105 protein-coding genes and 6 tRNA genes are annotated in these 114885 nt (G+C 62.0%); 36 read left to right on the forward strand and 75 right to left on the reverse strand.

The window, feature by feature from the left end; genetic code table 11:
* The first annotated feature begins 191 nt into the window (after positions 1-191).
* The 7 genes from P9250_RS27775 to iolB all read left to right on the forward strand — a co-directional run bounded on the left by P9250_RS27775 (position 192) and on the right by iolB (position 8926).
* On the forward strand, positions 192-1244 hold the full coding sequence (locus P9250_RS27775; protein ID WP_244825678.1) for a sugar ABC transporter substrate-binding protein: 1053 nt from the start codon (positions 192-194) through the stop codon (positions 1242-1244).
* Positions 1245-1371: 127 nt separating this feature from the next.
* Positions 1372-2538, forward strand: coding sequence for an ABC transporter permease (locus P9250_RS27780; RefSeq protein ID WP_244825679.1), 1167 nt, complete (start codon positions 1372-1374; stop codon positions 2536-2538).
* A gap of 10 nt (positions 2539-2548) precedes the next feature.
* Positions 2549-3337 (forward strand): ATP-binding cassette domain-containing protein, encoded by a 789-nt coding sequence (locus P9250_RS27785; RefSeq protein ID WP_244825680.1) that lies wholly within the window; start codon positions 2549-2551, stop codon positions 3335-3337.
* Between the two features lie 19 nt (positions 3338-3356).
* Positions 3357-5345, forward strand: a complete 1989-nt coding sequence (gene iolC, locus P9250_RS27790) for a bifunctional 5-dehydro-2-deoxygluconokinase/5-dehydro-2-deoxyphosphogluconate aldolase (RefSeq protein ID WP_310396274.1) — start codon at positions 3357-3359, stop codon at positions 5343-5345.
* A complete protein-coding gene (iolD, locus tag P9250_RS27795; protein WP_310396276.1) occupies positions 5342-7210 on the forward strand; it encodes a 3D-(3,5/4)-trihydroxycyclohexane-1,2-dione acylhydrolase (decyclizing) in 1869 nt (622 codons plus the stop codon). Before iolC ends, iolD begins: the two co-directional genes overlap by 4 nt.
* A gap of 10 nt (positions 7211-7220) precedes the next feature.
* Entirely contained in the window at positions 7221-8123 is a 903-nt protein-coding gene (iolE, locus tag P9250_RS27800; protein WP_244825683.1) for a myo-inosose-2 dehydratase, read from the forward strand.
* Entirely contained in the window at positions 8120-8926 is an 807-nt protein-coding gene (gene iolB / locus P9250_RS27805) for a 5-deoxy-glucuronate isomerase (RefSeq protein ID WP_250465222.1), read from the forward strand. Before iolE ends, iolB begins: the two co-directional genes overlap by 4 nt.
* Before the next feature lies 1 nt (position 8927).
* On the opposite strand, the gene P9250_RS27810 is transcribed toward iolB, so the two are convergent.
* From P9250_RS27810 to alaS, 8 genes are all read right to left on the reverse strand, one after another.
* Positions 8928-9626, reverse strand: coding sequence for an ABC transporter ATP-binding protein (locus P9250_RS27810; protein WP_310396279.1), 699 nt, complete (start codon positions 9624-9626; stop codon positions 8928-8930).
* Positions 9623-10360, reverse strand: coding sequence for an ABC transporter ATP-binding protein (locus P9250_RS27815; RefSeq protein ID WP_250465224.1), 738 nt, complete (start codon positions 10358-10360; stop codon positions 9623-9625). Before P9250_RS27815 ends, P9250_RS27810 begins: the two co-directional genes overlap by 4 nt.
* A gap of 76 nt (positions 10361-10436) precedes the next feature.
* Positions 10437-11564: a branched-chain amino acid ABC transporter permease gene (locus P9250_RS27820; protein ID WP_310396282.1), complete on the reverse strand. Its 1128-nt coding sequence runs from the start codon at positions 11562-11564 to the stop codon at positions 10437-10439.
* Positions 11557-12438, reverse strand: coding sequence for a branched-chain amino acid ABC transporter permease (locus P9250_RS27825; protein ID WP_310396910.1), 882 nt, complete (start codon positions 12436-12438; stop codon positions 11557-11559). The genes P9250_RS27820 and P9250_RS27825 overlap by 8 nt, the downstream gene beginning before the upstream one ends.
* 70 nt (positions 12439-12508) lie before the next feature.
* On the reverse strand, positions 12509-12946 hold the full coding sequence (locus P9250_RS27830) for a thioesterase family protein (RefSeq protein WP_244825692.1): 438 nt from the start codon (positions 12944-12946) through the stop codon (positions 12509-12511).
* 17 nt (positions 12947-12963) lie between these two features.
* Complete coding sequence (locus P9250_RS27835; protein ID WP_244828077.1) at positions 12964-14001, reverse strand: low specificity L-threonine aldolase; 1038 nt, start codon at positions 13999-14001, stop codon at positions 12964-12966.
* A 401-nt stretch (positions 14002-14402) separates the two neighbouring features.
* Entirely contained in the window at positions 14403-14639 is a 237-nt protein-coding gene (locus tag P9250_RS27840) for a hypothetical protein (RefSeq protein WP_244825693.1), read from the reverse strand.
* Between the two features lie 124 nt (positions 14640-14763).
* Entirely contained in the window at positions 14764-17388 is a 2625-nt protein-coding gene (gene alaS / locus P9250_RS27845) for an alanine--tRNA ligase (RefSeq protein WP_310396285.1), read from the reverse strand.
* A 251-nt stretch (positions 17389-17639) separates the two neighbouring features.
* Between alaS and P9250_RS27850 the strand changes: the two genes are divergently transcribed.
* A complete protein-coding gene (locus tag P9250_RS27850; RefSeq protein ID WP_310396287.1) occupies positions 17640-18860 on the forward strand; it encodes a CaiB/BaiF CoA-transferase family protein in 1221 nt (406 codons plus the stop codon).
* A 16-nt stretch (positions 18861-18876) separates the two neighbouring features.
* On the opposite strand, the gene P9250_RS27855 is transcribed toward P9250_RS27850, so the two are convergent.
* A complete protein-coding gene (locus tag P9250_RS27855) occupies positions 18877-19077 on the reverse strand; it encodes an ornithine carbamoyltransferase (protein ID WP_244825697.1) in 201 nt (66 codons plus the stop codon).
* Between the two features lie 373 nt (positions 19078-19450).
* Between P9250_RS27855 and P9250_RS27860 the strand changes: the two genes are divergently transcribed.
* Together P9250_RS27860 and P9250_RS27865 are read left to right on the forward strand one after the other, a co-directional pair.
* Positions 19451-21160 (forward strand): glutamine--tRNA ligase/YqeY domain fusion protein, encoded by a 1710-nt coding sequence (locus tag P9250_RS27860; RefSeq protein WP_310396289.1) that lies wholly within the window; start codon positions 19451-19453, stop codon positions 21158-21160.
* 123 nt (positions 21161-21283) lie between these two features.
* On the forward strand, positions 21284-22267 hold the full coding sequence (locus P9250_RS27865) for a transporter substrate-binding domain-containing protein (protein ID WP_310396291.1): 984 nt from the start codon (positions 21284-21286) through the stop codon (positions 22265-22267).
* A gap of 2 nt (positions 22268-22269) precedes the next feature.
* Here the strand turns inward: P9250_RS27865 and P9250_RS27870 are convergent, their stop codons facing one another.
* The 3 genes from P9250_RS27870 to P9250_RS27880 form a co-directional block, all read right to left on the reverse strand.
* Complete coding sequence (locus P9250_RS27870) at positions 22270-22719, reverse strand: NUDIX hydrolase (protein WP_250526034.1); 450 nt, start codon at positions 22717-22719, stop codon at positions 22270-22272.
* A 36-nt stretch (positions 22720-22755) separates the two neighbouring features.
* Positions 22756-23154, reverse strand: coding sequence for an RT0821/Lpp0805 family surface protein (locus P9250_RS27875; RefSeq protein WP_244825701.1), 399 nt, complete (start codon positions 23152-23154; stop codon positions 22756-22758).
* Positions 23155-23307: 153 nt separating this feature from the next.
* Positions 23308-24651 (reverse strand): cytochrome c peroxidase, encoded by a 1344-nt coding sequence (locus P9250_RS27880; protein ID WP_310396293.1) that lies wholly within the window; start codon positions 24649-24651, stop codon positions 23308-23310.
* A gap of 243 nt (positions 24652-24894) precedes the next feature.
* Between P9250_RS27880 and P9250_RS27885 the strand changes: the two genes are divergently transcribed.
* Complete coding sequence (locus P9250_RS27885) at positions 24895-26457, forward strand: acid phosphatase (protein WP_310396295.1); 1563 nt, start codon at positions 24895-24897, stop codon at positions 26455-26457.
* A 47-nt stretch (positions 26458-26504) separates the two neighbouring features.
* Here P9250_RS27885 and P9250_RS27890 read toward each other — a convergent pair whose 3' ends face one another.
* A complete protein-coding gene (locus tag P9250_RS27890) occupies positions 26505-27191 on the reverse strand; it encodes a GntR family transcriptional regulator (RefSeq protein WP_250492607.1) in 687 nt (228 codons plus the stop codon).
* A 130-nt stretch (positions 27192-27321) separates the two neighbouring features.
* Here P9250_RS27890 and P9250_RS27895 point away from each other — a divergent pair, with 130 nt between their 5' ends.
* Together P9250_RS27895 and P9250_RS27900 are read left to right on the forward strand one after the other, a co-directional pair.
* Complete coding sequence (locus tag P9250_RS27895; RefSeq protein ID WP_310396297.1) at positions 27322-28512, forward strand: amidohydrolase family protein; 1191 nt, start codon at positions 27322-27324, stop codon at positions 28510-28512.
* Entirely contained in the window at positions 28509-29813 is a 1305-nt protein-coding gene (locus P9250_RS27900; RefSeq protein ID WP_310396299.1) for a cyanate transporter, read from the forward strand. The genes P9250_RS27895 and P9250_RS27900 overlap by 4 nt, the downstream gene beginning before the upstream one ends.
* On the opposite strand, the gene P9250_RS27905 is transcribed toward P9250_RS27900, so the two are convergent.
* Positions 29713-30168, reverse strand: coding sequence for a hypothetical protein (locus P9250_RS27905; protein ID WP_244825711.1), 456 nt, complete (start codon positions 30166-30168; stop codon positions 29713-29715). The genes P9250_RS27900 and P9250_RS27905 overlap by 101 nt on opposite strands.
* Before the next feature lie 368 nt (positions 30169-30536).
* Between P9250_RS27905 and P9250_RS27910 the strand changes: the two genes are divergently transcribed.
* Positions 30537-30959, forward strand: coding sequence for a CopG family transcriptional regulator (locus tag P9250_RS27910; protein WP_310396301.1), 423 nt, complete (start codon positions 30537-30539; stop codon positions 30957-30959).
* A 38-nt stretch (positions 30960-30997) separates the two neighbouring features.
* Positions 30998-32041, forward strand: a complete 1044-nt coding sequence (locus tag P9250_RS27915) for a PHB depolymerase family esterase (protein WP_250526102.1) — start codon at positions 30998-31000, stop codon at positions 32039-32041.
* A 128-nt stretch (positions 32042-32169) separates the two neighbouring features.
* On the opposite strand, the gene rpoD is transcribed toward P9250_RS27915, so the two are convergent.
* The 3 genes from rpoD to P9250_RS27930 form a co-directional block, all read right to left on the reverse strand.
* Positions 32170-34167 carry an RNA polymerase sigma factor RpoD gene (gene rpoD, locus P9250_RS27920; RefSeq protein ID WP_310396303.1) on the reverse strand — a complete coding sequence of 666 codons (1998 nt, stop codon included), beginning with the start codon at positions 34165-34167 and terminating at the stop codon, positions 32170-32172.
* Between the two features lie 103 nt (positions 34168-34270).
* Entirely contained in the window at positions 34271-34486 is a 216-nt protein-coding gene (locus P9250_RS27925) for a hypothetical protein (protein WP_244825715.1), read from the reverse strand.
* Positions 34487-34605: 119 nt separating this feature from the next.
* Positions 34606-34887 carry a hypothetical protein gene (locus P9250_RS27930; RefSeq protein WP_244825717.1) on the reverse strand — a complete coding sequence of 94 codons (282 nt, stop codon included), beginning with the start codon at positions 34885-34887 and terminating at the stop codon, positions 34606-34608.
* 347 nt (positions 34888-35234) lie between these two features.
* Here P9250_RS27930 and P9250_RS27935 point away from each other — a divergent pair, with 347 nt between their 5' ends.
* A complete protein-coding gene (locus P9250_RS27935) occupies positions 35235-35486 on the forward strand; it encodes a hypothetical protein (protein ID WP_310396305.1) in 252 nt (83 codons plus the stop codon).
* 270 nt (positions 35487-35756) lie between these two features.
* Entirely contained in the window at positions 35757-36779 is a 1023-nt protein-coding gene (locus tag P9250_RS27940; protein WP_310396307.1) for a serine protease, read from the forward strand.
* Between the two features lie 155 nt (positions 36780-36934).
* Here P9250_RS27940 and P9250_RS27945 read toward each other — a convergent pair.
* Both P9250_RS27945 and P9250_RS27950 read right to left on the reverse strand, forming a co-directional pair.
* Positions 36935-37011 (reverse strand) — tRNA-Arg (locus tag P9250_RS27945).
* A gap of 109 nt (positions 37012-37120) precedes the next feature.
* A complete protein-coding gene (locus tag P9250_RS27950) occupies positions 37121-37951 on the reverse strand; it encodes an undecaprenyl-diphosphate phosphatase (RefSeq protein WP_244825722.1) in 831 nt (276 codons plus the stop codon).
* A gap of 565 nt (positions 37952-38516) precedes the next feature.
* On the opposite strand from P9250_RS27950, the gene P9250_RS27955 reads away from it, so the two are divergent.
* From P9250_RS27955 to P9250_RS27965, 3 genes are all read left to right on the forward strand, one after another.
* Positions 38517-39419: an aldose epimerase gene (locus tag P9250_RS27955; protein ID WP_250526041.1), complete on the forward strand. Its 903-nt coding sequence runs from the start codon at positions 38517-38519 to the stop codon at positions 39417-39419.
* A 113-nt stretch (positions 39420-39532) separates the two neighbouring features.
* A complete protein-coding gene (locus tag P9250_RS27960) occupies positions 39533-40219 on the forward strand; it encodes a peptidoglycan DD-metalloendopeptidase family protein (protein ID WP_250526042.1) in 687 nt (228 codons plus the stop codon).
* 28 nt (positions 40220-40247) lie between these two features.
* The gene (locus tag P9250_RS27965; protein WP_370652024.1) at positions 40248-40568 is read left to right on the forward strand and encodes a hypothetical protein; all 321 of its coding nucleotides are present in this window, start codon (positions 40248-40250) and stop codon (positions 40566-40568) included.
* Positions 40569-41039: 471 nt separating this feature from the next.
* On the opposite strand, the gene P9250_RS27970 is transcribed toward P9250_RS27965, so the two are convergent.
* Complete coding sequence (locus tag P9250_RS27970; RefSeq protein WP_250492611.1) at positions 41040-41219, reverse strand: hypothetical protein; 180 nt, start codon at positions 41217-41219, stop codon at positions 41040-41042.
* A gap of 82 nt (positions 41220-41301) precedes the next feature.
* Positions 41302-41378, reverse strand: a tRNA-Pro gene (locus P9250_RS27975).
* Between the two features lie 138 nt (positions 41379-41516).
* Here P9250_RS27975 and P9250_RS27980 point away from each other — a divergent pair.
* Positions 41517-41975 carry a histidine phosphatase family protein gene (locus P9250_RS27980; RefSeq protein ID WP_309843842.1) on the forward strand — a complete coding sequence of 153 codons (459 nt, stop codon included), beginning with the start codon at positions 41517-41519 and terminating at the stop codon, positions 41973-41975.
* Between the two features lie 139 nt (positions 41976-42114).
* Positions 42115-42927, forward strand: coding sequence for a GNAT family N-acetyltransferase (locus tag P9250_RS27985; RefSeq protein WP_244825731.1), 813 nt, complete (start codon positions 42115-42117; stop codon positions 42925-42927).
* Positions 42928-42945: 18 nt separating this feature from the next.
* Here P9250_RS27985 and ppx read toward each other — a convergent pair whose 3' ends face one another.
* Positions 42946-44457, reverse strand: coding sequence for an exopolyphosphatase (gene ppx, locus P9250_RS27990; protein WP_310396312.1), 1512 nt, complete (start codon positions 44455-44457; stop codon positions 42946-42948).
* A 252-nt stretch (positions 44458-44709) separates the two neighbouring features.
* Here ppx and ppk1 point away from each other — a divergent pair, with 252 nt between their 5' ends.
* Positions 44710-46773, forward strand: a complete 2064-nt coding sequence (gene ppk1 / locus P9250_RS27995) for a polyphosphate kinase 1 (RefSeq protein ID WP_244825734.1) — start codon at positions 44710-44712, stop codon at positions 46771-46773.
* A 940-nt stretch (positions 46774-47713) separates the two neighbouring features.
* On the opposite strand, the gene P9250_RS28000 is transcribed toward ppk1, so the two are convergent.
* From P9250_RS28000 to P9250_RS28055, 12 genes are all read right to left on the reverse strand, one after another.
* Positions 47714-48985 carry an IS256 family transposase gene (locus P9250_RS28000; protein ID WP_370652123.1) on the reverse strand — a complete coding sequence of 424 codons (1272 nt, stop codon included), beginning with the start codon at positions 48983-48985 and terminating at the stop codon, positions 47714-47716.
* A 521-nt stretch (positions 48986-49506) separates the two neighbouring features.
* Entirely contained in the window at positions 49507-50820 is a 1314-nt protein-coding gene (gene phoR / locus P9250_RS28005; protein WP_244825736.1) for a phosphate regulon sensor histidine kinase PhoR, read from the reverse strand.
* A 70-nt stretch (positions 50821-50890) separates the two neighbouring features.
* Positions 50891-51592 carry a phosphate regulon transcriptional regulator PhoB gene (phoB, locus tag P9250_RS28010; RefSeq protein ID WP_244825738.1) on the reverse strand — a complete coding sequence of 234 codons (702 nt, stop codon included), beginning with the start codon at positions 51590-51592 and terminating at the stop codon, positions 50891-50893.
* Between the two features lie 33 nt (positions 51593-51625).
* On the reverse strand, positions 51626-52330 hold the full coding sequence (gene phoU / locus P9250_RS28015) for a phosphate signaling complex protein PhoU (RefSeq protein ID WP_244825740.1): 705 nt from the start codon (positions 52328-52330) through the stop codon (positions 51626-51628).
* A 49-nt stretch (positions 52331-52379) separates the two neighbouring features.
* Positions 52380-53255: a phosphate ABC transporter ATP-binding protein PstB gene (gene pstB / locus P9250_RS28020; protein ID WP_370652025.1), complete on the reverse strand. Its 876-nt coding sequence runs from the start codon at positions 53253-53255 to the stop codon at positions 52380-52382.
* A 15-nt stretch (positions 53256-53270) separates the two neighbouring features.
* Positions 53271-54158 (reverse strand): phosphate ABC transporter permease PstA, encoded by an 888-nt coding sequence (pstA, locus tag P9250_RS28025; RefSeq protein ID WP_244825742.1) that lies wholly within the window; start codon positions 54156-54158, stop codon positions 53271-53273.
* Positions 54155-55138 (reverse strand): phosphate ABC transporter permease PstC, encoded by a 984-nt coding sequence (gene pstC, locus P9250_RS28030; RefSeq protein ID WP_310396316.1) that lies wholly within the window; start codon positions 55136-55138, stop codon positions 54155-54157. Before pstC ends, pstA begins: the two co-directional genes overlap by 4 nt.
* Before the next feature lie 126 nt (positions 55139-55264).
* Entirely contained in the window at positions 55265-56296 is a 1032-nt protein-coding gene (pstS, locus tag P9250_RS28035) for a phosphate ABC transporter substrate-binding protein PstS (RefSeq protein ID WP_244825745.1), read from the reverse strand.
* Between the two features lie 204 nt (positions 56297-56500).
* Positions 56501-57859, reverse strand: coding sequence for a phosphoglucosamine mutase (gene glmM / locus P9250_RS28040; RefSeq protein WP_244825746.1), 1359 nt, complete (start codon positions 57857-57859; stop codon positions 56501-56503).
* A 93-nt stretch (positions 57860-57952) separates the two neighbouring features.
* Positions 57953-58753, reverse strand: a complete 801-nt coding sequence (gene folP, locus P9250_RS28045) for a dihydropteroate synthase (RefSeq protein WP_250509344.1) — start codon at positions 58751-58753, stop codon at positions 57953-57955.
* A gap of 225 nt (positions 58754-58978) precedes the next feature.
* Complete coding sequence (gene ftsH / locus P9250_RS28050) at positions 58979-60865, reverse strand: ATP-dependent zinc metalloprotease FtsH (protein ID WP_244825747.1); 1887 nt, start codon at positions 60863-60865, stop codon at positions 58979-58981.
* A gap of 173 nt (positions 60866-61038) precedes the next feature.
* Entirely contained in the window at positions 61039-61713 is a 675-nt protein-coding gene (locus P9250_RS28055) for an RlmE family RNA methyltransferase (RefSeq protein WP_310396318.1), read from the reverse strand.
* A 323-nt stretch (positions 61714-62036) separates the two neighbouring features.
* Here P9250_RS28055 and P9250_RS28060 point away from each other — a divergent pair, with 323 nt between their 5' ends.
* Positions 62037-62579 (forward strand): YhbY family RNA-binding protein, encoded by a 543-nt coding sequence (locus P9250_RS28060; protein ID WP_244825750.1) that lies wholly within the window; start codon positions 62037-62039, stop codon positions 62577-62579.
* Positions 62580-62635: 56 nt separating this feature from the next.
* Here the strand turns inward: P9250_RS28060 and P9250_RS28065 are convergent, their stop codons facing one another.
* The 7 genes from P9250_RS28065 to gloB form a co-directional block, all read right to left on the reverse strand.
* Positions 62636-63151: a DUF4149 domain-containing protein gene (locus tag P9250_RS28065; RefSeq protein WP_244825752.1), complete on the reverse strand. Its 516-nt coding sequence runs from the start codon at positions 63149-63151 to the stop codon at positions 62636-62638.
* Complete coding sequence (greA, locus tag P9250_RS28070) at positions 63151-63627, reverse strand: transcription elongation factor GreA (RefSeq protein ID WP_244825754.1); 477 nt, start codon at positions 63625-63627, stop codon at positions 63151-63153. Before greA ends, P9250_RS28065 begins: the two co-directional genes overlap by 1 nt.
* Positions 63628-63744: 117 nt before the next feature.
* Entirely contained in the window at positions 63745-66999 is a 3255-nt protein-coding gene (gene carB / locus P9250_RS28075; protein ID WP_250526048.1) for a carbamoyl-phosphate synthase large subunit, read from the reverse strand.
* Positions 67000-67050: 51 nt separating this feature from the next.
* Positions 67051-68193: a glutamine-hydrolyzing carbamoyl-phosphate synthase small subunit gene (gene carA / locus P9250_RS28080; protein WP_310396321.1), complete on the reverse strand. Its 1143-nt coding sequence runs from the start codon at positions 68191-68193 to the stop codon at positions 67051-67053.
* A gap of 363 nt (positions 68194-68556) precedes the next feature.
* Positions 68557-69789 carry an MFS transporter gene (locus P9250_RS28085; RefSeq protein ID WP_310396323.1) on the reverse strand — a complete coding sequence of 411 codons (1233 nt, stop codon included), beginning with the start codon at positions 69787-69789 and terminating at the stop codon, positions 68557-68559.
* Positions 69790-69897: 108 nt separating this feature from the next.
* Positions 69898-71544: a transglycosylase SLT domain-containing protein gene (locus tag P9250_RS28090; protein WP_310396325.1), complete on the reverse strand. Its 1647-nt coding sequence runs from the start codon at positions 71542-71544 to the stop codon at positions 69898-69900.
* 159 nt (positions 71545-71703) lie between these two features.
* Entirely contained in the window at positions 71704-72531 is an 828-nt protein-coding gene (gloB, locus tag P9250_RS28095; protein WP_309962790.1) for a hydroxyacylglutathione hydrolase, read from the reverse strand.
* Between the two features lie 17 nt (positions 72532-72548).
* On the opposite strand from gloB, the gene P9250_RS28100 reads away from it, so the two are divergent.
* The 4 genes from P9250_RS28100 (at position 72549) to P9250_RS28115 (ending at position 74753) form a co-directional block, all read left to right on the forward strand.
* Positions 72549-73370, forward strand: a complete 822-nt coding sequence (locus P9250_RS28100; RefSeq protein ID WP_244825765.1) for a class I SAM-dependent methyltransferase — start codon at positions 72549-72551, stop codon at positions 73368-73370.
* Positions 73370-73843 (forward strand): ribonuclease HI, encoded by a 474-nt coding sequence (rnhA, locus tag P9250_RS28105; protein ID WP_310396328.1) that lies wholly within the window; start codon positions 73370-73372, stop codon positions 73841-73843. Before P9250_RS28100 ends, rnhA begins: the two co-directional genes overlap by 1 nt.
* 29 nt (positions 73844-73872) lie before the next feature.
* On the forward strand, positions 73873-74610 hold the full coding sequence (dnaQ, locus tag P9250_RS28110; RefSeq protein WP_310396332.1) for a DNA polymerase III subunit epsilon: 738 nt from the start codon (positions 73873-73875) through the stop codon (positions 74608-74610).
* A 68-nt stretch (positions 74611-74678) separates the two neighbouring features.
* Positions 74679-74753: transfer RNA gene (locus tag P9250_RS28115), tRNA-Val, on the forward strand.
* A 96-nt stretch (positions 74754-74849) separates the two neighbouring features.
* Here the strand turns inward: P9250_RS28115 and P9250_RS28120 are convergent.
* The 3 genes from P9250_RS28120 to P9250_RS28130 form a co-directional block, all read right to left on the reverse strand.
* Positions 74850-75323, reverse strand: coding sequence for a DUF2214 family protein (locus P9250_RS28120; protein WP_310396333.1), 474 nt, complete (start codon positions 75321-75323; stop codon positions 74850-74852).
* A gap of 51 nt (positions 75324-75374) precedes the next feature.
* Positions 75375-76211, reverse strand: coding sequence for a hypothetical protein (locus P9250_RS28125; protein WP_244825772.1), 837 nt, complete (start codon positions 76209-76211; stop codon positions 75375-75377).
* 241 nt (positions 76212-76452) lie between these two features.
* Complete coding sequence (locus P9250_RS28130; RefSeq protein WP_244825773.1) at positions 76453-77517, reverse strand: glycosyltransferase family 4 protein; 1065 nt, start codon at positions 77515-77517, stop codon at positions 76453-76455.
* 866 nt (positions 77518-78383) lie between these two features.
* On the opposite strand from P9250_RS28130, the gene P9250_RS28135 reads away from it, so the two are divergent.
* The gene (locus P9250_RS28135; protein WP_244825774.1) at positions 78384-80207 is read left to right on the forward strand and encodes an ABC transporter ATP-binding protein; all 1824 of its coding nucleotides are present in this window, start codon (positions 78384-78386) and stop codon (positions 80205-80207) included.
* Between the two features lie 89 nt (positions 80208-80296).
* Here P9250_RS28135 and otsA read toward each other — a convergent pair whose 3' ends face one another.
* Positions 80297-81679: an alpha,alpha-trehalose-phosphate synthase (UDP-forming) gene (gene otsA, locus P9250_RS28140; protein WP_310396336.1), complete on the reverse strand. Its 1383-nt coding sequence runs from the start codon at positions 81677-81679 to the stop codon at positions 80297-80299.
* Positions 81676-82428: a trehalose-phosphatase gene (otsB, locus tag P9250_RS28145; RefSeq protein WP_310396339.1), complete on the reverse strand. Its 753-nt coding sequence runs from the start codon at positions 82426-82428 to the stop codon at positions 81676-81678. The genes otsA and otsB overlap by 4 nt, the downstream gene beginning before the upstream one ends.
* 241 nt (positions 82429-82669) lie before the next feature.
* Between otsB and P9250_RS28150 the strand changes: the two genes are divergently transcribed.
* Positions 82670-83269 (forward strand): SCO family protein, encoded by a 600-nt coding sequence (locus tag P9250_RS28150; protein WP_310396341.1) that lies wholly within the window; start codon positions 82670-82672, stop codon positions 83267-83269.
* Positions 83270-83286: 17 nt separating this feature from the next.
* On the opposite strand, the gene P9250_RS28155 is transcribed toward P9250_RS28150, so the two are convergent.
* From P9250_RS28155 to uvrC, 6 genes are all read right to left on the reverse strand, one after another.
* Positions 83287-83772: a GNAT family N-acetyltransferase gene (locus tag P9250_RS28155; RefSeq protein ID WP_244825782.1), complete on the reverse strand. Its 486-nt coding sequence runs from the start codon at positions 83770-83772 to the stop codon at positions 83287-83289.
* A gap of 172 nt (positions 83773-83944) precedes the next feature.
* Positions 83945-84018: transfer RNA gene (locus P9250_RS28160), tRNA-Cys, on the reverse strand.
* A gap of 77 nt (positions 84019-84095) precedes the next feature.
* Positions 84096-84171 (reverse strand) — tRNA-Gly (locus P9250_RS28165).
* 102 nt (positions 84172-84273) lie between these two features.
* Positions 84274-84349, reverse strand: a tRNA-Gly gene (locus tag P9250_RS28170).
* A gap of 188 nt (positions 84350-84537) precedes the next feature.
* Positions 84538-85134 (reverse strand): CDP-diacylglycerol--glycerol-3-phosphate 3-phosphatidyltransferase, encoded by a 597-nt coding sequence (pgsA, locus tag P9250_RS28175; protein WP_244828086.1) that lies wholly within the window; start codon positions 85132-85134, stop codon positions 84538-84540.
* 119 nt (positions 85135-85253) lie between these two features.
* Positions 85254-87509 (reverse strand): excinuclease ABC subunit UvrC, encoded by a 2256-nt coding sequence (gene uvrC / locus P9250_RS28180; protein ID WP_310396343.1) that lies wholly within the window; start codon positions 87507-87509, stop codon positions 85254-85256.
* Between the two features lie 134 nt (positions 87510-87643).
* Here uvrC and earP point away from each other — a divergent pair, with 134 nt between their 5' ends.
* From earP to P9250_RS28200, 4 genes are all read left to right on the forward strand, one after another.
* Positions 87644-88825: an elongation factor P maturation arginine rhamnosyltransferase EarP gene (earP, locus tag P9250_RS28185; RefSeq protein WP_310396346.1), complete on the forward strand. Its 1182-nt coding sequence runs from the start codon at positions 87644-87646 to the stop codon at positions 88823-88825.
* Between the two features lie 314 nt (positions 88826-89139).
* Entirely contained in the window at positions 89140-89697 is a 558-nt protein-coding gene (gene efp, locus P9250_RS28190) for an elongation factor P (protein ID WP_086966248.1), read from the forward strand.
* A 262-nt stretch (positions 89698-89959) separates the two neighbouring features.
* On the forward strand, positions 89960-90304 hold the full coding sequence (locus P9250_RS28195; protein WP_250465256.1) for a BON domain-containing protein: 345 nt from the start codon (positions 89960-89962) through the stop codon (positions 90302-90304).
* 189 nt (positions 90305-90493) lie between these two features.
* On the forward strand, positions 90494-91879 hold the full coding sequence (locus P9250_RS28200) for a sigma-54 dependent transcriptional regulator (RefSeq protein ID WP_244825790.1): 1386 nt from the start codon (positions 90494-90496) through the stop codon (positions 91877-91879).
* Positions 91880-92007: 128 nt separating this feature from the next.
* Here P9250_RS28200 and nagZ read toward each other — a convergent pair whose 3' ends face one another.
* The 22 genes from nagZ to P9250_RS28310 all read right to left on the reverse strand — a co-directional run bounded on the left by nagZ (position 92008) and on the right by P9250_RS28310 (position 112121).
* Complete coding sequence (gene nagZ / locus P9250_RS28205; RefSeq protein WP_310396348.1) at positions 92008-93036, reverse strand: beta-N-acetylhexosaminidase; 1029 nt, start codon at positions 93034-93036, stop codon at positions 92008-92010.
* A 72-nt stretch (positions 93037-93108) separates the two neighbouring features.
* Positions 93109-93510, reverse strand: a complete 402-nt coding sequence (acpS, locus tag P9250_RS28210) for a holo-ACP synthase (protein ID WP_250465258.1) — start codon at positions 93508-93510, stop codon at positions 93109-93111.
* Positions 93511-93517: 7 nt separating this feature from the next.
* Complete coding sequence (pdxJ, locus tag P9250_RS28215) at positions 93518-94291, reverse strand: pyridoxine 5'-phosphate synthase (protein WP_244825796.1); 774 nt, start codon at positions 94289-94291, stop codon at positions 93518-93520.
* The gene (recO, locus tag P9250_RS28220) at positions 94288-95244 is read right to left on the reverse strand and encodes a DNA repair protein RecO (RefSeq protein WP_310396351.1); all 957 of its coding nucleotides are present in this window, start codon (positions 95242-95244) and stop codon (positions 94288-94290) included. Before recO ends, pdxJ begins: the two co-directional genes overlap by 4 nt.
* A 17-nt stretch (positions 95245-95261) precedes the next feature.
* Positions 95262-96161 (reverse strand): GTPase Era, encoded by a 900-nt coding sequence (gene era, locus P9250_RS28225; protein ID WP_310396353.1) that lies wholly within the window; start codon positions 96159-96161, stop codon positions 95262-95264.
* 48 nt (positions 96162-96209) lie between these two features.
* A complete protein-coding gene (rnc, locus tag P9250_RS28230) occupies positions 96210-97328 on the reverse strand; it encodes a ribonuclease III (protein ID WP_310396356.1) in 1119 nt (372 codons plus the stop codon).
* Between the two features lie 141 nt (positions 97329-97469).
* Complete coding sequence (gene lepB, locus P9250_RS28235) at positions 97470-98363, reverse strand: signal peptidase I (protein ID WP_310396358.1); 894 nt, start codon at positions 98361-98363, stop codon at positions 97470-97472.
* A 63-nt stretch (positions 98364-98426) separates the two neighbouring features.
* Positions 98427-100217, reverse strand: coding sequence for a translation elongation factor 4 (lepA, locus tag P9250_RS28240; RefSeq protein WP_244825804.1), 1791 nt, complete (start codon positions 100215-100217; stop codon positions 98427-98429).
* Positions 100218-100333: 116 nt separating this feature from the next.
* A complete protein-coding gene (locus tag P9250_RS28245; RefSeq protein WP_310396361.1) occupies positions 100334-100588 on the reverse strand; it encodes a glutaredoxin family protein in 255 nt (84 codons plus the stop codon).
* Positions 100589-100593: 5 nt separating this feature from the next.
* Entirely contained in the window at positions 100594-102159 is a 1566-nt protein-coding gene (locus P9250_RS28250; RefSeq protein ID WP_310396363.1) for a DegQ family serine endoprotease, read from the reverse strand.
* Between the two features lie 18 nt (positions 102160-102177).
* A complete protein-coding gene (locus P9250_RS28255; RefSeq protein WP_310396365.1) occupies positions 102178-103221 on the reverse strand; it encodes a MucB/RseB C-terminal domain-containing protein in 1044 nt (347 codons plus the stop codon).
* A gap of 4 nt (positions 103222-103225) precedes the next feature.
* The gene (locus P9250_RS28260; RefSeq protein ID WP_309843926.1) at positions 103226-103849 is read right to left on the reverse strand and encodes a sigma-E factor negative regulatory protein; all 624 of its coding nucleotides are present in this window, start codon (positions 103847-103849) and stop codon (positions 103226-103228) included.
* 82 nt (positions 103850-103931) lie between these two features.
* Positions 103932-104531: an RNA polymerase sigma factor RpoE gene (rpoE, locus tag P9250_RS28265; protein ID WP_244825810.1), complete on the reverse strand. Its 600-nt coding sequence runs from the start codon at positions 104529-104531 to the stop codon at positions 103932-103934.
* Between the two features lie 96 nt (positions 104532-104627).
* Positions 104628-105092, reverse strand: a complete 465-nt coding sequence (locus P9250_RS28270) for a protein YgfX (protein ID WP_310396367.1) — start codon at positions 105090-105092, stop codon at positions 104628-104630.
* Positions 105093-105121: 29 nt separating this feature from the next.
* A complete protein-coding gene (gene fabF, locus P9250_RS28275; protein WP_244825812.1) occupies positions 105122-106360 on the reverse strand; it encodes a beta-ketoacyl-ACP synthase II in 1239 nt (412 codons plus the stop codon).
* A 146-nt stretch (positions 106361-106506) separates the two neighbouring features.
* Positions 106507-106746 carry an acyl carrier protein gene (acpP, locus tag P9250_RS28280; protein ID WP_004197638.1) on the reverse strand — a complete coding sequence of 80 codons (240 nt, stop codon included), beginning with the start codon at positions 106744-106746 and terminating at the stop codon, positions 106507-106509.
* 266 nt (positions 106747-107012) lie between these two features.
* Complete coding sequence (gene fabG / locus P9250_RS28285) at positions 107013-107753, reverse strand: 3-oxoacyl-ACP reductase FabG (RefSeq protein ID WP_244825814.1); 741 nt, start codon at positions 107751-107753, stop codon at positions 107013-107015.
* Between the two features lie 13 nt (positions 107754-107766).
* The gene (gene fabD / locus P9250_RS28290; RefSeq protein WP_310396373.1) at positions 107767-108699 is read right to left on the reverse strand and encodes an ACP S-malonyltransferase; all 933 of its coding nucleotides are present in this window, start codon (positions 108697-108699) and stop codon (positions 107767-107769) included.
* Positions 108700-108873: 174 nt separating this feature from the next.
* Entirely contained in the window at positions 108874-109863 is a 990-nt protein-coding gene (locus P9250_RS28295) for a beta-ketoacyl-ACP synthase III (protein ID WP_310396377.1), read from the reverse strand.
* Complete coding sequence (plsX, locus tag P9250_RS28300) at positions 109863-111002, reverse strand: phosphate acyltransferase PlsX (protein WP_244825820.1); 1140 nt, start codon at positions 111000-111002, stop codon at positions 109863-109865. Before plsX ends, P9250_RS28295 begins: the two co-directional genes overlap by 1 nt.
* 133 nt (positions 111003-111135) lie before the next feature.
* On the reverse strand, positions 111136-111315 hold the full coding sequence (rpmF, locus tag P9250_RS28305) for a 50S ribosomal protein L32 (RefSeq protein WP_007741736.1): 180 nt from the start codon (positions 111313-111315) through the stop codon (positions 111136-111138).
* A gap of 182 nt (positions 111316-111497) precedes the next feature.
* Positions 111498-112121 (reverse strand): DUF177 domain-containing protein, encoded by a 624-nt coding sequence (locus tag P9250_RS28310; protein WP_250526068.1) that lies wholly within the window; start codon positions 112119-112121, stop codon positions 111498-111500.
* 396 nt (positions 112122-112517) lie between these two features.
* On the opposite strand from P9250_RS28310, the gene P9250_RS28315 reads away from it, so the two are divergent.
* On the forward strand, positions 112518-113138 hold the full coding sequence (locus P9250_RS28315) for a Maf-like protein (protein WP_310396382.1): 621 nt from the start codon (positions 112518-112520) through the stop codon (positions 113136-113138).
* On the forward strand, positions 113135-113854 hold the full coding sequence (locus P9250_RS28320) for an SAM-dependent methyltransferase (protein ID WP_250509308.1): 720 nt from the start codon (positions 113135-113137) through the stop codon (positions 113852-113854). The genes P9250_RS28315 and P9250_RS28320 overlap by 4 nt, the downstream gene beginning before the upstream one ends.
* Before the next feature lie 48 nt (positions 113855-113902).
* Here P9250_RS28320 and P9250_RS28325 read toward each other — a convergent pair whose 3' ends face one another.
* Entirely contained in the window at positions 113903-114883 is a 981-nt protein-coding gene (locus P9250_RS28325; protein WP_310396385.1) for a S49 family peptidase, read from the reverse strand.
* Positions 114884-114885 lie beyond the last annotated feature (2 nt).

Below are 114885 nucleotides of genomic sequence, written 5' to 3' on the forward strand. Positions count from 1 at the left end.
GTGGCAGCGATTATAGGAAGGCCGCAAGGAAAATGGAACGTATTTTCCATTTATGGCATCGGTGCAATTCCTATTGCAGACCGGGAAAACTTGGCCTACTCTTGGTGCTGAGTTCGAAGCGGCCCCAAGCAACGGCCGCATCGGCTCGCGGAAAAGTCAGATCAAACAACAAACCGAGATAGGTGGAGACAATGACCATTCGCAATGGCCGAGCCGCGTTGCGCGCGCTCGCGGCAGCCGCAATCCTGAGCAGCACAGCCTTGTTGACGGCGTCCCCCGCTCACGCGGCGCCCGACGCCAAGTTCGTCCTCATCAGCCACGCGCCCGACTCGGACTCGTGGTGGAACGTCATCAAGAATTCGATCAAGCAGGCCGACGAGGACTTCAACGTCCAGACCGACTATCGCAATCCGCCAAACGGCGACATTGCCGATATGTCGCGTCTCATCGAACAGGCCGCCGCGCGTAATTACGACGGCGTGATCACCACCATCGCGGACTTCGATGTATTGAAGAGCGCGCTCAACAAGGTGACGGCGAAGAAGATTCCGCTCGTCACGATCAACTCGGGCACCGAAGAGCAAAGCGAGCAACTCAAGGCGATCATGCATATCGGCCAGCCGGAATACGTCGCGGGCAAGGCCGCAGGCGAAAAGGCGAAGGCCGCGGGCGTCAAGTCGTTCCTGTGCGTGAACCATATCGCGACCAACACGGTGTCATTCGACCGCTGCCGTGGCTTCGCGGAAGCCATCGGCGTCGACTACAAGGCGTCCACCATCGACTCCGGTCAGGACCCGACGGAGATTCAGTCGAAGGTGTCGGCTTACCTGCGCAATCATCCCGATACGCAGGCTGTACTCACGCTCGGACCCACGCCCGCCTCGGCGACGCTCAAGGCCGTCACGCAAATGGGCCTGCAAAACAAGCTCTATTTCGTGACCTTCGACTTTTCCGATGACATCGCGAAGGGCATCAAGGACGGCACGATCAAGTTCGCAATCGATCAGCAACCGTACTTGCAGGGCTATATCCCTGTGGCCGTGCTCGCTATCGTCAAGAAGGATCACACCACGGACCCGGTGAAGATTCGCCAGATTCTCGAAGCGAATCCGAAGTTCAAGGCGCGTCTCGAAACGTATGGCCTCGCGCCGTCGTATGGACCGAAGAACATTCGTTCGGGTCCGGGTTTCATCACCAAAGAGAATCTCGACAAGGTCGTGAAATACGCCGGTCAATATCGTTGATCGTTCAGGGCGGCCGTCTTTTCAGCGCCGCCCGCTATCACTGCATTTGCGCGGAACGTCGTGCGTCTGCTGCGTCTATTCCCGACGCGGCAGGAGCGCGCGCATCGGTATCAGTCAAGGAGCCATCATGGGCGTAGCCGGCAAGCATTACCCTCCACATGCGAATCCACAGCCAGAGTCGGCCGAGACGCAGGAGGCAGCAAAGCCCTCGGACGAACGCGTGCGCCGGCAATCGTGGTTCGGCCATCTGCTGAACCGGCCGGAGTTCGCCGCGATCTCGGGCACCGTGCTCGTGTTCATCGTGTTCGGCTTCGCGGCGGGTTCGTCGGGCATGTTCAACCTCGACGGCGTGATGAACTGGTCGCAGGTCGCGGCCTACCTCGGCTTGCTCGCGGTCGGCGCGTGTCTTCTCATGATCGCGGGCGAGTTCGATCTGTCCATCGGCTCGATGATCGGCTTCGCGGGCATGATGGTCGCGCTGCCCTCGGTTTATCTGCACTGGCCGTTCTCGCTGTCGATTCTCTTCGCGTTCGTCGCTTCCATGCTGCTCGGCGCGTTGAACGGCTACCTCGTGATGAAGACGCGGCTGCCTTCGTTCATCGTCACGCTCGCATTTCTGTTCATCCTGCGCGGCCTCACGCTCGCGCTCTCGATCATGTTCGCGGATCGCACCATCATTTCCGGCGTCGGCGATCTCGCTCAACAAGACTGGCTCGCCGACACGCTCTTTCGCGGCGTCGCGCTGCACGGCCTCTTCGCGTGGCTCGCGCACATGGGGATCGGTCAGTTGCTCGATAACGGCCAGCCGCTCGTGCCGGGCATTCCGAAGGTCATCATCTGGTGGCTCGCGCTCGCCGCCGTCTGCGCCTTCGTGCTCGCCAAGACGCGCTACGGCAACTGGATTCTCGCGGTCGGCGGCGACGCCAACGCGGCCAAGAACGTCGGCGTGCCGGTACGGCGCGTGAAGATTTCGCTGTTCGTGCTCACCGCCTTCTGCTCGTGTCTCTTCGCCGTGCTGCAGGTGTGCGATATCGGCTCGGCAGCGGCCGATCGCGGCTTGCAGAAGGAATTCGAGGCGATCATCGCGGCGGTCATCGGCGGGACGCTTTTGACGGGCGGTTATGGCTCGGTCGTCGGCGCGTGCTTCGGCGCGCTCATCTTCGGCGTCGTGCAGATCGGCATCACTTATACGAACGTGAGTTCCGACTGGTTCCGCGTGTTTCTCGGCGTGATGCTGCTGCTCGCCGTGCTGTTCAATCACTACGTGCGCCGTCGCGTATCGCAAGCTCAGTGAGGCCAACGCCATGAACGACGACAACATTCTCGCGCTGGAAAACGTCAGCAAGTTTTTCGGCAAGGTCATCGCATTGAACGGCGTGACCTTGCGCCTGCGACGCGGCGAAGTGCATTGCCTGCTGGGCGATAACGGCGCGGGCAAGTCCACGCTCATCAAGACGCTGGCGGGCGTGCATACGCCGTCCGCCGGCGACTATCTCGTCGATGGCAAGCCAGTGCGCTTCGAGTCGCCGAAGGAAGCGCTGGATTTGGGCATCGCCACGGTTTATCAGGATCTCGCGCTCGTGCCGCTCTTGTCCGTTGCGCGCAATTTCTTCATGGGCCGTGAGCCGCAGAAGAAACGCTTCGGTCTCTTCAGCGTGATGGATCTCGATCTTGCCGCGGAGACTTCGCAGGCGAAGCTCGCGGAAATGGGCATCAACGTGCGCGATCCGCATCAGCCTATCGGCACCATGTCCGGTGGCGAGAAGCAATGTCTCGCGATTGCGCGCGCCATTCACTTCGGCGCACGCGTGCTGATTCTCGACGAACCGACCGCCGCGCTTGGCGTGAAGCAGAGCTTCAACGTGCTGAAGCTGATTCACAAGGCGCGCGAAAAAGGCATTTCCGTGATCTTCATCACGCACAACGTGCACCACGCTTATCCGATCGGCGACTCCTTCACGCTGCTCAATCGCGGCCGCTCGATGGGCACCTACACCAAGGACACCATCTCGAAGAACGAAGTGCTCGACATGATGGCGGGCGGCGCCGAGATGCAGACGATGATCAACGAACTCGAAGGCGCGACGATCTGAGGATCGAGGACAACAAGCCATGCCAGAACAACACACCTCACGTTTTGCAGCGGACCGCGCGCACGATATCGTGTGCCTCGGCCGCCTCGCGGTCGATCTCTACGCGCAACAGGTCGGCGCGCGGCTCGAAGATGTCGCGACGTTTGCGAAGTATCTCGGCGGGTCGTCGGCGAATATCGCGTTCGGTTGCGCGCGGTTGGGGCTCAAGTCGTCGATGCTCGCGCGCGTCGGCAACGATCACATGGGACGCTTTCTCGTCGAAACACTCGCGGGCGAAGGCTGCGACGTGAGCCACGTGCGCACGGACTTCGAGCGTCTCACCGCGCTCGTGCTGCTCGGCATAAAAGATCGCGATACCTTTCCGCTCGTGTTCTATCGCGAGAATTGCGCCGACATGGCCGTGGACGAAAACGATTTCGACGAAGCGTATATCGCCTCGTCGAAGGCATTGCTCATCACGGGCACGCACTTCTCCACGGAACAGGTGAATCGCACGAGCCGCCGCGCGCTCGAATACGCGCGCCGAAACAACGTGCGCACGATTCTCGACATCGATTATCGGCCGGTGCTGTGGGGTCTGACAGGCAAAGCCGACGGCGAAACGCGCTTCGTCGCCGATGAAAGCGTCACCGCGCATTTGCTGCATATCCTGCCGCTGATCGATCTCGCGATCGGCACGGAAGAAGAGTTCCGGATTGCGGGCGGCAAGGACGATCTGATCGATGCGCTCGCCACGGTTCGTACCGTTACTCATGCCACGCTCGTCGTGAAGCGCGGGCCGCTCGGCTGCTCGATCATCGAAGGCGCGGTGCCCGCTTCCATCGACGATGCGCCCATTCATGGCGGCGTCGAAGTCGAAGTGCTCAACGTGCTCGGCGCGGGCGATGCGTTCGCGTCCGGCTTCCTCTCGGGCTGGCTGCGCGACGAATCGCTCGAAGCGTGCGCGCGCGCGGCAAATGCGTGCGGCGCGCTCGTCGTTTCGCGTCACGGCTGCGCGCCCGCCATGCCCACGCCCGAGGAACTCGTGTACTTCCTCGCGGCCGCAAAAGAAGACCCGGCACGCATGCGCCGTCCGGATCGCGATGCGGGCCTCGCGCGTCTGCATCGCGTGAGCCCCAAGCGCAAGCAATGGGACGAAGTGCTCGGCTTCGCGTTCGATCATCGCAACCAGTTTTTCGAGCTTGCGCAGCAGACCGGCGCAAACGAAACGCGCATTGCGAAGCTGAAGGGTCTTTTCGTCGATGCCGTCGCGAAGACGGAAGAAGAACGCGGACTGGCCGGCCGTATCGGCGTATTGATCGACGACCGCTACGGACAGGATGCGCTCAATGCCGCGACTGGCCGCGGCTGGTGGATCGGCCGTCCGGTCGAGTTGCCGGGCTCGATGCCGCTCGTGTTCGATCACGGCCGCGACGTCGGCACGACGCTCGTCGAATGGCCGCGCGAGCATATCGCGAAGTGTCTCGTGCACTATCACCCCGATCATCCGCATGACGTGCGCCTCGAACAGGAAGCGCAACTGCGCACGCTCTACGATGCGACACAGGCGAGCGGCAATGAACTGCTGCTCGAAGTGATCGTGCCGAAGAACGGACCGCCCGTGGAGGACGACACGGCGTATCGCGCATTGAAGCGCCTCTACAACCTCGGCATCTATCCCGAATGGTGGAAGCTCGAACCGATGAGCGCACAGCAATGGCAGGCCGTCGATGCGCTGATTGCCGAGCGCGATCCGTATTGCCGCGGCGTCGTGCTGCTCGGGCTCTCGGCGGCGGTCGATCAGTTGCGCGATGGCTTCAAGGCGGCGGCATCGTCCAAAACGTGCAAGGGCTTCACGGTCGGACGCACCATCTTTCACGAGCCGAGCCGCGCATGGCTCGCGGGCGAAATCGGCGACGACGAGTTGATCGCGCGCGTTCGCCACACGTTCGAAACGCTGATTTCCGCATGGCGCGAGGCGCGCGCGTCGCTGAATGCCGTGCAGCCAAGACAGGAGCAAGCAGCATGAATCAACACGCTACCATCCGGCTGACCACCGCGCAGGCGCTCGTGCGCTATCTCGCCGCGCTGCGCACGGAAAGCGGCGAGGCGCTCTTCGGCGGCGTCTTCGCAATTTTCGGGCACGGCAATGTCGCGGGCATCGGCGAGGCGTTGTATCGGCATCGCGAGGAATTGCCGACGTATCGCGCGCACAACGAGCAAGCCATGGCGCATAGCGCGATCGCGTTTGCGAAGGCGCGTATGCGGCGCCGCATGATGGCTGTCACGACGTCCATCGGGCCGGGCGCCACCAATCTCGTGACGGCGGCCGCGCTCGCGCATGTGAACCGGCTGCCGGTGCTGCTTCTGCCGGGCGACATCTTCGTGTCGCGCGCGCCCGATCCGGTTCTGCAACAAGTCGAGGACGCACACGACGGCGGCGTTTCCGCGAACGATGCCTTGAAGGCCGTATCGCGCTATTTCGATCGCATCGTGCATCCGGCGCAGTTGTTGAGCGCGTTGCCGCGCGCGATCCGCGTGCTTACCGATGCCGCGCTCTGCGGTCCCGTCACGCTCGCGCTGCCGCAGGACGTGCAGGCGATGGCCTACGACTATCCCGCTTCGTTCTTCGAGCCGCGTGTGGTCGAGTTCCATGCGAGCGCGCCTTCACCGCATGAAATCGCGCGCGCCGCAGCGGCCTTGCGCGAGTCGCGCGAACCGCTGATCGTCTCGGGCGGCGGCGTGCTGTACGGCCTCGCCACCGACGCGTTGCGCGCCTTCGCGCACAAGCATGGCGTGCCCGTCGCGGAAACGCAGGCAGGCAAAGGCGCGCTCGCTTGGGACGACGCCCTGAACGCGGGCGGAATCGGCGTGACGGGCGCGGCATCGGCGAATGAACTCGCGCAATCGAGCGATTGCGTGCTCGCGGTCGGCACGCGCTTGCAGGACTTCACCACGGGATCGAACACGCTCTTTGCGCATGCGCAACTCGTTTCGATCAACGCCAATTCTTTCGATGCCCTGAAGCAAGACGCGCTGAGCGTCGAAGCCGATGCACGCCTCGCACTCGATGCGCTTTCCGAAGCGCTCGGCGACTGGCGCGCGTCGTCGCAATGGACCACGCGCGCCAAACGTCTCGCCGACGACTGGCGCGAGACTGTCGCACACGTGACGAACACGCCCGTCGCCGACAACGCCTTGCCGCGCGAAGCGGATGTCATCGGCGCGGTGCAGCGCTCGAAAGCCGATTCGCCGGCTGACGATATCGTCGTGTGCGCGGCGGGCACCTTGCCGGCCGACCTGCAGAAGCTGTGGCGCACGAGCGCGCCGGGCGGCTATCACGTCGAATACGGTTATTCGTGCATGGGCTACGAGATCGCGGGCGGTCTGGGCGCGAAGCTCGCGCGGCCGGAGCGCGAGGTGATCGTGATCGTCGGCGACGGCAGCTATCTCATGATGAACAGCGAGTTGGCGAGCTCCGTCATGCTCGGCGCGAAGCTGATCGTCGTGTTGCTCGACAATCGCGGCTATGGCTGCATCAACCGTTTGCAACAGGCATGCGGCGGCGCGCCCTTCAACAACCTGATCGACGACTGCAAGCAAGGCTCGCTCGGCGCACCGACCATCGATTTCGCGATGCACGCGCGTGCGCTCGGCGCGTTGTCGGAGCATGTGGCGAGCATCGACGACTTGCAGGCCGCGATGCAACGCGCGCGCGCCGCCGAGCGCAGCTACCTCATCTCCATCGACACCGACCCCGCGCGCACGACCGACGAAGGCGGATGGTGGTGGGAAGTCGCGGTGCCCGAGGTATCGGATCGCGATGCGGTCTTGTCGGCGCGCGAGCGTTACGAGCGCGCGTTGAAAGCACGCAGCGAAGGCAACTCTATCTAGGACCGCGCACATGTCTTTGCACGTACGGATCGGAATCAATCCCTTGTCGTGGATGAACGACGATTTGCCATCGCTCGGCGGCGAGACGCCCTTGTCCGTCGCGCTGACCGAAGGCCGGCGGATCGGTTACGAAGGCTTCGAACTCGGCAACAAGTTTCCGCGCGAGCCGCAGGCGCTCAAGACGCTGCTGGCGCAATACGACCTCGCGCTGGTGTCGGGCTGGTACTCGGGCAGACTCGCCGAGCGCAGCGCGGAAGAAGAGATCGAAGCCGTGGGTGCCCATCTCGACTTGCTCGCGCAAAACGGCGCGAAGGTGATGGTCTACGGCGAAGTGGCGAATTCCATTCAAGGCGCGCCGCGCCCGCTCTATCAGCGCCCGCGTTTTCTTGCGGATGCGCAGTGGCAACAGTATGCCGAGCGGCTGAATCGTTTCGCGGAATACACGCTGTCACGAGGCGTTCGCGTCGCCTATCATCATCACATGGGCGCGTATGTGGAGACGCCCGCGGACGTCGACCGTCTGATGGCGGAGACCAACGACGCGGTGGGCCTTCTCTTCGATGCGGGTCACATCACTTTCGCGGGCGGCGACGCATTGACCACGCTGCGCAAGCATATTGCGCGCGTGTGCCATGTGCATTGCAAGGACGTGCGCCCGGAGATCGTGAAGCTGGCGCGCAATCGCAACTGGAGTTTTCTCGATGCGGTCATCAACGGCGCCTTCACCGTGCCGGGCGATGGCGCGGTGGATTATCCCGGCATCGTCGCGTGTCTGGCCGAGCATGATTACGACGGCTGGCTCGTCGTGGAAGCGGAGCAGGACCCGGTGATCGCGCGGAGTTACGAGTATGCCGACAAGGGTTATCGCACGTTGCGCACACTTGTCGATGCCACATTCAAGGAGACGGCATGAGCCTGTTAGTGAAGGCATCGCGCGAAGGCCAGACGATCGCGCGTGTGACACCGGAATCCGCTGGCTGGAAGCATGTCGGCTTCGCGGCGTACCGGCTGGAAGAAGGTGAAGTGCTGCATGTCTACGACGCCGGGCGCGAAAGCTGCATCGTCGTGCTGACGGGCACGGTGAGCGTCGAGGCGGGCGACGAGCACTGGCAGTCCATCGGCTCGCGCGACAGTGTGTTCGAAGACGCCGCGCCCTATGCCGTCTACGTACCGCCGAAGCTCGCGGCAATCGTGCGGGCGGAGCGCGAAACGGAACTCGGTGTGGCGAGCGCGCCGGCGACGGGCGTGTATCCGCCGCGACTCATCGAGCCCTCGCAAATGAAGCGTTCGACGCGCGGCAAGAACGCGAATACGCGACACGTATGCGATATTCTTCCGCAGACCGAGGCCGCCGAGTCGTTACTCGTGGTCGAAGTGCGTACGCCGAGCGGCCATGCGTCGAGCTATCCGCCGCACAAGCACGATCAGGACAACGTGCCTGTCGAAAGTTCGCTGGAGGAGACTTATTACCATCGGCTGAATCCGCCGCAGGGCTTTGCGTTTCAGCGTGTTTATACCGACGAGCGCGATCTCGACGAAACCCTGGCGGTGGAGAACCGCGACGTGGTGATGGTGCCGCGTGGGTATCATCCGGTCGTCGTGCCTTATGGCTACGATAATTATTATCTCAACGTGATGGCGGGCGATAAGCGCACGTGGCACTTTAAAAACGATCCGAAGCATGAGTGGATCGTGGAGCGGGATAGCAAGGAGTGAGTTAACCCACCGACAGCCATTCTCGCTGCACATCGGCGCGTGTTTCCAGCTCCCCCAACGCCCCATCGAACTGAACCGCGCCGTGCCCCATCACCGCGACGCGCGCATCGAGCATGCGCGCGATCGTCAGGCGCTCTTCGATCAGCAGTATGGCCACGCCGCGTTCGCGCAGACCCGCGAGGCACGCCGCCACTTGCATCAGCACTTGCGGCGCGAGCCCTTCGCCGGGTTCGTCGATGACCACCAACGACGGATCGCCCGCCAGCGTTCTTGCCAGCGCCAGCATTTGCTGTTCGCCGCCCGACAACGCGCTGGCCTTCACTCGCGCGCGCTCCCGCAACACGGGGAAGAGGCGATAAGCATCGTTCACACTGAAGCGCGTGCCCGGGCGCTCGCCGAGCACGAGATTCTCGCGCACGCTCAAGCCCGGAAACACATCGCGCGTTTCAGGCACGTAGCCAATTCCCATGCGCGCGATGCGAAACGGCCGCAGCCCGACGAGCGATGCATCGCGAAACCGCATCTCGCCCTCGCAGCGCACAAGGCCCATGATGGACTTCGCGAGCGTCGAGCGCCCCGAACCATTGCGGCCCACGAGCGCGACGATCTCGCCTTCGGCTATCGACAGGTTCACGCCGTGCAGCACCTGTGCCGCGCCATGCCACGCGCGCAGATCGTGGATACGCAACCCGGCGCTCATCGCGATTCCCCCAGATACGCCTCGCGCACCGCGCGATCGTCGCGAATCGCCGCAGGCGTGCCGGTGGCGATCACGCGCCCTTGAACCAGCACGGAGATGCGATCCGCGAGGCCGAACACCGCGTCCATGTCGTGCTCGATGACGACGAGCGTGCGCCCTTGCGTCGTCGCCCGAATCAGCGCCAGCGCGCGCGATGCCTCCGCGCGGTTCATCCCCGCCGTGGGTTCGTCGAGGAGGATGAGCGGCGCATCGGTGGCAAGCGCGATGCCTAGATCGAGCGCGCGCTGTTCGGCATACGTGAGCCGTGCGGCGGGTACGTCGGCGTGAGCGGCCAGGCCGATGGCATCGAGCATGGCGCGGGCGCGGTCTTCGAGCGCGCGCGACGGCAGCCAGCGATCGATCATGCGCGAGGAAGCCGAGCCCAACGCCGCACAACGCAAATTGTCGAGCACGCTCAAGCCGGTGAAGACGCTCGTCGTCTGGAAGCTGCGCGCAAGCACCCGGCTAATGCGTTGCGGCGCGCGACCGGTGATGTCGATACCGATCGCCACGATGCGCCCTTCGTCGGGTTTGGTGCGCCCGGAAATGGTGTCGAAGAGCGTGGACTTGCCTGCGCCGTTCGGGCCGATGAGCGCATGACGTTCGCCGCTTTGCACTTGCAGATCGATACCGCGCAGAACGCGCGTCGGACCGAACCGTTTCGCGATGCCGTGCAATTCGAGGGCGATGGTCATGGCGTGTACCCTTTGCGACCGGCGGCAAACATCGCCCTGAAGCGCTCGCCGAACTTACGCGGTTCAAGACCCATGTTCATCGCACGCCCCGCGCCCGTCGATCGATCCACGCGAGCCCAACGCCGAGCGCCAAGCAAGGCAACGCGATCCACCAAACGCCGTGCGGCAACGCGCTTGCATCCGCTTGTCGCGCATAGAGCGTCTCCACCGCGACGACCACGGCCGCACCGAACGCCAGCGTGCTCGACATGGCATACATGGTCGAACGAAGCGGGCGCGTGCGCATGCGCGTGAAGAAGCCAGCGACGCCATCGGGCGCCGCGACGATCACCCACGCGAAGCACAGTCCGAGATACATCGGCCAGGCAGCGGACACGCTCGCCACCGCCACGCTGAAAAACGTGAGCAGCACCGCCCCGGCAATCGGCCCAAAGAAGCTTCCGGTCCCGCCGATGACCGTCGCCACCAGCACGCTCGTCGATCTCGCAAGCCCGACGCTTTCCGCCGATGCCAGTTCGACATTCACGAGCGACAACACGCCTGCAATGCCCGCGAAGAACGCGGATACGACGAGCATCGTGAAGCGCACGCGCCGTGGCGACGCGCCTATCGCCGCCGCACGCACGGGATTGTCGCGCACGGCGTTCGCGAGGCGACAAAGCGGCGTGCGCGAGAACGCGAACATCGCGCAAGCCGACACGACACACCAGCACGCGATCAACGCATACGCCTGCCGCAACGGGCCGAATGTCCATCCGAAGAGCGCAGCGCCGCTCGCGCGATCGATCGCCACGCCACCCTCGCCGCCGAACCAGCCCGGCACGAGCCAGACGCTTGCCGCAACCAATTCGCCGATGCCTAGCGTGATCATCGCGAAAGCCGTGCCGCCGCGTTGCGTCGAGATCGCGCCGAAGACGATGGCCGCGAGCACCGCAAAGCATCCGCCGATCAATGGCAGCAATGGCAACGGCACGCCAAAGCGATTGAACACATGCGCGGCGGCGAAAGCGCCGAACCCCGCATAAACCGCGTGACCGAAGGAAAGCAAGCCCGTCTGCCCGAGCAGCAAGTTGTACGAGAGCGCGAAGACGATGAGCGTCGCCGTCTGCGCGAGATACGCAAGCAGCCAGGATCGATCGAAGCAAAGCGGCGGTAGCGCAAGCGCCGCGACGAGTGCGAGCCACGGCGCGAGGGACTTAAGCATCGCCCGTCTCTTCACCGAAAAGTCCGCGTGGACGCGCCGCCAGCATCGCGACGAGCAACAGGTACGGCAGCACGGGCGCGAGTTGCGCGACGCTGAGCGCGGCCCAAGCGTCCGGCAAACGCACGCCGAACCAGGCAGCAATGCTCCCCGCCGATGCCGTCGTGCCCACGGCGAATGTCTGCACGCAGCCGATCAAGAGCGACGCGACGAGCGCCCCCGCAAGCGAGCCCAGCCCGCCGATGACCACGACGACGAACACGATGGGACCGACGGCGTCGGCCATCGACGGTTCGAGCACGGCAAGCGGCGCGCCGATCACGCCCGCGAGCGCCGCCAGCGCCGTGCCGGCGGCGAACACCGTCGTGAAGACGCGCGGGACATCGTGGCCGAGCGTTTCGACGGTCGCGGAATGCGTGAGCGCCGCGCGCACCACGAGCCCCGTCTTCGATACGCGCAGCACGACATGCAACGCGCCGAGCATGAGGATGGCAAGCAGCATCATGAACACGCGATAGCGTGGAAACGCGGCGCCGTACCAGGTGAAGAGCGGCCCTTCGAGCACGGAGGGAATCGTCGCGGGCAACGGTCCGAGCCCCCATACGAGCTTCACGCCCTCGCCTATCACGATGGCCGCGCCGAACGTGAGGAGCAACTCGGCGAGTGCGCCGCGCGCATGCACGCGCTTGAGCAGAAAGCGCTCGAACAACGCCCCCGCGCAGCCGACGATCAAAGGCGCCACGACGAGTGCCAGCCAGAATCCGCCATACGCAGCCAGCGCCTGACCGACATACGCGCCGAGCATATAGAAGCTCGCGTGCGCGAAGTTGAGCACGCCGAGCATCGAGAAGATGAGCGTGAGGCCCGCACAGAGCATGAAGAGCAGCAGCCCGACGCTCACGCCGTTGAGCAGGCTCACGCTGAACCACTGAAGCACGGAACAATCCTCAAGCGTTGACGAGCGGCTTCAAGGCATCGACGAGACGCTCGGGCAAAGGCACCGGCCGGCGCGTCATGCGGTTCACATAGACATGCACGAAATGGCCCTGCGCCGCCGCGCTCTTTGCGCCTTGCGTGAAGATGCCGACCTCGTAGCGCACGCTCGTCGTGCCGAGCTTTTCCACGCGCAAGCCCGCATCGATCAGATCGGGAAACGAAACCGACTCGAAGAAATTGCAGCGCGTTTCCACGACGAGCCCGATCGTCTCGCCGCCCGCGAAGTCGAGCACGCCCGAGCGCAGCAGATACTCGTTCACGACGGTATCGAAGTAGCTGTAGTAGACGACGTTGTTGATATGACCATAGACATCGTTGTCGGACCAGCGCGTGCTGATGGTAAGGAAGTGCGGATAGTCCGCGCGGCGCGTGGGTTGCGGTTTGCTCATCGTCGGCGGCGGCTGCATCAGCGGTTGATCGCTGCGAGTGCGCGGACTTCGTCGGCGAAGCGCTCGACGGTGTCCTCGCGCGTGTCCCATGCGCACATCAGGCGGCAGCCGCCCGACCCGATGAACTGATAGAACTTCCAGCCTTTCGCGCGCAAGGCGGTGGCGACGTGCGGCGGCAATTCCGCGAACACCGCGTTCGATTCCGGCTTGAAGAGCACCTGCACGCCGGGAATATTCGCGAGACGCTCGGCCATCAATTGCGCCATTGAGTTGGCGTGACGCGCGTTGCGCAGCCAGACATCGTTATCGAGCAAGCCGAGCCACGGCGCGGAGATGAAGCGCATTTTCGATGCAAGCTGCCCCGCCTGTTTCAGCCGATAAGCAAAATCCACGGCAAGCGCCTTGTCGAAAAACACGACCGCTTCGCCGACCGGCAAGCCGTTCTTGGTGCCGCCGAAGCACAGCACGTCGACGCCCGCGCGCCACGTAATCTCCGACGGATGCACGCCGAGCGTGGCGACCGCGTTGGCGAAACGCGCGCCATCCATATGCACGGTCAGATGCCGCCGCTTGGCGATGGCCGCAATCGCGCGCACTTCCTCGACGGTATAGACCGTGCCCACTTCCGTCGATTGCGTGAGCGAGACGACTTTCGGCTTCGGATAATGGATATCGGCGCGTCGGGTGACGAGTTCCTCGATCGCATCGGGCGTGAGCTTGCCGTTCTCGCCCTTGGCGGTCAGAAGCTTGGAGCCGCCGGAGAAGAATTCGGGGCCGCCGCACTCGTCGGTTTCGATATGCGCGAGCTCGTGGCAAATGACCGAGTGATACGACTGGCACAGCGACGCCAGCGCAAGCGAATTGGCCGCCGTGCCATTGAAGACGAAGAAGACTTCGCAGTCGGTCTGGAACAGATCGCGGATGCGGTCGCACACGCGCGCGGTCCAGGAATCGTCGCCGTAAGCCGGTTCGTGGCCGCTAGTGTTGGCCTTGACGAGCGCATCGAGCGCTTCGGGGCAGATACCCGCGTAATTGTCGGAGGCGAAGTGCTGGATGGATTCGTTCGGCGCGGTCATGGAATTCGCTGGAAGACTGGTAGAAGGCGCTGCACGAGCTTCGTGACCCGGGACGAGTGAAGATCGCGTGGTCGCCATCGTTGCGTGCCGTGCAAGCAGTCCGCTCATTTTATCCGCATCGCGCCGTGCAAGATTCGAATGCGATTGAGCGATAGATCGTGTGCCGCGCCCGTTCTAACCTCGCGACACTTAGGATACCGACGGGCAGCGTCGAACGATTGCGCTATCGGTGTTGAATTGCGCTTTGCCGACTCGTCTATCGACGACGTGGTGCCGTCAGCGCGCCGCTCCAATTCAACATGTCATCTGACGAAAAAGCGCGCCACCGAAGCCGGCGGCGCGCTTTATGGCGTAAACAATAACTTGGGTCGAGGCTGCGCTTACTTCGCTGTCGTGCCGCTGGCGGCGTTGGCTTGCTGCGCGGCCTTGTCCTTCTTGTTCGCTTCGTGATGGCCGATCGCGCAGCCACCCGCCGCGCCCACCACGCCGTGCTTGCCCGCGACGTGTCCCGCCACGCCGCCGACTGCCGCGCCTTCGAGACATCCCTTGGCCTGTGCTGCGCCCGTGGCGGCGATCATTGCGCCAGCCAGTACGATCGATGCAATCTTGTGGTTCATGTTTGTTCTCCCCTTTTGGTTGAAAGTACCGGAGAAGATGCACGAGATGTGCCTGACAGGCTGTAATGAAAAACGGCCCGGTGACTTTCGCCGACCGGACCGTTTTAAGCACTTCCACCGCGCTTTAAAGCTGCTGCTGCACCCAGCCTGTCACGCCTGCGAGTGCGGCCGGCAGCTTGGCCGGTTCCGTGCCGCCCGCCTGCGCCATGTCGGGACGGCCGCCACCCTTGCCGCCCACTTGCTGCGCGACGAAGTTGACGAGCTCGCCCGCCTTGACCTTCTTCGATGCATCCGCCGTCACGCCCGCGATGAGACTGACCTTGCCGCCTTCGACGGAAGCCAGCACGATAGCCGCGCTCTTGAGCTTGTCCTTCAGCTTGTCGACGGTTTCGCGCAGCGTCTTCACGTCCGCGCCTTCGAGTTGCGCGGCGAGCACTTGAACGCCCGCGACATCGACGGCTTGCGAAACGAGTTCATCGCCCTGGCTCGATGCGAGCTTCGACTTGAGCGCGCCCAGTTCCCTCTCCAGCGACTTCACGTGCTCCTGAACCTGCGCGATACGCTGCGTGAGTTCGGACGGTTGTGCCTTGAGGGCGCCCGCCGCCGCGTTGATACGCTGATCCAGCTCCTGCACATAGCGCACGGCATTGTCGCCCGTGATGGCTTCGACACGGCGAATGCCCGCCGCCACGCCGCCTTCCATCACGATTTTGAAGAGGCCGATGTCGCCCGTGCGCTGCACGTGTGTGCCGCCGCAGAGTTCGCGCGAAAAGCCCAGGTCCAGCACGCGCACCGTGTCGCCGTACTTCTCGCCGAAGAGCGCCATGGCGCCGCCCTTCACCGCTTCGTCGTAAGACATGACGCGCACGACGCCCGGCGCGTTCGCAAGCACTTCCTGATTGACGATCTGCTCGACGCGGCGGATCTCGTCGTCCGTCATCGGCGCGTTGTGTGCGAAGTCGAAGCGCGTCTTGTCGGCGTCGACGAGCGAGCCTTTCTGCTGCACATGACCGCCGAGCACTTCGCGCAACGCCTTGTGCATCAAGTGCGTGGACGAGTGATTGCGTGCGGTGCGCGCGCGGCGGATGGCGTCGATCTGCGCCTTCACCACGTCGCCGACCTTGAGCGTGCCCTGCTCCACCGTGCCGTGGTGGCCGACAACATCGGCCTGAACCTTGAGCGTGTCTGCCACCGCGAAGCGCGCGGAGGCATTCGCGAGCACGCCCTGATCGCCCACCTGACCGCCGGATTCCGCATAGAACGGCGTGTGATCGAGCACGACGACCGCTTGCTGGCCCGCTTGCGCCTCGCTCACCGACGCGCCCTCGACATACAGCGCGATGATTTTCGCGTCGTCGAAGATTTCCTTCTCGTAGCCGTGGAACGTGGTCTTGGCGCCCGAGTATTCGAGGCCGGCCGCGAGCTTGAACTTGCCCGCCGCGCGCGCCTGATCGCGCTGACGCGCCATGGCGTCGTCGAAGGCGGGTTCGTCCACCGTCACGCCGCGTTCGCGGCATACGTCGGCCGTGAGATCGAGCGGGAAGCCGTAGGTATCGTGCAGCTTGAACGCGAGTTCGCCGTCCAGTTGCTTCACGCCCTTCTTGTCGAGTTCGGCCAGTTCGCCTTCGAGAATGGACATGCCGTGCTCGATGGTCTCGAAGAAGCGCTCTTCTTCCTGGCGCAGCACATCGGTGACGCGCTGTTGAGCATCGACAAGTTCGGGGTAAGCCGCGCCCATTTCCGCGACGAGGTCCGGCACGAGCTTGTGGAAGAACGAGCCGCGCCGGCCGAGTTTGTAGCCATGACGAATGGCGCGGCGCACGATACGGCGCAGCACGTAACCGCGGCCTTCGTTGCCGGGAATCACGCCATCGACGATCAGGAACGAGCACGCGCGGATATGGTCGGCAATGACCTTCAGCGAGTTGTTTTCCAGATCGGCCGTATGGGTCTCGCGGCCCGCGGCCTTGATGAGCGTCTGGAAGAGGTCGATCTCGTAGTTGCTGTGCACGTGCTGCAGCACGGCGGCGAGACGTTCGAGGCCCATGCCGGTATCGACGCACTGCTTGGGCAGCGGCGTCATGTTGCCTTGCGCGTCGCGGTTGAACTGCATGAACACGAGATTCCAGATCTCGATGAAGCGGTCGCCGTCTTCCTCCGGCGATCCCGGCGGGCCGCCCCAGATTTCCGGACCGTGGTCGTAGAACACTTCGGAGCACGGACCGCACGGTCCGGTGTCGGCCATTTGCCAGAAGTTGTCGGATGCGTAGCGCGCGCCCTTGTTGTCGCCGATGCGGATGATGCGTTCCGCCGGCACGCCGATTTCCTTTTCCCAGATGGCGTACGCTTCGTCGTCTTCCTGATAGACCGTGACGGTGAGCTTTTCCGGCGGCAGCATGTAGACCTTCGTCAACAGCTCCCAGCAGTAGTGAATGGCGTCGCGCTTGAAGTAGTCGCCGAACGAGAAGTTGCCGAGCATCTCGAAGAACGTGTGATGCCGCGCCGTATAGCCGACGTTCTCCAGATCGTTATGCTTGCCGCCCGCGCGCACGCTGCGCTGCGCTGTGGTTGCGCGCGAGTACGGCCGCGCTTCGGCGCCGAGGAACACGTCCTTGAACTGGACCATGCCCGAGTTGGTGAAGAGCAGCGTCGGGTCGTTGCCCGGCACGAGGCTCGACGAACGGACGATCGTATGTCCCTTCGATTCGAAAAACTTCAGGAATTTCTCGCGTATTTCGGCGGCTTTCATGGCGTACGGGGCGTTTTGCGTGTTCTGCTGGTTTTCTGACGAAGCCTTGGTAAAGCCCGTTTGAAGCCCTTCTGATGCGGGTTTCGGCAAGACTTAAGGCTATTCCGAGTAATTTTTGATTATACGGGATTCGCGGTGCCGAACCGGGGCGCGGCAGGCGTCTGCAACGGATAAAGCGCCCTCGCGCGCCCGTCCGTTCTATGCGACAGTCGCGTGGTCAGAAACCAAACCCGAGACGAGAGACACGACGCATGGGAGCACTCAGCCATATCCGCGTACTCGACCTGACCCGCGTGCTCGCGGGACCGTGGTGCGCGCAGACGCTCGCCGACCTGGGCGCGGAGGTCATCAAGATCGAGCGGCCCGAAACCGGCGACGACACCCGTCACTGGGGCCCGCCCTATCTCAAGAAGCCCGATGGCGAAGACACGCGCGAGGCCGCCTACTATCTCGCGGCGAATCGCAACAAGCGCTCGGTAACGGTCGATATCGCGAGCGACGAAGGTCAGCGGATCGTGCGCGCGCTGGCCGCTCGAAGCGATGTCGTGCTGGAGAACTACAAGGTCGGTCAGTTGAAGAAGTACGGGCTCGACTATGAATCGCTGAAAGAAGTGAAGCCGGATATCGTCTATTGCTCGGTAACAGGCTTCGGGCAGACCGGGCCATATGCGGAGCGCGCGGGCTACGATTTCATCATTCAGGGCATTGGCGGCTTCATGAGCATCACCGGCGAGCGCGACGGACAACCCGGCGGCGGTCCGCAAAAGGCAGGCGTCGCCATCGCCGACCTCATGACCGGCATGTACGCGACAGTCGGCGTGCTGGCGGCGCTCTCGCACCGGGATCGCACGGGCGAAGGGCAATATATCGACATGGCGCTGCTCGACGTGCAGGTCGCCATGCTCGCCAACATGAACACCAACTATCTCGCGAGCGGCAAGCCGCCGGTGCGCTGGGGCAACGCGCATCCGAACATCGTGCCGTACCAGACGTTTCAGACGAGCGATGGCTGGATCATCGTCGCGGTCGGCAACGACGGGCAGTTTCGCAAGTTCGTCGAGGCAGGCGCATGCGCGCATCTCGCCGACGATCCGCGCTTCGCAAAGAACCCGTCACGCGTGCGCAATCGCGACGTGCTCGTGCCGCTTCTCGCCGACATGGTCGCCACGCGCGGCAAGCACGAATGGCTCGCCGCGCTGGAAGCGGCGGGCGTGCCGTGCGGCCCGATCAACGATCTCGGCGAAGTGTTCGACGACCCGCAAGTGCTGGCGCGCGGGATGCGTATCGATCTGCCGCATCCGGAAGGCGGCGACGTGAAGCTCGTGGCAAGCCCCATCAAGATGAGCGCGACGCCGCCCGGAGCACGCACGCATCCGCCGATGCTCGGTGAACACACCACGAGCGTGCTCAAGGACGTGCTCGGTTACGACGATGCGCGCATTACGCAGTTGCGGGAGGGCAAGGTGATCTGAGCGCGATACGCCGGTATCAACGCGTTCCCGCGCCGATCAGCCCGCCCGCCGCCGCCCCGGCGATGGTCCCGAGCGGCCCGCCCGTGAGCACGTAGCCGAGCGCCCCACCCGCGCCCGCGCCGATGGCCGCGTGAGCCTGCTGACGCGACACGCCCGCGCAGGCTGTGAGGCTCGTCACGAGCGCGGCCACCGCCGCGAGCTTGATGATCTTGTTCATGGTCGAATTCCCTGTGTTCTCGTTGTGTTGTCGTTGTGATGTCTTGTAGTCGCACCGCTTGCCGGCTTGCAACCCGACCGGCGAGCCGATCATAAAAGCCCGCGCGCCCCGCCCACAACGCGATTTACCTTCCGTTACCCTCGTTACGGTGACCGAATAAGTGCTTCAAAGGTGTAACGCGGGAGCCGGAATATGCAGGCCGATCCGCAGCGCATGGAAAGGCGGCATCGGCGAAACCCGCGAGCGCCTGCCCGCGCGGGTTGCGTAAGGTAGAATCATCCCGATATACCTAGCATTCGAACGCGTTCCGAGCCGCGAGGAACGTTTCCCGAACCGATCACACGCGAGCGCATCCGTTGGCACTTCTTTTCGCATGAACACCGATCGCAACGACGCCCCGGCGCCATCCAATTTCATTCGCAACATCATCGAAGACGACAACCGTTCAGGTAAGTGGTCGCAGCGTGTCGAGACCCGCTTCCCACCCGAGCCGAACGGTTATCTGCATATCGGTCACGCGAAAAGCATCTGCGTGAACTTCGGGCTGGCCGCGGATTACGGCGGTGTCTGCCATCTGCGTTTCGACGACACGAACCCCGAGAAGGAAAGCGTCGAGTACGTGGATTCGATCATCGACGCGGTCGAGTGGCTCGGCTTCGAGTGGAACAAGGACGGCCGCGAACACAAGTATTTCGCGAGCGACTACTACGACAAGCTGTACGAATGCGCCGAGCTGCTCATCAAGAAAGGCCAGGCCTACGTCGATAGCCAGACCGCCGAGGAAATGCGCGCCACGCGCGGCTCGGCAACCGAAGCGGGCATCAACTCGCCGTATCGCGACCGCACGCCCGATGAAAACCTCGACCTCTTCCGCCGCATGAAGGCGGGCGAGTTCAAGGAAGGCGAGCACGTGCTGCGCGCGAAGATCGACATGGCGGCGCCGAACTTCAACATGCGCGATCCGGTCATCTACCGCATCCGCTTCGCGCACCACTACCGCACGGGCGACAAGTGGTGCATCTATCCGATGTACGACTACGCGCATTGCGTGTCGGACGCGCTTGAAAACATCACGCACTCGCTGTGCACGCTGGAGTTCGAGGATCACCGGCCACTCTACGACTGGTTCCTGGCGCAACTCGCCGACGACGGCGTGTTCGCGCGTCCGCTGCCGCAGCAGATCGAATTCTCGCGCCTGAATCTCACGTACGCCATCACGAGCAAGCGCAAGCTCCTGCAACTCGTGCAGGAGAATCACGTGGACGGCTGGGACGACCCGCGCATGCCGACCATCGTGGGCGTGCGCCGCCGTGGCTTCACGCCGGAAAGCATCCGCTTGATGGTGGAGCGCGTGGGCGTGACCAAGGTCGATTCGTGGATCGACATGAGCGTGCTCGAAGGCGCGCTGCGCGACGATCTCGACGAGAAAGCCCCGCGCGCAATCGCGGTGCTCGATCCGCTCAAGCTCATCATCGACAATTATCCGGAAGGACAAAGCGAGGAATGCAGCGCGCCCGTGCATCCGCATCATGCTGACCGCGGCACGCGCAAATTTCCGTTCTCGCGCGAATTGTGGATAGAACGCGAAGACTTTCAGGAATCGCCGCAGAAGGGCTACTTCCGCCTTTTCCCCGGCAACAAGGTGCGGCTCAAGTACGGCTTCGTGGTGGAGTGCACGGGCGCGGACAAGGACGAGAACGGCAAGGTGATCGCCGTGCATTGCAACTACTTCCCGGACAGCAAGTCGGGTACGGACGGCGCGAACGCGTACAAGGTCAAGGGCACGATCCACTGGGTTAGCGCCGCGACGGCCTACGCGGCCGAAGTGCGGATCTACGACCGCCTGTTCAAGGAGCCGCAACCGGGTGCGGGTGGCGCGGAATTTCTGGATGCGTTGAATCCGGATTCGAAGCGCATCGTCAATGCGTTCCTGGAACCCAGCGCGCGCGAAGCCAGCGCCGAAGACCGCTTCCAGTTCGAGCGCCACGGCTATTTCGTCGCGGACCGTCTGGATTCGCAACCGGGCAAGCCGGTGTTCAACCGTATCGTCAGCTTGCGCGATAGCTGGGGCAAGCCTGCCTGAGCGTCGCAATTTTAGTTGCAGAGTAACGGGCGCCGCACGCAAGAGGCGGCGTCCGGTCCCGCATCCGCGGTGCGAACAAGACAAACAGAGGGCCAGCAACACGCGCTTCCAGCGAGGACATCCATGAAGCAGTACTCAAGCGCGCCGCGAGCGGGCGTGTTCCGGGTCATTGTCGGAAACGTTTGCATCGCGACGTCCGCCGCGCTGTCTTTCTGCTCTCCGGCATGGGCCGCCACGGCGAAAGAGCTTGCTTCCGCGCAGGCCGCCGTCGATCAGCTTCCGCCTTCGGCCACGCTGCGCAAGATCGCCGAGAACGGCGCGATCGTCCTGGGCGCGCGTGAATCGTCGGTGCCGTTCTCTTATCTGAACAAGCAGCAGCCGGTCGGCTACTCCTACGACATCGCGCTCAAAGTCGTCGATGAAGTGAAGCGCCGGCTCAACATGCCGAATCTCACGGTGAAGAACGTGGTCGTGACCTCGTCGAACCGCATCTCCTACGTGGTGAACAATCAGGTCGATCTGGAATGCGGCAGCACCGCGCATCTGGCCGAGCGCGATCCGCTGGTCGCGTTTTCCAACAGTTTCTTTTTGTACGGCATTCGCATGGTCGTGAAGCGCAAATCGGGCATTCGCGATTACGACGATCTCGCGGGCAAGACCGTCTCCACCACGGCAGGCACGTCGGACGAACGGCTGCTGCGGGAGATGAGCATCGAGCGCAAGCTGAATCTGCGTATCATCAGTGCGCGCGATCATGCCGAGGCATTTCAGGCGCTCAAGAGCGACCGCGCAGTCGCCTTCGTGATGGACGACCCGCTGCTCTACGGCAAGATCGCGCAGGAAGGCGCGGCGCGCCGCGACTACATGGTGACGGGCGAATCGCTTTCCAATGAATCGTACGGCTGCATGATGCGCAAGGGCGATCCCGAGTTCAAACGCATCGTCGACGATGTGATCGCCGGCATGCAGCGCTCGGGCGAAGCGAAGAAGCTCTACGACACCTGGTTCATGCAGCCCATACCGCCGGACGGCATCAATCTGCAGTTTCCGTTATCGACGGACATGAAAGCGCTGTTCGCCAATCCGACCGACCATCTCGCCGAATGAATTCAGAGTGTGTCGTGCAGTTCGGCCAATGACAGCGTGGTTTGAAAGAGCTTCGCGAGGCTGCGGCTCGCGAAGCTGTCCACGTCGGCGGGACTGACCCAGCGATAGCCGTCCATCTCGGGAATCATGGTGCCGTCGCTGTAGCGCGGAAAATACGACTCGCACACGCAGTCTTCGAGCTTCACTTCGTCGTTGCTCACGCGCACGGCGAAGAGATGCAAGTCCTTGTCGCGACGATACACAAAGCGTCCGAGGTCTTTGAGACGCGCGGCCGGCAGCACGATGCCCGTTTCCTCGCGCAACTCGCGCAAGGCCGCGTCGATAGGCGCCTCGCCGGGATCGCCCTGTCCTTTCGGCACGTCCCAATGCGTGGTTTCGGTCGCGTGGCACAGGAGCACGTCGCCCCGCGGGTTGAGGATCACCACGCCGCACGATACGGTACGGGCGGTCATCGCGCGACGGCCCCGTTCAACATGCAAACCCGCACGTCATTGCTTCTTGAGTTGCCACTTGCCGCTCGCCTGCTTGCAGGCAGACGGCGTCCAGGTCTGCGTCTGCCCCTTCGCAATGGCCACGATCTCGACCTTGCGGCACTTGAGACCCGCGTCTTCGAAGGTCTCGCGCGGCGTGATGGTGCCGTGGACCGGCACGGTATTGCCCGCATCCTTGTTGTCCCAGTCTAGCGATTCGCCGTCTTTCTTGGTTTCGAGCGCGGTCTGCGCGGCGCGGTTGAGCGCCTGCAAGTCGCGCTGCTTCATGTAGGTGATGGGCGTGTTGTTCAGAAAACCGAGATTGGCCGCAAACGCCGAAGCGCTCGCGGCGACGAGCACGGTGGCCGTCAATGTCCGGATGCAGGCGCGCGCCAGCGGTCGATATTCGATCGGCATAGATTCTCCTCGTTGCAATGCGTTCGATACGGCGCCGTAGACGAGGCGCGTATGACGAGCGGCGGCGAAACCGCGCGCTCGGGCCTTTGAGGGCCGCAACGAGGATAGCATGACACAAGGCGATCGGCCGCCTTGCGGGCTATATCGCGGGCTTTAGTCCAATGCCGCCTTCATGTCCTGGATCGCCGTGCCCTTTTGCGAATTCTTGTCGGTGGCGGGATCGTAGCCGTCGGTGAGCGTGCCGAGGAAGGCGACCACGTCCTTGATCTCGGCTTCGTCGAGTGCGGGCTTGTCGCCGCGCTTGCGGTCGAACGGCGCCTCGGTATTCACGTTCTCCCAGTACTTGCGCGGCAGATCGTCGAACTTTTGCACCGCGCCCTTCTTCGAGACCGGATAGAACTTCTCCGGGTTCGTATCGCGCTCGACATAGAAGCGCACGACTTCATCGAGCGAATGATAGATGCCGTTGTGGAAGAAGGTCTTGCGCGTCGCCACGTTGCGCAGCGACGGCGTGCGAAAGAGTCCGCAGAACTCGTCGCGGCCCTTCAGATCGGTGCGCTCGGGTCCGCATGCGCCCAGATCGTGAAAGTTCGGATTCTTGTTGATCGGCAATGCGCGATTGCGCGGCACGCCGATGGCGATCAGGCCGAAGTCGCTGAACTGCGGCGGTGTGCCGTCCTTCGCGCGCTGGCTGATATGACACGCCGCGCAATTGCCCTTGCTCTCGTCGTTGAAGAGCTGCAGGCCGTGCATCTCGGCGTCGTTGAGCTTTGCGCGGCCGGCAAGGAACGCGTCGAACTTGCTCGTATAGGGGAAGAACTTCTGCGGCGTCTGCTCGAACGCTTCCAGCGAACTCAGCACGGAGGCGAACAGACGGTCGTCGCTATCGAATACGCTCGCACCGAACGCGTGGCGGACATCGTCCGCATAAGGCGCCGCCCGGACCGCCGCCGCGACCTTCGCGGGCGTGCTGCCCATCTCGAACGACGACAGCAGCGGAATGCGCGCCTGGTCCGCGCCATGGTCCACGCGGCCGTCCCACGTCAGCCCGCCGGTCGGGCCGGCATCGACACTTTCGTCGCCTTCGTCGTCGGAATCGTGGAAGTGCTCGGCGAATTGCGGCACGGACTGCAAGTACTTGAGCGACGGCACCGCCCGAAAGCCAGGCCGATGCATATCGCTGCCGCCCAGCTGCACGGAGAACGCGTTAGGCGGACCGAAAGCATGACTCGGACTATGACAGGACGCACACGCGAGCTTGCCGGAGCCTGACAGCGACGGGTCCATGAAGAGCTTCTCGCCGACCGTCTGCATTGCCTTCACTTGCGCGAAAACCTCCGCGCGCGACTGCCCTTTCGATGGCGCGGCTTGTGCCGGAGCCGTTGCCAGATCGGCTGCGTGGGAATCGCATCCGCTCAACGCGACGGATGAGGCGACCAGCAACAGGGAACATAAAACGAACGGCAGACGCATCGAAGGCATGGATTGCGGACGCATGAAATTGAAAGATGCCGCAGGGTATGACGCTCATGTGTCTCTCATGTGACAAGCGCCGACGCCGTCATACGGAGGGCACCGCATGATGGTTATTTCACCAACCTTACGCATTCGAAAGCGTTATTACATGTTCGCGTAATTGATCGTGGTCACACTTCGCACGCCGGCACTAAAAGGCACTTGAAGGCGTTTGCCAAAGTCGCCTGCATTCGGCGCCGGCTCCCCAACACAAGAGAGACCTCGATGAACAAGAAACTCGTTTGCGCAGTGCCGCTCGCATCGGCGCTGGCAATCGGCTTATACGCATGCGGCGGCGACGACCACCACGACAACGACATCTCGTCGGTGAAAAACGTCGTGGTCATCTACGCGGAAAACCGCAGCTTCGATAACCTCTACGGCAGCTTCCCCGGCGCGAACGGCTTGCAGAGCATGACGGCGGCAAGCGCGCAGCAGCTCGACCGCGACGGCAGCGTGCTGCCGACCCTGCCGAAGATCTGGACGGGTCTGACGGCAACGGGCGTGACGCCTGCCGTCACCGAGGCGATGACGGCGAATCTGCCGAACGCGCCTTTCGCCATCGACGATCCGGCGGGCTTCAACACGCCGCTCTCGCTCACGACGCGCGACCTGTATCACCGCTTCTATGAAAACCAGATGCAGATCGACGGCGGCAAGAACGACAAGTTCGCCGCATGGGCGGATTCGGGCGGCATGGTGATGGGTCACTACAGCACGCCGCCGCAAAAGCTGCCGCTGTGGAAAGTCGCGCAGCAATACACGCTCGCCGACAACTTCTTCATGGGCGCGTTCGGCGGTTCGTTCCTGAATCACCAGTGGCTGGTTTGCGCGTGTACGCCGGTTTATCCGAACGCCGACAAGAGCGTGGCGAAGGCGTCGATCTCGGCGGTGAACGCGGATGGCGTGTCGCTCACGCTGGCGTCGAACTCGCCGGCTTCGGCGCTCACGGGCATTCCGAAGTTCGTCAACTCGGGCAACCTGACGCCCGACTTCTACGCGATCAACACGATGCAGCCGCCGTATCAGCCGAGCGGCAACACGCCGCCGACGGGTGGCGATCCGACGCTTGCCGACCCGAACGCCGCGACGACGCTGCCGCCGCAGACGCAGCAGCATATCGGCGACCTGCTGAACAACGCGGGCATCAGCTGGGCATGGTATGGCGGTTCGTGGGGCGCGGCGCTGGCGAGCCGTTCGGTGATCGGCGGCTCGGTGAATTCGGTGCCGAACTTCCAGACGCACCATCAGCCGTTCAACTACTTCGCCGATCTCGCGCCGGGTTCGACCAACCGCGCGCAGCATTTGCTCGACGGCGGCACGAACGGAACGGAGTTCATCAAGGCGATCGACGCGGGCACCTTGCCGCAAGTCTCGTTCTACAAGCCGCAGGGCAACCTGAACGAGCACGCGGGTTATACGGACGTGGCCTCGGGCGATCAACACATTGCCGACTTGATCACGCATCTGCAGAACAGTCCGCAGTGGAAGAACATGGTCGTGGTCGTGACGTACGACGAAAACGGCGGCTTCTGGGATCACGTCGCGCCGCCGAAGGGTGACCGCTGGGGTCCGGGCACGCGCATTCCGGCGCTCATCGTCTCGCCGTATGCGAAGAAGGGTTTCGTCGATCACACGCAGTACGACACGACGTCGATCCTGCGCTTCATCACGAAGCGTTTCTCGCTGCCGACGTTGCCGGGTCTGGCTTCGCGCGATGCCGCGTTGAAGGCGAACGGCGCGCCCGCAATGGGCGACCTGACGAACGCGATGAACTTCTCGCAGTGATAAGTCTCCGAGCTTGACCGACGGGCCGCCTCTTGCGGCCCGTTTTTTCATGCGCCCGCGAAAAGCGACGCCAGATCGCTGCTACGCTGGCCGCCCGCCTCGGTCAGCACGCGCGCCTCGAGTTCATCGATATGCTCGCGCATGACGGCAAGCGCGGTGTGCAGATCGCCGGCTTCGAGCGCATCGACGAGACGCCCGTGTTCGTCGGATGCGCAATTCGACACCTTCGACGGATCGAACAACGCTTTATACAGCTCCGTCCTGGCGACGAGCCGCGCGAGAAACGCCTCGACTTCCGGCGTGCCCGCAAGCTGCGCAAGCAGCAGATGGAACTGTCCCGCGAGCCGCACGCATTCTTCCACGACGCCGGTTTTGAGCGCACGCTGCTCGCTCTTCACATGCGCGCGCAACGCACGCTTTTGCGGCGTCTTGAGCGCGCCGCACAGGCTCGCCACGATGCCCGCCTCCACCACTTGCCGCGCGCGATAGACCTCGCGAATATCATCGACGGAAGGCGACGGCACGAACGCGCCGCGATTGACTTCGAGCGTAAGCTTGCCTTCCGCGCCAAGCCGCGCGAGCGCCTTGCGAACGGCGCCGCGCGTGCAGTCGAACGCCGCCGCGAGTTCGCGCTCGACGAGTTGCGCGCCCGGCGCGAGCTTGCCCTGCAAGAGCGCGGAAGCGACCGCGCCGTAGACGCGCTCTTCCGGTGAAATGTCCTTTTGCGATGCCATGAATGCGTGCGGTGCTTGTTGTTGATCCGCATTGTAGCGAGTGCCCGGCAAATACGGGTTATCAGCGATGCCGCGATTTTGGTTGACCAATATTTGCTAATATGGTCAACCAAACAGGAGGCTATCGGGTATGGAACCGGCAATCTGGATTATCGGCGCACGGGCGTTCGGCGGCGATTCCGTGGACGTCTGCGTGCGCGCGCGCACCATCGACTCCATCGCGCCGCATGGCGAAAAGACGCCTGCCGCGCGGGATACGGTCGTCGACGGCGCGGGCATGTTGCTGCTGCCTGGCTTCGTCGAAGGCCACACGCATCTCGACAAGACCACGTGGGGCATGCCGTGGTATCGCAATGCGGTGGGGCCGCTTCTTGTCGATCGCATCGAGAACGAGCGGCGCTGGCGCGCCGAGAGCGGTCACGATGCGGCCGAAGCGTCGCGCGCGCTCGCGCTGGCATTTCTGCGTCAGGGCACGACGCGCATTCGCACCCACGTCGATATCGATACCGACGCCGGCCTGCGTCATCTGGAAGGGGTCGCCGCCACGCGCGCCGCGCTCGCCGATGTGCTCGACATGCAGATCGTCGCGTTCCCGCAATCCGGTGTGACGACGCGCGCGGGCACGCGCGAGCTGCTCGATACCGCATTGCGAAGCGGCGCGGACGTGCTCGGCGCGCTCGACCCAGCAGCCATCGACGGCGATCCCGCTCTCTCGCTCGACATCACCTTCGCGCTCGCCACGAAGCACGACAAGCCGATCGACATTCACCTGCACGAACCCGGCGATCTCGGCGCCTTCACCTTCGATCTGCTGCTCGATCGCGTAAAGGCGCTTGGCTTCGAGGGGCGCGTCGTGGTGAGTCACGCGTTTTGTCTGGGCCAGTTGCCCGATGCGCGGCGCCACGCGTTGCTCGAACGCATCGCGCGCCTGAATGTGGCGCTGCTCACCACGGCGCCCGCCTCCGTGGCCGTTCCGCCGTTTCGCGAGGCGCGCGCGGCGGGCGTGACGCTCTTCGGCGGCAACGACGGCATCCGCGATACATGGACGCCCTTCGGCTCGCCCGACATGCTCGAACGCGCGATGCTCATCGCGATGCGTTTCGACCTGCGCCGCGACGACGATCTCGCCGCGGCCTTCGCATGCGTATCGAGCGAAGCGGCACGCGGTTGCGGCTTCGCGGATTATGGCCTTGCCGCGGGCATGCGCGCGGACCTCGTGCTCGTCGATGCCGAAACGGTCGCGCAGGCCGTCGCCATGCGCCCCGCTCGCCGCTTCGTGATGTCGAACGGCACGATCATTCCCGCGGACTTCACGCGATGAAAGCACGCGCATCGAACCTTGTATGGCTGGCGGTGATTGTCGCAATCGGTTTGAATCTGCGGCCGCTGCTCACGTCGATCAGTCCGCTGATGAACGTGATCCTGCCCGCCACCGGCTTGTCGTTTCGTGGCGCTTCACTGCTCACCGGCCTGCCCGTGGTCGCCATGGGCGTCTGCGCATTCGGGGCGAGCGCGCTGACCCGGGCTATCGGCAATGCGCGTGGCGTGGCTATCGGGCTCGTGGCGATCGTCGCGGCGTGCGCGGCGCGTGTTTTCGCGGGCGAAGCGGCGGCGTTGATCGCAAGCGCGGCGGTCGCGGGCACGGGCGTCGCGGTCATTCAGGCGCTTCTGCCCGGTGTCATGAAAACGCGCTTCGCCGCGCGCCTGCCCTTTGCGATGGGCCTCTACTCCGCATCGATCATGGCGGGCGGCGGACTGGGCGCGAGCATCACGCCCAACGTGGCCGCGCTCGCAAGCTGGCAAACAGGTCTCGCTGTCTGGGCGATACCCGCGCTCATCGCGCTCGCGTTGTGGCTGCTTCTGATGCGCGCGGATGTCTTGCCTTGTCCCGCCGTCACACGCGATACGACTTCTAAGCCTTCGCTCTTTTCGAATCGTCGCGCGTGGGCGCTCGGCGTGTTTTTCGGGCTCGTCAACGGCGGCTATACGAGTCTTGTCGCGTGGTTGCCCGCGTACTATCAACAGCTCGGTCAGGGCGTCCGCGAAAGCGGCACGCTGCTCGCGTTGCTCACGGTGTTTCAGGCGTCGTCCGCGCTGCTCTTGCCGATGGCGGCCGCTCGCTTCGGACGCGCTCGCGACCGGCGCGCGTGGATCGCAGCCGGCCTTGCCGCTCAACTCGCGGGATTCGGCTTGCTGCTGTACGCGCCGCTCGCGTTGCCCGTTATGGTCGTGGCGTTGCTCGGCGCGGGACTCGGCGGCGTGTTTTCGCTCACGCTCGTATTGACGCTCGATCACGCCGACGACCCCGAACTCGCCGCGCGTCTCGTCGCGTTCGTGCAGGGCGTGGGTTTCGTGATCGCGGCGGCAGCGCCGGTGATTGCCGGCATCGTGCGCGACGCAAGCGGCGGCTTCGCGATGTCGTGGGCCATGCTCGCGGCGAGCCTCATCGCGATGATCGCGCTCAATGCCGTGTTCGGCCCGCGGAGCTATGCGCGCGCGATGCAGCGTCAGCGTGCGGACTTCAACGCACCGCGTGGCACGCGAAGTATTCGTCGAGCAGATCCGTCATCTGCCACACGGGGCACGGGCGGCGGCAATGCCCGTCGTAGCCCGCTTCCTTGAGACGCCCGAGCGGCTCTTCGGGAAGAAAGCTGCTCATCGCGATGATCAGGCGGCCCGCGTCGTCGTCCTGACGGCGCACTTCGCGCACGAGTGCATAGTTGGCGCAGCCGCCGATGCGCGTATCCAAGAAGACCAAATGCGGCCGCCACTCCTCGACGATGCCCTTGAGCGACGTCGCATCGATGGCAAGCTGCGTCGGAAATCCCTTCAGCTCGAACAACGACACGAGCGATATGCCGAGCGCCCGCTCCGCGTACGCGACGAGCACGCGCCGCGCATCCGGCCGCACCCGCAGCTTCTTGCGATTCCAAAGCGAGCACTGAGCTGGACTGGTTTCGTATGCTCGATTATTCACGTCATCCTCTGGCGACACAGGTTTGCCAGCCGCACACGCGGTGCATCCAATGCGCCATGTTGGGGCGCAAATGCATCCTGGGTGTGCAGCGCAAGTGTTGTACGAACCGGTTAATCCAGCCAAAGCCAGCCAATTTCAGCCGGAGCCTTGGCCCGTGGGGCGTTCGTCGGCGCGGTGAAGCAACGTGAGAAAACATAGGGCAGGAAGCGGGCCAGAACGAATGCCGACCCCGCGCGCAAAACCGCTGAAATGTCTGACTAATTCGCGCTAATCGGGCGAAAAAGCACATATCGTTTTTTCTTGACGTGCTCTCTAAACCAGCCTATAACCATCCATATGGATGGTCAAAGGATGGAAGAAACGAACTCATGGCGAGGCAAATCTTGGATGCCGCACGTTCCAAAGGCGGCGAAACGGAAAAAATCACGATCAATCTTGGCCCGGTGGATCTCGGCCAAATCGATCTGCTCGTGGAAGAAGGTTTCTATTCGAACCGCACGGATCTGATCCGTACGGCTATCCGCAATCAGCTCTCGGTGCATTCCGTGGTCGTCAAGGAAACGGCGACGCGGCGCGCCCTCGTGCTGGGACTTCAATACTTCTCGAAGCAGGATCTGGAAGCGGTGCGCGCGGCCAATGAAAGGCTCAAGATTCAGGTACTGGGTCTTGCCAGCATTGCCGCCGACGTCTCCCCGGAACTTGCCCTTGCCACCATCGAATCGATACTGGTTCGCGGTGCGCTGCACGCATCGCCGGCTGTGAAAGCGGCGCTTGCAGATCGAATCCGCTGACCTGCCGATGCAGGCCGGAAACGACTACGGAAACCATGATGAAACTGAACGAAGGATTTCTCGACTCCATGAAAGAGGCGTTCGAACGCTTTCGCAATAGCGACAGCAGCGGCGCCGTCGAAGTCGTCAAGCGCGCGATGCGCGGCGCCACGCACGCAACGCACGCGTCTGACGCATCGGATGCTTTCGTCAAGGCACCGCCGCAACCAGCGCCCGCCTCTGCACCGGACGCCGAAGATCGCGGACACTTCAGCACGCGGCGCTTCACGGGCGCGGCCGGTCAGCGCGACTACAAACTCTATGTGCCGGCCGGTTATCGCGATGAGCCGTTGCCGCTCATCGTCATGCTGCACGGCTGTACGCAAAACGCCGACGACTTCGCGGCCGGCACGCAAATGAACGCGCTTGCCGACGCGCACGACTGCATCGTCGTCTATCCAGTTCAGCCGCAAAGCGCGAATCCGTCGAAGTGCTGGAACTGGTTCAAGTCGTCGGATCAGCAACGCGACGGCGGCGAACCGTCGATCATCGCGGGAATCACGCGTGAAGTCATGGCGAGTCATCGCGTGGACCCGAAACGCGTCTACGTCGCGGGCTTGTCCGCCGGCGGCGCAATGGCGGCGATCATGGCGCAGCGCTATCCGGATCTCTATGCAGCGGCGGGCGTGCACTCCGGCCTTCCCGTGGGTGCCGCGCACGATCTGCCGTCCGCGCTCGCAGCAATGCGCGGCGGTCAGGGCAACGCCGCGAACCAGCGCGCGGGAGGCGGAGCGCAGTGCTCGTTGATCGTCTTTCACGGCGATGCCGACGCCACGGTGAATTACGCCAACGCCCGCAAGCTCGTCGACGACTTCACCGCAAGCGGTTCCGACCGCGAGCTGCACGACGGCATGGCCGGCGCACGCAAATACACGGTCCAGCGCTTGAAGTCGGCCAACGGGAAAATCGCGGAGTTATGGACCATTCACGGCGCGCCGCACGCATGGTCAGGCGGCAGCACGCGCGGAACCTACACCGATCCGGCCGGACCTGACGCTAGCGCCGAGATGCTGCGTTTCTTCCTCGCGCATCCGAGGAGTTGATCGCCGCGCAACGGTTCGGGCGGCGCAGTCCGCGCGGTTCGGATTCGGGTCTTTGCCGCGACGAGAGTCACGACGTCGCTGGCGGGGCTTGAACCAATCGCTTTGCCTCGACACATGTCCCTGACGTTTCAGAGGTCGAGAAACGAGCGCAGCTTGTCGGCGCGGCGGGGATGCATCAGCTTACGTATGGCCTGGCTTTCTATCTGGCGAACGCGCTCGCGCGATACGCCCAGATGCGAGCCCAGTTCGCCCAGCGTGAACTCGGATACCGTGTCTATTCCAAAGCGCATGCGCAGCACGCGCGCCTCGCGTGGCGAAAGCGCGTTGAGCGCGTCGTCGATGGCGGCGCGCATGTCCGCGTGCACGGCGGCATCGAGCGGCGATTGCGCGTTCGTGTCCTCGATCATGTCGCCGAGCGTGGCGTCGGCGTCATCGCTTGCAGGCGTTTCCAGCGAGATGAGATGCAGCGCGATCTTCTGAATACCGCTGATTCTCTCCTTCGGCAACTCCATGCGTTCGGCGAGCACCGCAGGCTGCGCGGGCCGTCCGGTCTGCTGCATGATCTCGCGTGAAATGCGATTGAGCCTGTTGATGGTTTCGACCATGTGCACCGGAACGCGAATGGTGCGCGCCTGATCCGCGAGCGCGCGCGTGACCGACTGCCGAACCCACCACGTCGCATAAGTCGAAAACTTCCAGCCACGCCGATATTCGAACTTGTCGACGGCTTTCATCAGACCGATATTGCCTTCCTGAATCAAGTCCAGAAAGTGCACGCCCCGGTTCACGTATTTCTTGGCAATCGAAATGACGAGGCGCAGATTGGCCTCGATCATCTCGGCCTTCGCGCGTCTCATGCGCGACTCGGCCGCGAGCATCTGACGGCTGGTTTGCTTGAGCCTTTGCAACGGCATCGCGGCGCTCGATTCAAGCTCGATCAGCTTGTGCTGCTCGGTTTGGATGGCCGGAAGACTGCGGTAGAGCGACGCGCCGTACTCATGCGAGTTCGCTGCCGCAGCCGTATTGGCGGTCCACTCGAGATCGGTTTCATGACCGGGAAACGACGCCACGAATTGCTCGCGCGGCATGCCGCAATAATCGATCGCAATGGACGAAATGCGCCGCTCGACCATGCGAACTTGCGCGACTCGCTGCTGCATGTCGGCACAAAGACGATCCACGGTCCGATTGGTAAAACGAATGCGCGCGAGTTCGGTGCGGATGCTCGTATCTGCAAGCGGGCTTTGGATTGCATCGACAGTCATGCGGTCGAAGGATTCTTCGACACGTGCAAAGATGGCCAGGCTGTCGCTCGTGAGCCGACTCAGCCTTTCCTGCTCGGCGCGGTCGGAATCTTCGAGACTGGTTTCTTCGTCGGCATCGCTCGGTGCGTTGGACTCACTGGACTCATTGGGCGCATTGGGCGCATTGGGCGCCTGCGCGAACGGCATTGCGTCCACATCGTCCTTGTCGTCGATGCCATCGACGAAATCATCGATAGACAGCGTGCCCGCCTCGACCTGCGCCGCGCTGGCAAGAATCAGCGAGATGGTCGCGGGGCACGCTGCAATTGCCTGGATCATCTCGTGAAGACTGTCTTCGATACGCCGCGCAATCTCGATCTCCGCCGCGCGCGTCAGCAATTGCTTCGCGCCCATCTCGCGCATATACATGCGCACGGGATCGGTCGTGCGGCCGAACTCGGAATCCACCGTCGACAAGGCGACTTCGACATCCTCGTCGGAGTGGTCCTCGAGCATGGCGACGGCGGTCGCGTCGTTCAGAAGCAGGGTTTCGGTGTCGGGTGCCTGTTCAAAGACCGCGACGCCCATGTCGTTGAAGGTTCGAGCAATGGCTTCGCGCGCGGCTTTCTGCGCGAAGTCGCCGGGAAGATGGTCGTTGATCTGCGCATGCGTGACGAAGCCCTGGTCCTTGCCCATCTGGATGAGCGCGCGTATTTCACGCTGCCGCGTGTCGTCTTGTGCGGCTTCGGCGTAGGCATCCGCCGAAACGACGGCAAGCGCCGGCTTGCCCTTGCGCACGCGTGAGGCGCGCGCTTTCCGCATCGTCCTGATGGGATTTTCAGGCAGGTCTTTCGTCGCGTCTTCCTGATTGAAACTGGCCATTCTTTCTCCGCTGCAAGCATGCTTGGCGATGTGAGACGTTAGCCAGAGGCACGAAGGCCTGCGCAGACGGAATCACGGGGTTTCGATAGACCCGATGCGGACACTAGCCGAAGCGAGCGTCGAGCCAGTCTTGCGCCCACTTTTTAGCGAAGGCGACTGCATCGTCACGCGAGTCGAAGCCAGCGAGATCGCCGCTCGACAGGACATCGGATTCGCTGCCGTCCGCGTTGGTGGTGATGATTCGCGCATGCGCCATATATTCTCCGTCGGCCCTGCGCGGTGTCGGGTCGATGCGAAAGCGGGCTCGCGTAATCTCCATGGCGTCTCCTGGTTGATTGCCGTGAGGCGCCCTGGCATCACAGCTCTTAGCTAAAGCAAATTCAGGCTTGCGGAAAAATCATGCAGGCGCGACGTCTCCCGATCTGCTCGATCGATCATTCAGTCGAAGAACGTTCTGTCTTGCGGACATTGATCGATCATCTGTTCCGCATAAGCAGTCGATGCGCGGCGTGCGTCACCCGCGCTTTGAAAAGGCTCGTCCATGCTAAGCCTAAAAACACGACTGCGCGCCACGCCAGTCTCGACTTGCGGTTCCTGGATGCGCACGGCGGCGTCGAATCCCTCGTCGTAGTTATGACCATGACCGGAATCTGCGGGCCTATGCGAGAAAACGAGCGGATAAATTTCAAGGCCGCGATATAGGCGGAATTCAACTGTCATGGGATGACCTCGCGCCGCCGTGGGCGGCATATCAATGATGGAGCGTGGAGCAATATCGGCGCTGTTCGCGATGTCGGCGACGTCTATGCAACTGACCGCAACGACTGACCGCATTGCACGGTCTCCGATAATAGGCCGATCCCGTCAGGGCCCACCGTGAGAGCAACGTATGCGGTTTTCACACAAAGTCGCGACTCAATCGGCCAAGCCCATCCTACGCGCTTTAGTGATTTTGTACAGCGAAAGTTTCAGTACCGGCCTCAATGATCTTATCTGTCTATCATCGCGCGACCTGCATCGCGCACCCCGCCAAAAAGCGCGCGAACTCACCCGACCGAAAGCGCGTCATGTTCCGCATCTTCCGGTGTCGCGGCTTCGATATACATATGGCGCTGACGTCGTTTGCGAAAGACTTGTATGACGTGAGTTTGCGGATCAAGCACAGCGGCAACTCGAGTATGCCCGGGCAGTGCGGCAGCGATCACGCGCGGCTCGTCTTGTCTCATCGCCGAAAGCGCGGGACAAGCCGCTATCGACTTTTTGCCCCGGCCAATAGCCGCGAAGCAGCCGCCCGAAATGTCTTGACCCTGCCGAATTGACTGCGTATCGTCGGCTGGACACGCTTCGAAGTTATCTTTTGCCCGCGCGCCTTTGCAGCTTTCTGCCCTCCCCTTGAATGCGCTTCTCTTTCTCGGCTTGAACGGTCGACACGATAATCGGGGAGTACTGATGATATCGACGCGGTATTTCGACTTGTCCCGAGTTCACATCGCTGATACGTGGCGCCGATGTTTTCTTCACGCTTGCTTGCGAACGCGCGGCAAGAAACGCAAAGCGCCATTCGATCACATCACGCCGTCCCGACTCTGATGAATACCGACTCCATCGAACTCTATGTAAGCCCGAACGGCGATAAATGGCTGTTGCATACCGGCGCGGACAAAATGCCCGTGGTTCGACATGTGCCGAATGCCGCATCGGGAGGACGCGTATCCGAGTTATCGCTGGATGCGTTTTTGTCTTCGGGTGAAGCCGCGCCGCAGCGTGACGCTTTGCTTGAACTCGTCGGGAGAATGATTCCGCGCGAGCAACCCGATACGGCCGCCACGTTCAAGCCCGCGGCCGAAGCGCTGCTCCTTACTGCGGCCCGGGTCCGCACGTTCGTGCAAGAGCGTCATCTAACGAATGCGAGTGGCTTTTTCTTTGCTCGCGATCAGCGCCTGTTTCTCGTCACAAGCCGTCACGTCGTCACCGATAAACCGAGCCAGCATTTTCCCGATCGTATCGAGATCGAATTGCACACAGACCGCGACAACCTCGGTGCATCGACGTGGTTCAACCTGCCGTTGTATGCACAGAGCGTGAGTCTCTGGCGCGATGGGTCGGACGACGGCGGCGCGATCGACGTCGCCGTGCTGGAGATTCGTCGCGACCGGTTGCCCGTAACGGCGGTGTTCGAGGCGTTCGGGCCGGAGCATCTTCCCTCGCCCGAAGATGTCATGCCAACGGGCGCGTCCGTGCTGATCGTCGGCTTCCCGCTTGGTTTTCACGACTCGCTGCATCATTTGCCGGTGGTGCGGCAAGGCATTATCGCGTCGGCATTCGGCCTGCGCTTTCAGGGCAAGGGATGCTTCATCACGGATGCACGCACGCATCGCGGAACGAGCGGCGCGCCTGTGGTCATGAGCAATCCGTCGATGGCGAACACGAGCACGGGCGCGAGCTTGCCGTGGGTGTTGCTCGGCATTCATTCATCGACCATCGACATGGGAACAAGAGATGTCCACGCCGATGAAAGCCTCGGTCTCAACAGCGCGTGGTACTCGGACATTCTGATGACACTGACGAGCGATCATCCGCGCGTAACGAAGGAACCAGCCGAAAAGACATGATTCGATTCGGATCGCCAAGTAATCATTCCGCTCGCAGCGGATGACGAAATTCACGCTTGGCGAGTGCGACGAACACAGCGAATGGTCGTCGAAAATACGGCGGGACGATTTGCAAAAAGATGCGCCTGAACGCGCTTCGGAACAACCGCTGATTCTGGCCCGCCCTACACGACTCGAACGTGTGACCTACGGCTTAGAAGGCCGTTGCTCTATCCAGCTGAGCTAAGGGCGGTTACGAGGAACCACTTGAGACATGGGCGCGTGGCAGGCCAAGTGAGACCGGCCGCACCCAAGAGAGCGAGGATTTTACCTCAATCCGCAAGCGGCGCGGCCAGACTTGATTACAACGGCTGCGGATGCATCATGAACCATCCGAAGAAGAAGATGCCGGCGATCACGCAATACACGCCGAACGATGCCAGCTTGCCGTGACCTTCGAAATAACGCATCAGGAAACGCACGCTCAGATAAGCCGCGATACCCGTCAGCACGCCGCCGAGCAACGCATCGAAAAGCTGACCGGGCGCGTGAAAGAGCTTCGGCAATTCGAGCACGCCGGCCGCGAAGATGATCGGCGTGCCAAGCAGAAACGAAAACTCCGCCGCCGCTTCAGCCGTCAGGCCCGCGCCGACACCCGCGATGATCGTGAGACCGCTGCGCGAGAAGCCGGGAATCAGCGCGCCGATCTGCGCAAGACCCACCAGAAACGCCTGCTTGAACGTGAGCTTTTCGGGCGCGCGTGCTGCACGGGCGCGTTGCAGCTTGTCGCCGAACCACAGCAACACGCCATTGACGATCAACGCCGCCGCCACGATACGCAGATCGTGAAACAGCGCTTCGAGCCGCTTTTCGAGCAACAGCCCGACGATGCCCGTCGGAATGGTGCCGATGATGAGCGCCCACATCATGTGACCGTCGTCGTTGCGGCGACCGCCGAGCGAAGCGAACCAGCCGCCGATCAGCGCGACCCAGCGCTTGCGGAAGTACCACAGCAGCGCGAGCGCGGTGCCGAGATGCAAGGCGACGAGAAACGGCAGCAGTTGCGGCGCGTGCTTGTCGATATGCATGCCGATCAAGCCGGGAACGAGCAGCGTATGTCCAAGGCTACTGACCGGAAAGAGTTCGGTCACGCCCTGCAGCACGCTCAGAAAAATAAGAAACCAGAGAGTCACGCGTCGGTCCTTTTCATGAAAGAGGAAGGAAGACGCGCCGCGGAGTGCTTTCCTCGCTCCAAAGCGCAAGGCCGAAGGCGGCGAGACGAAGATCGAAGGGGATGAGGAAATGGTGCGGCGCGCAAGTCGGGACCGATTATGCACAGCCGTAGTTGGACCGCCAAGCGGAAAACGTACAAACGCGTGCGACAGGCGTCACCGATCTATAAACGTCAGCGAAACCGAATCAATCAGTAATTTATAAGAAAGCGATATCGAGTCAAGCCGAAAGAACCTCGGCGAGCAGGCGGCGCGCTGCTCAGCCCTTCAGCTTATAAAGAAAGATTGCCGTGCTCGCGCCGAAGAGGCCGAACATCGCGACGCCCATTGCCATCGCCAGATCCATGGTGACTCCCTGTCCGTCTGATTTCCAACATTCGGTTGCTATAACAACACATCGTCAGATGAGACGGCAGTCGCAATTTCCCGCAAAGGGTTTCTCCGTAGGACAAAGCAAGGCAGAATCGTCGGGGTTTCAAGGCCCGTTTTCAGCGCGATCATCATTTCACCGGAGCGTCTTCGCACCATGTCATCTCAACCAGACGTGATTCATATCGAGCGCGATGGCGCCGAAATCCTGCTCGCGCCGAGCGCCGGCGGCCGCCTCATGACGTGGCGAGTGAACGGCGAGCCCGTCATCCACTGGCCCGATGCGCCCGACTGGAGCAATCCGCCCAAGATTCGCGGCGGCAATCCGCTGCTGTTTCCGTTTCTCGGCCGGCATTTCGTCGACGGCGAGATCAACAAGTGGCGCGATCAGGACGGCGTCGTCCACACGCTCTCGACACACGGCTTCGCGCGCGACCTGCCGTTCTCCTGTACGCGCGATGCCGACGGTCACGGCCTGCGCATGACGCTCGTCGACAGCGACGACACGCGCGCAGGCTATCCGTTCGCATTCCGCTTTGAGGCAGCGTACCGGCTCGTCGATGCCACGACTCTCGAAGTCGAACTCACGACATCGAATCCCGGCGAAGTGGCGCTGCCCTATTACGCCGGACATCACTTCTATTTCCATCTGCCGCACGATCAACGGGCACAAAGCAGCGTGGAGCTGCCGCGCACCGAGCGCCGGCATCAGTTGGCCGGCGGCGCGATCAGCGAGGCGACGCCTGGCTCGCCGCGCTACTCGTTGGGCGACGCGAGCATCATCGACAACTTTCATTGCTTCACGGGTCCTTCCGATCAGCCTGTGCGCCTGAACATGCCGGGCCTGAAGCGCACCGTGAGTTTCGAGCTGCATCAGCCCGATTCGGTGCCGTGGTTTGCCGTCACGACCTGGACCGAGGCGGATACATCGGACTTCTATTGCGTCGAGCCGTGGATCGGCTTGCCCGATGCCATCCATAACGGTCTTGGCCTGCGCTGGCTCGCGCCGGGCAAAACGGAGACCGCGCTGCTCAGGCTCGTCGTCACGCGCGCCGACTAAACGTTGCAAACGGCTTTCTGTCAGGGGAAACCCGAAACGGTAAAATCCTGCCTTCGATCCGCCGCGCAAAATTTCAAACGCCCGTCGCGCGGCGGCGCCTTACGAGGTCAGGTTTGCATAAAAGAATCCGCCAGTTCGTTTTTACATCGCTCGTCGCGGCGGTCGTGACGCTTTCCGCTTGCGGCTCCGGTCCGGTTGCGCCCGGTTACTATCGCGTCGAGCGCGGCGATACGGTCACGAAGATCGCGCGCGCCAATCGCACCACCGTCGCCAATCTCAAGCGCTGGAACAGCTTGTCGAATCCCGATGCAATCGAAGTCGGACAAGTGCTGCGCGTGGTGCCGCCGGAAGGCTCGGCGACGGCTTCATCGAACGTGGCGAGCACGAGCACACCGAAGAGCGCGGACACCGCACTGGCGACGAAGCCGGGACCGGGCATCACGCTCGTCTGGCCCGCACAAGGCGACGTCATCCGCAACTTCAACGGCAGCAACTCGAAGGGCATCGACATTGCCAATTCAGCGGGAACGCCGATCGTGGCCGCGGCGACGGGCAGCGTCGTCTATGCGGGCAACGGCTTGCGCGGCTACGGCAACATGTTGATCGTCAAGCATAACGAGGACTACCTCACCGCCTACGCGCACAACAGGACGCTCTTCGTGAAGGAAGGCCAGACCGTGCAGCAGGGCCAGAAAATCGCCGAGATGGGCGATACCGACAGCGACCGCACCATGCTGCATTTCGAGGTGCGTTATATGGGCCGCTCGACGGACCCGGCGCGTTACTTGCCGTCGCGTTGAACGCAGGCGGACCATAAGAGGAAGATCGATGATTTCGATGAAGAGAATCCACCCGGGCGCAGTCGTTGCCGCTCTCGCGCTTACCGGCGCGCTCGGCGGATGCGCCCACGGCCCGACCATGACCTACTTGCCATCCGGCGACACGGGCTTCGCCATCAACTGCAGCGGCGGCGATGCGAGCACGAGCTGGGCGGCCTGCTACAAGCAAGCGGGCGAAGTGTGCGGTGCATATGGATACGACGTGGTGTCGAAGGACAATGACAACGGCGCGACTTCCGGCGGCACGGTCGCGGGTATCTTCGGCGCGAACATCAAGAATCGTTCGATGGTTATCCGCTGCAAGCAGTGACGCTTGCATGCGTGCCTGCATGAGCGCTCAAGGGAACATCACGCGCTCGCGGGCTTGGTCCGACCGCGCTTTGGCGTTTTCCTGCGCCAGCGGCCGGACAATGGATCGATACGCGCGGCAAACGCAAAGAGGAATGCAAGCGCGAGCGGAGCAACGATAGCGAAAACCGACAGCAGATTCATGGCGAAACCAGAATGCACTAAGTCGTCGGATATTAACCTTGCGGCAAATGTTTCGCTTAAATGTCAGTTAGAAATTAAGGTCAGTATGGATGACCGACGCGTCGTTACTACCGCGCAAACGTGTGGCGCCGGCGTATTGAAACTTGCACGCCGTTACGCTCGGAAACAAGCGCACACAGTTGCCGAGGCCAAGCCTCCATAAAATGTCTGCAGCCCGCGCTTCTCTCTGCGCGAACAGTCCGCGCGGGTTAGAAGCGCCGGCGCTCATGCGTCGGCGCTTCGCCTTCTTTCACTTTGGATCGGCCGACGTCGGCGCGATGAGCATCGACGGCGGGGTGTCGTCGGTCGGTACGCCCTTATAGTCGGGCGGGTCTTGCGGCGGATGCTTTTGATTGGCGGGTTCGGTGCATGCAGCCAGCATGAGTGCAAGCGTGGCGGCACCTAGAACGGACACGAAGTTACGCAGCATGAAGTCCCCAAGAAGACGTCAAACCCGACGTCATAAAGACAAAGGGGTTACAAGCCGTGACTTGTAACCCCTTCGTGTATGGTGGTCGGAGCGAAAGGATTCGAACCTTCGACCCTCTGATCCCAAATCAGATGCGCTACCAGGCTGCGCTACGCTCCGACAAGCCGCAGATTATAGCTTGCTTGCCGCGACGCCGCAAACACTTCCGGCAGAGGGAACGAATGTTGCCACTTTAGCGAGTGACGGCCGCCGCCCGGTCATGCAAGTTATTGCCATTTCGAATTCGCGGAGACAACGATGAACCTCATTCTCTGGCGTCACGCCGAAGCCGAAGATCAGGCCGCAAGCGATCTCGCGCGTCAACTCACCTCGCGCGGACGCAAGCAGGCGCAAGGCACCGCAAAGTGGCTGAAGGCGCGTATCGACGACGATGCGGTCTTCATCGCAAGCCCGGCCACGCGCACCATTCAGACCGTCGAAGCCTTCGGCGATCAGTATCGCGTGATCGATCAACTTGCGCCCGGCCGACATGCACAGGACGTGCTCGATGCCGCCGGCTGGCCCGATGGCATCGCGGAAACGGTGGTCGTCGTGGGCCATCAGCCTACGCTCGGACACGTTGCCGCGTGGCTCATGACCGGCGACGAAGCGGACTGGTCGATCAAGAAATCAGGCGTCTGGTGGTTCCAGTCGCGCTCGCGTCACGGCGACGGCCAGGTCGTTCTGCGCGCGGTGACGAACCCCGATCTGCTCTAGCCGAAAGGCCGTGTAATCGCAGGTTCAACAGAATGTCGTTTCATCGAAACGTCACTGCGATGCCATGCGAGCGTCATTGCGCGTTACTACATTGGCGAGGACCGAAACCCTCAAGCTTTCGTCCTGCCGAGGAACGCCAATGCTCGATATGCCGACGCCCTTCCTGCCAACCGGAGCGTCATCGTCGCTCTCGCTCGATTCGCGCCGCCAGCTTCCGCGTACCGCGGAAACCATCACCGGGCAGCATCGGCTGCAAGTGTCGTGGGCGCGTTCCGGCGACGCCGTGCGTGAAGCCCAGCGGCTGCGTTACCGCGTGTTCTCCGAGGAGATGGGCGCGCACCTCTCGGGGCCTGCGGGCCTTGACGTCGATGTCTTCGACGCCTACTGCGATCATCTGCTCGTGCGCGATCTCGATACGTTGAAAGTGGTCGGCACGTATCGCGTGCTGCCGCCGCATGAGGCCGCGCGGATTGGGCGGCTGTATGCGGAAGGCGAGTTCGATGTGTCGCGGCTTGCGCATCTGCGGCCGAAGCTCGTCGAGGTGGGCCGCTCGTGCGTGCATCCCGACTACCGCAACGGCGCGGTGATCATGTCGCTATGGGGCGGGCTCGCGGCCTACATGAAGCACAACGGCTACGAAACGATGCTTGGCTGCGCGAGCGTCGGCATGGTCGACGGCGGGCACTACGCGGCGAACCTTTACACGTCGCTCGCCGCCGATGCCCTCGCCGCCCCTGAATATCACGCGTTCCCGCATACGCCGCTGCCGGTGGAGGAATTGCGCACGGGCGTGGAAGTGAGCCCGCCGCCGCTCGTGAAGGGTTATCTGCGTCTAGGCGCGAAGATATGCGGCGCGCCTGCGTGGGACCCGGATTTCAACACGGCGGACTTTCTTACCCTCTTCCGCCTGTCGGATATCAACGCGCGCTATGCGCGACACTTCATCGGTTGATTCAAGGCGCGGCGTTCGTCAATCGCCGGTATAGACCACGCGATACGGGCGCCCGATCTTTTCCCACTCCATGGCTTCCTGAACGAGGCTGTAGTCCGTGAGCGGATTGCTCGCGACCCACTCGTTGGACAGCCGCACTTCGAAGCCTCCCGCCGCGCTCTTCACCTCGATGCCGGGCAGCCCGACATCCGCGCGCCGGCGCGACAGCAACACGGCAAGACGCAGGCAAAACAGCAATGTCCAGTCGACATCGCGCGCTTGCGCGAGCTTGCCGAGCTTGCCCGCGTGACCCAGCACGAGCGTCGCGAGCCGCGCCTGGTCCGTGCGCGAAAAGCCCGGCATGTCCGCGTTGCTCGCGATATACGCCGAATGCTTGTGATACGCGCTATGCGCAATCGACAAGCCGATCTCGTGAAGCGACGAAGCCCACGCGAGGAACATGCGTTCTTCCTCGCGACGTTCCGCATCGGGTTCGCCGAGCTGATCGTAGAAGCTGATCGCGAGCGAGCCGATGCGTTCGGCCTGCGCGGCATCGACGCCATAACGGCGCTTGAAGCCTTCCACGGTGACGGTGCGCATGTCCTGATGCTGCGAACGCCCGAGCAGGTCGTAGAGCACGCCGAGACGCAAGGCGCCGTCGGTGGTATCCACATAATCGATACCCAGTTCCTCGAACACGCCGAGCATGATCGAAAGGCCGCCCGCGAGCACTGGAATGCGGTCCGGCTTGAGCGCGACGAGCTTCAGCCGATTGACGTTCTCCGCCTTGATGACCGCGCGCTTCAGACGCTCCAGCCCGCCGCGCGAAATGCCGTGCGTGATGCCAGGGTCGTTGAATTCGTTCGCTTCGACGAGTTCCGCGAGCGCGCGCGCCGTGCCTGAAGAACCAATGGCCTGATCCCAGCCGGTCTGCTTGTATTCGCGCGAGATGATCTGGATTTCGCGCTTGGCCGCGAGTTCGGCCTGGCGCATGGTGTATTCGTCGACGTTGCCGGCCGGAAAGAACGTGCGGCTGTGGCTCACGCAGCCGATATACAGACTCTCCATATGAATCGGCGTGTAATGCGAGCCGATGATGAACTCCGTCGAGCCGCCGCCGATATCCACCACGAGGCGCTTGCCCGCGCTCGCCGGCACCGAATGCGCGGCGCCCGCGTAGATGAGCCGTGCTTCTTCCCTACCGGCGATCACTTCGATCGGAAAACCCAGCGCGCTTTCCGCCTCGCCGATGAATTCGTGCGCGTTCTTCGCCACCCTGAGCGTGTTGGTGGCCACCGCGCGCACCTGATCCGGATGAAAGTCGCGCAAGCGTTCGCCGAAGCGCTTCAACGCTTCGAGCCCGCGCAACTGCGATGCACGGTCGAGCATTTTGTCCTTCGACAGACCCGCGCCAAGGCGCACGGCTTCGCGCAAGGCATCGACCTGGTAAATCTGGCTGCCTGCGGGCGTTTCTTCCACCCGCCCCACGATCAGCCGGAAACTGTTCGATCCGAGGTCGACCGCGGCAAGAAGATGAGGATGAGTGACCATCGGATGTCCAGGGATCGTGGGAGGAGGCGCGCTTTGCTGCAGCGCAGGATTCTATTCTACGTCGACTACTTATGCGCCGACGTCAATTGGTGAATCACGCTCGACCGCGGTATCACGCGCCCTGCGCTAGCGACGCTAACCACAATGTGAGTAGAATTTGTGACAATCGTTCTGTCACAATAAAGCCATCTTACTGTGAGACTATCCGAACGTTCCCTTGCCCTTCCGATCGAGACACCATTCTCCCAGCCGATGTCCATACGCTATCCGCTCTTCAACCGCGAACTGGGCATTCTAGGTTTCAACGAGCGAGTTCTGGCGCAGGCCGCCGATATCTCGGTTCCCTTGTTGGAACGCCTGCGCTTCATCTGCATCACGAGCAGCAATCTCGACGAATTCTTCGAAGTCCGCATGGCCGGGCTTCAGGAGCAGATGCGCGACAACCCCGGCTCGCTCTCGCCGGACGGCATGTCGCTGCAGCATGTCTACGATCTCGTCTCCGAACGCGCGCAGCGCCTCGTGCATCAGCAATACGTGATGCTGCATGAAATCGTCTTGCCCGCGCTCGAGATGGAAGGCATCTATTTTCATGGCGCGGAAAGCTGGAGCGAGCAGCAAAACGCCTGGGCGCGCGAATATTTCCTGAACGAACTGCTGCCGGTGCTGACGCCGATCGGCCTCGACCCGGCGCATCCGTTTCCACGCGTGCTGAACAAGAGCCTGAACTTCGTCGTCGAACTGGAAGGCACGGATGCTTTCGGCCGTCAGGCCATGATGGGCATCGTGCAGGCGCCGCGCGCGCTGCCGCGGCTCGTGCGCATGCCCGAGGCGCTGTCGGGTTATCCGCATGGCTTCGTGCTGCTGAGCACGTTCATGCAGCACTTCGTGAGCGAGCTGTTTCCGCATCTCATCGTGCGCAATTGCAACCAGTTTCGCATCACGCGCAATAGCGAACTTTTCGTCGATGAAGACGAGATCACGAATCTGCGCGTCGCCTTGCAGGGTGAGTTGCCCGCGCGGCATCTGGGCAATGCGGTGCGGCTCGAAGTATCGGCGGAGACGCCACCGCATCTCGTGCGGCGTCTGCTCGACGAAAGCCAGTTGAGCGAGCGCGATTGTTATCGCGTGAACGGGCCGGTGAATCTCGTGCGGCTCATGCAACTGCCTGAAATGGTGGACAGGCCGGACCTCAAGTTCGTGCCGCACATTCCTTCGGTGCCGAAGTCGATCGCCAACACGACCAATCTTTTCGATGCGATCGATCAGGGCGATATCCTGCTGCATCATCCTTACGAGAGTTTTCAGCCGGTGCTCGAACTGCTGTTGCAGGCGGCGAAAGATCCGCAAGTGATGGCGATCAAGCAGACCATCTACCGGACCGGCACCGATTCGCCCTTGATGGATGCGCTCATGCAGGCCGCGCGCAATGGCAAGGAAGTGACGGTAGTGGTCGAGTTGCTGGCGCGTTTCGATGAAGAGACGAACATCAACTGGGCGTCGCAACTCGAAGCGGTGGGCGCGCATGTGGTGTATGGCGTGGTTGGCCACAAGTGTCACGCGAAGATGATGTTGATCGTGCGGCGCGTGTCGCAGGGCGGCAAGATGGTGCTCAAGCGTTATGCGCACTTGGGCACGGGAAATTATCATCCGCGCACGGCGCGTCTATATACCGACTTCGGTCTCATGACCGCCGATCAGCAGATGTGCGAGGACGTGCATCATGTCTTTCAGCAGCTGACTGGAATTGGCGGAGAGATTCCGCTGCATCTTTTGTGGCAATCGCCTTTTACCTTGCACGCGAAATTGATCGATGCGATTCGCGCCGAGGCGGAGCATGCGCGTGCGGGCCGGCGGGCGCGGATCGTCGCGAAGATGAATGCGTTGCTCGAGCCTACCGTGATTGCTGCCTTGTACGAGGCATCGCATGCGGGCGTGAAGATCGATTTGATCGTGCGTGGGGTTTGTTCGCTCAAGCCTGGTGTGGAGGACCTTTCGGAGAATATTACCGTTCGGTCTATTGTCGGGCGCTTCCTCGAACATCATCGCATCTTCTATTTTTATGCGAACGGGCAAGAGGATGTGTATCTGTCGTCGGCGGACTGGATGGATCGGAACTTCTTTCGACGCGTCGAGGTGGCGTTTCCGATTCGCGATCGGCGGCTTAAGCGTCGGGTGATTGCTGAAGGGTTATCCGTCTGTCTTGGCGATAATCAGTCTGCCTGGGTCATGCAGAGCGATGGGCATTATCGTAAGCGGCGGTCGGGGAAGTCTATTCGCAATGCGCAGTTGGGGTTGTTGGCTAAGTTTTGTTCTTAGGGTGTTGGTTTTGTGGTGGGTTTTTTCCTGGGAGATTGAGCCGTTGTCGCGCGGTTTGTTTCAGTAGCCGCCTCCCCGGCGGAGGGGTAACTTTCTTTGCGGCTGCAAAGAAAGTCACCAAAGAAAGCAGCTTTAGAACCGGCTTCTGGAGCACAACTGGTTCCTCGCTATTTACCACGAGCCCTTTGGGCACTTCTCATTGCTCATGCTCGTGGTGAATGCTTTATCTAGCACCGGCGCCTTCTGGGAACTTGGGCCGTTGTCTCGCGGTTTGTTTCAGTAGCCGCCTCCCCGGCGGAGGGGTAACTTTCTTTGCGGCTGCAAAGAAAGTCACCAAAGAAAGCAGCTTTGGAACCGGCTTCTGAAGCACAACTGGTTCCTCGCTATTTACCACAAGCCCTTTGAGCACTTCTCATTGCTCATGCTCGTGGTGAATACCTTATCTAGCACCGGCGCCTTCTGGGAACTTGAGCCGTTGTCTCGCGGTTTGTTTCAGTAGCCGCCTCCCCGGCGGAGGGGTAACTTTCTTTGCGGCTGCAAAGAAAGTCACCAAAGAAAGCAGCTTTAGAACCGCCTTCTGAAGCACAACTGGTTCCCCGCTATTTACCACAAACCCCTTGACCACACCCCCTTGCTGATGCTGGCGGTAAATCTACGTTAAGCACAGACTTGTCAGTAGACAGCGTTAAGGAAGACTATTGTCTCGTTGTTCTTTGCTTGGGGTGCAGGTGAAAAGTTAACCAATAGGACGTCGTAATTTTTTTGCGTTTTGGTCGGCCACCGTATGTGTGTTCTACTCCTGGCACATGTAAAACACGCATGCGCATTTTCGTTAGGCGGCGCGAAGGCTCTACTCGCTTGTGCGTGCTAACGATTTACCACGAGCGTGAGCGACGGGGAGAACCTGTCCGCATTTTTGTGTGCGAGGCGGTTAGCGGAGTCACCCGCGTGCGTTGGTAAAACGCTCTCCAAACAGGATGGCAAACTGGTTCATCGCGGACGACCAGTCGAACGCCGCGCGTACTGACTTTGCCAGCACGTTGCGCAATGCCAGCCACAGCAGCTTGATGGCGGCCTCGTCATTGGGGAAGTGGCCGCGTGTCTTGATGATCTTGCGTAGTTGCATGTTCAGACTCTCAATGGCGTTGGTGGTGTAGACGACACGGCGTATGTCCGGCGGAAACACGAAAAACGGTGTGACGTTCTCCCACGCCCGTCGCCACGACTGCACGATAGTCGGATACTTCGCACCCCACGGGCCTTCGGCAAAGGCCTCCAGGGCCTGCTGAGCGGCCTGTTCACTCGCGGCGGCATAGACCGGCCGCAGCGCTGCGGCCACGCTCTTGCGGTCCTTGTAGCTGGCGTACTCCAGACTGTTGCGGATCAGATGCACGATGCAGGTCTGCACGGCCGTACGCGGGTACGCCGTGCCAATTGCCTCAGCCAGACCCTTCAGGCCGTCGACCACCGCGATCAGGATGTCCTGGCAGCCCCGGGTCTTCAGTTCGTTGAACACTTTCAGCCAGAACTTCGCCCCTTCGGTCTGTTCGATCCACAGGCCGAGCACATCGCGCTGGCCGTCGGCCTGAATGCCCAGCGCCAGATACACCGCCTTGTTGCTCACCACGCCGTCGCCACGGATCTTCACACGCAGCGCGTCGAAGAACACCACCGGGTACATCGGCTCAAGCGGACGGCTTTGCCAGGCGAGCGCTTCAGCCATGACTTCGTCGGTGACCGAGCTGATGAAATCGGGCGAAACCTCGGTGCCATAGGCTTCGGCCAGAAACGCCTGGATCTCGCGCACACTCATGCCGCGCGCGTACATGGCGATGATGCGCTCGTCGAAACCGGTAAAACGGCGCTCGTGTTTCGGAATCAGGATGGGTTCAAAACTGCCGTCACGATCACGCGGCAGATCGACCCTGAGCGGGCCATAATCGGTGATGAGCGTCTTGCCGCTGGCGCCGTTACGTTCGTTGTCCTGGCCGTCGGGTTTCGGCTGCCCCGCCAGGTAGCCCAGATGCATCTTCATCTCGGCGCCCATCGCGCGCTCGATGAGTGCCTTGTTGAACGCCAGCATCAGGTCCTGGACCTCGGTGGGCGTCATCGGGCCTTTGACCAGGTCATCCAGCAGACCTTCCGGAAGGGCAGGCAGCGGCCCTCGGGCCGCTGCCTGAGAAGCGACGGTGCGTTTCTTCTTCATCGGCATATCTATGACTTTTACCTCTCATAATATGCCTCGCCCACAGAATTACGGATAGGTCCGACGGGGAGTGCCCAAAGGGCTTGTGGTAAATAGCGAGGAACCAGTTGTGCTTCAGAAGCCGGTCCCTAAGCTGCTTTCTTTGGTGACTTTCTTTGCAGCAGCAAAGAAAGTTACCCCTCCGCCGGGGAGGCGGCTACTGCAACAAACCGCGAGACAACGGCTCAACTTCCTAGCAAGCGCTAAACAAAGATCTCTAAGCGGCCAAAGGCTTCCTCGAAGCAGCCTAAAAGAGAAGCGTGCGCCTGGAAATTGACCTACGACGAACGTTAGCAATGGGAAGTGCCACAAAGGGTTTGTGGTAAATAGCGAGGAACCAGTTGTGCTCCAGAAGCCGGTTCCTAAGCTGCTTTCTTTGGTGACTTTCTTTGCAGCAGGAAAGAAAATTACCCCTCCGCCGGGAAGGCGGCTACTGAAACAAACCGCGAGACAACGGCTCAACTTCCCAGGAAGCTAAACAAAAACCCCTAAGCCGCCAAAGACTTCCTCAAAGCAGTCCTTGAAGAAGGAAACCGAACAACAAACGTACTTCCCTTCCCGACTTCACTTTTGACATCGAGCTCCGCATGATGCCGCTGCAGCACATGCTTGACGATAGCAAGCCCGAGCCCGGTGCCACCCGTATCCCGCGACCGACTCCGATCCACGCGATAAAACCGCTCGGTAAGCCGCGGAATATGCTCTGCGGGAATCCCATACCCGCTATCACGCACCGTGAAAACCGCCCGATCCGCCACACGTTGCCAAGAGACTTCAATCGCCCCGCCATCCGGCGTATAACGCACCGCATTGGTAACGAGATTCCCCAGCGCACTGACGACCTCGGTCTCCGCGCCTGCGATAGTCAACGAATCATCGATATGAAAGGCAATCCGGTGACGCCCGCCAGAAAGATTCACCGCGTCGTCTTCGAGATGCCGCATCACCGCGCGCATATCCAGCAACTCGTCGCCAGGCGGACGCACATCGCCTTCCAGATTCGCAAGCACCAAAAGATCACGCACGATGTTCTGCATGCGCGAAGCCTGCTGTTCCATCATGTCCAGATAACGCATGCGGTCCGCCTCGCTGAGCGGCAACTCACGCATGGTCTCAAGAAAGCCCGATAACACCGTCAGCGGCGTCTTCAATTCATGCGAGACATTGGCGACGAAATCGCGTCGCATCGAATCGGTACGCTCGAGTTCGGTAATGTCCTGCGTGAGTATCAGCTTGCGATGATCGCCATAAGGAAATACCTGCACCGATACCGTGTGCTGCCGGTTCACGCCCATGCCGCGCATCACGAGCATTTCCTCGTAATGATGCGAGTTCAGATAGCGAATGAAGTCCGGGTGCCGCACGAGATGCGTGATGTGCTGGCGCAAATCGCGTTTGGCATCGAGCCCGAAATGCTTCTCGGCGATAGCGTTGCACCACTCGATCTGATCGTGATCGTCGAGCATCGCCACGCCATTGGGCGAAGCCTGGATCGCCTGAATGAAGCGCGAATGCTGTTGCTCGACCTGCCGCACTTGCGCATGCCAGCGCTTCGCCAGCTTGTGCAAGCGGTAATAGATTTCGCCCCAAATGCCGAGCGCGCTAGGCACTTCGCCATACACCGGCGCTTCGAGCAGACGCCAGAGACGCTGTGTGTGATAGGTGGCGAAAAAGCCCTGCAGGACCAGCATGACGACGGCGACAGCCAGCGCCACGCGCACGCCGGCAAACGCGCCGATCGCCGCACAGAGCGCGGCGAGCAGTACGAGGGACACGACTGACCGCGTCCAGATGATATTCATGTTGTCGGCGAGTCCAAGCGACGAACGCGCGGTTCGTCATAAACATGCGGCAGAGACTAGAGCACGCTTATCAGGCGCTCTTCGCGAGCCGATATCCGCTGCCGCGCACCGTTTCGATCATAGCATCGCAGCCCGCGGGCTTGAGCGCGGCGCGCAGGCGCTTGATGTGAACATCGACCGTGCGCTCTTCGACGAATACGTGATCGCCCCACACCTGATCCAGCAACTGCGTGCGGCTATGCACGCGCTCCGGATGCGTCATGAAAAAATGCAGCAAGCGGAATTCGGTCGGGCCGAGATCGAGCTTGATGTCGTTGCCGGAATGGCTCGCCGCCACGCGATGCGTCGCCGGATCGAGCCGCAAACCATTGATGGCAACCACATCTTCCGTCAGCTGCGGGGCACGCCGGCGCAACACCGCCTTGATGCGCGCCATCAGTTCTTTCGGCGAAAACGGCTTGGTGACGTAGTCGTCCGCGCCGATCTCGAGCCCGAGCACCTTGTCCTGCTCGTCGCCGCGCGCGGTCAGCATGATGATCGGAATATGCTTCGTGCGCTCGTTGTTGCGCAAGTCGCGCGCGAACGCAATGCCGGACTTGCCGGGCAGCATCCAGTCGAGCAGCACGAGATCGGGCAGCACGTCGCTGATCAGGTTTTGCGCCTGCTCAGCGTTATACGCGCGAATCGGGCAATGTCCCGCGTGTTGCAGATTCACCGAGATCAGTTCGGAGATCGCGGGTTCGTCTTCGATGACGAGGATACTGCTGGGCATCGGCACCTCTTGACCTTTTGCTTTGAGAGAAGATTAACTGAGCGCTTCGCGTTCGAGCTGGTCGCGCGAGATATGCCGCACGTCCGTACCCTTCACGATGTAGATGATGAACTCGGCGATGTTCTTAGCGTGATCGCCGATACGCTCCACCGCCTTCGCAATGAACAGATAGTCGAGGCCGGCGGAAATGGTGCGCGGGTCTTCCATCATGTAGGTGACGAGCTTGCGCACGAAGGCGCGGAATTCGTCGTCGATGGCTTTGTCGTCGCGCACGATCTGCGCGGCGGCCACGGTGTCCAGACGCGCGAACGCGTCGAGCGCGCGGCGCAGAATGGACACGGCCATCTCGCCCGAGAGCTTGATCTCCGCGATATTCACCGCGCGGCCCGCGCCGTCTTCGTTGATGCGTTTCACGCGCTTCGCGATCTTTTCAGCTTCGTCGCCGGCGCGTTCGAGGTTCGTGATGGTCTTCGAGATCGCCATGAGCAGACGCAGGTCGCGCGCGGCCGGCTGGCGGCGCGCGATGATGTTGCTGCACTCTTCGTCGATCTCGACTTCCATCGTGTTCAGACGCACTTCGGCGGCAATCACCTGATCGGCGATCGCCATGTCGAATTCGTTGAGTGCCTGCATGGCCGCGATGATCTGCGACTCCACGAGACCGCCCATTTGCAGCACTTTCGACGACACCGCGTTGAGATCGGCGTCGAACTGGCTCGACAGATGTTTATCGGACATATGTGCTCCTTAAGTCCTTTTATGTTTCAGTTCGCCTGATCTGGCCGGATCAGCCGAAACGGCCCGTGATGTAGTCTTCCGTTTCCTTGCGCGTGGGCTTGATGAAGATCTTCTCCGTATCGCCGAATTCGATCAGCTCGCCAAGGTACATGTATGCAGTGTAGTCCGAGCAACGGGCTGCCTGCTGCATGTTGTGCGTGACGATCACAACCGTATAGTCACTTTTCAGTTCCGCGATCAGTTCCTCGATACGGCCCGTGGAAATCGGGTCGAGCGCCGAGCAGGGCTCGTCGAGCAACAGCACTTCCGGACGAATGGCGATGCCGCGCGCAATGCAAAGGCGCTGCTGCTGGCCGCCCGACAATCCGTAGCCGCTTTGCTGCAGCTTGTCCTTCACTTCGTTCCAGAGCGCGGCCTTGGTCAGCGCCCATTCGACGCGGTCGTCCATCTCCGAGCGCGACAGTTGTTCGAACATCTTCACGCCGAACGCGATGTTGTCGTAGATCGACATGGGAAACGGCGTAGGCTTCTGGAACACCATGCCCACGCGCGCGCGTAAAAGCGAGATGTCGCGCGTCGTGTCGAGCAGGTTGACGCCGTCCATCAGAATCTCGCCTTCGCCGCGCTGCTCGGGATAAAGGGCGTACATCTTGTTGAAGGTGCGCAGGAGCGTGGACTTGCCGCAGCCCGAAGGTCCGATGAACGCCGTCACCTTCTTCTCGGGAATGCGCAGGTTGATGTTCTTCAGCGCGTGATACTTGTTGTAGAAGAAGTTGAGGTTCTTCACTTCGATCTTCGGCTTGATCGAATCGGCGGCTTGCGAGCCGTGCTTCGGACGCACGCTGCCAGGAACGGGACCACGCTCGACGGGCGCCGCATCCGCTTTCGAATCAAGGTGGTTGACACCACTTTCGACCATGTTCATGGAATCACTCCGCCTTTATTTCTTCGAGATAATCGTGCGCGCGAGGATATTCAAACCCAGCACGCCGAGCGTAATAAGGAACACACCGGCCCACGCGAGCGTCTGCCATTGCGGGAACGGGCTCATCGCGAACTTGTAGATCGTGACCGGAAGGTTCGCCACCGGCTGATTCATGTCCCACGAGAAAAACTGATTCGACAGCGACGTGAAGAGCAGCGGCGCGGTTTCGCCGGCAATCCGCGCGACCGCCAGCAACACGCCCGTGACGATGCCGCCAATCGACGCCTTCAGCGTGATCGACATCACCATCTTCCACTTGGGCGTGCCGAGCGCGAAAGCCGCTTCGCGCAGCGCGTTCGGCACGAGCTTCAGCATGTTTTCAGTGGTGCGGATGACGATCGGAATCTGCAGCAAGGCGAGCGCGATCACGCCGGCCCATCCCGAGAAGCGACCCATCTTCGCGACGACGAGCGCATACACGAACAAGCCCACGACGATGGAAGGCGCCGACAACAGAATGTCGTTGATGAAGCGCGTGACGCTCGCAAGCCAACGCTTCTGGCCATATTCCGCGAGATAGACGCCCGCCAGAATGCCGAGCGGCGTGCCGATGAACGTGGCGATGATGACGAGCATCAGACTGCCGACGATAGCGTTGGCAAGACCGCCGCCATCGGTGTTCGGCGGCGGCGTCGACTGCGTGAAGAGTTCGAGCGACAGGCCAGCGACGCCGAGCTTAAGCGTCGTGAAGAGAATCCACACGAGCCACAGAAGGCCGAAAGCCATCGCGGCCAGCGAGAGCGTCAGCGCGATCGCATTGGTGCCGCGTCGACGGCTCTGCAGCTTCTTGCGCGTGGCGTCCACGCGGTCGGGGTCCTGATTGAAGGTGGCGGGACGGCTCACTTGACTCCCTCCCCGCGTTCCATGCGCAAAAGCATCAGCTTGGACAACGCGAGCACGACGAACGTGATCACGAACAGGATGAGCCCGAGTTCCATCAGCGCCGACGTATGCAGGCCGGGGCTTGCTTCGGCGAATTCGTTGGCGAGCGCCGAGGTGATGCTGTTGCCTGGCGAGAACAGCGACACGTTGTCGAGCAGATTGGTGTTGCCGATAACGAACGTCACCGCCATGGTCTCGCCGAGCGCGCGGCCGAGGCCGAGCATCACGCCGCCGATCACACCGGCGCGCGTGTACGGCAACACGATCTTCCACATCACTTCCCAGGTCGTGCAGCCGATGCCGTATGCCGATTCCTTGAGAAGCACGGGCGTGACTTCGAAGACGTCGCGCATCACCGAGGCAATGTACGGAATGATCATGATGGCGAGGATCACGCCCGCGCACAGAATGCCGATACCGATAGGCGCGCCCTTGAAGAACATGCCGATGACGGGCACGTCGCCGAGCAGATGGCCGAGCGGCTTTTCGAAGTATTCCGCGAAGATCGGCGCGAACACGAGCAGACCCCACATGCCGTAGACGATCGAGGGAATCGCCGCAAGCAATTCGATGGCGACACCGAGCGGCCGGCGCAGCCACGCGGGCGAGAGTTCCGTGAGGAAGAGCGCGATGCCGAAGCTCACCGGCACGGCGATGATGAGCGCGATGATCGACGTGGCAATGGTGCCGTAGATCGGCACGAGCGCGCCGAAGCTATCGGTCTGTGGGTCCCACTCCGCGCGCCAGAGAAAGCTGAGTCCGAACTTTTCGATGGTCGGCATCGACGCAATGACGAGCGAAACGATGATGCCGCCAAGCAGAAGCAACGTCACCACGGCCGCGAGCCGCGTGATGCCGCCGAATATGATGTCGCCGAAACGGCTCGGCGCGCGCTGCGTATGCGCGGCCGGCGGCGCCGACGCTAAGTTGATTTCCGACATGGGAGCCTTGGTTGTGCTGCTTGTCAGAGCGCGCGGCACGTCATTCGACGTGCCGCGCGGCATTGCCTGCACTGCATTTCCGTCCTGACTTCAAGAGCTTAGGACAGTTTCAGACCATGGTACCGCTTACTGCGCAACCGCCTTGCCCGACGCGTCCTTGACCTTCGCCTTCCATTGCGTGCGGATTTCGGCGACGACCGAATCCGGCAGCGAGATGTAGTCGAGATCGTTCGCGGCTTGGTTGCCGTTCTTGAACGCCCAGTCGAAGAACTTCAGCGTTTCCGTGCCTTGCGGCGCCTTGTCCTGCGTGGCGTGCAGCAGAACGAACGTTGCACCGACGATCGGCCATGCGTTCTGGCCCGACTCGTTCGTGAGGATCTGGTAGAACGACTTCGACCAGTCCGCACCGGCAGCCGCCGCCTTGAAGGTCTCCGTCTTCGGCTCGACGACCGTGCCAGCCGCGTTCTTGAGACCCACGTAGGTCATCTTGTTCTGCTTGGCATACGCCCACTCCACGTAGCCGATCGCGCCCGGCAGACGCTGCACGAACGCCGCGACGCCGTCGTTGCCCTTGCCGCCCGTGCCCGTCGGCCAGTTGACCGTCGAACCTTCGCCGACCTTCGACTTCCACTCGGGATTCACTTTCGACAGATAGTTCGTCCAGATGAAGCTCGTGCCCGATCCGTCGGCGCGGCGCACCACGGCGATGTCGGTATCCGGCAGCTTGACCTTCGGGTTCAGCGCGGCGATAGCCGGGTCGTTCCACTTCTTGATCTTGCCCAGGTAGATGTCGCCGAGCACTTCGCCCGACAGCGTCACTTCACCGGCCTTCACGCCCGGCACGTTGATGACCGGCACCACGCCGCCGACGACCGTCGGGAACTGGAACAGGCCTTCCTTCGTGAGTTCTTCATCTTTCAGCGGTGCGTCCGAGCCTGCGAAATCCACCGTCTTCGCGATGATCTGTTTGACGCCGCCCGACGAGCCGATGCCTTGATAGTTCACCTTGCCGCCGCCCGTTTTTTGGTAGGCGTCAGCCCACTTGGTGTAGATGGGAGCTGCGAAGGTGCTGCCCGCGCCGGTAATATCCGTGGCGAATGCGGAGACGGCGAACATTGCGCCGATGACGCCGGCCAGCGCGGATTGCATCAATTTCATGAGACCTCCAGAGTGTGTGAGCGTGTAGCGAGAGAACCGACACGGCGAAATATAGGCACTCTTCGTGACAGTACCGTGACGTTTGATGAACGCCGCGTGTCATTGCGCTTACGCACTGAAAGTCGAACGTGCGTTGGCTTGTAACCAAAGAAAAAGCGGACCGTAGTCCGCTTTTGGTGAGACGTGACGCGCTTTAGGGATCGTCTAGGAAGTCGCGTCCTTCACGACCTGAGCAATCGTTTCCGCGTGTCTAACCGCATCCTGATGCGCCGCCGCTTCCACCATGACGCGCAGTACCGGTTCGGTTCCCGAGGCGCGAATCAGTACCCGCCCGTGCGATTCGAGGGCCCGCTCGGCATCTTCGATCGCGCGGCGAATGGCCGCATTATTTTTCCAGTCCGCGTTCGGACTCATGCGCACGTTGATCAGTTTCTGCGGAAACAGGCTGACGCCGTCGAGCATGTCAGCGAGGGATTTGCCACCACGCTTGATGGCGGCGAGCACAAGCAGCGCGGACACGATGCCGTCGCCCGTGGAATGCCGGTCGAGCGAAAGAATGTGGCCCGAGCCTTCCGCACCGAGTTGCCAGCCGTTTTCGCGCAGCTTTTCGAGCACGTAACGGTCGCCGACGGCCGCGCGCACGAACTTCACGCCCGCCTCTTTCAACGCCACTTCCACGGCCATGTTGGTCATCAGCGTGCCGACCGCGCCATCCACCTTGCCGTCCGTTGCAATGCGGTCCTTGACCAGCACGTAGAGCAGTTCGTCGCCGTTGAAAAGCCGGCCGGTGGAATCGACGACTTGCAGGCGGTCAGCGTCGCCATCGAGCGCGATGCCGATATCCGCCTTGTGTTCGAGCACCGTGCGCACGAGCGCATCGGGCGCGGTGGCGCCGACTTTATCGTTGATATTGAAGCCGTTCGGCGACACGCCAATAGGCACGACTTCCGCGCCCAGTTCGTGGAACACGTGCGGCGCGACGTCATAGGCGGCGCCGTGCGCGCAATCGAGCACGATCTTGAGGCCGCGCAGATCGAAGCTCGCCGGAAAAGTGCTCTTGCAGAACTCGATATAGCGCCCGCCCGCGTCGTCCAGACGCTTCGCCTTGCCGAGACGCTCGGAGGGCGCGCAGGCCATCGGCTGGTCGAGCTGCGCTTCGATTTGCAGTTCGACTTCGTCCGGCAGCTTGTTGCCGTCGGCGGAGAAGAATTTGATGCCGTTGTCGTCGTACGGATTGTGCGATGCGCTGATCACCACGCCCGCCGAAAGCCGCAGCGCGCGCGTGAGATACGCGACGCCGGGCGTGGGCATCGGGCCGGCGAGCATCACGTCGACGCCCGCGGCGGAAAAGCCCGACTCCAGCGCGGCTTCGAGCATGTAGCCGGAAACCCGCGTGTCCTTGCCGATGAGCACCGTCGGACGGTTGCCCTTTTGCGGCGAACGGTCCGCTCCCGCGAGCACCTTGCCGGCCGCATACCCCAGCCTGAGAACAAAATCCGGTGTGATCGGCGCCTCGCCGACGCGCCCGCGAATTCCATCAGTTCCAAAATATCGACGTGCCATTGTTACTGACCCTCCTCGCGGACATATGGCGCCTGTTCTTGGCCCGCGACATGTGTTGATCGATTCGGCGCGTGCGCCTTCGCCGAAGTTCTTTCAATGCTTCTCGTGATGCGTGGCGTCTCTCGTGGCTCGCCAGACTTTCAGCGCATCCACGGTTTCCGCGACGTCGTGCACGCGGATGATCGCCGCACCGCGCTCCGCCGCGCAAACCGCCCCGCTCACGCTCGCCGCAAGCCGTTCGTTCGCCGCGCGCCCGGTGACTGCGCCGAGCATCGACTTGCGCGACATTCCCGCGAGCAGCGGATACCGCTTGCCTGCCGGCAGCGTCGCGGCGAGGTTCGCCAGCAGCGCGTAATTATGCTCGACGGTCTTGCCGAACCCGAAGCCCGGATCGAGACTTACGCGCTCCAGCGCGATCCCCGCCTGCGCCAGCGCTGCGATTCGTTCGGCGAAAAACGCACGGACGTCCGCGATGACGTCGGCGTACACCGGCTCGCGAAGTTGCATCGTGCGCGGTTCGCCGAGCATATGCATCACGCACAAGCCGCAGTTACTGTCTTTAACGGCATCGAGCGCGCTTTCCTGACGTAAACCCCAAATGTCGTTGATCATGTCCGCGCCTGCATCGAGCGCGGCGCGCATCACGGCGGGCTTGTAGGTATCGACCGAAAGCGGGACGTTCATGTCCCGCAACGCTTCGACGATCGGCACCACGCGTTCGAGTTCCTCGGCCAGGGGAACCGGCGGCGCGCCCGGACGAGTCGATTCGCCGCCAATATCGATGATGTCCGCGCCGTCGGCAAGCATGCGCTCGGCGCGCGCCAGAGCGGCATCGCGCGGAAGGAAGCGGCCGCCATCGGAGAACGAGTCAGGCGTGACGTTGAGAATGCCCATCACGAGCGGACGTTCGAATGTCAGCGTGAACCGACCGCATTGCAGCGGCTGCGCTGAAAGCTGGGAGAGAGATGGAGTGATCAAGCGTGTTGGAAAAAAGCTGGATTGCTGCAAGGGGCGTAACGCACGCGCGAAGTGTGATCCGATGTGTGCGCCGTCGTGAGCCATAAAGCAAAAATGGGCCGGAGTGCGATGCACACCGGCCCATGATCGGACTAGAAGAGCTTAGGCCGGCGCGGTTGCGCTGCCCGGCTTGACTTCCGTACCGCTGTTGCCGCCCGGAGGCGTATCACCCGAAGGCGGCGGCAGGTTCTTCGGCGGACGCGGCGGACGATCCTCCATGATGTCCGTGATCTGGTCTGCGTCTATGGTTTCCCATTCGAGCAGCGCCTTCGTCATGGCTTCCACGCGCGCGCGGTTGTCTTCCAGCAGCTTGCGGGCAAGCTGATACTGCTCGTCCAGGATGCGGCGGATTTCCGAATCGACCTTTTGCAGCGTGGCTTCCGAAACCGTCTTCGCGCCCAGCTTGCCGAACATGCCTTCGGGTTCGGTGTCGACGTAGACCATCGTGCCAAGCGTGTCCGACATACCATAACGCGTCACCATGTCGCGGGCCATCTTGGTCGCGCGCTCGAAGTCGTTGGACGCGCCGGTGGACATGGAATTCAGGAACACTTCTTCCGCTGCACGGCCGCCAAACAGAATCGCGATTTCTTCCAGCATCTTGTCGCGATACAAATTCACGCGGTCGTGTTCAGGCAATTGCCAGGTGACACCCAATGCCCATCCGCGCGGCATGATCGTAACCTTGTGCACCGGATCGGCATGCGGCAACAGCTTCGCCACCACGGCGTGGCCCGACTCGTGGAAAGCCGTGTTGCGACGTTCTTCCTCGCGCATGACAGCCGACTTGCGCTCCGGACCCATGAAAATCTTGTCCTTCGCGTCTTCGAAGTCCTGCATCTCGACGATCCGCTTGCCGCGACGCGCCGCAAAAAGCGCAGCTTCATTGACGAGGTTTGCAAGATCGGCACCCGAGAAGCCCGGCGTACCCCGCGCGATGACCGAAGCGTCGACGTCGTTCGCAATCGGCACCTTGCGCAGATGCACCTTCATGATGTGTTCGCGACCGCGAATGTCCGGCAGACCGACATACACCTGTCGGTCGAAACGACCCGGACGCAGGAGCGCCTTGTCGAGCACGTCGGAACGGTTCGTCGCAGCGATCACGATAACGCCGGAATTCGCTTCGAAGCCATCCATTTCCACGAGCATCTGATTGAGCGTCTGCTCGCGTTCGTCGTTACCGCCGCCCATGCCGGCGCCGCGATGACGACCGACCGCGTCGATTTCGTCGATGAACACAATGCAAGGCGCGTGCTTCTTTGCTTGCTCGAACATGTCGCGAACGCGAGCCGCGCCCACGCCGACGAACATTTCCACGAAGTCGGAACCCGAGATGCTGAAGAACGGCACCTTCGCTTCACCCGCGATAGCGCGAGCCAGCAGCGTCTTACCCGTGCCAGGAGGCCCGACTAGCAACACTCCTCGTGGAATGCGGCCGCCCAGCTTCTGGAATTTCTGCGGGTCGCGCAGGAAGTCGACGAGCTCGGACACTTCTTCTTTCGCTTCGTCGCAACCCGCGACATCGGTGAAATTGATAGCGTTATTGTTTTCGTCGATCAGCCGCGCTCGCGACTTACCGAACGAGAAGGCCCCGCCTTTGCCGCCCCCCTGCATCTGCCGCATCATGTAGAACCAGAAACCGATGATGAGAATGGTCGGTCCAAGGTAGTACAGCGCGGAAACCAGCGCGTTGGGTTCATCGTCAGCCTTGCCGCTAACCTGAACGCCGTATTTCATCAGATCGCCGACCATCCAGATGTCGCCAGGCGACACGATTTGGTATTTCTGGCCGTCTGCCGGAGTGACCGTCAGATTCCGCCCTTGAACGGTGACATTCTTCACCTTGCCGTTCTTCGCGTCGTCCATGAACTGCGAATAGGACACACCTTCCTGGACGCGGGGCTTATCGAACTGCTTGAACACCGTAAACAGCACCAGTGCGATCACGAGCCACACTGCCGCTTTAGAGAACATATTGTTGTTCAAAGCACCACTCCTCACTCATAGACGGGCGCCTACATAAACCTTGCGGCGCCACCAAAGCATTCTAATCCAGACCGCAAACCCCTGCCATAAGGTTTATCTACCGCGCAAATAGCGGAAGACAGGGGTTTTTCGACATATTCGGCGAAAAAATCGCTATTTTTCGCCGAAATGATTTACTCGTGTTCCCCAGTCGGATGTTTGAGCCGCCGCCCGAGTACAAAAGTCTCCGACGATTTGTCGCGAGACGCCTTGGGCTTGCGCGGCGCCACCACTTTGAACTGGTGCTTGAACTTCTCGACGATTTGGCTGTAACCGCTGCCGTGAAAACATTTGACCAGCAACGCACCATCCGGTTTCAGATGGTTCTGCGAGAACTCCAGCGCCAGATCGCAAAGATGTTCGATACGCGCTGCATCCGCGCTCGCCACGCCAGACAGGTTTGGGGCCATGTCGGAAATAACAAGGTCTACCTGACGCTCGCCAACAATTTCCGCGAGTTGCGCAAGCACGGCGTCTTCGCGGAAGTCGCCCTGAATGAAGGTGACATCGGCAATGGGGTCCATCGGCAGAAGATCGAGCGCGATGATCGTGCCGTCTATACCGCCTTCGCGCTGCGCATCGCGCTTCGCACCCTGAGCGAGTTTGTTACGCGCGTACTGACTCCACGAGCCGGGCGTCGAACCGAGGTCGACGATCACCTGCCCTGGCTTGATGAGCTTGTCCTGCTCGTCGATCTCCTTGAGCTTGTACGCCGCGCGCGCGCGATAGCCCTCGCGCTGCGCCATCTTCACGTAAGGGTCGTTGATGTGGTCATGCAACCACGAATGATTAAACCGGTTCTTTGCCATTCAAACTGAGCCCATGCTGCGCGCCGGGGACTAACCTCTTGCGCGCGTGCTTATTCTTGCTGTATCGCGCAATGCTTTTAGCGGATAATACGCGTCTTGTCGGCCGGACCGGTTCCCGTGCGCTGCAAAGCGCTCGAAATTTGCGTTTCCGGCCTATTTGTTTATTCGGGCGGCTTGCCCAGCACTTCAGGTGCTTTTCATCTGATCGGTCCATGACGGCGCCGCGTGTCCATACCGCCCGCGCTTCGTGCGTCCGGCAGCGCTGCAACGCCCAGCCGACGCCAAACCCGCCGCCCACATTTTAGTCGAGTCCCTTATTCCACATGCCAGCTCTTAAACTTTCCCCGGCCCAGCGCGCCGATCTGCGCTCCCAGGCTCACGCCCTCAATCCGGTCGTGCTCGTCGGTGCCGAAGGCCTGACCGAGGCCGTGCTGAAAGAAATCGGCGTGCACCTCGAAGCGCATCAGCTCATCAAGATTCGCGTGTTCGGCGACGAGCGTGAAGCACGCGTTGGCATCTACGACGAGATCTGCGATCGCCTGGATGCCGCGCCTGTTCAGCATATCGGCAAGCTGCTCGTGATCTGGAGACCGGAAGGCGCCGCGCCCGCCAAGACCCGCACCGCCCGCACCCGCAGCACCATGCCGCCGAGCGCTGGTGAAATTGCCGAGGAGCGTTCGACCAAGGGTCGCGCGCCGCGCATCGTCAAGGCCGTCAAGATCACGCGCGATGCACCCGCCGTCAAGAAGCCGCGCAAACAAACGCTCAAAGTGCTAGGTAACGAACGCGTCACCGCGGGCGGCAACGTCAAGCGCGCGAAGAAGCGTCAGGCTGGCTCGAAGCGTCAACATCAGGCCGTCAAATGATGAAACGGCGCGGACGATGATTCAAAACGTCCGCGCCGTCTCTCGCAGCATCTTCTTCAGCTACGCGCGCGCTTGGCCGCGACCTTCGCGGACTTGCCCTTCGGCACGATCTTGACAGGCGCCGCACCGGGCAAACGCCACACGAGCGCAATACCGCACAGGCATTCGATCAAATAAATCGCGCTCGAAATGCCATGCAGAACGCCGAACTCCTTCGCATAAGGCGAATTCGCGAGTTCCATCCCTGCTTCCTGCGCCGAGATGCGCAGCGAATTCATGAACGGCTGCAACGCGAAGTATCCGACGAGCACGCACACCAGCATGACCGCGACGAGCCACCGCACGCGCTTGTAGTCGACGATGCCGCTCTTCACGAAGCGATTGCCGATCAGGATCAGAATCAGCGCGCTGACCACGCCGATATACGCTTCGATGCGAAAGAGCTGCGCCGCCACCGATCCCGCCGACGTACGGTCGAGCACCGAAAAAAGCACGGGCGCGGCGACGAGACCGAGGGTCAGCAAGCTGCCGACCCAAATCATCGTTACCGTGCGAAAGAGTCGATGCTCCATCAGACGTATCGAACAGCGATGATTTCGTACTCACGCGCGCCGCTCGGGGCCTGCACCGAGGCGACGTCGCCCTCCGTCTTGCCGATCAGCGCGCGCGCAATGGGCGAGCTGACGGAGATGAGACCGTGGTCGATGTCGGCTTCGTCGTCGCCGACGATCTGATACGTCACCTTATGACTCGACTCGAGATCTTCCAGTTCGACCGTCGCGCCGAACACCACGCGGCCTTCCGCTTCGACCGTTTTCGGGTCGATCACTTGCGCGGCGGCAAGCTTCGATTCGAGATCCGCAATGCGGCCCTCGATAAAGCCCTGCTTTTCTTTCGCGGCATCGTACTCCGCGTTTTCCGACAGATCGCCCTGCGCGCGTGCTTCCGCGATCGAGTTGATGACCGCGGGACGCTCGACAGCCTTCAGGCGTTGCAATTCGTCGCGCAGCAACTCCGCGCCGCGCTTCGTCAAGGGAATCGTGCTCATAGACAATCCACAAACAAAAACAGCCGTAAAAAAATTACCGCGGTTAAGCGCATCTCCCCAGAACGAGAAGACGCCGCTTAACCGCGGCTCGTGATACTTGGACCGGTAATCGAAGCCTTAGTTTAGGCGAGCGTGGAGGCCTTGTAAATCATAGACTTCCAAATCACGCAGATAACGCAGACCTTCGACCGCCGCGCGCGCGCCGGACATCGTCGTGTAGTACGTGACCTTGTTGGCCTGCGCGCTCATACGGATGGAACGCGAATCGGCGATGGCCGCGCGCGTTTCATCGACGGTGGTGAAGACCAGCGCGATTTCGCCGTTCTTGATCATGTCGACGATATGCGGACGCCCGTCCTTCACCTTGTTCACGACCTTCACGGGCACACCCGCCGCCGCGATGGCCGCGGCCGTCCCCTTGGTCGCGACGATCGGGTAGCCGAGTTCGTGCAGCATGCGCGCGACTTCGACGGCCTTTGGCTTGTCGGCATCCATCACGGTGAGAAGCACCGTACCGGATTCCGGCAGACGCGAACCCGCCGCGAGTTGCGACTTGAAAAGCGCTTCGCCGAAGGTACGGCCCACGCCCATCACCTCGCCCGTCGAACGCATCTCGGGCCCGAGCACGGGATCAACCGCCGGGAACTTGACGAACGGGAACACCGCTTCCTTCACGCTGAAGTACGGCGGAATCACTTCCTTCGTCACGCCTTGCTGCTTGAGTTTCTGCCCGACCATTGCGCGCGCCGCGATTTTCGCGAGCGGCAGGCCCGTCGCCTTCGACACATACGGCACCGTGCGCGATGCACGCGGGTTCACTTCCAGCACGTAGATGACATCCTTCTTCGAGCCATCTTCTTGCGGAACTTGCTGGATGGCGAACTGCACGTTCATCAGGCCGACCACGTTCAGCGCCTTCGCCATGGCGGCGGTTTGCCGCTTCAGTTCGTCGATGGTGTCTTGCGCCAGCGAATAAGGCGGCAGCGAGCAAGCCGAGTCGCCGGAATGCACGCCCGCCTGTTCGATATGCTCCATCACGCCGCCAATGAAAACGTCGTCGCCATCGGAGATACAGTCCACATCGCATTCGATCGCGTCGTTCAGGAAGCGGTCGAGCAACACCGGCGAGTCGTTCGATACCTTCACGGCCTCGCGCATGTAGCGTTCGAGATCGCGCGGCTCGTGGACGATCTCCATTGCGCGGCCACCCAGCACATAAGACGGACGCACGACCAGCGGGTAACCGATTTCTTCCGCGAGCCTGAGTGCTTCGTCTTCGGCGCGCGCGGTGCGATTCGGCGGCTGGCGCAGATTCAGATCTTTCAGCAATTGCTGGAACCGCTCGCGATCCTCGGCGGCATCGATCATGTCCGGCGACGTACCGATGATCGGCACGCCGTTCGCTTCGAGGTCGAGCGCGAGTTTGAGCGGCGTCTGGCCGCCATACTGCACGATCACGCCGACCGGCTTTTCCAGCTCGACGATTTCGAGCACGTCTTCAAGCGTCAGCGATTCGAAGTACAGACGATCCGACGTGTCGTAGTCGGTCGAAACCGTTTCAGGATTGCAGTTGACCATGATGGTTTCGTAACCATCTTCGCGCATGGCGAGCGCGGCGTGCACGCAGCAATAGTCGAATTCGATGCCCTGCCCGATCCGGTTCGGGCCGCCGCCGAGAACCATGATCTTCTTCTTGTCGGTCGGATTCGCTTCGCACTCGTCCTCGTAGGTCGAATACATGTACGCCGTCTTGGTCGCGAACTCGGCCGCGCAAGTATCGACGCGCTTATAAACCGGCCGCACCTTCAACTCGTGACGACGGCGGCGCACGTCTTCCTGCTTCGAACCGGTGAGCTTCGCAAGACGCCGGTCGGAAAAACCGCTCTTCTTCAGATACAGCAATTCGTCCTTGCTGAGGCTTTCGATCGTGCGGCCTTCGAGCGCCTTCTCCTTCAAGATGATCTGCTCGATCTGCGCGAGGAACCACGGGTCGATCGACGTTTCCTCGAAGATTTCCCGAGCCGTCAGACCAAGGCGGAACGCGTCGCCGAGGTACCAGATACGGTCCGGTCCCGGCTCGCCGATTTCGCGGATGGCTTCGTCGCGGCTCGTGGTCTTTTCGTCCAGACCGTCGACGCCCACTTCGAGACCGCGCAGCGCTTTCTGGAACGATTCCTGAAACGTGCGGCCCATTGCCATGACTTCGCCGACAGACTTCATCTGCGTGGTCAGGCGCGAGTCGGCTTCGCGGAATTTCTCGAACGCGAAACGCGGCACCTTCGTCACGACATAGTCGATGGTCGGCTCGAACGACGCCGGCGTCTGACCGCCTGTGATCTCGTTCTTCAACTCGTCGAGCGTATAGCCGCACGCGAGCTTGGCCGCGACCTTGGCGATAGGAAAGCCCGTTGCCTTCGATGCCAGCGCGGACGAGCGCGACACGCGCGGGTTCATCTCGATCACGACCATGCGGCCGTCGTCGGGGTTGATCGCGAACTGCACGTTCGAGCCGCCTGTGTCGACGCCAATTTCGCGCAACACGGCAAGCGACGCGTTACGCAGAACCTGATATTCCTTGTCGGTCAGCGTCTGCGCGGGCGCGACGGTGATCGAGTCGCCGGTATGCACGCCCATGGGATCGAGGTTTTCGATCGAACACACGATGATGCAGTTGTCCTTCTTGTCGCGGACAACTTCCATCTCGTACTCTTTCCAGCCGAGAAGCGATTCTTCGATCAGCAGTTCGCGCGTCGGCGAAAGATCGAGACCGCGCCGGCAAATTTCCTCGAACTCTTCCTTGTTATACGCGATGCCGCCGCCCGAACCACCCAGCGTGAACGACGGGCGAATCACGGTCGGATAGCCGCCGCTGCCAGTGGCCTCGGCGATTTGCGCCTGCACGGTCAGCGCTTCTTCCATGGAATGCGCGATTCCAGACTTGGCTGAACCGAGACCGATCTTGGTCATCGCGTCCTTGAACTTCTGGCGGTCTTCGGCCTTGTCGATGGCTTCCGGCGATGCGCCGATCAGCTCGACGTCGTACTTTTCCAGCACGCCGTGATGGAACAGATCGAGCGCGCAATTGAGCGCGGTCTGTCCGCCCATAGTCGGCAAGATCGCGTCCGGCCGCTCCTTCGCGATGATGCGCTCGACCACTTCCCACGAGATCGGCTCGATGTAAGTGACGTCGGCCGTGTTCGGGTCGGTCATGATCGTCGCGGGATTGCTGTTGACGAGGATGACCTTGTAGCCTTCCTCACGCAACGCCTTGCAAGCCTGCGCGCCCGAATAATCGAACTCGCACGCCTGGCCGATGATGATCGGACCCGCGCCGATGATGAGGATGCTCTTGATGTCTGTGCGCTTCGGCATAACTGCTCTCGATGTTTTGTGTTGCGGTGTTCCGTTCTGTGCTCTCGACTGTCAGGCAGTGACCTTCTGCGTCTCCATCAGCTTGATGAAGCGGTCGAACAGATATGCAATGTCGTGCGGGCCGGGCGACGCTTCCGGATGACCCTGGAAGCAGAACGCGGGCTTGTCGGTGAGCGCGAAGCCCTGCAGCGTGCCGTCGAAAAGCGATACGTGCGTGACCTTTGCGTTGGCGGGCAGCGTGTCGGCATCGACCGCGAAACCGTGGTTCTGCGACGTGATGACCACACGGCCGTCTTCCAGGTCTTTCACCGGATGATTTGCGCCGTGGTGGCCGGTCTTCATCTTCATGGTTTTCGCGCCGACCGCGAGGCCCATGATCTGGTGTCCTAGACAGATGCCGAAGGTCGGAATGCCGCGCGCGATGAACTCACGCGTGGCCGCAATAGCGTAGTCGCACGGTTCCGGGTCGCCGGGGCCGTTCGAGAGGAAGACGCCATCCGGATTGAGCGCGAGTGCGTCAGCCGCGCTCGCTTGGGCCGGCAGCACGGTGACCTGGCAACCGCGCTCGGCGAGCATGCGCAGAATGTTGTACTTCACGCCGTAATCGAACGCGACGACGCGAAACTTCGGGGCTTCCTGCGTGCCGTAGCCCCTGCCGAGGCGCCATTCGGTCTGCGTCCAGTCATAGGACTTGTCGGTCGACACGACTTTTGCCAGATCCATGCCCGCGAGGCCGGGAAACGAGCGCGCGAGTTCGAGCGCCTTTGCTTCGTCGTCGCTGCCCGCGAGAATGCAGCCGTTCTGCGCACCCTTGTCGCGCAGAATTCGCGTGAGCTTGCGCGTGTCGATGTCCGAAATCGCGACGACGCCTTGGGCCTTCAAATAGTCGGAAAGCGACTGCTCGGAACGGAAGTTGGATGCGAGCACCGGCAGGTCGCGAATGATGAGACCGGCGGCATGGACTTTCGTGGCTTCGACATCTTCGGCGTTCACGCCGACGTTGCCGATGTGCGGATAGGTCAGCGTGACGATCTGGCGGGCGTAGCTCGGATCGGTCAGGATTTCCTGATAACCGGTGATGGCGGTGTTGAATACGACTTCGCCGATCGTCGAGCCGGTTGCACCGATCGATTGACCACGAAAGACCGTGCCGTCGGCAAGTGCGAGTAGTGCTGGGGAGAATGACGGCAACACGGAAGGCTCCTTGAGGGACACCCTGTTACCAACCTGTCTGTCCGAAATTCAGGCTTGGTTCCCGGCGTTCATTGCGATGAACGGGGATATCCTTTGCGCTTTTGTCAGCGGCGGCTCGTCAGGCGCGCGTCGCGGCTTGGATCAACGCGCTGGGTGGACCCAACGGGATAACGAAGCGGGCGATCGGCGGCGTGCGGCGCGCACTGCAAGGCGCAGCGAACGACGGTGAATGGGGGTAGGCGCTAGGGTGCGGGTTGATATGCTCAAACCTTCGAATTATAGCTTGAAAGCGGTCTTTTAGCCAAATTTGGGAATGGTCTGCTTGTTGTCACGCGCCTTTCGCACGACGCGGCGCGCCCGACTTCAGTGCACGGCCTGCTTGCCCTTATCGAGCGCGGCGCTCGGCCACGCGTACCAGACGGCGCTTGCCACCTGCAGCGCGATGAGCGAAATCCACACGGTGAGATGCGCCGACACGGGATAACGCCCGCCCACGGACGGCCAAAACGACAGCGCGGCGCCGACCCCGACCTGAAAACCAAAGATGAGCAAGAAAATGACGAGCGTGAGAGTCGTGTTGGTGCGTCCAATCATGTGCGACGGGAAGTACTCCGCCATGATCGCGTAACTCAGAATGCCCGTGCCGCCGAAAATGCCGTACGCCGCGAGCAGCACCGCCGGCGGCAACGGCGCGCGCAGCACCATGAGAATTTGCGTGATGACGAACAGCACCATGCCGCCGCCGCAGAACGCATAGACCGATATGCCGCGCCGCTCGATACCGCGCGCCGCCGCGCCGAAGCCGACGCTGCCGAACATCATCGCGAGGCCGAGCACCGAGACGAGCGCGGAAGCGTGGGCAGGCGTGAGGTCCATCACGTCGAGGAGATAGGGCTTGATCCACAGGGATTGCATCGCGTAAAACACGCCCTGCGTGACGACGGAAAACGACGCGATCTTCCAGAACGCGCCGCTCTTCAAGATGTGCCAGGTGCCCTTGAACTGCGTGACGATGTCGGCCTGATGGCGCGCGTCGCTCTTGCGCGGTGCAAACAGCAGGATGGTCGCGGACACGATCAGCGTGAACACGCCGAGTCCGACGCAAACTTGCCGCCAGTTGGCAACCTGCAGAAGCGATGCGAGCGGCGAGCCGACCGCGACGCCGCCGAGACCGCCAACGGCCATCGTGAAGCCATTGACGAGCGGCAGTCGCGCGACAGGGAAATGCTGCGCCGACGCCTTGAACGCTGCGCTCAGACAGACCGAAACACCGACGCCGATCAAAAGCCGCCCCACCATCAGCCCGGCCAATCCTTGCGACGCCCCTAAAACCCAGATTCCAACCGCCGCGAAAACCAGCATGCCGGCCGTCACCGTGCGCGGCCCGAAGTGATCGAGCAGCACGCCGACCGGAATCTGCGCGAGCGCAAAGCCTATGAAGTAAAGCGAAGTCAGCAGACCCAGGTCTGCCGCCGACAAACCGAGGTCGTGCGTGATCAGCGGCGCGAAGCCGAGATTCACGCCCCGGAACAAGTACGAGACGAAATACCCGGCGGCGAACAGGAAAAAGACGCGAAGACGAACTGAGGACGACATGCGATGCGAGCGCTTCATTGTTGTTTTGAAATGCCAGTTTAACTGGCGCACCAAAAGAAAACGCCGTCACCTTGGTGACGGCGTGGAATAAACCAAGAAGCGCGATGCTTAGTGTTTCGTGGTCTTCTTCGTGGTAGCCCGTTTGGCGGATGTGGCGGTTTTGGCGACGGCCGGCTTCGCTGCGTAGGACTTGCTGGAACTCGAAACCTTCGTGTATTTCGTCGCCGAATGCGTCGTGGCCTTCGCCGATGCGCTCTTGGCAACCGGAGCGCGCGTACCGATCTTCGTCACGCCGCCCGACGAACGGCTCGACGCCGAAACGGTTTCCAGACGAACCGGACCCGGCTCGGCCGGCACTGCCTTGCCGTACGGCACGTGTAGAACAACGACTTGCCCCGGCATGAAGACTTCGCGATGCGTGCGGTTCCAGGCCCTGATCTGCCCGACCGACACGTTGTAGCGATCCGCCAGCGTCTCGATGGACTGTTTGCGGCGCACGCGGATGGCCATCTTGCGCGTGTCGGGCACGTCGCGTTCGACGGCCAGCATGGCGTTCGAGGCGACATCGGCGCTGATGTCCTCGTCGTCGTCATCATTACGCGGCACGACGATGGTCGAGCCCGGCTTCAGACGCATGCCAGCCGGAATATGGTTTACCGACATGAGCGTGTCCGCATCCACGCCGATCTTCTCGGCAATAGCGGCCGGACGCGCACGCTCGGACACCGTGTAGGTCGTCCAGGACGACAGCGCGCCCGTGTACGAACTCAGATTGCGCTGGAACGTCGCTGCGTTGTCGAACGGCAGCAAGATCTGCGGATTGGTCGCGCCGAGAATGACCGGCTTCGAGAACGACGGATTCAGCGAGCGGAATTCCTCGACACTCATGCTGGCCAACTTCGCGGCCATGGTCACGTCGATGTCGCGCGCGGTCGTGACCGTCACGAAATACGGGTGATTCGGAATGTCGGGCAGCGCAAGGCCATATTGCTGCGGGTTGCTGACGATATTCTTGACCGCCTGCAGCTTCGGCACGTAATTGCGCGTCTCGTTGGGCATGCGCAGGCTTTCGTAGTCCGTCGGTAAACCTGCGGCTTCGTTGCGCGCGATGGCGCGCTGCACATTGCCCTCACCCCAGTTGTATGCGGCGAGCGCGAGATGCCAGTCGCCGAACATGTCATGCAGACGCGAGAGATAGTCGAGCGCGGCGCTGGTTGATGCCAGCACGTCACGGCGCTCGTCCTGCCACATGTTTTGCTTGAGGTTGTAGTCGCGGCCAGTACCCGGCACGAACTGCCACATGCCAGCGGCCTTCGCAACCGACAGCGCCTGCGGGTTATACGCCGACTCGATGAACGGCAGAAGCGCCAGTTCCGTCGGCATATGACGTGCTTCGAGTTCTTCGACGATGTGATACAGGTACTTCTGCGAGCGCGCAGTCATGCGCTCCACATACTCTGGGCGCTGCGCGTACCAGTTGACCTGCATGTCGACCAGGTCCGTTTGCAGATCCGGAATCTGGAAGCCCGCGCGAATGCGATTCCACAGGTCCGACGACCCGACGAGCGAAGTGACAGGCGTCTTGTCGACGTCAATGGTTTCCTTGGCTGCGGCAGTGCGGCGAATGGTGTCCGCGACCTTTTGCTGCGAGGCTTCGGTGGGTGTTGCTGTGGTATTGGAGGTGAGCGCTGTCGGACCTTGACTGGCACACGCGGCCAGTGTCAGGACGGATAGCGCACTAAGTGTTAGTCGCATGAACGTTCCGGCTTCCAAAGAAGACGCTTGGAAATTTGAAGCCGATGGTACGGAACCGCACTTGCAACGTCAATAAGAATGCACGTAATTCCCCTGCAAAATCCTGCATCTATCGGCGCTTCCAAAGTTTCGGATTAAGTTCGCCCTAATTATGAGACGTCAGCGGAACTTATCTTTCCAGCCGCGCATCACGCGAAATGCGTCGAGGCGGTCGGAAATCGGCTGTCCGAACTGAGTGGAAAGTGTTGCCTGAATGGCCTTGTCGTCCACGCGCAGAAAGGGGTTGACGCACTTCTCGTGGCCGATGGTCGTCGGCAGCGTGGGCTTGCCGGCCGCTCGCAACGCGACGGCGTCGTCATTCCAGCGCGCGAGCGCCGCGTTATCCGGTTCGCATGCGCGCGCAAAGCGGATGTTCGAAAGCGTGTATTCGTGGGCGCAGTGCACTAGCGTATCGTCAGGCAGCGAGGCGAGCGAATCGAGCGAGGCAAGCATCTGCTGCGGCGTGCCCTCGAAAAGCCGGCCACAGCCGCTTGCAAAAAGCGTGTCGCCGCAAAAGAGATGCGGTGTGCCGCGCGGGTCATGTGCCTGAAAGTACGCGATGTGACCGGCCGTATGTCCAGGTACATCGAGGACGCGAAACTCCAGGGCAGGCTGGTCCACGCGCACGATATCGCCTTCGGATAGGCGCGCAGTCAAATGCTCGATGCGCTCGCCGGCCGGTCCGTAGACCGGCACGCCACCCTCTGCCGTTCGGCTATCGAGCAGTGCTTTGACGCCGCCGACGTGGTCTTGATGATGGTGCGTGAGTAAAATAGCGGTCAGCCGCCAACCGCGTTCGGCGAGATACGCCTCGACGGGCGCGGCGTCGCCCGGATCGATCACGACCGCGTCGCGCGAGTCCGACACGAGCCAGATGTAGTTGTCCTCGAACGCCGGAACCGGAACGTATTCGAGCGAACCCTTAGCATGCGAATCCATAGCGATCATCTAGCGGCAACCCGAACATGTCAGACCGAGTGATTATAGACTGGCCCGCCTGGACAAGCTCCGCACCCGGACGCTATGTGCTCGAGTGGGAACAAGCGCAGCTCGATCGCGTGGTATCCGACATCTTCGGCTATCACGCGCTTCAGCTTGGCATGCCGCAACTCGACGCTCTGCGCGAAAATCGCATGACCGGCCGCGGGCTCGTGCTCGACGCGGAAAGCGGCGCGAGCGCGCCCTACACGATGCCGCAAGCGGCGTCGCGCAGCGTGAGCCCGTTGCCTGCCGCGAGCGCGCCGGAAGGCCGGGCCACGGTCTGGTGCGATTTGCTCGACTTGCCTTTCGAAGCGCAGAGCGTCGATTTGCTCGTGCTGCCGCATACGCTCGAATTTTCGCGCGATCCGCACAGGCTTCTGCGTGAAGCCGAGCGCGTGCTCGTGCCTGAAGGCCAGCTCATCATCCTTGGCTTCAACTCCTTGAGTCTGTGGGGCGCGCGCCAGTCGTTCGGCAAGGTCACGGGACGGCCGTTCGTGCCGGCGGCGCACGAGATGATCGCGTTCACGCGCATCAAGGACTGGATCAAATTGCTTGGATTCGACCTTGAACGCGGACGCTTCGGCTGCTATCGTCCCCCGCTCGTCACGGACAAGTGGCTGCAACGCTATCAATTCATGGAACCCGCCGGCGACCGCTGGTGGCCCATCTTCGGCGCGGCGTACATGATCACGGCGGTGAAGCGCGTGCGGGGCATGCGGCTCATCGGCCCGCGCAAATTGAAGAAACCCGCGCTCGCGCCTGGCCTTGCACCAGTCGCCGCACCGCACACTCGCAACGAGCATTGATGACTGACGAATCCGCATCGACGAACGCATCGAACAAAATCATCGACATTTACACGGACGGCGCGTGCAAGGGCAATCCGGGCCCCGGCGGTTGGGGCGCCCTGCTCCGCTTCGGCTCGCTCGAAAAGGAACTGTTCGGCGGCGAAGCCGCGACCACCAACAACCGCATGGAACTGATGGCGGTGATTGCCGCGCTCGAAGTTTTGAAGCGGCCCTGTCGGGCCGTGATCCATACCGACTCGCAATACGTGCAGAAAGGCATCAGCGAATGGATTCACGGCTGGAAGAAGAAGAACTGGATGACGGCGGCGAAGACGCCCGTCAAGAACGCCGATTTGTGGAAGCGGCTGGATGCCCTCGTCGCGCAACATCAGATCGAATGGCGCTGGGTCAAGGGGCACGCCGGGCATCCCGAAAACGAACGCGCCGATGCGCTCGCCAATCGCGGCGTGAGCTCGCTCGCCGATAGCTGAAACATGCACGAACCAACGACACACATCTCATGCGCCAACTGATACTGGACACCGAAACCACCGGCCTGAACGCTCGCACGGGCGACCGGATCATCGAAATCGGCTGCGTCGAACTGGTCAATCGCAGGCTTACGGGTAACAACCTGCATTTGTACGTGAACCCCGAACGTGACAGCGACCCGGGCGCGCTCGCGGTGCACGGCCTGACGACGGAGTTCCTGCGCGACAAGCCGAAGTTCACTGAGATAGCCGCGCAGTTGCGCGACTTCATCAGCGGCGCGGAGTTGATCATTCATAACGCGCCGTTCGACGTCGGCTTTCTCGACATGGAGTTCGCGCTACTCGGCTTGCCAAAAGTGTCGACGATGTGCGCCGGCGTGATCGACTCGCTCGCGCAAGCCAAGCAGATGTTCCCCGGCAAACGGAACTCGCTCGATGCGCTCTGCGACCGCTTCGGCATCAGCAACGCGCACCGCACGCTGCATGGCGCATTGCTCGACTCCGAGCTGCTCGCCGAAGTCTATTTGGCGATGACGCGCGGTCAGGAAAGCCTCGTCATCGACATGCTCGGCGACCAGCCCGCGCAAGGCACGACAGGCACACCGCGTATCGCGCTCGACGACCTCGATCTCACGGTCATCGCGGCAAGCGCGGACGAGCTCACGGCGCATGAAGCCGTGCTCTCCGACCTCGACCGAGCGATCAAAGGCACGAGCGTGTGGCGCACGGAACCCGCGCCTGCGGAAAGCGATACGCTCGCCGCGTGATTTTTTCGAATTTGTTCAAAGAAGAGCTTTACGAATCGAGAACGTCCTGACATAATCTCAATCTCTTCGGGTGGTTAGCTCAGCGGTAGAGCACTGCCTTCACACGGCAGGGGTCACTGGTTCGATCCCAGTACTACCCACCACGACAGAGGCAAGCAGTTGAAGTCTGAACTGAATGCCATAAAAAACGGCGCCTTCGGGCGCCGTTTTTTTTCGTCCACGCGCTTCGCCAGCCGAAGCTAAGACGCCCACACGCCGCGCGCCATTCCGCTTGCGGCAATCACCATCACGATCACCAGCGCCGCTTCCAGATCGCTCATCCACGCAAAGCGCCGGGCGCGCGTGAGATCGATCGGTCCGCCCTGCGCGAGCGTCACGCGCCAGCGAATCAACGCGAGCATCGGTGAAACTTCGATCAGCAAGATCAGCACGAGCGCGGTCATCTTCAGATGAAAAAGCGGCTCGTGCAAATAGTACGAGCCGCCTTTCTCGAAGCCGCCAAACGCGCGCATCAGCCCGGTGAAGATCAGCACGATTGCAGTGATGCCCCACACGGAATCGGAGCGGAACACATCGCGCAGACGCACATCGTTCGCCTGCACCGACTGCGCGACATCGAGCCGCCGCAGGGCGCGCGCTCGCGCGAGCACGGCGCCCAAGGCGAAACCGAAACCAAGCAAGTGAAGCGCAGCGAGCAACCAGCGTATCAGCATCCTTCCCTCCATCGAAAACGAGAAGCAAATTCTGCGTTGCCGGCGACCTCGTCAGACTTGCCGCAAGGTCGTGTCGAGTGCGCGCGCCGCGTTGCGGTCGCCGACGCTCGCCAACGGCGCGCGAAATACCGTCTTGCGATTGTGCCCCGCCGCTGCCGGCGAATCCCACAACAACTCGACCTTCGGACGGCGCGCGAACCAACTCTTCCTGAGTGTGCCATTGCGATGGATCGTCGATGCCGGCGCGGCCGGTTCCGTCGATGGCGCAAGAATCGAGATTTGCGCGGCTTCGTCGGCGACGGGCGCGGGCCACTTCACCGACAACTCCCGCGCATCGTACTGACCGAGCTTGCGGCTTTCCGCCCAGACCATCGCGGTGCGCGTGACGGGATCGAGTGAGATTGCAAAGCGGCCGATGGCAAAGCGCCGCGCCGCGATATTGGTACGCCAGAGCGCACGCGGACGGCATATCCACATCACGACTGCGTAGAGCGCCGGGCCGACCGCTAGCCAGCCGTTGGTCTCGGCGAGCGTGTGTACGAATCGGCGCCAGCCCGAAGCCCAGACGAACGCGCCCACGGAGAACATCGCGAAAGCAAACGCGAGGAGCGCAAGGAAGCGCAGCGCCTGCCGCAGCCATTGTGGCAGCGGATGCAGCGGCCGCTCGATGCGCGCCTTCGCACCCGGCAGCGCGATCAGCAAAAAGATCAGCACGAGATTCAGACACGCCCACGGCGACGATGTCATGGCGCGCAGCGAGGACAGATAGCCCATTTGCGACATCGACAACGCCCAGCGCGCCGCGAGTATGAGTCCGATGGCCCGCAGCGCGAATACCGTGCCGGCGCCGGGCGCCGGGCTCGCGCTGATTTGCTTGGGTATCGCCAAAAGTTGCGCTCCTGTCTTTCATTCGATGCACGCCGTCGCGCACTATCCACGCTAACGGCAATTTCGCTTCGCACTTGACGAAGCCCGGACATTATAGGGAGATTACGATTTTCCTCAGAGGTTTCGCGGACGAAAGCGGCTTAGCGCTCAGATGCGCCATTCAAGTGTGCCATTGCGACAACGCCCCGCGAGCCTTGCGGCGCGCGGGGCGTTGTTCGATACGAAAACAGCGTGCGAAAACTTAGCCTGCGTTCACTTCGCGCAGCACCGTGCGACGCTTTTGACGCAGCAGTTCCTCGTAGTTTTCGACATAGCGCGCGGCCATGACCTTCGACGAGAAGCGCGTTTCGAACGCCTCACGCACCTTCGCGCGCGACAGCGTGTCGAGACGCTTCACTGCGGCGATCGCCGAGAGTTCGTCTTCGACAACGAAGCCCGACACACCGTTCTCGATCACTTCCGGCACCGAGCCGCGGTTGAACGCGATCACCGGCGTGCCACACGCCATGGCCTCGATCATGACGAGACCGAAGGGCTCCGGCCAGTCGATCGGGAACAGCAGCGCGTGCGCGTTGCCTAGAAACTCGGTCTTTTCCGCTTCGCTGATTTCACCGATGTATTCGACATGCGGCAGCGCGAAGAGCGGCTTGATCTCTTCCTCGTAGTAAGCGCGGTCGGCCTTGTCCAGCTTCGCGGCGATCTTTATCTTCATGCCGGCGGCCTGCGCGATACGGATTGCACGGTCCACGCGCTTTTCCGGCGAGATGCGGCCAAGAAACGCCAGGTAGCCGGGCTTGACGTTCGGGATCGGCGTGAGCAGATTTTCCGGCAGGCCGTGATACACCGTCGACAGCCAGTTCGCTTGCGGCAGCGGCTGACGCTGATTGTCGGAAATCGAGACAACCGGCACGTCGTTGAACGTCGAGAAGATCGGCTGCAGTTCTGGCAGATCGAGACGACCGTGCATGGTCGTCACGAACGGCACCGGCTGACGTGCGAACAGCGAGAACGGGTAATAATCGATATGGAAATGCAGCACGTCGAATTCGTCAGCGCGGCGGCGAACTTCTTCGAGCAGCAGCATGTGCGGCGCCATCGTGTCGCGAATGGTCGGGTCCAGACGCAGCGCTTGCGGCCAGAACGCTTCGAGCTTCGCGGACGTTTGCGAATCACCGCTCGCGAAGAGCGTGACGTCGTGTCCGGCCTCGACGAGAGCCTCGGTCAGATAAGACACCACGCGTTCCGTGCCACCGTAGAGCTTCGGCGGAACAGCCTCGTGGAGGGGCGCGATTTGAGCGATTCGCATGTCGGAAACTCCAAATAAAAAATCAGGCTAAGTACTTCAGTCGTGGACAAGGGGCGAATCGCTCGGCTCGGGCGGGAGCTGCTGCGGTGGATTCACCGCGTTGCAAAGCTGATGCACGAGAAAGAAAAGCGTGGTCGCCGGTCACTTGGGTTTTGCGCGAGACCTTTGAACGGATCGCATCAAAGCAAAAGCGATTCCATGTCTCAAAATAATCCGCACACCAGCAATAAACGCGTAACGGCTTTCGAGGTTGACGACATCCTACAAAAAGCTGTCAAAAAAACTTAGTGAAAACCCGGAGCGAATTATGGAGCTTTTTACAGAGCACGCAGGCAGGCATTTCAACTTATTTACCTTGTTACACGGGGGAAACATTTTGCAAACCCCTGTTTATTAAGGCTGTTCTACATTGGACTCACGCGCTTGAACGATGCACGGGCGTCGCCACGCTCTCGATGCTGCGAAGTCCATTTCGACCACCCATCAACCTACGCTGGCGCGACACGTGCTTTGGCTTGGCGGTGCTACCGGTCTGAAATCGAGCCCGTATAGCGTGGCTGCGGCAGGCGAGCTTAATTTGAGCGCTTGCTCCATCGCAAAAAGTTTCGCAAAGTGCTTACAATGCGCGCCGATGCCGCAAGGCGCTCGAATCGCGGTGGCGCTCGGCCTAGGGTTCGGTCTACTGCGGACGATGCCGAAGCGGCAAGACTGCCGCCCAGCATTAAACGCCCGATTGACGCCTGAGGCTTGAGCGATAGTGGCTACAATTCAGGCAATGGAGACGGCGCCGCGTCGCCGAAACGCTTTTCGCCCGGAAATCCGAAAGCGCAACACACGCTCAACCGCTCTACGACGAAAAAAGACCATTGGACCAACTTACCGTCTCTCAACGTAACGCACACAACGCCAAGCTCGCGAGCTATGCACATCGCCCGCTGGCGTTCCTTCTGCGTTACATACGCCGGCATCCGGTAGCGCATGCCATCGTCCTCTTCAGCGTGTTTGCCGCAGTTGGCTGCGCGCTCGCTTCCCAGTACGCGATCAAACATCTGATCGATGTGCTCGGTCAGGGCCGGGGTCATCCCGGTCCGCTCTGGGGCGCGTTCATGATCCTGGTGGGACTGATCGCCGCCGACAACCTGCTTTGGCGGGTCGGCGGCTGGGTCGGCGCGCACGTGTTCGTGATCGTGACGGGCGACCTGCGCAAGGACTTGTTCTCGTACTTGAGCGGCCATTCGCCGACTTACTTCTCCGAGAAACAGCCCGGCATGCTCGCGAGCCGGATCACGGCGACCTCGAACGCGATCTACACCTCCGAAAACGTGATGGCCTGGAACGTCCTGCCGCCGTGCATCGCGGTGCTGGGCGCGATCATCATGATCGTCGCGGTGAATCCGTTGATGGCGTGCTGCCTCATGGGCGCGTCGCTGATCCTCGCGTTCATTTTGTATCGGCTGGCCAAGCGCGGTTCGGCGCGGCATCACAGCTTCGCGTCGAAGGCCGCTTCGGTGGATGGCGAACTGGTCGACGTAATCGGCAACATGGCACTCGTGCGCGCGTTCGGCATGACCTTCAACGAGCAGAAGCGTTTCGGCTCGACGGTGAAGGCCGAGATGGTCGCGCGTCAGCAAAGCCTCTTGTACCTGGAAAAGCTGCGCCTCTTCCACGCGGTCGTGACGGCGATTCTCTCCGCCGGGCTGCTCGGCTGGGCACTGTGGCTTTGGTCGAAAGGCCAGGCGACCTCGGGCGATATCGTGCTCGTCAGCTCGCTCGGCTTCACGATCCTGCACGGCACGCGCGACCTCGCCGTGGCGCTCGTGGATGTCACGCAGCACGTCGCGCGTCTGGCCGAAGCCGTGCAGACGCTGCTCGAACCGCATGGCATGCCCGACCGTTCCGACGCCACCGAACTCGTGCCACAGGGCGGCCGCGTCGATTTCGATGGCGTCACGTTCGCGTATCCGCGCCGTCGTCCGATTCTCGACAACTTCCATCTGCATATCGAACCGGGCCAGCGAGTCGGTCTGATCGGCAAGTCGGGCGCGGGCAAGTCAACCGTACTCGCGCTTCTGCAGCGCTTCTACGAGACGCAGAAGGGCAGCATCAAGGTCGATGGCCAGGATATCAACGGCATCACGCAGGACAGCCTGCGACATTCGATTGCGCTCGTGCCGCAGGATATTTCGCTGTTCCATCGAACGGTGTTCGAGAACATTGCGTATGGCCGGCCCGAAGCGACGCGTGAGGAAGTCATGGCGGCCGCACGCGAAGCCCGCTGCACGGACTTCATCGAAGCGATGCCAGAAGGCTTCGATACCATCGTCGGCGATCGCGGCGTGAAGCTGTCGGGCGGTCAGCGTCAACGCATCGCGATCGCGCGCGCGATCCTTAAAAACGCGCCAATTCTCTTGCTCGATGAGGCGACGTCCGCGCTCGACAGTTCATCGGAAGAAGCCATTCAGCAGGCGCTCGACCGGTTGATGGTCGGCCGCACGGTGGTTGCCATTGCGCACCGTTTGTCGACGTTGCAGAACTTCGACCGCATCATCGTGATGAGCGCCGGCAAGGTGATCGACGATGGCTCGCCGCAAGAACTGCGCGACCGGCCGGGGTTGTATCGCGAGTTGCTGTCGAAGCAGCACGGCAAGTTGCCATCCATCGTTGCCACGCCGCATAAGCAGCCGGCCTAAGTTTCGACGACGACGTTAAAAAGCCGCGCTTCCCGGAAGGGAACGCGGCTTATTTAATCTGCGTTGCTTTGGCGTAATCGGTCGCCGCTCTACCCCGCCTTCAAATCCCGCAAAAAGTTATCCCGCCACACGGAAACGTTGTTGTCGCGCAGTTGCGCCATCATCTCCGTATAACGCGCCCGGCGCTCGTCGAGCGGCATTGCAAGCGCGGTGGCGAGTGCATCGGCCATATCGTCGATATCGAGCGGATTCACGATGAGCGCGGCAGTCAGCTCACGCGCAGCGCCAGCGAATTGCGACAACACAAGCACGCCGGGATCGTCCGGGTCTTGCGCCGACACATATTCCTTTGCCACCAGATTCATGCCGTCGCGCAATGGCGTGACGAGGCCGACATGCGCCTCGCGGAACAGCGCCGCGAGCACCGGCCGTTCGTATTGCCGATGGATATAGCGAATGGGCGTCCAGTCCAGCTCGGCGTAACGCCCGTTGATGCGCCCCGACTCCGCTTCGAGTTGCAGGCGAATGTCGCGGTAAGCATCGACGTCCGAGCGCGTCGGCGGCGCGATCTGCAAAAACGAAACGTTGTTTCGCTGCTGCGGCCGATGCTCGATCAGACGCTCGAAAGCCCGAAATCGCTCGACCAGACCCTTCGAATAATCGAGCCGATCCACGCTCATCACGAGCTTGCGCTGATGCAGCGTCGCCTTGACGATCTGCACGTCGCGGCCGCTCTCGCCGTCTTTCGCGAGCGCCGCGACTTCGTCGGGATAGACGCCAATCGGATAAGCCGCCGCGCGCGCCGTCTTGCCGAACGCGCTGACCACGACCGGCTTCGCGCCATCTTTCGCGAGCGTGCCGCCCGCCTCGGTTTCGATGTAATCGCAAAACGCGCGCAGATCGGGCTCAGTTTGGAAACCCAGCAGATCGAAGTCGCACAACGCTTCCACCAGGTTCCGATGACGCGGCACGCTCAACAGAATCTGCGACGCTGGAAACGGTATATGCAGAAAGAACCCGATGCGATTTCGAACGCCCTGCCCCCGCAACGCCTGCGCAAACGGAATGAGGTGATAGTCGTGCACCCAGATCACGTCGTCGGGCTTGAGCAGCGGCGCGAGTTGCGTGGCCAGCCAGCGATTGACGCGGCAATAGCCTTCGTATTCGTTGCGGTCGAACTCGATCAGATCCGGCCGATAGTGAAACGCCGGCCACAACGTCGCGTTGGAAAACCCGCGATAGTACTGATCGTAGTCTTGCCGCGAAAGTCCGATGGTCGCGAACGTCACCGGCCCGTGCTCTTCCAGCTTGATGCTTTCGGGCGGCGCGTTCAGCACGTCGCCGCTCCAGCCGAACCACATGCCGCCGGTTTCCTTGAGTGCGTCGTAGACGCCGACCGCAAGGCCACCCGCGGCCGGGCCGCCTTCGGAGATCGGCGCCACCCGGTTCGAAACGATGATCAGCCGGCTCACGCGTGCTTCCCCGCCGTGCCCGCGATCACTTGCAGCCAGTCGAGCAGCAGTTCGACGGATTCGATTCGCGCGCGCGCCACGGTGTCGCCGGGACCGACTTTGATCGACAGACCGTCGAATTCGTTGACGACCGCGAAGCCTTTCTCGTCCGTAAGATCGTCGCCGATGAAGACGGGCTTGCGTCCCGTGAACGGCGGCTCGCCCATGTACGCGCGCACCGCGCGGCCCTTGTCGACGTCCTTCGGCTTGATCTCGTAGACCATCTTGCCGGGCTGAAGCACGTAGGCATCGGCGTATTGTGCGACGAGCCGCTCGGTGGCCGCACGCGCGGCCGGTTCGCGATCCGGCGCATTGCGATAATGCAGCGCGAGCGCGGCGCCCTTGATTTCGAGCAGCATGCCGGGATTCGCGCTGACGACGCCTTCGAGCGCGTGCTCCATGCGCGAAAGCCGCTCGTCGTTGAAACCAATGCGCTGCACGTCGCCATTCGAATCGCGCCGCTCGGCGCCGTGCATGCCGGCGACGGGCAGATCGGGCATCTGCAAGAAGGAATCGATGTTGTCGATACCGCGCCCCGACACAACCGCGACCGCGTTATTGGTGGCGCGTCGCAAGGCGGCGAGAATGTCGGGCACCGAACGCGGCACGAAAATGCCATCCGGCGTGGAGGCGAGTTCGACCAGCGTGCCGTCGAAGTCGAAGAAGAAAGCGGTCTCGGCAAGAGACAGGGAATCGGGAAGAATTTGCATCGATCGTTGACCTGTGGTTTGCCTGTGATGGGCGCGTGCGTATCGCATGTTACTGCCGCAGGCTTTCCGTCTGGAAAGGAGCGGATTGACGATCGCATGGCGTCTTGCTTACGGAAGAGCAGGCGCGCGTGGCAAATTGTCTCAAAAATGTGCTTAAAGCTAAATCATGCGCCTCACGCCGATGAAAAGGCGTGTATTTTGCGGGCTTGATACAGCCGTTACAGTCCAAAGCAACCTTTCGATGCCCGCACCCTTCCGCCGCCTGCTTGTATCTATTCTGCTCACCGCGCTCGCTGCCTGTTCACGTCCCGCCGAGCCGTGGCATCTGACCGATGTTTCCGGCCATCTGCCCGATCTCGATTTTTCACTCGTCGATGACAGCGGCGCGCATGTGTCGGGCCAATCGTTGAAAGGCCGCGCGACGCTCGTCTATTTCGGCTATACGCATTGTCCGGATGTGTGCCCGGAAACCATGGCGCGTCTCATGCAGGTTCTGGCGCGCGTGGGGCCTGACGCGGACCAGACGCGCATCGTGTTCGTTTCGGTCGATCCCGCGCGCGACACGCCCGCGTTGCTGCGGACTTACGTGCGCGCTTTCGACGGCAAACACGCCGTGGGCATGACGGGCTCGGATCGGCAAATCGAAGCCATCGCGCAGCGGTACCGCGTGGCGTATCAGATGGAGAAGCGCGATCCGAGCGGCGCTTACGAGGTCACGCACAGCTCGGCCGTGTACATCTTCGATCGCGATGGTCACGCGCGCCTGCTCGCCACCGACCGCGATTCCATCGACGCCATTGCAGCCGATCTCAAGCGCGTGATCCACGCGAAGAGCATGTAGGAACGCGCTCTCAGGCGTTATGCGCCGAAGCCGGGACGGCGCATCCACACGTGCGGAATGCCGTCTTCGTCATGTACGCCCGACGACGCGACGAAACCGAACGCGCCATAAAACTTCTGCAGATGGGCTTGCGCGTGCAGACTGATCGGCTGATCCGGCCATTGCGCGATGATGTGATCGAGCGCGCGTTCGAGCATTGCGTTACCGAGTTTGAAGCCGCGAAATTTGACGGTCGTCAGCACGCGGCCAATGCGGACATCGGTTTCGCTTTCTTTCGGGAACCCTGGCAGCAACACACGTAGATAGCCTGCGAGTTGCTCGTCTTCGCCGTAGGCGAGCAAATGCCAGGCATCGACATCGTAGCCGTCGATATCGCCATAAACGCAGTTTTGCTCGACGACGAAGACCGCGCTGCGTGCCGCGAGCATGTCGTAGACCTCGGTCGTCGTGAGATCGTCGAAGCGCTTCCAGCGCCACTGAATGTCGGAGAGTCTGTCGGTCATGGATTTGGCATGCGGCGCGGCGGATGCCGCGCCAATGGAAAGTGCCGCAATTATGCCGCGCCGGCGCCACGCGGCGTATCGGGAGCTTCCTTGCAGCAATCGAGAATCGGCAGACGCGCCGAAGATCCGACGTCGTAAAAAGAAAAAGCCCTGACGAATCAGGGCTTTTTTTTGGAGGCGCGAACCGGAGTCGAACCGGTCTAAACGGCTTTGCAGGCCGCTGCATAACCGCTTTGCTATCGCGCCATAAGCGGTGTGGTGGTCCCGGCCGAAACGCCGGCAAGTCCACCAAACAAAAAGGGAAGCGTTGCTTCCCCTTTGATTGGAGCGGGAGACGAGGCTCGAACTCGCGACCTCAACCTTGGCAAGGTTGCGCTCTACCAACTGAGCTACTCCCGCATTGATCTTTCCGTGCTGCGTTACTGCTTACACTTGCTTGCTGCCGTTTTCGTCGCCGCTTCGCTTGATACCGCTGCGCTGCATGCCTCGAAAACTTGAATCTGGAGCGGGAGACGAGGCTCGAACTCGCGACCTCAACCTTGGCAAGGTTGCGCTCTACCAACTGAGCTACTCCCGCGTTGCTGATGCTTTCTGCCGTCTTCGCGGTGCCTTTAGCTCTTTACTTCCTTGCTGCTGGCGCTGCGTGTTCGACAGAAACGAGATTATGTAGAAGCGAAGAAAAGGTGTCAACTGTTTTTGCGCGCCCTTTTCGTGTTTCGACGCAATTTTTAGCAAACTGAGGAACGGCTCCAAGGACGGCTCAACTCACAGCATGCCGCCCCGCTCACGAATCTGCGGCCACGCGAGTTTCATGTAGTACAGCATCGACCAAACGGTGAGGAACGCGGCGACATCGATGAGCCACAAGCCCCACACGCGCGTATCGATCACCCATTGCACGCCGGGGATGCGCAACTGCCCATAAAACAGCAGCATAGGAATGGCGACCATCTGACATACGGTCTTGAACTTGCCCAGCGAATTCACCGCGACGCTCTTCGATGCGCCGATCTGCGCCATCCATTCGCGCAGCGCCGAGATCGTGATCTCCCGCCCGACGATCACGAGCGCGATCACCGCGTTCAAGCGCATGAGCTGCACGAGCACGAGCAAAGCGGCCGTCACCATGAGTTTGTCCGCGACCGGGTCGAGAAACGCGCCGAACGCGGACGTCTGATTGAGCTTGCGCGCAAGAAAGCCGTCGAACCAGTCGGTGAGCGCGGCCAGAACGAAGATGACCATGGCGAGCAAATTACGATGCTCGAGGCTCAACATCATGTCCGGCAAGTAGAACACGCCCACGACGAGCGGAATCAGCACGATTCGCAGCCACGTCAGGAAAATCGGTAAGTTGAACGGCATGGACGAGAGCGAGAGCCACATGAAAGGGAGGTGCCATTGTGCCGCGTCGACCCGTCGCTCACAAGGCGGCGGGCCACGCGGCGCGGCCATTGCGAGCCGCGCCGCGCCATGCGTCCGGCTCAATGCAACTGTCGATAAATCTGCTGCGCGAGTGCCAGCGAAATGCCTTCGACGCTCGCCAGATCTTCCACGCTCGCCGCCTGCACGCCGCGCAAACCGCCGAAACGCGACAAGAGCCGCTGACGCCGTTTCGCGCCGACGCCTTCGAGTTCTTCCAGGCGCGACGTTTGCCGCGTCTTGGCGCGCTTGGCGCGCATGCCGGTGATCGCAAAGCGATGCGCTTCGTCGCGAATCTGCGCGACGAGCATCAGCGCGGCGCTTTCCTTGCCGAGTTCGAGCGCGGAACGGCCATCGGCGAAGATCAGCGTTTCGAGCCCGACCTTGCGCCCTTCGCCCTTCGCGACACCCACCAGCATGCCATGATCGAGCCCGAGCTCCGAAAACACCTGGCGCGCGATCTCGACTTGTCCCTTGCCGCCATCGATCAGCACGATATTCGGCAGCGTCCCGCCAGCGGATACGGGCGATGCGGCATCCGGCGTGACGTTGGGATCGGCGGCGTCTTCGGTTTGCAGCGTCGCGGCTTCGTCGCTGGCGTTGGCGGCGGCAAGCGCGACCATTTTCTCGTAGCGGCGCGTGAGCACTTGACGCATGGCGGCGTAATCGTCGCCGGGCGTGATGCCGGTGATGTTGTAGCGCCGATACTCGCCCGACTGCATCTTGTGATGGTGATACACCACGCACGATGCCTGCGTCGCCTCGCCCATGGTGTGACTGATGTCGAAGCACTCGATGCGCAGTTGCGCCAGGTCTTCCATGTCGAGGCTGAGCGTCTCGGCGAGCGAGCGCGTGCGCGCTTGCTGCGAACCTTGTTCCGATAGCAGACGTGCGAGCGCGAGCTTCGCGTTTTGCTCGGCCATGGAGAGCCACACGCGTTTCTGGCCTTGCGGCTGACGCAGTAGCGTGACTTTGTGTCCCGCCTGTTCGTTGAGCAGATCGATGAGCTCGCGGCTCGCGGGCGCGTGGCTCACGACCAGCACCGGCGGGATGCGATTGCCGATGTAGTGCTGTGCCATGAACGCTTCGAGCACTTCGGCTTCGAGGGCGCCTTCGCGGGATGTTGCGGTGGCTTCGATGGCGTCTTCCGAGTCGAGCTCTTCGTTGGCATCGAGTGCGTCGTTGGCTTGCGTTTCGTCGTTGGCCTCGGTTGCGTCGGCGGCGGGCGTCAGGTTGTCGGCTGTGCGCGCGTCGTTGGCTTCGAGCGCACCGCCGCCGTCCATTGCATCGTCCGCTCCGGCGACACCCGCAAGCACCGCGACACTCGCACGAGCGGCACCCGATTCGCTCAATGCTTCCGTCGCTCCGACCGCGTCCGGCGCCTGCTCTTCCAGGTCATCCCCAAGCGCATCCTCATCGCCCAGCGCGATCGCGCTTTCGACATGCGCCGGAAAATACGCCTTGTCGCCGAGATGCCGGCCGCCGCGCACCATCGCCAGATTCACGCACACCTTCCCGCCGAGCGCCACGACCGCGAGGATATCGACGTCGCTCTCGCCACCGACTTCGATCGCCTGCTGATGCAGCACCGTCGACAGCGAACTCATCTGATTGCGCACGGCCGCCGCCTGCTCGAAGCGCAGATCGGCGGCGAAGGCGTGCATCTTCTGCTCGAGTTCCTTCATCACTTCGCCCTGCCGGCCAAGCAAAAAACGCGACGCGTTCGATACATCGCGCGCGTAGTCCTCTTCGTTGATGAGTCCCGTGCACGGCGCCGTGCAGCGCCCGATCTGATGCAACAGGCACGGCCGCGTGCGATTGCTGAACACCGAGTCTTCGCACGTGCGCAGCTGGAAGACGCGCTGCAGAATCTGGATACTCTCGCGCACGGCCCAAGCGCTCGGGAACGGCCCGAAGTACTGGTTCTTCTTGTCAACCGAGCCGCGGTAGTACGCCATGCGCGGAAACTTGTGCCCGGTCAGCTTGAGGAACGGATAGGACTTGTCGTCGCGAAAGAGAATGTTGTAGCGCGGCGCCAGCGCCTTGATCAGATTGTTTTCGAGCAGCAACGCTTCCGCTTCCGAGCGCGTCACGGTCGTCTCGATCTTGCGGATGCGCGTCACCATCATCGCGATGCGCGGCGAGTGCAGCGTCTTCGTGAAGTAGCTCGACACGCGCTTCTTCAGATTGCGCGCCTTGCCGACGTAGAGCACCTTGCCGTCGCCGTCGTAATAGCGGTAGACGCCCGGCAGATTCGGCAATTGCCTGAGCGTTTTCTTCGGGTCGAAATCCGGTGCGGGAGCGTCGTTGTCAGTCATGCAGCGAGTAAGCGTGGAGCGCGAGGAAGGCATCGGCACGGCGCGAGGACGCTTTACGTCCGGGGGCGACCGGTATCTTAGAATCGCCAGTTTAGAACATTACGCCGCCGCCCCGCCGGCCGCCTTCGACGCCCATGTCAACGACACATCATCGGCAGCAAGCCGGCCACGAGTCCCACGGCCAGCTCGCTTGCGACATCTTCTGCGCGGTCGTCGACAATTTCGGCGACGTCGGCGTGTGCTGGCGGCTCGCGCGCCAGTTGCGCCGCGAGCACGGCTGGCGTGTGCGGCTGCTGGTCGATGATCTCAAGGTTTTCCACGCACTGTGCCCGGAAATCGATGTCGCGCTCACGCGGCAGGAGGCGGCGGGCGTCGTCGTCGAACACTGGCGCGATCCGGCGCACGCGGGCGATACGCTTCAGATCGCCGATGTCGTGATCGAAGCGTTCGCCTGCGAAATCCCGCACGCGTATATCGCCGCGATGGCGCGTCGCGCGCGCAAGCCCGTGTGGATCAACCTCGAATACCTGAGCGGCGAAGACTGGGTCGCGGACTTTCATATGCGGCCGTCGCCTCATCCGCGCTATCCGCTCGACAAGAGCTTCTTTTTTCCCGGACTCGGCGCGGGAACCGGCGGCGTCATCAAGGAACGCGATCTGGACCAAGCGCGCCAGCGTTTCGACGCGTCCGCCTGGTGGCGCGAGCGCGTGGGCATCGAAAAGCCTGCGCCCGATCGGACGGTCGTCTCGCTCTTCGCCTACGAAAATCCCGCCGTCGATACCCTCCTCGCTCAATGGCGCGACGGCGACGCGCCCGTCACCTTGCTCGTGCCCGAGGGCCGCATCTCCGGCGCGCTTGCGCGTTTTTTTGGACTGACGGGCTTTGCGGCGGGCGCATCGGCGCGGGCGGGCGCGCTCGAAGCACACGCGCTCGGCTTCGTCGAACAACCGCGCTTCGACGAGCTTTTATGGGCCGCCGACATCAACTTCGTGCGCGGCGAAGACTCGTTCGTGCGCGCGCAATGGGCCCAAAAGCCTTTCGTATGGCACATCTATCCGCAATCCGACGACGCCCATCTGCCCAAACTCGACGCGGCGCTCGACCATTACACGCAGCAGCTTTGCGCCGACGCGCGTGGCGCGGCGCATCGCTTCTGGCATGCCTGGAACGGCGTTGGCACGGTGGACTGGGCGGACTTCTGGGCGCATCGGCGCAAATTCGAGGCGCGCGCGCGGCAATGGGCGGCAGAACTCGCTCAAGTCGGCGATCTCGCCAGCAATCTCGTCGCGCACGCCACTGAGCGGATGGCGAAATAACGTCTACCGAAGGCGTCGCGCTGCCTCCAATCCAGTGGCCAAATCGGCAAAAACTCAGTTAAAATAAGCGGTTATCCGAGGGACGGCATTGTTCAGCCAAAAGATTTCGCACCCTACGCCTTACGCTTGGGTTCGGAAACCGAAGCCCTGAACGCCGATCAGAAAAAAAGCCGGAACCTCGTAGCACAGAATTCTCGCGCGGTGGCCCGCGTTCGGACCTTACGGTCGAACACGCGACGCAACACAAAGACACCGCTGCCGATTTATTCATTCCGCAGCAATTCAAGCCAAACATTCGTACAGGACTAGTTTTTATGAAGACCGCACAAGAACTCCGCGTCGGCAACGTCGTCATGATCGGCAGCGATGCCATGGTCGTTCAACGCGCCGAGTACAACAAATCGGGCCGTAACTCCGCGGTCGTCAAGATGAAGTTCAAGAACCTGCTGACGGCCGCAGGCATGGAAACCGTCTACAAGGCGGACGACAAGTTCGACGTCGTCGTGCTGGATCGCAAGGAAGTGACGTACTCGTACTTCGCTGATCCCATGTACGTTTTCATGGACGCCGACTACAACCAGTTCGAAGTCGAAGCCGAAATGATGGGCGACGCGCTCAACTACCTCGAAGACGGCATGACTTGCGAAGTCGTGTTCTACAACGAGAAGGCCATCTCGGTTGAACTGCCGACCACGCTGGTTCGTGAAATCATCTACACGGAGCCGGCCGTCAAGGGCGACACGTCGTCGGGCAAGGTGCTCAAGACCGCCAAGCTCAACACCGGATTCGAACTGCAAGTGCCGCTCTTTTGCAACATCGGCGACAAGATCGAAATCGACACCCGCACCAACGAATATCGCAGCCGCGCGTAAGCCACGCCCGGAACTGCTCGCGGCAATGACGGTTCAAGCGTCGTTTTACACCGCACAAGAAAGCGCCCCTTCGCGGGCGCTTTTTCTTTTGCGTGAAGTTTTTGACAAATTCAGGCAAACTTTACCGGTCTCGACCTAATTAAGCGATTAGCGACCGGCCGCAGAGGCTCATCGGCGCTTGATTCGTAAGGATGTAGTCCAAAACTTACGTGGTGGCACGCTTTCTGCTCTGTCCGCTTAATACGGACTTAACAATAACGACATGCGTAAAAAGCCCATCATCGGCAGTCATCTGCTGCTCGCCGCGATGCTCGCGCTGCCCGTTTTCGCACTCACGGCGGGTTGCCAGTCGACACCGTCGCGCGAAGCGGCAGGCGACTATGCATCCGACGCTTCGGTGACGGCTCGCGTGAAGGCCGCATTGATCGCGGAGCCGGGGTTCAGATCGCTCGTGGTAAGCGTGGCGACGTATCGCGGCGTCGTGCTGTTGTCCGGGTATGTCAATTCGGAGGATCAGATCCAGAAGGCAATCTCGATCACCCGCAGCGTGTCGGGCGTGCAATCCGTCAATAACGATCTGCGCGTCAAGACGCAACAGTCGCAATAGCCGCAACAGTCGCAATAACGAGAACCAAGAAGAAAGCGCAGGACGAACAAACGCAGCGGGACCTGTACGCAGCACGCCGGAAAAGGGCGCGCATATCCCGCCCATGACGTGCCGGAGCCCTCGCATCGCTTCGAAGGCCATGCTTGCGGCGACGGCGAATCACAGTCCATTTAATACGTTGTGTCCGCCATGCCACACGCACTGATTGTCGAAGACGATCCCAATAGCTTGTCCGGCCTGTCCGCGATCCTGACGGCCGACGACTTCACCGTCGACACCGCGACGACGCTTGCAGAAGCGCGCGCTGCCTTGTCGCGTTCCATTCCCGATGTCGTGCTCATCGACTTGAACCTGCCGGACGGAAGCGGTCTCGACCTGCTGCCAAGCCTGCCTTCTCATGCGCCCGACGGCGCGCTGCCCGTGATCGTGATGACCGGCAACGCAACCGTCGAAAGCGCGATCGAAGGCCTGCGCCACGGCATCTGGGACTATCTGCTCAAGCCGGTCAACATTCCACGCTTGCGCAGCCTTCTCGCACGCATTCCGCGTCCATACGAGCTGACCGAGGAAGTGCAGGCCCTGCGTTCGACACTACGCGAACTCGGCCACTTCGGCGAGATGCTTGGGCGCAGCGCGGCCATGCAGCATGTCTACGATCTCATCGAACATACCGCGCCAACCGAAGCCGCCGTACTGATTTGCGGCGAAGCGGGCACGGGCAAGAAGATCGCGGCGCGCACGATTCACGAACTGAGCCGCCGTCGCAAGGGGCCGTTCGTCACGTTCGATTGCTCGGCGGCGCGCGATGGCGCGCATCGTTCGATGGAAAGCGTGCTGTTCGGCCACGAGCGCAACGCGTTCGCGGGCGCGGAGAATCGCGAGCCGGGGCTGCTCGAGCAATCGGGCGGCGGCACGCTGTTCCTCGATCAGATCGATTCCCTTCCCGCCGCCCAACAAGAGGCGCTGTTACGCGCGCTCGACTCGCAGACCTTCATGCGCGTGGGCGGCAGCAACCGCATCATGACGGACTTCCGCTTGATCGCGGCGTCGCGCACGCCGATCCGCGATGCCGTTGCAAACGGCGCGTTGCGCGAAGATCTGTTCCAGCGTCTTGCGGGTTCGTCGATCAATCTGCCGCCGCTGCGCGAACGCGACGACGACATCGCGCTGGTCGCCGAGCAATTCGTCGATGAGCTGAATCGCGAGAACCATATCGCGGGCATCACGAGCGGGTCGCCTAAACGCATCAGCCCTGCGTTCCTGCGGGAATGTATCGCGAACGAATGGCCGGGCAACGTGCGCGAGTTGCGCGAACGCGTGCGCCGGGCATATCACGCGTCGGGCGAAACGATCGAAACCTTGCGCGCCGATGAACAAGGCGGCAGCGGTCGCGGTCTGAACGGCAGCAGCGTGCAGGTGACGGTTGGCACCGCGCTCGCCGATGTCGAAGATATGCTGATTCGCGCGACGCTCGAAGCGGTTGGTGGCACGCGGCATCGGGCAGCGACGCTGCTTGGCATCAGCCCGAAGACGCTTTACAACAAGTTGCAAAGGATGAAGCTGGAATCGTCCTAATGGTGGGCGCCGCCGGGCAACGCTCGGCGCGCTCCAATCACACAACCAAAAGGCCACGGTTTGTCTGCCGTGGCCTTTTGCTTGGCGCTCCGCCGTGGCGGACGTTGATCTTGCTTTCGCCGATCGCCTCAACCCAACGCGCTCTTCACCAACTCCCGTGCCGTCCGATATTCCGCCTGCGCCTGCAACTTGCTCCAGCGCGGCGCCTTGCCACGCGGACGCATCTGCTTGAGACGCTGCTCGGATGCCTTCGTAGGCGTATAGCGCAACTGGTTCAGCACCTTGCCCGCCTCTTTTGGCTGATTGCAGATGAGCACCATGTCGCAGCCCGCGGTGAGCGCGGCGCTCGCCGCTTCGGTGAGCGTGCCGCCGGCGCGCGCGGCTTCCATCGAAAGATCGTCGCTGAAGATCGCGCCATTGAAGCCCAGCTTGCCGCGCAAAATGTCCTGCAGCCAGATACGCGAGAAGCCCGCGGGTTTGTCGTCGACTTGCGTGTAGATCACGTGCGCCGGAATGACAGACGCCAGCGACAAGCCGAGCCAGTCGTAAGGACGGATATCGGCGGCAAGGATCTCTTCGAGCGAGCGATCGTCCGTGGGCAACGCGACGTGAGAATCCGCCGAGGCGAACCCGTGTCCCGGAAAGTGCTTGCCGCAATTGGCCATGCCGGCAAGCGCGAGCCCATGATTCAGGCTCTTGGCAAGCAGCGTCACCACACGCGGATCGCCATGCAACGCACGGTCGCCAATGACCTGCGACTGACCGTAGTTCAGGTCGAGCACCGGCGTAAAACTCATGTCGATGCCGCACGCGCGCAATTCCGAAGCGAGCACGTAACCGAACGCCGTCGCCACCTTGGTGGCCGCGAGCACGTCCTTGTCCCACAGCGCGCCGAGCTTTCCAGGCGCGGGCAGCACCGTGAAGCCATCGGTGCGAAAGCGCTGCACGCGTCCGCCTTCGTGATCGACTGCGATAAGAATGTCTTCGCGTACCGCGCGAATCGCATCGGTCAATGCGACGAGTTGCGCGCGATCCTTGAAGTGCCGCGCGAAGAGAATGATGCCGCCCGTCATCGGATTCGAGATGCGCTCGATATCCGCGTCGTTGAGCGTCGTGCCCTCGACATCGAGCATGACTGGGCCGGGAGTGCGTTTCATCGAATTCAATTGGATCGTTACCGTCGTTGTTGGAGTGATGCCCTGCCCTGAAGCGCGCATGTCGCCGCGCTATCACGCATCCGGCGTTTCGGCGATGACGAACGACACCGCGTAATCGCGCTCGTCGCTGACCGTCACCTGCGCCGTGATATTGCGCTCGGCAAGCCATGTGGCCAGTTCGCCCGATGCCTTGACGACCGGCTTGCCGCTCGCCTCGTTGAGCGTCTGAAGCGCGCGCCAGGTCATCGGCCAGCGCATGCCGAGGCCGATCGCCTTCGAGAATGCTTCCTTGGCGGAAAAGCGCGTCGCGAGAAACGCGAGGCCGCGCACTTCGGACCGCGCGCGCCGCGCATGATAGATGCGCAACTCGTCCGGCCCGAGCACTTTTTCGGCAAAGCGCCCCTTGGTGCGCTCCATCACCGCCGCCACGCGGCTCACCTGCACGATGTCCGTGCCGATTCCGTAGATCGCCATGATGTACTCAGCGCTTCGTCTGCGCGGCGAGGCGCGATGCGACCATGATCGCTTTCATCTCGCGCACCGCGTTGTCCCAGCCCGCGAAGATCGCGTGCGCGACGATCGCGTGGCCGATGTTCAATTCGACGATGCCATCGAGCGCGGCGATTGGCTGGACGTTGGTGTAATGCAGACCGTGGCCCGCGTTCACCTTGAGCCCGAGCGAGTTGCCGAAATCGACGCTCGTCGCGACGCGCTCGAATTCGCGGCGCTGTGCGGCTTCATCGTGCGCTTCGGCATAGCTGCCCGTGTGCAGTTCGATGACTGGCGCGAGCGCTTCCTTGGCCGCGCGAATCTGCGTCTCGTCAGGATCGATGAATAGCGATACGCGGATGCCCGCATCGGCCAACTGCCTGCACGCGGCCTTCACGGCTTCGAACTGGCCGGCGACATCGAGACCGCCTTCGGTCGTCAGTTCCGAGCGCTTTTCGGGCACGAGGCAGACGTCTTGCGGCTTGATCTCGCACGCGATGTCGAGCATCTCGCGCGTCACGGCGCATTCGAGATTCATGCGCGTTCCGAGCAGCGGTCGTAGCGTGCGCACGTCGGCATCGACGATATGACGGCGATCTTCGCGCAGATGCAGCGTAATGCCGTCCGCGCCCGCTTCTTCGGCGGCGAGCGCGGCGCGGATAGGATCGGGATAGGTCGTGCCGCGCGCCTGGCGCAGCGTGGCCACGTGATCGATGTTCACGCCGAGGTCGATCACACTGGCAGGCGATGAGAGAAAGAAGCTCATAGATTTTGCAGGTCTAACAGGATCTGACGAGTGGCGAGCGGCGTGCCGCCCAGATAGACGTTGAGCAAAAAGCGCATCAGCGTCTTGCTTTGCGCGGCGGTTTGCGCGCTGGTGTAATCGTCGCGCTCCATGTCGATGAGTGTCTGACCGAAGATGACCGGCCATTGCGCGGGCAAGTCGTCGGAGGCTTCGCGTACGCCACGCTCGGGATCGAACATATAGCGGCCTTCGGGCACGACGCTCTGACGCGTCACGGTGCGCGTGAGCGCCATGGCGTAGCCGGTTTCCTTGAGCAAGACGCGCTCGAAGGAACGCAGTACCTGCACGGCGGGTTCGTCGTGCGCGAGGCGCGAAAGCGTGAGCACGTAATGATTGAAAAGCGCCGGATGCGCGTCTTCACGCGCGCAAAATTTGACCAGCAACTCGTTGACGTAGAAACCGCAGAGAAGCGCGTCGCCGGTCAGGGGCAGCATGCCGCCGACCCATTCCGCCGTGGTCAGCGTGCGGACTTCGCCCTTGCCCGTCCATGAAAGACCGAGTGGCTGGAAGGTTTGCAGCACACCGCGCAGCGCGGAATGCGGACGCTTTGCGCCCTTCGCGACCAGCGCGATACGGCCATGATCGCGCGAGAAGACATCGATGATGAGACTGGTTTCGCGATACGGATAGCTATGCAGCACGAAGCCCGGCTGCTCGCTGACGCGAAAGTCGGAACGCGGACGCGGCGACGGCTTGTCGTGCGAGGAGTTAGACGAAGAAGAAGTGGGCGCGCGTTTGCGTTTGGGCGCGGCGCGCGTCGGGCGTTCGGTTGCGTCGAAATCATCCTCGCTTGCCGGACGGCTGCTTGCTTCGGATTGGCTGGCGCGCGCGGGACGCTCGCTCGCCTCGAACTCGTCCCTGGCGGGATCATCGGCGGGCGCGGATATCCGGGCGTCGTTCGTGCCGTCGTCCATGGATCATTCGCAAAAGGTCATTCGTAGCCGTAAGCGCGCAGGCCCGCTTCGTTGTCGGCCCAGCCGCTCTTGACCTTGACGAAGGTTTCCAGATACACGGGTCCGTCGAAGAGCTTTTCCATGTCGAGCCGCGCCTCGGTGCTGATCGTTTTGAGCTTCGCGCCCTTCTGGCCGATGATCATTGCCTTGTGGCCGTCGCGATCGACGAGAATGGTCGCGAAGACACGGCGCAGGCGCCCTTCCGTCTCGAACTTGTCGATCAGCACCGTGCTCGTGTAGGGCAACTCGTCGCCGGTCCAGCGGAACACTTTCTCGCGCAGAATTTCGGCCGCAAGAAAGCGCTCGCTGCGATCCGTCAGATCGTCTTCGCCGTAGATAGGCTCGCCTTCAGGCAGATACGGCTTGATGACCGCCATGAGTCGCGTGATGTCGTCGGTATTCTTCGCCGACAACGGCACGATCTCGCGGAAGTCGCGCAACGCGGACATCTGCTGCATGAACGGGAACAACGACGCCTTGTCGCCCACGCGGTCGAGCTTGTTCGCAATCAGAATGGTGGGCGTGCCGGTCGGGATAAGGTCGAGCACGCGCTGGTCGTCCGGGCCGAAGCGGCCTGCCTCGATCACGAAGAGAATGGCATCGACCGAGGAAAGCGTGGACGTCACCGCGCGATTCAGCGAGCGGTTGAGCGCGCCGCTATGGCGCGTCTGGAAGCCGGGGGTATCGACGAAAATATACTGCGCGTCGTCGAGCGTGTGAATGCCGGTGATTCGGTGCCGCGTCGTCTGCGCCTTGCGCGAGGTGATGCTCACCTTCTGGCCGACGAGCGCGTTCATCAGCGTGGATTTGCCGACGTTGGGGCGGCCGACGATCGCGACCATGCCGCAGCGGAAACCGGAAGATGTGGGAGCGTTCATAAGATGTGTTCGTTATGCGCAGATGCGCGTGGCGCCTGGTGATGCGCTTTAATGACCGGCGTCGGCGGCGCGCACGACGCGGGGCGCGGGCGCTTCCGGACTCGCGCTGCTACGGCTTTCGTTGCTGCTTTTGTCCGCAGGCGAATCTGCCTCGCTCGTGACCGCGTGACTGCCCTCGGAAACCGGCGGCGCTTCGCTCTTGCTCGAACGTTCCGGCCGATGGATCACCACGCGCTCCGGCTTGTCCGACGCCGCGAACGACGCCGCCGATGGCTCGACATGCGTTGCGCGGATCACGGCGAGTGGCGCGGTGGACGGCTTGTCTTCAGCGTGTGCATGCGAGCCGTGATGTACTCGGTCGCGATCCCGCTCGCGCCGGTCCGGCGAGCGCAGATCGAGCGCAGCCTGCACGCCTGTCACGCCCGGAACGACTTCGGCTTCCGCCAGCTTCGCGGCCCGCGCGCCCTTGCGTTTAGGCTTGACGGCGAGCGTCGGAGCGGCGGCCATGACGTCGTCGAGCGCTTTTTTCGCCGCGGCTTGCTCCGCCGCACGACGGCTCGCGCCCGAACCGGACACTTTCACGTCCAGTTTCGGCACCGAGCATTCCACTTCGAATTGCTGATTGTGGGCCGCGCCGTGCGTGGCGACGACGGTGTAAGTCGGCAGCGCGATCTTGTGGCCCTGAAGATATTCCTGCAGCAGCGTTTTTGCGTCCTTGCCGATGGTGCGCGGATCGATGTGATCCAGCACCGCCGTATAAAGCCGCTTGATGACGGTGTACGCGGCGTCGAAACCGCCGTCGAGGAAGATCGCCCCGAAGATGGCTTCGAGCGTATCCGCGAGAATCGACGGCCGGCGAAAACCGCCGCTGCGCAATTCGCCTTCGCCGAGACGAAGACATTCGGACACGTTCAGCGCCTGCGCGATTTCATACAACGACTGCTGTTTGACGAGATTCGCTCGCACGCGCGAAAGATCGCCTTCGTCGAGCTTGCCGAATCGCTGGAACAAAAGCGCGGCCACCACGCAATTTAGAACGGAATCGCCGAGAAATTCGAGCCGTTCATTGTGCGTGGCGCTGTGACTACGGTGTGTCATCGCCTGGCGCAGCAATTCCGCATTGCGAAATTCGTACCGCAACCGGCTTTCCAACGGAGAAGAGGGCATGGACAGAGTATAACGCGCCCGCGCGGACGGTCGATTCCGCCCGGCGGGCCAGGAAAACACGTGGCGAGACGGTGTTAGCCGCGCTTCTTCACGCCGTTTCGAAGCATTGTCGGGGCGCGTTACGCGCGAACTCGCGCCCGATCAATCGAACGAACCGATACGCTTCAGATTGCTGAAGTTCATCCAGATGAAAAACGCGCGACCGACGATATTCGCGTCCGGCACGAAGCCCCAGTAGCGGCTGTCGGCACTGTTGTCGCGGTTGTCGCCCATCATGAAGTAATGGCTCGGCGGCACCTTGCACGTCACGCCTTGCGCGTTGTAGTTGCAGTTGTCGCGAAACGGGTAATCGTCTGCGCCCATGACGAACGGCGGCACTTGCGGATTGTTCAGGATGGCGTTCTTGCGGCCGTCGAGGTCTTCGACGAACTGCTTCGCGTAACCAACCCGCTCTTCGTCGAAGTAATCGGGCAGCGGCGTTTCGGGCACCGGTTTGCCGTTGATCGTGAGCTTCTTGTCTTCATACGCGATGGTGTCGCCCGGCAGGCCGATCACGCGCTTGATGTAGTCGACCGACTCGTCCTTCGGATAGCGGAACACGACCACATCGCCGCGCGATAGCGGCTTGCCGCTGGTCAGCTTGGTATTGCTGATCGGCAGACGCAGGCCGTATTCGTACTTGTTCACGAGGATGAAGTCGCCGACGAGCAAGGTTGGCACCATGGAGCCCGACGGAATCTTGAACGGCTCGACGACGAACGAGCGCACCACGAACACCGCGAGGATCACGGGGAAAAAGCTCGCCGTGTATTCGAGCCACCACGGCTGACGCAGCTTGTCGTCATGCAGACGGGCGCGCGTCTGCGCGGCATTTTCATCGGCGAAACGCTCGCCCACGCGTTCCTGTTGACGGTCGAACTCGGCGACCGCGGCATCCGCCGAACGGCGGCGCTGCGGCTGGAACACCAGCTTGTCCAGCACCCATGCAATGCCCGTCAACACGACGAGAATCAGGAGAATCAGTGCGAAATTCATTCAATCGCTTCCGGTTGTTATCTTCAGTTCTTGTTATTGGCGTTCAGGCGCACCAGGCGGGACTTAGTCGTCCACACGCAGGATTGCGAGGAAAGCCTCCTGCGGGATCTCGACCGAGCCGACCTGCTTCATGCGCTTCTTGCCCGCCTTCTGCTTTTCAAGCAGCTTCTTCTTACGTGAAATGTCGCCGCCGTAACACTTGGCGAGCACGTTCTTGCGCAAGGCCTTGATGTTCTCGCGCGCGATGATATTCGAGCCGATGGTCGCTTGAATTGCCACGTCGTACATCTGGCGCGGGATGAGTTCGCGCATCTTCGACGCCACTTCGCGCCCGCGATGCTGGCTTTGCGAACGATGCACGATGACCGAGAGCGCATCGACCTTGTCGCCGTTGATGAGCATGTCGACCTTCACGACGTCCGCCGCGCGATATTCCTTGAACTCGTAATCCATCGACGCATAGCCGCGCGAAGTGGACTTCAGCCGGTCGAAAAAGTCGAGCACGATTTCGGCCATGGGAATTTCATAGGTGAGCTGCACCTGCCGGCCGTGATACTGCATGTTGGTTTGCTGGCCGCGCTTGTTCGTACAGAGCGTGATGACCGAGCCGACATATTCCTGCGGCATATAGAGGTTCACGGTGACGATAGGCTCGCGCACTTCCTCGATCTTCGGCGGCTCAGGCATCTTGGCCGGATTCTCGACCGAGATGGTGGTGCCGTCGCGTTGCAGGACCTGATAGATCACCGTGGGCGCGGTGGTGATGAGGTCCATGTCGAATTCGCGCTCGAGCCGCTCCTGCACGATTTCCATGTGCAGAAGGCCGAGAAAGCCGCAACGAAAACCGAAGCCCAGCGCTTGCGAGACTTCCGGCTCGTACTGCAACGACGCGTCGTTCAGCTTCAGCTTTTCGAGCGATTCGCGCAGCGCGTCGTACTGGTTCGCTTCGACCGGATAGAGACCCGCGAACACCTGCGGCTTTACTTCCTTGAAGCCCGGCAGCGGCTCGGCGGCGGGACGGTTCGTGAGCGTGACGGTATCGCCCACTTTTGCCGCCGTCAGTTCCTTGATGCCCGCGATGACGAAGCCCACCTGCCCCGCCGACAACTGCGAGAGGTTGGTCGACTTCGGCGCGAACACGCCGAGATGCTCGACCGGATACTGCGCGCCGGTCGCCATCATCTTGATCTTGTCTCGCGGACGCAGCGTGCCGTTGACGATACGCACCAGCATGACCACGCCGACGTAATTGTCGAACCACGAGTCGATGATGAGCGCCTGCAACGGCGCTTCCGTGTCGCCCTTCGGCGGCGGCACTTTGAGAATGAGCGATTCGAGCACGTCTTCCACGCCCAGACCGGTCTTCGCGCTGCAATGCACGGCGTCCGTCGCGTCGATACCGATCACGTCTTCGATCTCGGTGATTGCGTTCTCGGGGTTGGCGGCCGGCAAGTCGATCTTGTTCAGCACCGGCACGACTTCGACGCCGAGCTCGATGGCGGTGTAGCAGTTCGCGACTGTCTGCGCCTCGACGCCCTGGCTGGCATCGACGACGAGGAGCGCGCCTTCGCATGCGGAAAGCGAGCGGCTGACTTCATAGGAGAAGTCGACGTGTCCGGGGGTATCGATCAGATTGAGGTTGTAGACCTTACCGTCGCGCGCCTTGTAGGTTAGCGCGGCCGTCTGCGCCTTGATGGTAATGCCACGCTCGCGTTCCAGGTCCATTGAATCGAGCACCTGCGCTTCCATCTCCCGGTCGGACAGACCGCCGCACAACTGGATGATGCGGTCAGCGAGCGTGGACTTGCCGTGATCGATGTGCGCAATGATCGAAAAGTTACGAATATGATTCATTCAGTGCCGATCAAGCGAAAAAGGCGCGCCCTCGAATAACGCGGAGCACGCCTTGAAAATTTGGGGAAAACTTCAACATTTTAGCCGAAATAGGGATGGGCCGGCGCTTTTCGCCTTTAGCCCTGATCGAGCGCCGCCCTGACCGCGTTTGCGTCGAGCCGATACTGGCATAGTTCGACGCCTGCCAGGATCAGCACCGGCACGCGCTCGTCGTAACGCGCTTCGAGCGCCGGATCTTCGTCGATATCGATCCAAAGAATTGCTCGGCCAAACTGCTCTGCGATGGGTTCGAGCTCGGCGCGCATGTCCTCGCAGAGATGACACCAGGCGCGACCATACAGGATAAATGGCGCGCCCGGTGATTGGCTCATGTCGATTACTTTTGCGCCGGCACGCGCGGGCGCAACGGCACGAACTGTGTGTTGTCGCCGCGCCGCACGAGCACCGCGATCATCTTGCTGGCGTCGAGGTTCTGCGCCACGGCCTCGAACTGCTTGGAACTCGTGATGTCGGTATCGCCGACGCGCAGGATGATGTCGCCCTTCTGAAAGCCCGCGCGCGCGGCCGGACCTTCCACTGCATCGACCTGCACGCCGTTCGTCAGCTTGAGCGACTTCTTCTGATCAGCCGTGAGGTCGCTGACCGCAAGCCCGAGGGAATTGCTGGCGCGTTCCTTCGGCTGCGTCGGCTTCTTCTGCTCGGTCTTCGCGGCCTTGTCCGGCTGCATCTCGGCAATCGTAATAGGCAGATCGCGCGACTGGCCCTTGCGCCAGACCGTGATGGTGGCCTTGGCGCCCGGCTTCGTGTCGCCGACCATGCGCGGCAGATCGGTGGCCGTCTCCACGTTCACGCCATTGAACTTGAGAATGATGTCGCCCGGCTGCACGCCCGCCTTGTCCGCGGGACCGCCCGATTCCACGCTCGACACGAGCGCACCCTGCGCCTTCGGCAGACCGAGCGAGTCGGCGACGTCCTTCGTCACTTCGCCGATCGCCACCGCGATACGTCCGCGCGTGACCTTGCCCGTCGTCTTCAACTGGTCCGCGACGCGAATGGCTTCGTCGATCGGAATGGCGAACGAGATGCCCATGAAGCCGCCGGTGCGGCTGTAGATCTGCGAATTGATGCCGATCACCTCGCCCGCCATGTTGATGAGCGGACCGCCCGAGTTGCCCGGATTGACCGCCACATCGGTCTGGATGAACGGCAGATAGTCGCCGGTGTCGCGGCCCTTCGCGCTGACGATGCCCGCCGTCACCGTGTTGTCGAGGCCGAACGGCGAGCCGATGGCGAGTACCCATTCGCCTACGCGCACCTTGTTCGAGTCGCCGATGGTGATGGCCGGCAGATTCGCCGCGCTGATCTTCACGACGGCCACATCCGTGCGCTCGTCCACGCCCACGAGACGCGCCTTGAACTCGCGCTTGTCGGTGAGCGTGACGTAGATGGTGTCCGCGTCGTCCACGACGTGGGCATTGGTCATCACATAGCCGTCCGTGGACAGGATGAAGCCCGAGCCTACGCCGCTGCTTTGTTCCGAGTTGTCCTGGCTGTCGTCGGGGGTGCGGCTGCCGCCCTTGCCCTGATCGCCGCCGCTGCCGCCCCCGCCTTGTCCGCCGCCGCCCTGGCCACCGCCACCGCCGCCACCGCCGTTTCCGCGCGGCGAGCCGGGCTGACCGGGCATCGGGATACCGAAAAAGCGCCGGAAGAATTCGGACATGTCGCCTTCATCGAGGCCAGGCGGCAAACCACGCAGGTCGCTGCTCGACCCGACACGCGACGTCGTGCGGATATTGACGACCGAAGGCCCCACCTTGTCGACCAGCGTGGTGAAGTCGGGCAGATTCACCGTTGGCACTGCCGCTGCTGTCTGCGAGAGGAACGGCAGGCACACGGCGAGCGCCGCGGCCGCGAAGAACTTGCGCAGCGAGTAGTTGCTCATATGTCTAAGGCCGAGGGATTACTTGGAAGGCTTGTATTCTATGGCAGAAGCAAATTGCTGCAACGTGGATTGCGGCACCTCACCCAGCAAGGTAATCCAGAAATCGCCGCGGCGCTTGACGAGTACATGAGTCGCGCCGCTATTACCGGCGCCTTCCTTGCGCGCGCTTTTCTCCACCGGTTCGATAAAAACCGAGATGGCGGCGAGGCCGTCGGAGAACACGGCCTGATCGACCGGGATGGCCGGCTGGCCTGGCTGGCTCGACGCCATCGGACGGCGCAACTCGCGAATCTTGCGAAAGCCCGCAATATTCGGCGTGAGTTGCCAGCCTTGCGCTTCGATATCCACCGGCTGCACGGGAGGCCGCACCGTGGTCCAGCCCGTCGTGCTGCGCATGCCGCTTGCAATCGACGCCTTGTCGATCGCCCCGCCTATACGCACCTGAGAGAACGAAAGCTGTTCCAGCACCTGGCCGTCCGGATCGAGCGTCTGGGCGCGCAACAGCAAACCAGTCTTGGCATCTGCCCAAAGCTTGTACGCGAACCGGTAAGAATCTTTTGGATCGAGTTCGAGCACTTGGCTTTCGAGCCCCGCCACACGGTCGGTGCCCAAGAGCTTCGGTTCGTAGACGGACAGAACCTGATCGCCGCTCGTCGATAACAAAGCGGGAAAAGAATCCTTGCTCTGCCGATGTTCGACCACGAGCAGATGGCGCTCCGGGACGAACGTGTACATGTCGTCGTCGTGACGAAGCATGCGGCGCGGGGCGCCGTCGAGACTTTCGAGCGATTCGTATTCGCCGTCGCCGCGCGTGGCGACATGCGTGATGCGCGACGACTGCACCGTCGCACCGCGCTGATAAACGAAAGTACCCTCGTAATTCTGCTGCTGGGCCGCTTCGTGAATGCGGTTGAGCAGAGTGGCGGCTGTCTTGCGCTGGGCGGCGGGGTTGTCCCCCTGAGCGAAACTGCTCGATGCCGCCGCGAACAACGCGGCTGCGCAAAGCATCAACGCCGGCAGCCGCCCCCAATATCTAGTTTTATTCAACCGCACACTCGCCATCAGGTTATTGGCCCTGCGTCGTCACCGCCGCGCGAATCAAAGGCATGGAGCCGGGCATGGCCGGCTGCTGGGAGAACTGCTGATGCGCTTCGAGGTATTGATCGAGGCTCGCGTCGCGGATGATGTTCGCCTCCACCACCGGCGCGCGCGTGCTGACCGCCGGCACAGACGCCATGGCGACGCGCTGAACCGAGTCGCCCTGCGTGCTTGCCACTGGCGCGCCCAGACGGCTGTCGACGCCCTGCAACTGCGGCACGACGATCCACGTGAGCGTGGCAGCCGCCGCGGCAACGGCGAAAGCCGGCACGACACGACGGCGCAACATGCCGCCACGCGCCTTCTGTGTCTGTGCCACCGCAGCTGGCGCCAGCACATGCGCCTCGGCCTCGAAACGCGCTGCAAACGCTGTCATGAACGCGCTGCTCTTCGCCGGGCTTTCTGCCAGATCGTCGGAACGCAGTGCGTCGCCGATCAGGTGATAGTCCGACCATGACGCGCGGTCATGGTTATTGAGTTCAGCAAGAAACTGGCTGATATTTCCGAGTTCGTCGAGCGACTCGCCATCCACGAACGCGGAAAGGCGCTCACCGCGCGAACTGTTATTCGATTGCACCGGAACCGACCCCATGATGCTCCCCATCTCTGACACCACCCCGTAGTGACACCAACTAACCCAGATATTGCGTCCCTGCCCCGGGGCGACGCGCTGCCTACCAGCGCTTGCCTTCAGGAGTGTCCAACAACGGACGCAATTTTGCCGCAATGGCTTCGCGAGCACGGAAAATTCTTGATCTGACGGTGCCGATTGGGCATGCCATCATTTCGGCGATTTCTTCGTAACTTAAACCCTCGATTTCCCGGAGCGTGATGGCGGTGCGTAATTCCTCGGGCAGCAGCGCCATCGCAGCATTGACCGTCTGGGCAATCTGCTTGCTCATCAACATCGACTCGGGCGTGTTGATATCCCTTAGTTGGTCTGCATCGGAGAAAGTTTCCGCTTCTTCTGCATCGGCTTCGGTAGAAGTTGGAGCGCGGCGTCCTTGAGTGGCAAGGTAATTCTTTGCCGTGTTGACCGCAATCCGGTAGAGCCAGGTGTAGAAGGCCGATTCGCCGCGAAACTGCGGCAGCGCGCGATAAGCCTTGATAAAGGCGTCCTGGGCGACGTCCTCGACCTCGGCGGGGTCGCGCACGAGGCGCGAGATCAGTCGAATGATCTTGCGGTGGTATTTGGCGACCAGCAGTTCGAACGCGGCCTTGTCACCTTTTTGGACACGCTCGACCAGCAATTGGTCGATTTCTTTTTCGCTCACCTGGGAAATCCGTTTCACTTTGGGGAGTTGCGCGGACGGCTATTGTAGCCTCCCGGCCTTCGCGTTATCCCGGATGCTCATCGACCGTTACAGTCTTTACAGGAAAGAGCTGGCCGCGCGGCGGGCGCTGACTGAAAGCTGGCGGAAAGTATCGGCGTCGAGGGAATCGGCGGCGATGAGCAGTGCTTCGCGGCGTTTTTCTTCCGTCGACACGTCGAGCGCGAGTAAGCGCCCGCTCCACTGCGCGCAGCCGATGATGCGCCAGTAGCGCGCGTTCCCGGCACGGTCCCAGACGGTCAAGCCCTCCGCATGCAGACCGACGGCCGCCGGTTGCCGACGCGCCCAGCGCCGCGCAGTCAAACCGAGCGTAGCGACGCATACCGCAGAGGCGGCGAAGGCATCGAACGCGCCGGCGTGCCCGTGTACGCACTGGAACACCGCGAAACCGGCGACGACGATGAACCCGAGCAGCGCGGCCTGCAGAAAACGCGACGGCCGCAGCGCGATGCGCGGCGGCGTGCCGGCATCCCGTTGCGGCCGATCGACAGACGCGTTCGTCATTCCGTTCCCGTCCCGACGAGCGCGCGTGCTCAGTGACGCTTGAAGACGAGCGAACCGTTCGTTCCGCCGAAGCCGAACGAATTCTTCACCGCGACGTCGATCTTCATTTCCCGCGCGGTGTTCGCACAGTAGTCCAGGTCGCACTGCGGGTCCTGGTTGAAGATGTTGATGGTCGGCGGCGAAATCTGGTTATGGATCGCGAGCACGGTGAAGACCGACTCCAGCCCGCCCGCGCCGCCCAGCAAGTGGCCGGTCATCGACTTGGTGGAATTGACGACGACGCTCCTCGCGTGATCGCCGAGCGCGCGCTTGATGCCCGTGGTTTCCGCGATATCGCCGAGCGGCGTGGACGTGCCGTGCGCGTTCACGTAGTTCACTTCGTCGACATTGACCTTCGCGTTCTTCAACGCGTTGACCATGGCGCGGCGGCCGCCGTCGCCGTCTTCGGGCGGCGCGGTCATGTGATAGGCGTCGCCGCTCATGCCGTAGCCGAGCACTTCCGCATAGATCTTCGCGCCGCGCGCCTTCGCGTGCTCGTACTCTTCGAGCACCATCACGCCCGCGCCTTCGCCAAGCACGAAGCCGTCGCGGTCGGTGTCCCACGGACGGCTGGCCGTGGCGGGGTCGTCGTTACGCTGCGAGAGAGCGCGCGCCGCCGCAAAGCCGCCGATACCGAGCGGAGAAACCGTGGCTTCCGCGCCGCCCGCGATCATCACGTCCGCGTCGCCGTATTCGATCAAACGCGATGCTTCGCCGATGCAGTGCAAACCGGTCGTGCAAGCCGTGACGATGGCCAGATTCGGACCCTTGAGACCGAAGCGGATGGACAGATGACCGGAGATCATGTTGATGATCGACGCCGGCACGAAGAACGGCGAAATACGGCGCGGACCGCGATTGAGCAACTCGGTCTGGGTGACTTCGATCATCGGCAAGCCGCCGATGCCCGAACCCACCACCACGCCCACGCGCTCCGCGTTTTCCTCGGTGATTTCAAGGCCGCTGTCCTGCATGGCCTGCACGCCGGCCGCAAAGCCGTAATGGATGAAGGTATCCATGTGGCGCGCTTCTTTGGCGGGCATGTAGTCTTCGATGTTGAAGCCCTTCACTTCGCCCGCGAAACGCGTGGAGAAGTTCGTGGCATCGAACTTGGTGATGTTGGCGATGCCCGACTTGCCCGCGACCAGATTCGCCCAGCCGTCGGCAACGGTATTGCCGACAGGCGAAACGAGCCCAAGGCCTGTAACAACAACTCGACGACGGCTCACGATAACCCCTTATCCATAGAATGACGAAAAACAAAAGCCACAGCGGCCACAGGAAACCGCCCTGTGTGCCCTGTGGCTGTTAAATCGGTCTGAGCAGCGACAAAACATCTGGCTCGATGAGCGATGAGTCGCTGGCGCGTCCGGCCTTAAGCCTTGACGTTGGCGCGAGCGTAGTCGATTGCTTGCTGAACCGTGGTGATCTTTTCTGCCTCTTCATCGGGAATTTCCATGCCGAACTCGTCTTCCAGTGCCATCACCAGTTCGACGGTATCGAGCGAGTCAGCGCCGAGATCGTTGACGAACGAAGCTTCGTTCTTGATTTCAGCTTCGGCCACGCCAAGTTGTTCGGCGACGATCTTCTTCACGCGCTGTTCGATGTTGTCCATGCAGCCCTCCGAGGGATAAAAAGTTCAAAAATACGAGTGCGCGCATTTTATCAGGTTTGGACCCGCAAAATACGGCGCGTCAGTTCCATGCTGCGCTGCCCGACGCGCTCCTACAAGAGGGCTTGCCGGGCTTCACAGCGATTCTTTCTGCCACCGAGTCCGGCGGTGCGCGCCATGCCTTGAGCATTTTGCGCGCCCGTCTCGGCGCGGATATTAAGCGAAAAACGGCGAAATGCCTATTGCGCCCTTTCCTCGCCTTTACAGCTTTACATGTACATGCCGCCGTTCACGTGCAAGGTCGTGCCGGTGATGTATCCAGCGAACGGCGACGCCAGGAACGACACAGCATGCGCGATATCTTCCGGGCTGCCCAGTCGGCCAAGTGGTATCTGCGCGGTGAGCGCGGTGCGCTGCTCTTCGGGCAAAACCTTGGTCATGTCGGTATCGATGAAACCCGGCGCGATGCAGTTCACCGTAATGCCGCGGCTGCCGATCTCGCGTGCGAGCGCCCGCGTCATGCCCGCCACGCCCGCCTTCGCCGCCGCATAGTTGGCCTGGCCGGGATTGCCCGACGAGCCGACCACCGACGTGATGTTGATGATGCGCCCGCCACGCGCCTTCATCATCGGGCGCAGGACGGCGCGTGATAGACGAAACACGGCGCGCAGATTGGTGTCGATGACGGCGTCGAATTCGTCATCTTTCATGCGCATGGCGAGCTGATCTTTGGTGATGCCCGCGTTGTTCACGAGAATGTTCAGGCCACCGAACTCCTTGACCGTGGACTCGATGAACGAGTCCGCGGCGGCTGCGTCGTTGACGTCGAGCACCGCGCCGCGACCCTTGCCGCCCGCTTGCTGCAACGCTTCGCCGATGCCGGCCGCGCCGCTTTCGCTCGTCGCCGTGCCGATGACCGTCGCGCCCTGCCGAGCGAGTTCCAGCGCGATTGCCCGGCCGATGCCGCGCGACGCGCCCGTGACGATAGCTACCTGATTGTCCAGATTCATTGTTCCACTCCGACTATGCAGCGATCAGTTTGCGCGTTTCTTCGAGCGATGCCGGATCGAAAATCGATCCGCCGACGAGGTTGCCGTCGATCCGCTTCGTGAGACCCGCGAGCACCTTGCCCGGACCGCATTCAATCACGTGCGTGACGCCTTCGCGCGCAATCGCCTGCACGCATTCGACCCAGCGCACCGGGCCTGCTGCCTGACGCACGAGCGCGTCCTTGATAGCGGCGGGATCGGAGACGTTTGCCACGTCGATGTTATTGATCAGCGGAATCCGCGGCGCCTCGATGTCGACCTTCGCGAGGTAATCGCGCAACTGGTCCGAAGCGGGCTTGAGCAGCGACGAATGAAACGGCGCGGAAACCGGCAGCGGCAGCGCGCGCTTCGCGCCCTTCGCCTTCGCGACTTCGCATGCCTTTTCGACGGCCGCCTTGGAGCCCGCGATCACGACTTGCGCCGGCGCGTTGAAGTTGACGGCTTCGACCACGCCCGCCGACGACGCTTCGGCGCAGACGGCACGCACGGTGTCGTCGTCGAGACCCAGGATCGCGGCCATGCCGCCGACGCCCACCGGAACCGCGCTCTGCATTGCTTGCGCGCGGAATCGCACGAGCGGCACGGCATCCGCGAAAGCCAGCGCGCCGGCCGCGACGAGCGCGGTGTATTCGCCGAGGCTATGGCCTGCAACGATCGCCGGCTTCAGACCGGTTTGTGCTTCCCACACGCGGTAAATGGCATAAGCCGCCGTCAGCATGACGGGCTGTGTGTTGGTCGTGAGATTCAGCTCTTCGGCCGGACCTTCGGCGATCAGCTTGCCTAGATCCTGGCCGAGCGCATCGGATGCCTGCTGCACGGTGTCGCGCACGACGGCGTGATCGGCGAATGCGTTGAGCATGCCGATCGACTGCGAACCCTGGCCGGGGAAAACGAACGCAAATTTCATATCGTCCTCGTTGGATTGGAACGATCCGCCTCTCTGCGCCGGCCGGCAAATGGCCGACGCCGGCTGTGCTTGCGCCGCGCGCGCATGGTGCGGTCGCGGCGGCCTTTCCAGCGGATCGAATTCAGATTGATGGGGATCGAGAAGATTGAGGAAGAAAGCGAGTGGCTTGAGCGATCAATAGCGGAAGACCGACGCGCCCCACGTGAAGCCGCCGCCCACGCCTTCGATCAGCACGTTCTGGCCACGCTTGATACGCCCGTCGCGCACGGCGACATCGAGCGCAAGCGGAATCGACGCCGCCGACGTATTGCCATGCTCGCCCACCGTCACGACCATGCGCTCCTGCGGCAGATGCAGCTTGCGGCAAGTGCTCTGCATGATGCGGATATTGGCTTGATGGGGGATCAGCCAGTCGATGTCGTTCGGCGTGAGCTTCGCTTTCTCAAGCGCTTCGATAGCCACTTTTTCGAGCACGTTGACGGCGAGCTTGAACACCGCCTGGCCATCCATGTGCAGGAACGCGCTGCCGGAAATCACACCGCCGTTCACGTTGCCCGGCGTGCAGAGAATGTCGGAATAGCTGCCGTCCGCATGCAGCGCGCTCGACAGCACGCCCGCTTCCTCGGACGCCTGCAGCACGACCGCGCCCGCGCCGTCGCCGAACAGCACGCAGGTCGTGCGGTCCTTGAAGTCGAGAATGCGCGAGAACGTTTCCGCGCCGACGACGAGCGCCGTGCGATTCAGACCGCTGCGAATGAAACTGTCCGCCGTCGCGACGCCATAAGCGAAACCGGAACAGACGGCCTGCACGTCGAACGCCGCGCCGTTGTTCTTGATGCCGAGCTTGTTCTGCAAGAGACACGCCGTGCTCGGAAACACGAAGTCCGGCGTGGAGGTTGCCACGATGATGAGATCGATGGATTGCGGGTCGATGCCCGCCGCCTCGATGGCTCGTTGCGATGCGACCAGCGCGAGATCGCTCGTGGTTTGATCGGAAGCCGCAAAGTGCCGTGCGTGAATGCCGGTTCGCGCGACGATCCATTCGTCGCTCGTCTCGACGCCTTCTTTAGCGAGACGGTCCGCCAATGCCTGATTCGTAACGCGCTCGGCCGGCAGATAGCTGCCTGTGCCGAGCACTCGAGCGTAAAGATTGGATTGAGCCATTATGCCTTCGAGTGTAGCGCAGTCCCCGAGGCGTCCGGCGGATTCGGACGCGAGTTCGGCTGCGGGTTCAGTTCCGTCGCGACGCCGCTTGCGGCATCGGTGGCGGAAGTGCTCGCGGCGCCTTCGCGCGCGGCAGGCGCATTCTCCTCCATTGCGCGCACGAGACGTTCGAGCACACCATTTTTGACGGCATCATACCCGCGTTTGATGGCCCACTCAAACCCGAAGGCTTCGGCCGATCCGTGGCTCTTGATCACGAGGCCGCGCAATCCCAGCAAGGCGGCGCCGTTATATTGCGCGGGATCGACGCGCTTCTTGAAACGCTTGAGAACGGGCAGCGCCACGAGCGCCATCAGCTTGCTCGGCAGGTTGCGGCTGAACTCTTCCTTGATGATGTCGGCAAGCATTTTCGCGAGACCTTCGGAAGTCTTCAACGCGACATTGCCGACGAAGCCGTCGCAGACCACGACATCGGTCGTGCCTTTATAGATGTCGTTGCCTTCCACGTTGCCGTAGAAGTTGAGCGTGCTCGCACGCAGCAGTTCGCCCGCGCGCTTGATCGTTTCGTTGCCCTTGATGACTTCTTCGCCGATATTGAGCAAGCCGATGGTCGGCCGCTCGCGCCCTTCGATCGCCGAAACGAGCGCGTGGCCCATTTCCGCGAACTGCAGCAGATGCTCGGGTTCGCAGTCGACATTGGCGCCGAGATCGAGCACGGTGGTGTAGCCCTTCTGGCTCGGCATGGCAAACGCGATGGCCGGCCGCTCGATACCGGCGAGCGTTTTCAACACATAGCGGGAGACCGCCATGAGCGCGCCGGTGTTGCCGGCGGAGATGCAGGTTTGCGCCTCGCCCTCTTTGACGAGGTTGAGCGCGACGCGCATCGACGAATCTTTCTTCTTGCGCAGCGCGACTTCGACGGGGTCGTCCATGGCAACGACTTCGGTCGCGGGAACGACGGTCAGGCGTGGTTCGTCCAGCGCCTTCAATTTTTTCAATTGCGCGCGAATGGACTGCTCGATGCCGACGAGCATCAGATGCGCGTCGGGATGCGCGCGCACGAAATTGACGGCAGCGGGAACGGTCACGGCCGGACCGTGATCGCCTCCCATGCAGTCAATGGTTATCTTTACGGTCATGGGAAGCGACGAATTTCAGGCACAAAAAAGCGGCAGTGAAATGCCGCCTTCTTGTCGTACCGGGAAAGTGTCAAAAGCGTAGCAGGCGCGAGCGTCCGCTGTGCGGTGACGCATCAGGCCAAGCGCGAAACGCTTAGTCGTTCTTCGTCTTGACGACTTTCTTGCCACGATAGTAGCCATTCGGGCTCACGTGGTGACGCAGATGCACTTCACCCGTGCTAGGCTCAACTGCCAGCGGCGCTGCGTTGAGGAAGTCGTGGGAACGGTGCATGCCGCGCTTCGACGGCGACTTCTTGTTTTGCTGAACTGCCATGATTACTCCAGAAAAATTTTGCGAATTCTAACACAGCCCGAACCGCCGACAGCCCTCGACCTGCAGGCCATCGGGTTGATCGTGAGCGCTTCGCGCCACCAGTTTGTTGCGTGCTGCCGATCCTGCTAGAGCTTTGCCCCGGCTCATTGCCAACATTGCCAAGGCTCGAGCTTCGAGTCCGTTCAATGCTTCTTGTCGTCCTTGAGCTTCTGCAGAACGGCAAACGGATTGGGCTTGTCCGATTTTCCAGAAGCGCCCGATTCGCCGTCCGCTTCGCCTGCTTCGTCACCGTCTTCGCCCTGGAGCAGACTTTCATGCACCTTCGGGCAGACGTTGTGCTTCGGCACGAGCGGCAACGCCAACAACAACTCTTCTTCGATCAAGTCGATCAGATCGAACTGATGCGAGCCTACGATCACATCGACTTCATCGTCATCGAGCGGATACTCGTCCGCTTCTTCTTCCGTCGCCACGATCCGATCAGTCGCATCGACATCGAGATGCTGCGAATACGGCAAAAGACAGCGCTGGCACATCAGATAAACCGAGCCGTGCACCGCGAGGCGCAAATAAGGCTGCGGCGCTTCCGTGCCGTTGTCCTGCAATTCCGGCTGGGTCGATCCCTCGGCCTGCCAGGTGAACACCGTGTCGCGGTCTGGCGCATCTGCCGGCACTTCGGCTAACATGCGCGGCAGTTGCGAAACGCGGACCGCGCCCGCTGCCTGCCTGCCGCTCTTGGCAAAATCGTAAAGATCGAGCGCGCGCGGATTGGCGGGGCTCGCAGGTTTGCCAGGATTCTGAGTCATGTGCGCTCCTGCAATGTGCCGTGCGTTGTTCGTACGTGTTTCGTTCGGGTGCGGTCGGCGCTTCGGTTAGCGCTTGAGTCTGCACTTGGCTACGCGCCCGCTGCTACAGTCCGGTACTGCTACGAATCAGTATGCACCGCCCGGTGCCAAAAGGCAGGCGTGGCTTGCCCGGATTTGCAGCACGACGTCAAACGTGCTTTGTTTGCGTCACCTTGGTTTGCGCCACCGCTGTTAATTCCGCGGTACTAGTTATCTCTTCCCTATTCACCGCTAGAGCGCCCAAGCACCATACCGATGAAAAGCCCAAAACTATAACGGCTTTGTTCTTTCGAGTCAAACACTTAAGGACTCGTTCGCAACCCGTCGTTTTTCACCCATTTTTGCTGATTTCCGTTTATGTCCGACGTTTTTGCTTCGTCTTCGCCCACGCGGCGCCTGGTTCTGGCGTCGGGTTCGCCATATCGGCGCGAGTTATTGGCGCGTTTGCGCATACCTTTCGATGTCATCGTTTCCGGTGTCGATGAAACGCCGCTTGCCGGCGAATCGCCCGAGGCAACGGCCGTGCGTCTTTCCATCGCCAAGGCGCGCGCGGCGGCCGTCGAGGCGCCGGGCGCGCTCATAATCGGCTCCGATCAGGTCGCGACCTTCGACGGACGTCAGATCGGCAAGCCCGGCACGCACGACAACGCCGTCGCGCAACTGCGCGCGATGCGCGGCCGCGGCGTCGACTTCCACAGCGCGCTGTGCGTGTTCGACAGCGCCACGGAAAGCGTGCAATCGGCCGATATCGTCACCCGCGTGCAGTTTCGCGATTACACGGACGCCGAAATCGAAGCCTACCTTCGCGCCGAAACGCCCTACGACTGCGCGGGCAGCGCCAAGTCCGAAGGGCTCGGCATCGTGTTGCTCGATGCGATCGACTCCGACGATCCCACCGCGCTCATCGGCCTGCCGCTCATCGCGCTGAGCAAGATGTTGCGCGCGGCCGGTTTCCCCCTTCTCGGAGCGGCAGCATGAGCGGCGTCCTTTATCTGATTCCCAATACGCTTGGCGAAGGCGATGCCGAAGCGCTCGCGCAAGTTCTGCCCGAGCCGGTGCGCGCGCAGGCAGCCGCGCTGGGTTATTACATCGGCGAGAACGCCAAGACGACGCGCGCGTTCCTCAAGAAAGTAGGCACGACGCGGCCGATTCAGGAAATCGAGGTTCGGGAGCTGAACGTCAATACGCCGCCCGGCGAAATCGACAAACTGCTCGCGCCGATTCTCGCCGGCGCCGACGCGGGACTCGTCTCGGAAGCCGGCTGCCCCGCCGTCGCCGATCCGGGCGCGCTGCTCGTGCGGCGCGCGCATCAGCGAGGCGTGAAGGTCGTGCCGTTCGTCGGACCAAGTTCAATTCTGCTCGCGCTCATGGCGTCGGGCATGAACGGCCAGAGCTTCGCGTTCAACGGCTATCTTCCCGTGGATGCCGCCGAGCGCGGCAAGCGCCTGCGCGAGCTGGAACAACTGTCGCGCAAGGCGAACCAGACGCAGATTTTCATCGAGACACCGTATCGCAATCGGGCGATGCTGGACACGCTCATCGCGACCTGCGCGCCATCGACGCTCATCTGCGTCGCGGTGGATTTGACGCTGCCGGGCGAAACCATCGTGACGCGCACGGCAGCGGACTGGAAGAAGCAAGCCGCGCCGGAATTGCACAAACGGCCGGCGATTTTTCTGTTGCTGGGGGCTTGAGGTCGGTGCGGTCAGGCGAGGGTTTGTGCGCCGCTCGCCCTCACGCCCTCACCGCACCTGCACCTTTCCGCCAAGCGTCAACGCCCGCACCGCCGCATCACCGACAGAAGCGCCAAAGCGCTTCACCACCTTCTCGCCGATGCTTTCCTTCTGCGTGTAATCGACGATATCCGGCTGCTTGATGATCTCGCGCGCGACGTAGCTGGCGTCGCCGAAACCATCCGCGAGTCCAAGCTGGACGCTCTTCTCGCCTGTCCAGAACTCTCCCGAAAACAAGTCAGGATCGTCCTTCAGACGCGTGCCGCGCCCCAGTTTCACCGCGTCGATGAACTGCGCGTGGATCTGATCGAGCATGTCCTGGGCGTGCGCGGTCATCTGCGGCGTCTCGGGCGAAAACGGATCGAACGAACCCTTGTTTGCGCCCGCCGTATGCATGCGGCGCTGGATGCCGAGCTTGTCCATCAGCCCGGTGAAGCCGAAACCGTCCATCAGCACGCCAATCGAGCCGACGATGCTCGCCTTGTCCACGTAGATCTTGTCCGCCGCCGCCGCGACGTAATAGCCGCCCGACGCGCACATGTCATCGACGACGACGTAAAGCGGCGTCTTCGGATACTTCGCCCGCAAACGCTTGATTTCGCGATAAATAATGCCCGCCTGCACCGGCGAGCCGCCCGGACTGTTGATGCGCAAAATCACGCCCGCCGTGCCGTCGTCCTCGAACGCGCTTTCGAGCGCGCCGCCGATGTTGTCGGCGCTAGCATCGCCATTACTCGAAATCTCGCCCTGCAAGTCGATGAGCGCGGTGTGGCGCGTACTCTTGGCGACGTGGTCGCCGGTCAGATCGAACACGCGCCAGGCGATCACGGCAATCACCGCGAGAAATACGAAGCGAAAGAAAATGCGCCAGCGCCGCGCCGCACGCTGCTCGCGAACGGATGCCAGCGCGATGCGTTCGAGCGCCTCGCGCTCCCAATTGTCATTGCCGCGATCGTTACCGCGCGGGTTTTGAGGAAAGTTGTCGGACATGC

Source organism: Caballeronia sp. LP006 (assembly GCF_031450995.1).
Lineage (GTDB): Bacteria > Pseudomonadota > Gammaproteobacteria > Burkholderiales > Burkholderiaceae > Caballeronia.

What these genes read in the sequence shown, in the direction of transcription:
- P9250_RS27775 (WP_244825678.1), top strand. Translation starts at nt 192, where the DNA reads ATGACCATTCGCAATGGCCGAGCCGCGTTGCGCGCGCTCGCGGCAGCC.
- P9250_RS27780 (WP_244825679.1), top strand. Translation starts at nt 1,372, where the DNA reads ATGGGCGTAGCCGGCAAGCATTACCCTCCACATGCGAATCCACAGCCA.
- P9250_RS27785 (WP_244825680.1), top strand. Translation starts at nt 2,549, where the DNA reads ATGAACGACGACAACATTCTCGCGCTGGAAAACGTCAGCAAGTTTTTC.
- iolC (WP_310396274.1), top strand. Translation starts at nt 3,357, where the DNA reads ATGCCAGAACAACACACCTCACGTTTTGCAGCGGACCGCGCGCACGAT.
- iolD (WP_310396276.1), top strand. Translation starts at nt 5,342, where the DNA reads ATGAATCAACACGCTACCATCCGGCTGACCACCGCGCAGGCGCTCGTG.
- iolE (WP_244825683.1), top strand. Translation starts at nt 7,221, where the DNA reads ATGTCTTTGCACGTACGGATCGGAATCAATCCCTTGTCGTGGATGAAC.
- iolB (WP_250465222.1), top strand. Translation starts at nt 8,120, where the DNA reads ATGAGCCTGTTAGTGAAGGCATCGCGCGAAGGCCAGACGATCGCGCGT.
- P9250_RS27810 (WP_310396279.1), bottom strand. Translation starts at nt 9,626, where the DNA reads ATGAGCGCCGGGTTGCGTATCCACGATCTGCGCGCGTGGCATGGCGCG.
- P9250_RS27815 (WP_250465224.1), bottom strand. Translation starts at nt 10,360, where the DNA reads ATGACCATCGCCCTCGAATTGCACGGCATCGCGAAACGGTTCGGTCCG.
- P9250_RS27820 (WP_310396282.1), bottom strand. Translation starts at nt 11,564, where the DNA reads ATGCTTAAGTCCCTCGCGCCGTGGCTCGCACTCGTCGCGGCGCTTGCG.
- P9250_RS27825 (WP_310396910.1), bottom strand. Translation starts at nt 12,438, where the DNA reads ATGCTCTGTGCGGGCCTCACGCTCATCTTCTCGATGCTCGGCGTGCTC.
- P9250_RS27830 (WP_244825692.1), bottom strand. Translation starts at nt 12,946, where the DNA reads ATGAGCAAACCGCAACCCACGCGCCGCGCGGACTATCCGCACTTCCTT.
- P9250_RS27840 (WP_244825693.1), bottom strand. Translation starts at nt 14,639, where the DNA reads ATGAACCACAAGATTGCATCGATCGTACTGGCTGGCGCAATGATCGCC.
- alaS (WP_310396285.1), bottom strand. Translation starts at nt 17,388, where the DNA reads ATGAAAGCCGCCGAAATACGCGAGAAATTCCTGAAGTTTTTCGAATCG.
- P9250_RS27850 (WP_310396287.1), top strand. Translation starts at nt 17,640, where the DNA reads ATGGGAGCACTCAGCCATATCCGCGTACTCGACCTGACCCGCGTGCTC.
- P9250_RS27855 (WP_244825697.1), bottom strand. Translation starts at nt 19,077, where the DNA reads ATGAACAAGATCATCAAGCTCGCGGCGGTGGCCGCGCTCGTGACGAGC.
- P9250_RS27860 (WP_310396289.1), top strand. Translation starts at nt 19,451, where the DNA reads ATGAACACCGATCGCAACGACGCCCCGGCGCCATCCAATTTCATTCGC.
- P9250_RS27865 (WP_310396291.1), top strand. Translation starts at nt 21,284, where the DNA reads ATGAAGCAGTACTCAAGCGCGCCGCGAGCGGGCGTGTTCCGGGTCATT.
- P9250_RS27870 (WP_250526034.1), bottom strand. Translation starts at nt 22,719, where the DNA reads ATGACCGCCCGTACCGTATCGTGCGGCGTGGTGATCCTCAACCCGCGG.
- P9250_RS27875 (WP_244825701.1), bottom strand. Translation starts at nt 23,154, where the DNA reads ATGCCGATCGAATATCGACCGCTGGCGCGCGCCTGCATCCGGACATTG.
- P9250_RS27880 (WP_310396293.1), bottom strand. Translation starts at nt 24,651, where the DNA reads ATGCGTCCGCAATCCATGCCTTCGATGCGTCTGCCGTTCGTTTTATGT.
- P9250_RS27885 (WP_310396295.1), top strand. Translation starts at nt 24,895, where the DNA reads ATGAACAAGAAACTCGTTTGCGCAGTGCCGCTCGCATCGGCGCTGGCA.
- P9250_RS27890 (WP_250492607.1), bottom strand. Translation starts at nt 27,191, where the DNA reads ATGGCATCGCAAAAGGACATTTCACCGGAAGAGCGCGTCTACGGCGCG.
- P9250_RS27895 (WP_310396297.1), top strand. Translation starts at nt 27,322, where the DNA reads ATGGAACCGGCAATCTGGATTATCGGCGCACGGGCGTTCGGCGGCGAT.
- P9250_RS27900 (WP_310396299.1), top strand. Translation starts at nt 28,509, where the DNA reads ATGAAAGCACGCGCATCGAACCTTGTATGGCTGGCGGTGATTGTCGCA.
- P9250_RS27910 (WP_310396301.1), top strand. Translation starts at nt 30,537, where the DNA reads ATGGCGAGGCAAATCTTGGATGCCGCACGTTCCAAAGGCGGCGAAACG.
- P9250_RS27915 (WP_250526102.1), top strand. Translation starts at nt 30,998, where the DNA reads ATGAAACTGAACGAAGGATTTCTCGACTCCATGAAAGAGGCGTTCGAA.
- rpoD (WP_310396303.1), bottom strand. Translation starts at nt 34,167, where the DNA reads ATGGCCAGTTTCAATCAGGAAGACGCGACGAAAGACCTGCCTGAAAAT.
- P9250_RS27925 (WP_244825715.1), bottom strand. Translation starts at nt 34,486, where the DNA reads ATGGAGATTACGCGAGCCCGCTTTCGCATCGACCCGACACCGCGCAGG.
- P9250_RS27930 (WP_244825717.1), bottom strand. Translation starts at nt 34,887, where the DNA reads ATGACAGTTGAATTCCGCCTATATCGCGGCCTTGAAATTTATCCGCTC.
- P9250_RS27935 (WP_310396305.1), top strand. Translation starts at nt 35,235, where the DNA reads ATGTTCCGCATCTTCCGGTGTCGCGGCTTCGATATACATATGGCGCTG.
- P9250_RS27940 (WP_310396307.1), top strand. Translation starts at nt 35,757, where the DNA reads ATGAATACCGACTCCATCGAACTCTATGTAAGCCCGAACGGCGATAAA.
- P9250_RS27955 (WP_250526041.1), top strand. Translation starts at nt 38,517, where the DNA reads ATGTCATCTCAACCAGACGTGATTCATATCGAGCGCGATGGCGCCGAA.
- P9250_RS27965 (WP_370652024.1), top strand. Translation starts at nt 40,248, where the DNA reads ATGATTTCGATGAAGAGAATCCACCCGGGCGCAGTCGTTGCCGCTCTC.
- P9250_RS27970 (WP_250492611.1), bottom strand. Translation starts at nt 41,219, where the DNA reads ATGCTGCGTAACTTCGTGTCCGTTCTAGGTGCCGCCACGCTTGCACTC.
- P9250_RS27980 (WP_309843842.1), top strand. Translation starts at nt 41,517, where the DNA reads ATGAACCTCATTCTCTGGCGTCACGCCGAAGCCGAAGATCAGGCCGCA.
- P9250_RS27985 (WP_244825731.1), top strand. Translation starts at nt 42,115, where the DNA reads ATGCTCGATATGCCGACGCCCTTCCTGCCAACCGGAGCGTCATCGTCG.
- ppx (WP_310396312.1), bottom strand. Translation starts at nt 44,457, where the DNA reads ATGGTCACTCATCCTCATCTTCTTGCCGCGGTCGACCTCGGATCGAAC.
- ppk1 (WP_244825734.1), top strand. Translation starts at nt 44,710, where the DNA reads ATGTCCATACGCTATCCGCTCTTCAACCGCGAACTGGGCATTCTAGGT.
- P9250_RS28000 (WP_370652123.1), bottom strand. Translation starts at nt 48,985, where the DNA reads ATGCCGATGAAGAAGAAACGCACCGTCGCTTCTCAGGCAGCGGCCCGA.
- phoR (WP_244825736.1), bottom strand. Translation starts at nt 50,820, where the DNA reads ATGAATATCATCTGGACGCGGTCAGTCGTGTCCCTCGTACTGCTCGCC.
- phoB (WP_244825738.1), bottom strand. Translation starts at nt 51,592, where the DNA reads ATGCCCAGCAGTATCCTCGTCATCGAAGACGAACCCGCGATCTCCGAA.
- phoU (WP_244825740.1), bottom strand. Translation starts at nt 52,330, where the DNA reads ATGTCCGATAAACATCTGTCGAGCCAGTTCGACGCCGATCTCAACGCG.
- pstB (WP_370652025.1), bottom strand. Translation starts at nt 53,255, where the DNA reads ATGAACATGGTCGAAAGTGGTGTCAACCACCTTGATTCGAAAGCGGAT.
- pstC (WP_310396316.1), bottom strand. Translation starts at nt 55,138, where the DNA reads ATGTCGGAAATCAACTTAGCGTCGGCGCCGCCGGCCGCGCATACGCAG.
- pstS (WP_244825745.1), bottom strand. Translation starts at nt 56,296, where the DNA reads ATGAAATTGATGCAATCCGCGCTGGCCGGCGTCATCGGCGCAATGTTC.
- glmM (WP_244825746.1), bottom strand. Translation starts at nt 57,859, where the DNA reads ATGGCACGTCGATATTTTGGAACTGATGGAATTCGCGGGCGCGTCGGC.
- folP (WP_250509344.1), bottom strand. Translation starts at nt 58,753, where the DNA reads ATGGGCATTCTCAACGTCACGCCTGACTCGTTCTCCGATGGCGGCCGC.
- P9250_RS28055 (WP_310396318.1), bottom strand. Translation starts at nt 61,713, where the DNA reads ATGGCAAAGAACCGGTTTAATCATTCGTGGTTGCATGACCACATCAAC.
- P9250_RS28060 (WP_244825750.1), top strand. Translation starts at nt 62,037, where the DNA reads ATGCCAGCTCTTAAACTTTCCCCGGCCCAGCGCGCCGATCTGCGCTCC.
- P9250_RS28065 (WP_244825752.1), bottom strand. Translation starts at nt 63,151, where the DNA reads ATGGAGCATCGACTCTTTCGCACGGTAACGATGATTTGGGTCGGCAGC.
- greA (WP_244825754.1), bottom strand. Translation starts at nt 63,627, where the DNA reads ATGAGCACGATTCCCTTGACGAAGCGCGGCGCGGAGTTGCTGCGCGAC.
- carB (WP_250526048.1), bottom strand. Translation starts at nt 66,999, where the DNA reads ATGCCGAAGCGCACAGACATCAAGAGCATCCTCATCATCGGCGCGGGT.
- P9250_RS28085 (WP_310396323.1), bottom strand. Translation starts at nt 69,789, where the DNA reads ATGTCGTCCTCAGTTCGTCTTCGCGTCTTTTTCCTGTTCGCCGCCGGG.
- P9250_RS28090 (WP_310396325.1), bottom strand. Translation starts at nt 71,544, where the DNA reads ATGCGACTAACACTTAGTGCGCTATCCGTCCTGACACTGGCCGCGTGT.
- gloB (WP_309962790.1), bottom strand. Translation starts at nt 72,531, where the DNA reads ATGATCGCTATGGATTCGCATGCTAAGGGTTCGCTCGAATACGTTCCG.
- P9250_RS28100 (WP_244825765.1), top strand. Translation starts at nt 72,549, where the DNA reads ATGTCAGACCGAGTGATTATAGACTGGCCCGCCTGGACAAGCTCCGCA.
- rnhA (WP_310396328.1), top strand. Translation starts at nt 73,370, where the DNA reads ATGACTGACGAATCCGCATCGACGAACGCATCGAACAAAATCATCGAC.
- dnaQ (WP_310396332.1), top strand. Translation starts at nt 73,873, where the DNA reads ATGCGCCAACTGATACTGGACACCGAAACCACCGGCCTGAACGCTCGC.
- P9250_RS28120 (WP_310396333.1), bottom strand. Translation starts at nt 75,323, where the DNA reads ATGCTGATACGCTGGTTGCTCGCTGCGCTTCACTTGCTTGGTTTCGGT.
- P9250_RS28130 (WP_244825773.1), bottom strand. Translation starts at nt 77,517, where the DNA reads ATGCGAATCGCTCAAATCGCGCCCCTCCACGAGGCTGTTCCGCCGAAG.
- otsB (WP_310396339.1), bottom strand. Translation starts at nt 82,428, where the DNA reads ATGCAAATTCTTCCCGATTCCCTGTCTCTTGCCGAGACCGCTTTCTTC.
- P9250_RS28150 (WP_310396341.1), top strand. Translation starts at nt 82,670, where the DNA reads ATGCCCGCACCCTTCCGCCGCCTGCTTGTATCTATTCTGCTCACCGCG.
- P9250_RS28155 (WP_244825782.1), bottom strand. Translation starts at nt 83,772, where the DNA reads ATGACCGACAGACTCTCCGACATTCAGTGGCGCTGGAAGCGCTTCGAC.
- pgsA (WP_244828086.1), bottom strand. Translation starts at nt 85,134, where the DNA reads ATGCCGTTCAACTTACCGATTTTCCTGACGTGGCTGCGAATCGTGCTG.
- uvrC (WP_310396343.1), bottom strand. Translation starts at nt 87,509, where the DNA reads ATGACTGACAACGACGCTCCCGCACCGGATTTCGACCCGAAGAAAACG.
- earP (WP_310396346.1), top strand. Translation starts at nt 87,644, where the DNA reads ATGTCAACGACACATCATCGGCAGCAAGCCGGCCACGAGTCCCACGGC.
- efp (WP_086966248.1), top strand. Translation starts at nt 89,140, where the DNA reads ATGAAGACCGCACAAGAACTCCGCGTCGGCAACGTCGTCATGATCGGC.
- P9250_RS28195 (WP_250465256.1), top strand. Translation starts at nt 89,960, where the DNA reads ATGCGTAAAAAGCCCATCATCGGCAGTCATCTGCTGCTCGCCGCGATG.
- P9250_RS28200 (WP_244825790.1), top strand. Translation starts at nt 90,494, where the DNA reads ATGCCACACGCACTGATTGTCGAAGACGATCCCAATAGCTTGTCCGGC.
- nagZ (WP_310396348.1), bottom strand. Translation starts at nt 93,036, where the DNA reads ATGAAACGCACTCCCGGCCCAGTCATGCTCGATGTCGAGGGCACGACG.
- acpS (WP_250465258.1), bottom strand. Translation starts at nt 93,510, where the DNA reads ATGGCGATCTACGGAATCGGCACGGACATCGTGCAGGTGAGCCGCGTG.
- pdxJ (WP_244825796.1), bottom strand. Translation starts at nt 94,291, where the DNA reads ATGAGCTTCTTTCTCTCATCGCCTGCCAGTGTGATCGACCTCGGCGTG.
- recO (WP_310396351.1), bottom strand. Translation starts at nt 95,244, where the DNA reads ATGGACGACGGCACGAACGACGCCCGGATATCCGCGCCCGCCGATGAT.
- era (WP_310396353.1), bottom strand. Translation starts at nt 96,161, where the DNA reads ATGAACGCTCCCACATCTTCCGGTTTCCGCTGCGGCATGGTCGCGATC.
- rnc (WP_310396356.1), bottom strand. Translation starts at nt 97,328, where the DNA reads ATGCCCTCTTCTCCGTTGGAAAGCCGGTTGCGGTACGAATTTCGCAAT.
- lepB (WP_310396358.1), bottom strand. Translation starts at nt 98,363, where the DNA reads ATGAATTTCGCACTGATTCTCCTGATTCTCGTCGTGTTGACGGGCATT.
- lepA (WP_244825804.1), bottom strand. Translation starts at nt 100,217, where the DNA reads ATGAATCATATTCGTAACTTTTCGATCATTGCGCACATCGATCACGGC.
- P9250_RS28245 (WP_310396361.1), bottom strand. Translation starts at nt 100,588, where the DNA reads ATGAGCCAATCACCGGGCGCGCCATTTATCCTGTATGGTCGCGCCTGG.
- P9250_RS28250 (WP_310396363.1), bottom strand. Translation starts at nt 102,159, where the DNA reads ATGAGCAACTACTCGCTGCGCAAGTTCTTCGCGGCCGCGGCGCTCGCC.
- P9250_RS28255 (WP_310396365.1), bottom strand. Translation starts at nt 103,221, where the DNA reads ATGGCGAGTGTGCGGTTGAATAAAACTAGATATTGGGGGCGGCTGCCG.
- P9250_RS28260 (WP_309843926.1), bottom strand. Translation starts at nt 103,849, where the DNA reads ATGGGGTCGGTTCCGGTGCAATCGAATAACAGTTCGCGCGGTGAGCGC.
- P9250_RS28270 (WP_310396367.1), bottom strand. Translation starts at nt 105,092, where the DNA reads ATGACGAACGCGTCTGTCGATCGGCCGCAACGGGATGCCGGCACGCCG.
- acpP (WP_004197638.1), bottom strand. Translation starts at nt 106,746, where the DNA reads ATGGACAACATCGAACAGCGCGTGAAGAAGATCGTCGCCGAACAACTT.
- fabG (WP_244825814.1), bottom strand. Translation starts at nt 107,753, where the DNA reads ATGAATCTGGACAATCAGGTAGCTATCGTCACGGGCGCGTCGCGCGGC.
- fabD (WP_310396373.1), bottom strand. Translation starts at nt 108,699, where the DNA reads ATGAAATTTGCGTTCGTTTTCCCCGGCCAGGGTTCGCAGTCGATCGGC.
- P9250_RS28295 (WP_310396377.1), bottom strand. Translation starts at nt 109,863, where the DNA reads ATGGCTCAATCCAATCTTTACGCTCGAGTGCTCGGCACAGGCAGCTAT.
- plsX (WP_244825820.1), bottom strand. Translation starts at nt 111,002, where the DNA reads ATGACCGTAAAGATAACCATTGACTGCATGGGAGGCGATCACGGTCCG.
- rpmF (WP_007741736.1), bottom strand. Translation starts at nt 111,315, where the DNA reads ATGGCAGTTCAGCAAAACAAGAAGTCGCCGTCGAAGCGCGGCATGCAC.
- P9250_RS28310 (WP_250526068.1), bottom strand. Translation starts at nt 112,121, where the DNA reads ATGACTCAGAATCCTGGCAAACCTGCGAGCCCCGCCAATCCGCGCGCG.
- P9250_RS28315 (WP_310396382.1), top strand. Translation starts at nt 112,518, where the DNA reads ATGTCCGACGTTTTTGCTTCGTCTTCGCCCACGCGGCGCCTGGTTCTG.
- P9250_RS28320 (WP_250509308.1), top strand. Translation starts at nt 113,135, where the DNA reads ATGAGCGGCGTCCTTTATCTGATTCCCAATACGCTTGGCGAAGGCGAT.
- P9250_RS28325 (WP_310396385.1), bottom strand. Translation starts at nt 114,883, where the DNA reads ATGTCCGACAACTTTCCTCAAAACCCGCGCGGTAACGATCGCGGCAAT.